Annotated in this window: 100 protein-coding genes, 4 tRNA genes, 2 rRNA genes and 2 riboswitches (2 of these 108 cut by a window edge); of the genes, 55 read left to right on the plus strand and 51 right to left on the minus strand. The window is 57.2% G+C overall.

Features of this window, described 5'->3' with window-relative positions; all coding sequences use genetic code 11:
* The 3 genes from ACVBAU_RS02290 to ACVBAU_RS02300 all read left to right on the plus strand — a co-directional run.
* A 23S ribosomal RNA gene (locus ACVBAU_RS02290) occupies nt 1–2073 on the plus strand; it begins 764 nt to the left of the window's first position.
* A gap of 89 nt (nt 2074–2162) precedes the next feature.
* A 5S ribosomal RNA gene (gene rrf, locus ACVBAU_RS02295) occupies nt 2163–2277 on the plus strand.
* 74 nt (nt 2278–2351) lie between these two features.
* Nucleotides 2352–2428: transfer RNA gene (locus ACVBAU_RS02300), tRNA-Met, on the plus strand.
* Here the strand turns inward: ACVBAU_RS02300 and ACVBAU_RS02305 are convergent.
* The 7 genes from ACVBAU_RS02305 to ACVBAU_RS02335 all read right to left on the minus strand — a co-directional run bounded on the left by ACVBAU_RS02305 (nt 2385) and on the right by ACVBAU_RS02335 (nt 9285).
* Nucleotides 2385–4088: a recombinase family protein gene (locus tag ACVBAU_RS02305; protein ID WP_448328886.1), complete on the minus strand. Its 1704-nt coding sequence runs from the start codon at nt 4086–4088 to the stop codon at nt 2385–2387. The two genes, ACVBAU_RS02300 and ACVBAU_RS02305, sit on opposite strands and share 44 nt — an antisense overlap.
* Nucleotides 4085–4300: a hypothetical protein gene (locus ACVBAU_RS02310; protein WP_448327650.1), complete on the minus strand. Its 216-nt coding sequence runs from the start codon at nt 4298–4300 to the stop codon at nt 4085–4087. Before ACVBAU_RS02310 ends, ACVBAU_RS02305 begins: the two co-directional genes overlap by 4 nt.
* 193 nt (nt 4301–4493) lie before the next feature.
* Nucleotides 4494–4934 (minus strand): hypothetical protein, encoded by a 441-nt coding sequence (locus ACVBAU_RS02315; RefSeq protein ID WP_448327652.1) that lies wholly within the window; start codon nt 4932–4934, stop codon nt 4494–4496.
* A 79-nt stretch (nt 4935–5013) separates the two neighbouring features.
* Nucleotides 5014–5538, minus strand: a complete 525-nt coding sequence (locus ACVBAU_RS02320; protein ID WP_448327654.1) for a hypothetical protein — start codon at nt 5536–5538, stop codon at nt 5014–5016.
* A gap of 75 nt (nt 5539–5613) precedes the next feature.
* Complete coding sequence (gene istB, locus ACVBAU_RS02325) at nt 5614–6375, minus strand: IS21-like element helper ATPase IstB (protein ID WP_448326272.1); 762 nt, start codon at nt 6373–6375, stop codon at nt 5614–5616.
* A gap of 12 nt (nt 6376–6387) precedes the next feature.
* The gene (gene istA, locus ACVBAU_RS02330) at nt 6388–7917 is read right to left on the minus strand and encodes an IS21 family transposase (RefSeq protein ID WP_448326274.1); all 1530 of its coding nucleotides are present in this window, start codon (nt 7915–7917) and stop codon (nt 6388–6390) included.
* A 636-nt stretch (nt 7918–8553) separates the two neighbouring features.
* A complete protein-coding gene (locus ACVBAU_RS02335) occupies nt 8554–9285 on the minus strand; it encodes a hypothetical protein (RefSeq protein WP_413838809.1) in 732 nt (243 codons plus the stop codon).
* A 187-nt stretch (nt 9286–9472) separates the two neighbouring features.
* Between ACVBAU_RS02335 and ACVBAU_RS02340 the strand changes: the two genes are divergently transcribed.
* Nucleotides 9473–10198: an O-methyltransferase gene (locus ACVBAU_RS02340; protein ID WP_413838811.1), complete on the plus strand. Its 726-nt coding sequence runs from the start codon at nt 9473–9475 to the stop codon at nt 10196–10198.
* A 664-nt stretch (nt 10199–10862) separates the two neighbouring features.
* On the opposite strand, the gene ACVBAU_RS02345 is transcribed toward ACVBAU_RS02340, so the two are convergent.
* Nucleotides 10863–13415, minus strand: coding sequence for an RNA-binding domain-containing protein (locus tag ACVBAU_RS02345; protein WP_448327657.1), 2553 nt, complete (start codon nt 13413–13415; stop codon nt 10863–10865).
* Nucleotides 13416–13729: 314 nt separating this feature from the next.
* Here ACVBAU_RS02345 and ACVBAU_RS02350 point away from each other — a divergent pair, with 314 nt between their 5' ends.
* From ACVBAU_RS02350 to ACVBAU_RS02370, 5 genes are all read left to right on the plus strand, one after another.
* On the plus strand, nt 13730–15049 hold the full coding sequence (locus ACVBAU_RS02350) for a plasmid recombination protein (RefSeq protein ID WP_448327659.1): 1320 nt from the start codon (nt 13730–13732) through the stop codon (nt 15047–15049).
* Nucleotides 15050–15163: 114 nt separating this feature from the next.
* Nucleotides 15164–15586, plus strand: a complete 423-nt coding sequence (locus ACVBAU_RS02355) for a hypothetical protein (protein WP_413838818.1) — start codon at nt 15164–15166, stop codon at nt 15584–15586.
* A gap of 688 nt (nt 15587–16274) precedes the next feature.
* Complete coding sequence (locus ACVBAU_RS02360; RefSeq protein ID WP_448327661.1) at nt 16275–16964, plus strand: DUF1236 domain-containing protein; 690 nt, start codon at nt 16275–16277, stop codon at nt 16962–16964.
* Between the two features lie 584 nt (nt 16965–17548).
* On the plus strand, nt 17549–18997 hold the full coding sequence (locus ACVBAU_RS02365; protein WP_448327663.1) for a DUF6538 domain-containing protein: 1449 nt from the start codon (nt 17549–17551) through the stop codon (nt 18995–18997).
* Between the two features lie 314 nt (nt 18998–19311).
* Entirely contained in the window at nt 19312–19839 is a 528-nt protein-coding gene (locus ACVBAU_RS02370) for a 3'-5' exonuclease (protein WP_448327665.1), read from the plus strand.
* A gap of 254 nt (nt 19840–20093) precedes the next feature.
* Here ACVBAU_RS02370 and ACVBAU_RS02375 read toward each other — a convergent pair whose 3' ends face one another.
* Nucleotides 20094–20438 carry a RidA family protein gene (locus tag ACVBAU_RS02375; protein ID WP_137192339.1) on the minus strand — a complete coding sequence of 115 codons (345 nt, stop codon included), beginning with the start codon at nt 20436–20438 and terminating at the stop codon, nt 20094–20096.
* Between the two features lie 113 nt (nt 20439–20551).
* Here ACVBAU_RS02375 and tnpA point away from each other — a divergent pair, with 113 nt between their 5' ends.
* From tnpA to ACVBAU_RS02395, 4 genes are all read left to right on the plus strand, one after another.
* Complete coding sequence (gene tnpA / locus ACVBAU_RS02380) at nt 20552–20932, plus strand: IS66-like element accessory protein TnpA (protein ID WP_069301501.1); 381 nt, start codon at nt 20552–20554, stop codon at nt 20930–20932.
* Nucleotides 20929–21276, plus strand: coding sequence for an IS66 family insertion sequence element accessory protein TnpB (tnpB, locus tag ACVBAU_RS02385; RefSeq protein WP_093734192.1), 348 nt, complete (start codon nt 20929–20931; stop codon nt 21274–21276). Before tnpA ends, tnpB begins: the two co-directional genes overlap by 4 nt.
* Before the next feature lie 62 nt (nt 21277–21338).
* The gene (gene tnpC / locus ACVBAU_RS02390; protein WP_448327668.1) at nt 21339–22952 is read left to right on the plus strand and encodes an IS66 family transposase; all 1614 of its coding nucleotides are present in this window, start codon (nt 21339–21341) and stop codon (nt 22950–22952) included.
* On the plus strand, nt 22952–23248 hold the full coding sequence (locus ACVBAU_RS02395) for a hypothetical protein (protein ID WP_093734194.1): 297 nt from the start codon (nt 22952–22954) through the stop codon (nt 23246–23248). Before tnpC ends, ACVBAU_RS02395 begins: the two co-directional genes overlap by 1 nt.
* A gap of 11 nt (nt 23249–23259) precedes the next feature.
* Here ACVBAU_RS02395 and ACVBAU_RS02400 read toward each other — a convergent pair whose 3' ends face one another.
* The 7 genes from ACVBAU_RS02400 to ACVBAU_RS02430 form a co-directional block, all read right to left on the minus strand.
* Nucleotides 23260–24030: an ABC transporter permease gene (locus ACVBAU_RS02400; protein ID WP_448327670.1), complete on the minus strand. Its 771-nt coding sequence runs from the start codon at nt 24028–24030 to the stop codon at nt 23260–23262.
* A complete protein-coding gene (locus ACVBAU_RS02405; RefSeq protein WP_448327672.1) occupies nt 24030–24719 on the minus strand; it encodes an ABC transporter permease in 690 nt (229 codons plus the stop codon). Before ACVBAU_RS02405 ends, ACVBAU_RS02400 begins: the two co-directional genes overlap by 1 nt.
* A 67-nt stretch (nt 24720–24786) precedes the next feature.
* Entirely contained in the window at nt 24787–25578 is a 792-nt protein-coding gene (locus ACVBAU_RS02410) for an ABC transporter substrate-binding protein (protein ID WP_448327673.1), read from the minus strand.
* Between the two features lie 23 nt (nt 25579–25601).
* Nucleotides 25602–26372: an ABC transporter ATP-binding protein gene (locus ACVBAU_RS02415; RefSeq protein WP_448327676.1), complete on the minus strand. Its 771-nt coding sequence runs from the start codon at nt 26370–26372 to the stop codon at nt 25602–25604.
* Complete coding sequence (locus ACVBAU_RS02420; protein ID WP_448327678.1) at nt 26369–27757, minus strand: FAD-dependent oxidoreductase; 1389 nt, start codon at nt 27755–27757, stop codon at nt 26369–26371. Before ACVBAU_RS02420 ends, ACVBAU_RS02415 begins: the two co-directional genes overlap by 4 nt.
* Nucleotides 27744–28067, minus strand: coding sequence for a (2Fe-2S)-binding protein (locus ACVBAU_RS02425; RefSeq protein ID WP_448327680.1), 324 nt, complete (start codon nt 28065–28067; stop codon nt 27744–27746). Before ACVBAU_RS02425 ends, ACVBAU_RS02420 begins: the two co-directional genes overlap by 14 nt.
* Nucleotides 28033–29157: an NAD(P)/FAD-dependent oxidoreductase gene (locus ACVBAU_RS02430; protein WP_448327682.1), complete on the minus strand. Its 1125-nt coding sequence runs from the start codon at nt 29155–29157 to the stop codon at nt 28033–28035. Before ACVBAU_RS02430 ends, ACVBAU_RS02425 begins: the two co-directional genes overlap by 35 nt.
* Nucleotides 29158–29247: 90 nt before the next feature.
* Here ACVBAU_RS02430 and ACVBAU_RS02435 point away from each other — a divergent pair, with 90 nt between their 5' ends.
* Nucleotides 29248–30156 (plus strand): LysR substrate-binding domain-containing protein, encoded by a 909-nt coding sequence (locus ACVBAU_RS02435; protein WP_448327684.1) that lies wholly within the window; start codon nt 29248–29250, stop codon nt 30154–30156.
* Between the two features lie 291 nt (nt 30157–30447).
* Here ACVBAU_RS02435 and ACVBAU_RS02440 read toward each other — a convergent pair whose 3' ends face one another.
* Entirely contained in the window at nt 30448–30654 is a 207-nt protein-coding gene (locus ACVBAU_RS02440) for a ParD-like family protein (protein WP_448327685.1), read from the minus strand.
* Between the two features lie 116 nt (nt 30655–30770).
* Between ACVBAU_RS02440 and map the strand changes: the two genes are divergently transcribed.
* The 4 genes from map to ACVBAU_RS02460 all read left to right on the plus strand — a co-directional run bounded on the left by map (nt 30771) and on the right by ACVBAU_RS02460 (nt 36175).
* Entirely contained in the window at nt 30771–31625 is an 855-nt protein-coding gene (gene map, locus ACVBAU_RS02445; RefSeq protein WP_448327687.1) for a type I methionyl aminopeptidase, read from the plus strand.
* Between the two features lie 386 nt (nt 31626–32011).
* Nucleotides 32012–33301 carry a DUF4062 domain-containing protein gene (locus ACVBAU_RS02450; protein WP_448327689.1) on the plus strand — a complete coding sequence of 430 codons (1290 nt, stop codon included), beginning with the start codon at nt 32012–32014 and terminating at the stop codon, nt 33299–33301.
* A 1027-nt stretch (nt 33302–34328) separates the two neighbouring features.
* Nucleotides 34329–35237 carry a pentapeptide repeat-containing protein gene (locus tag ACVBAU_RS02455; protein ID WP_448327691.1) on the plus strand — a complete coding sequence of 303 codons (909 nt, stop codon included), beginning with the start codon at nt 34329–34331 and terminating at the stop codon, nt 35235–35237.
* Nucleotides 35237–36175, plus strand: a complete 939-nt coding sequence (locus ACVBAU_RS02460; RefSeq protein WP_448327693.1) for a nucleotidyltransferase domain-containing protein — start codon at nt 35237–35239, stop codon at nt 36173–36175. The genes ACVBAU_RS02455 and ACVBAU_RS02460 overlap by 1 nt, the downstream gene beginning before the upstream one ends.
* A gap of 396 nt (nt 36176–36571) precedes the next feature.
* Here ACVBAU_RS02460 and ACVBAU_RS02465 read toward each other — a convergent pair whose 3' ends face one another.
* Together ACVBAU_RS02465 and ACVBAU_RS02470 are read right to left on the minus strand one after the other, a co-directional pair.
* Nucleotides 36572–37303, minus strand: a complete 732-nt coding sequence (locus tag ACVBAU_RS02465; RefSeq protein ID WP_448327695.1) for a class I SAM-dependent methyltransferase — start codon at nt 37301–37303, stop codon at nt 36572–36574.
* A 93-nt stretch (nt 37304–37396) separates the two neighbouring features.
* Nucleotides 37397–37552 carry a hypothetical protein gene (locus ACVBAU_RS02470; RefSeq protein ID WP_448327697.1) on the minus strand — a complete coding sequence of 52 codons (156 nt, stop codon included), beginning with the start codon at nt 37550–37552 and terminating at the stop codon, nt 37397–37399.
* A 306-nt stretch (nt 37553–37858) separates the two neighbouring features.
* On the opposite strand from ACVBAU_RS02470, the gene ACVBAU_RS02475 reads away from it, so the two are divergent.
* From ACVBAU_RS02475 to ACVBAU_RS02490, 4 genes are all read left to right on the plus strand, one after another.
* The gene (locus ACVBAU_RS02475) at nt 37859–39001 is read left to right on the plus strand and encodes an HPP family protein (RefSeq protein WP_448328888.1); all 1143 of its coding nucleotides are present in this window, start codon (nt 37859–37861) and stop codon (nt 38999–39001) included.
* A 477-nt stretch (nt 39002–39478) separates the two neighbouring features.
* A complete protein-coding gene (locus ACVBAU_RS02480; protein ID WP_448327699.1) occupies nt 39479–39817 on the plus strand; it encodes a hypothetical protein in 339 nt (112 codons plus the stop codon).
* Nucleotides 39818–40146: 329 nt separating this feature from the next.
* Nucleotides 40147–40284 (plus strand): hypothetical protein, encoded by a 138-nt coding sequence (locus ACVBAU_RS02485; RefSeq protein ID WP_448327700.1) that lies wholly within the window; start codon nt 40147–40149, stop codon nt 40282–40284.
* Entirely contained in the window at nt 40281–41045 is a 765-nt protein-coding gene (locus ACVBAU_RS02490; RefSeq protein ID WP_448327702.1) for an abortive infection family protein, read from the plus strand. Before ACVBAU_RS02485 ends, ACVBAU_RS02490 begins: the two co-directional genes overlap by 4 nt.
* A 316-nt stretch (nt 41046–41361) precedes the next feature.
* On the opposite strand, the gene ACVBAU_RS02495 is transcribed toward ACVBAU_RS02490, so the two are convergent.
* The 5 genes from ACVBAU_RS02495 to ACVBAU_RS02515 form a co-directional block, all read right to left on the minus strand.
* Entirely contained in the window at nt 41362–42009 is a 648-nt protein-coding gene (locus ACVBAU_RS02495) for a hypothetical protein (protein ID WP_448327703.1), read from the minus strand.
* 2 nt (nt 42010–42011) lie between these two features.
* Nucleotides 42012–43472, minus strand: coding sequence for a hypothetical protein (locus ACVBAU_RS02500; RefSeq protein WP_448327705.1), 1461 nt, complete (start codon nt 43470–43472; stop codon nt 42012–42014).
* Entirely contained in the window at nt 43469–45439 is a 1971-nt protein-coding gene (locus tag ACVBAU_RS02505; protein WP_448327707.1) for a tyrosine-type recombinase/integrase, read from the minus strand. The genes ACVBAU_RS02500 and ACVBAU_RS02505 overlap by 4 nt, the downstream gene beginning before the upstream one ends.
* 165 nt (nt 45440–45604) lie before the next feature.
* Complete coding sequence (locus ACVBAU_RS02510; protein ID WP_448327708.1) at nt 45605–46279, minus strand: hypothetical protein; 675 nt, start codon at nt 46277–46279, stop codon at nt 45605–45607.
* 946 nt (nt 46280–47225) lie between these two features.
* Entirely contained in the window at nt 47226–52646 is a 5421-nt protein-coding gene (locus ACVBAU_RS02515) for an AAA domain-containing protein (RefSeq protein WP_448327709.1), read from the minus strand.
* On the opposite strand from ACVBAU_RS02515, the gene ACVBAU_RS02520 reads away from it, so the two are divergent.
* The 5 genes from ACVBAU_RS02520 to ACVBAU_RS02540 all read left to right on the plus strand — a co-directional run bounded on the left by ACVBAU_RS02520 (nt 52602) and on the right by ACVBAU_RS02540 (nt 56847).
* On the plus strand, nt 52602–53429 hold the full coding sequence (locus ACVBAU_RS02520; RefSeq protein WP_448327711.1) for a hypothetical protein: 828 nt from the start codon (nt 52602–52604) through the stop codon (nt 53427–53429). The two genes, ACVBAU_RS02515 and ACVBAU_RS02520, sit on opposite strands and share 45 nt — an antisense overlap.
* 28 nt (nt 53430–53457) lie before the next feature.
* The gene (locus ACVBAU_RS02525; protein ID WP_448327713.1) at nt 53458–54018 is read left to right on the plus strand and encodes a hypothetical protein; all 561 of its coding nucleotides are present in this window, start codon (nt 53458–53460) and stop codon (nt 54016–54018) included.
* Between the two features lie 59 nt (nt 54019–54077).
* Nucleotides 54078–54467 carry an HNH endonuclease gene (locus tag ACVBAU_RS02530; protein WP_448327715.1) on the plus strand — a complete coding sequence of 130 codons (390 nt, stop codon included), beginning with the start codon at nt 54078–54080 and terminating at the stop codon, nt 54465–54467.
* A gap of 355 nt (nt 54468–54822) precedes the next feature.
* Nucleotides 54823–55731, plus strand: a complete 909-nt coding sequence (locus tag ACVBAU_RS02535) for a hypothetical protein (protein ID WP_448327717.1) — start codon at nt 54823–54825, stop codon at nt 55729–55731.
* Nucleotides 55732–55821: 90 nt separating this feature from the next.
* Nucleotides 55822–56847 carry a hypothetical protein gene (locus ACVBAU_RS02540; protein ID WP_448327719.1) on the plus strand — a complete coding sequence of 342 codons (1026 nt, stop codon included), beginning with the start codon at nt 55822–55824 and terminating at the stop codon, nt 56845–56847.
* A 289-nt stretch (nt 56848–57136) separates the two neighbouring features.
* Here the strand turns inward: ACVBAU_RS02540 and ACVBAU_RS02545 are convergent, their stop codons facing one another.
* Together ACVBAU_RS02545 and ACVBAU_RS02550 are read right to left on the minus strand one after the other, a co-directional pair.
* Nucleotides 57137–58408 carry a Y-family DNA polymerase gene (locus ACVBAU_RS02545; RefSeq protein ID WP_448327721.1) on the minus strand — a complete coding sequence of 424 codons (1272 nt, stop codon included), beginning with the start codon at nt 58406–58408 and terminating at the stop codon, nt 57137–57139.
* Nucleotides 58405–58839 (minus strand): LexA family protein, encoded by a 435-nt coding sequence (locus tag ACVBAU_RS02550; protein WP_448328890.1) that lies wholly within the window; start codon nt 58837–58839, stop codon nt 58405–58407. The genes ACVBAU_RS02545 and ACVBAU_RS02550 overlap by 4 nt, the downstream gene beginning before the upstream one ends.
* Nucleotides 58840–60282: 1443 nt before the next feature.
* Between ACVBAU_RS02550 and ACVBAU_RS02555 the strand changes: the two genes are divergently transcribed.
* Nucleotides 60283–60867, plus strand: coding sequence for a hypothetical protein (locus ACVBAU_RS02555; RefSeq protein WP_448327723.1), 585 nt, complete (start codon nt 60283–60285; stop codon nt 60865–60867).
* A 1066-nt stretch (nt 60868–61933) separates the two neighbouring features.
* On the opposite strand, the gene ACVBAU_RS02560 is transcribed toward ACVBAU_RS02555, so the two are convergent.
* Nucleotides 61934–62019 (minus strand) — tRNA-Leu (locus tag ACVBAU_RS02560).
* Between the two features lie 214 nt (nt 62020–62233).
* Between ACVBAU_RS02560 and ACVBAU_RS02565 the strand changes: the two genes are divergently transcribed.
* On the plus strand, nt 62234–63217 hold the full coding sequence (locus tag ACVBAU_RS02565; protein ID WP_448327725.1) for a complex I NDUFA9 subunit family protein: 984 nt from the start codon (nt 62234–62236) through the stop codon (nt 63215–63217).
* Between the two features lie 55 nt (nt 63218–63272).
* Here the strand turns inward: ACVBAU_RS02565 and ACVBAU_RS02570 are convergent, their stop codons facing one another.
* Nucleotides 63273–64076 carry an undecaprenyl-diphosphate phosphatase gene (locus tag ACVBAU_RS02570; protein ID WP_138924566.1) on the minus strand — a complete coding sequence of 268 codons (804 nt, stop codon included), beginning with the start codon at nt 64074–64076 and terminating at the stop codon, nt 63273–63275.
* Nucleotides 64077–64305: 229 nt separating this feature from the next.
* Between ACVBAU_RS02570 and ACVBAU_RS02575 the strand changes: the two genes are divergently transcribed.
* The 7 genes from ACVBAU_RS02575 to ACVBAU_RS02605 all read left to right on the plus strand — a co-directional run bounded on the left by ACVBAU_RS02575 (nt 64306) and on the right by ACVBAU_RS02605 (nt 75787).
* On the plus strand, nt 64306–65739 hold the full coding sequence (locus ACVBAU_RS02575) for an NAD(P)-dependent oxidoreductase (RefSeq protein ID WP_138924565.1): 1434 nt from the start codon (nt 64306–64308) through the stop codon (nt 65737–65739).
* 57 nt (nt 65740–65796) lie between these two features.
* The gene (gene gltB, locus ACVBAU_RS02580; RefSeq protein WP_138924564.1) at nt 65797–70329 is read left to right on the plus strand and encodes a glutamate synthase large subunit; all 4533 of its coding nucleotides are present in this window, start codon (nt 65797–65799) and stop codon (nt 70327–70329) included.
* 101 nt (nt 70330–70430) lie between these two features.
* Nucleotides 70431–71144 carry an SGNH/GDSL hydrolase family protein gene (locus ACVBAU_RS02585; RefSeq protein ID WP_448327727.1) on the plus strand — a complete coding sequence of 238 codons (714 nt, stop codon included), beginning with the start codon at nt 70431–70433 and terminating at the stop codon, nt 71142–71144.
* 27 nt (nt 71145–71171) lie between these two features.
* On the plus strand, nt 71172–71918 hold the full coding sequence (mtgA, locus tag ACVBAU_RS02590; protein WP_138924562.1) for a monofunctional biosynthetic peptidoglycan transglycosylase: 747 nt from the start codon (nt 71172–71174) through the stop codon (nt 71916–71918).
* Nucleotides 71919–71979: 61 nt separating this feature from the next.
* Complete coding sequence (gene fzlA, locus ACVBAU_RS02595; protein ID WP_093731617.1) at nt 71980–72645, plus strand: FtsZ-binding protein FzlA; 666 nt, start codon at nt 71980–71982, stop codon at nt 72643–72645.
* Between the two features lie 15 nt (nt 72646–72660).
* Nucleotides 72661–73719, plus strand: coding sequence for a tRNA epoxyqueuosine(34) reductase QueG (gene queG, locus ACVBAU_RS02600; RefSeq protein ID WP_448327730.1), 1059 nt, complete (start codon nt 72661–72663; stop codon nt 73717–73719).
* A 61-nt stretch (nt 73720–73780) separates the two neighbouring features.
* Entirely contained in the window at nt 73781–75787 is a 2007-nt protein-coding gene (locus tag ACVBAU_RS02605) for a hydantoinase/oxoprolinase N-terminal domain-containing protein (RefSeq protein ID WP_448327732.1), read from the plus strand.
* A gap of 54 nt (nt 75788–75841) precedes the next feature.
* Here the strand turns inward: ACVBAU_RS02605 and msrA are convergent, their stop codons facing one another.
* The 6 genes from msrA to ade form a co-directional block, all read right to left on the minus strand.
* Nucleotides 75842–76351 (minus strand): peptide-methionine (S)-S-oxide reductase MsrA, encoded by a 510-nt coding sequence (gene msrA, locus ACVBAU_RS02610; protein ID WP_138924559.1) that lies wholly within the window; start codon nt 76349–76351, stop codon nt 75842–75844.
* Nucleotides 76348–76797: a peptide-methionine (R)-S-oxide reductase MsrB gene (gene msrB, locus ACVBAU_RS02615; protein ID WP_138924558.1), complete on the minus strand. Its 450-nt coding sequence runs from the start codon at nt 76795–76797 to the stop codon at nt 76348–76350. Before msrB ends, msrA begins: the two co-directional genes overlap by 4 nt.
* Nucleotides 76798–76918: 121 nt before the next feature.
* Entirely contained in the window at nt 76919–77788 is an 870-nt protein-coding gene (locus ACVBAU_RS02620) for a DMT family transporter (RefSeq protein ID WP_448327734.1), read from the minus strand.
* Nucleotides 77789–77933: 145 nt separating this feature from the next.
* Complete coding sequence (locus tag ACVBAU_RS02625) at nt 77934–78224, minus strand: HU family DNA-binding protein (protein WP_254700461.1); 291 nt, start codon at nt 78222–78224, stop codon at nt 77934–77936.
* A gap of 129 nt (nt 78225–78353) precedes the next feature.
* Entirely contained in the window at nt 78354–79817 is a 1464-nt protein-coding gene (locus tag ACVBAU_RS02630) for an AMP nucleosidase (protein ID WP_448327737.1), read from the minus strand.
* The gene (ade, locus tag ACVBAU_RS02635; protein ID WP_448327738.1) at nt 79814–81616 is read right to left on the minus strand and encodes an adenine deaminase; all 1803 of its coding nucleotides are present in this window, start codon (nt 81614–81616) and stop codon (nt 79814–79816) included. Before ade ends, ACVBAU_RS02630 begins: the two co-directional genes overlap by 4 nt.
* 114 nt (nt 81617–81730) lie before the next feature.
* On the opposite strand from ade, the gene ACVBAU_RS02640 reads away from it, so the two are divergent.
* Genes ACVBAU_RS02640 through ACVBAU_RS02650 form a run of 3 tightly spaced genes read left to right on the plus strand, consistent with a single transcriptional unit; the run spans nt 81731 to nt 84459 of the window.
* Complete coding sequence (locus ACVBAU_RS02640) at nt 81731–82993, plus strand: glycosyltransferase family 4 protein (protein ID WP_448327740.1); 1263 nt, start codon at nt 81731–81733, stop codon at nt 82991–82993.
* A gap of 12 nt (nt 82994–83005) precedes the next feature.
* On the plus strand, nt 83006–83860 hold the full coding sequence (locus ACVBAU_RS02645) for an SDR family oxidoreductase (RefSeq protein WP_448327742.1): 855 nt from the start codon (nt 83006–83008) through the stop codon (nt 83858–83860).
* A 14-nt stretch (nt 83861–83874) separates the two neighbouring features.
* Nucleotides 83875–84459 carry an exopolysaccharide biosynthesis protein gene (locus tag ACVBAU_RS02650; protein WP_138924552.1) on the plus strand — a complete coding sequence of 195 codons (585 nt, stop codon included), beginning with the start codon at nt 83875–83877 and terminating at the stop codon, nt 84457–84459.
* Here ACVBAU_RS02650 and ACVBAU_RS02655 read toward each other — a convergent pair whose 3' ends face one another.
* The 3 genes from ACVBAU_RS02655 to thiB are packed head-to-tail and all read right to left on the minus strand — an operon-like array spanning nt 84460 to nt 87648.
* A complete protein-coding gene (locus ACVBAU_RS02655) occupies nt 84460–85152 on the minus strand; it encodes a thiamine ABC transporter ATP-binding protein (protein ID WP_448327745.1) in 693 nt (230 codons plus the stop codon).
* Entirely contained in the window at nt 85139–86695 is a 1557-nt protein-coding gene (locus ACVBAU_RS02660; RefSeq protein WP_448327747.1) for a thiamine/thiamine pyrophosphate ABC transporter permease ThiP, read from the minus strand. Before ACVBAU_RS02660 ends, ACVBAU_RS02655 begins: the two co-directional genes overlap by 14 nt.
* Nucleotides 86671–87648: a thiamine ABC transporter substrate binding subunit gene (thiB, locus tag ACVBAU_RS02665; protein ID WP_448327749.1), complete on the minus strand. Its 978-nt coding sequence runs from the start codon at nt 87646–87648 to the stop codon at nt 86671–86673. The genes ACVBAU_RS02660 and thiB overlap by 25 nt, the downstream gene beginning before the upstream one ends.
* A gap of 34 nt (nt 87649–87682) precedes the next feature.
* Nucleotides 87683–87781: riboswitch (TPP riboswitch) on the minus strand.
* A 92-nt stretch (nt 87782–87873) separates the two neighbouring features.
* On the opposite strand from thiB, the gene aroC reads away from it, so the two are divergent.
* From aroC to ACVBAU_RS02680, 3 genes are all read left to right on the plus strand, one after another.
* Nucleotides 87874–88974 (plus strand): chorismate synthase, encoded by a 1101-nt coding sequence (gene aroC / locus ACVBAU_RS02670; RefSeq protein WP_448327751.1) that lies wholly within the window; start codon nt 87874–87876, stop codon nt 88972–88974.
* Nucleotides 88975–89075: 101 nt separating this feature from the next.
* Complete coding sequence (locus ACVBAU_RS02675; protein WP_448327753.1) at nt 89076–90053, plus strand: DMT family transporter; 978 nt, start codon at nt 89076–89078, stop codon at nt 90051–90053.
* Between the two features lie 110 nt (nt 90054–90163).
* On the plus strand, nt 90164–91111 hold the full coding sequence (locus ACVBAU_RS02680; RefSeq protein ID WP_138924546.1) for a cyclase family protein: 948 nt from the start codon (nt 90164–90166) through the stop codon (nt 91109–91111).
* 81 nt (nt 91112–91192) lie between these two features.
* On the opposite strand, the gene ACVBAU_RS02685 is transcribed toward ACVBAU_RS02680, so the two are convergent.
* Complete coding sequence (locus ACVBAU_RS02685; RefSeq protein WP_138924545.1) at nt 91193–92062, minus strand: branched-chain amino acid aminotransferase; 870 nt, start codon at nt 92060–92062, stop codon at nt 91193–91195.
* Nucleotides 92063–92222: 160 nt separating this feature from the next.
* Here ACVBAU_RS02685 and ACVBAU_RS02690 point away from each other — a divergent pair, with 160 nt between their 5' ends.
* From ACVBAU_RS02690 to dxs, 5 genes are all read left to right on the plus strand, one after another.
* Nucleotides 92223–92735, plus strand: coding sequence for a MarR family winged helix-turn-helix transcriptional regulator (locus ACVBAU_RS02690; RefSeq protein ID WP_138924544.1), 513 nt, complete (start codon nt 92223–92225; stop codon nt 92733–92735).
* Nucleotides 92732–93433 carry a response regulator gene (locus tag ACVBAU_RS02695; RefSeq protein ID WP_138924543.1) on the plus strand — a complete coding sequence of 234 codons (702 nt, stop codon included), beginning with the start codon at nt 92732–92734 and terminating at the stop codon, nt 93431–93433. The genes ACVBAU_RS02690 and ACVBAU_RS02695 overlap by 4 nt, the downstream gene beginning before the upstream one ends.
* 137 nt (nt 93434–93570) lie before the next feature.
* On the plus strand, nt 93571–93813 hold the full coding sequence (locus ACVBAU_RS02700; protein WP_138924542.1) for an exodeoxyribonuclease VII small subunit: 243 nt from the start codon (nt 93571–93573) through the stop codon (nt 93811–93813).
* Nucleotides 93800–94705, plus strand: a complete 906-nt coding sequence (locus ACVBAU_RS02705; protein ID WP_335744926.1) for a polyprenyl synthetase family protein — start codon at nt 93800–93802, stop codon at nt 94703–94705. The genes ACVBAU_RS02700 and ACVBAU_RS02705 overlap by 14 nt, the downstream gene beginning before the upstream one ends.
* Before the next feature lie 16 nt (nt 94706–94721).
* Nucleotides 94722–96650, plus strand: coding sequence for a 1-deoxy-D-xylulose-5-phosphate synthase (dxs, locus tag ACVBAU_RS02710; protein ID WP_448327757.1), 1929 nt, complete (start codon nt 94722–94724; stop codon nt 96648–96650).
* 27 nt (nt 96651–96677) lie between these two features.
* Here the strand turns inward: dxs and ACVBAU_RS02715 are convergent, their stop codons facing one another.
* A complete protein-coding gene (locus tag ACVBAU_RS02715; protein WP_335744944.1) occupies nt 96678–97118 on the minus strand; it encodes a 6,7-dimethyl-8-ribityllumazine synthase in 441 nt (146 codons plus the stop codon).
* A gap of 75 nt (nt 97119–97193) precedes the next feature.
* Nucleotides 97194–97349, minus strand: a riboswitch (FMN riboswitch).
* A 66-nt stretch (nt 97350–97415) separates the two neighbouring features.
* Here ACVBAU_RS02715 and ACVBAU_RS02720 point away from each other — a divergent pair.
* From ACVBAU_RS02720 to ACVBAU_RS02740, 5 genes are all read left to right on the plus strand, one after another.
* Nucleotides 97416–98039 carry an FMN-binding negative transcriptional regulator gene (locus ACVBAU_RS02720; protein WP_138924538.1) on the plus strand — a complete coding sequence of 208 codons (624 nt, stop codon included), beginning with the start codon at nt 97416–97418 and terminating at the stop codon, nt 98037–98039.
* Between the two features lie 68 nt (nt 98040–98107).
* Nucleotides 98108–98719 (plus strand): glutathione S-transferase, encoded by a 612-nt coding sequence (locus ACVBAU_RS02725; RefSeq protein ID WP_171048946.1) that lies wholly within the window; start codon nt 98108–98110, stop codon nt 98717–98719.
* Nucleotides 98720–98895: 176 nt separating this feature from the next.
* On the plus strand, nt 98896–99456 hold the full coding sequence (gene petA, locus ACVBAU_RS02730; protein WP_093731594.1) for a ubiquinol-cytochrome c reductase iron-sulfur subunit: 561 nt from the start codon (nt 98896–98898) through the stop codon (nt 99454–99456).
* 12 nt (nt 99457–99468) lie between these two features.
* Nucleotides 99469–100812, plus strand: a complete 1344-nt coding sequence (petB, locus tag ACVBAU_RS02735; RefSeq protein ID WP_093731593.1) for a cytochrome b — start codon at nt 99469–99471, stop codon at nt 100810–100812.
* A gap of 5 nt (nt 100813–100817) precedes the next feature.
* Complete coding sequence (locus tag ACVBAU_RS02740; RefSeq protein WP_138924536.1) at nt 100818–101666, plus strand: cytochrome c1; 849 nt, start codon at nt 100818–100820, stop codon at nt 101664–101666.
* Between the two features lie 131 nt (nt 101667–101797).
* Here the strand turns inward: ACVBAU_RS02740 and ACVBAU_RS02745 are convergent, their stop codons facing one another.
* Genes ACVBAU_RS02745 through dapF form a run of 3 tightly spaced genes read right to left on the minus strand, consistent with a single transcriptional unit; the run spans nt 101798 to nt 104364 of the window.
* The gene (locus ACVBAU_RS02745; protein WP_448327761.1) at nt 101798–102157 is read right to left on the minus strand and encodes a putative quinol monooxygenase; all 360 of its coding nucleotides are present in this window, start codon (nt 102155–102157) and stop codon (nt 101798–101800) included.
* 60 nt (nt 102158–102217) lie between these two features.
* Entirely contained in the window at nt 102218–103474 is a 1257-nt protein-coding gene (gene mtaB, locus ACVBAU_RS02750; RefSeq protein WP_448327763.1) for a tRNA (N(6)-L-threonylcarbamoyladenosine(37)-C(2))-methylthiotransferase MtaB, read from the minus strand.
* A complete protein-coding gene (gene dapF / locus ACVBAU_RS02755) occupies nt 103471–104364 on the minus strand; it encodes a diaminopimelate epimerase (protein WP_448328892.1) in 894 nt (297 codons plus the stop codon). Before dapF ends, mtaB begins: the two co-directional genes overlap by 4 nt.
* 104 nt (nt 104365–104468) lie before the next feature.
* Here dapF and ACVBAU_RS02760 point away from each other — a divergent pair.
* Nucleotides 104469–104544 (plus strand) — tRNA-Lys (locus tag ACVBAU_RS02760).
* A gap of 81 nt (nt 104545–104625) precedes the next feature.
* On the opposite strand, the gene ACVBAU_RS02765 is transcribed toward ACVBAU_RS02760, so the two are convergent.
* The 9 genes from ACVBAU_RS02765 to ACVBAU_RS02805 all read right to left on the minus strand — a co-directional run bounded on the left by ACVBAU_RS02765 (nt 104626) and on the right by ACVBAU_RS02805 (nt 113744).
* On the minus strand, nt 104626–105396 hold the full coding sequence (locus tag ACVBAU_RS02765; protein WP_138924533.1) for a LamB/YcsF family protein: 771 nt from the start codon (nt 105394–105396) through the stop codon (nt 104626–104628).
* Nucleotides 105397–106425, minus strand: a complete 1029-nt coding sequence (locus tag ACVBAU_RS02770) for a 5-oxoprolinase subunit C family protein (protein WP_448327765.1) — start codon at nt 106423–106425, stop codon at nt 105397–105399.
* Nucleotides 106422–107159, minus strand: coding sequence for a 5-oxoprolinase subunit B family protein (locus ACVBAU_RS02775; protein WP_448327767.1), 738 nt, complete (start codon nt 107157–107159; stop codon nt 106422–106424). The genes ACVBAU_RS02770 and ACVBAU_RS02775 overlap by 4 nt, the downstream gene beginning before the upstream one ends.
* The gene (locus tag ACVBAU_RS02780; protein WP_093731644.1) at nt 107156–108466 is read right to left on the minus strand and encodes a TRAP transporter large permease; all 1311 of its coding nucleotides are present in this window, start codon (nt 108464–108466) and stop codon (nt 107156–107158) included. The genes ACVBAU_RS02775 and ACVBAU_RS02780 overlap by 4 nt, the downstream gene beginning before the upstream one ends.
* Nucleotides 108467–108470: 4 nt before the next feature.
* Nucleotides 108471–108995 carry a TRAP transporter small permease gene (locus ACVBAU_RS02785; RefSeq protein WP_138924530.1) on the minus strand — a complete coding sequence of 175 codons (525 nt, stop codon included), beginning with the start codon at nt 108993–108995 and terminating at the stop codon, nt 108471–108473.
* 71 nt (nt 108996–109066) lie between these two features.
* Entirely contained in the window at nt 109067–110056 is a 990-nt protein-coding gene (locus tag ACVBAU_RS02790) for a TRAP transporter substrate-binding protein (protein ID WP_448327769.1), read from the minus strand.
* 39 nt (nt 110057–110095) lie between these two features.
* The gene (locus ACVBAU_RS02795; protein ID WP_448327771.1) at nt 110096–111340 is read right to left on the minus strand and encodes an NAD(P)/FAD-dependent oxidoreductase; all 1245 of its coding nucleotides are present in this window, start codon (nt 111338–111340) and stop codon (nt 110096–110098) included.
* Nucleotides 111341–111504: 164 nt separating this feature from the next.
* Complete coding sequence (locus ACVBAU_RS02800; protein WP_448327773.1) at nt 111505–112710, minus strand: winged helix-turn-helix domain-containing protein; 1206 nt, start codon at nt 112708–112710, stop codon at nt 111505–111507.
* The gene (locus tag ACVBAU_RS02805; RefSeq protein WP_138925201.1) at nt 112707–113744 is read right to left on the minus strand and encodes a LacI family DNA-binding transcriptional regulator; all 1038 of its coding nucleotides are present in this window, start codon (nt 113742–113744) and stop codon (nt 112707–112709) included. Before ACVBAU_RS02805 ends, ACVBAU_RS02800 begins: the two co-directional genes overlap by 4 nt.
* Before the next feature lie 156 nt (nt 113745–113900).
* Here ACVBAU_RS02805 and ACVBAU_RS02810 point away from each other — a divergent pair.
* Nucleotides 113901–113977 (plus strand) — tRNA-Arg (locus tag ACVBAU_RS02810).
* A gap of 155 nt (nt 113978–114132) precedes the next feature.
* Nucleotides 114133–114546 carry the start of a hypothetical protein gene (locus ACVBAU_RS02815; RefSeq protein ID WP_448327775.1) on the plus strand. It continues 441 nt past the right edge of the window, so only the first 414 of its 855 coding nucleotides appear in the window; its start codon is at nt 114133–114135; the stop codon falls past the right edge of the window.

Here is a 114546-nt window from a genome sequence, read left to right on the forward strand (position 1 = left end):
ACATCCGTTGAAAAGGATCGGGATGAGCTGTGCCTAGGGGTGAAAGGCCAATCAAACTCGGAGATAGCTGGTTCTCTGCGAAATCTATTTAGGTAGAGCGTCATCCGAATACCCTCGGGGGTAGAGCACTGGATGGGTAATGGGGCCCCACAGGCTTACTGATCCTAACCAAACTCCGAATACCGAGGAGTACTAGATGGCAGACACACAGCGGATGCTAACGTCCGTTGTGAAGAGGGAAACAACCCTGACCTACAGCTAAGGCCCCTAATTCATGGCTAAGTGGGAAAGCAGGTGAGACGACCAAAACAACCAGGAGGTTGGCTTAGAAGCAGCCATCCTTTAAAGATAGCGTAACAGCTCACTGGTCTAAATAAGTTGTCTTGCGGCGAAGATGTAACGGGGCTCAAGCCATGAGCCGAAGCTTAGGATGCATTTAGTGCATGGTAGCAGAGCGTAGTGTGACATAGTTCCATGTGTCCTTATCCTCCTTCGGGTGGAATTGGACACAAGGAGCTTTCTGTGAAGCGGGCCTGTGAGGGATCCCGTGGAGAGATCACTAGTGAGAATGATGACATGAGTAGCGACAAAGAGTGTGAGAGACACTCTCGCCGAAAATCCAAGGGTTCCTGCTTAAAGCTAATCTGAGCAGGGTAAGCCGACCCCTAAGGCGAGGCCGAAAGGCGTAGTCGATGGGAACCAGGTTAATATTCCTGGGCCAGATGGAAGTGACGGATCTCGAAGGTAGTTCATCCTTATCGGATTGAATGGGCTGCTTAGAGGTTCCTGGAAATAGCTCCATCGTTAGATCGTACCCTAAACCGACACAGGTGGATAGGTAGAGAATACCAAGGCGCTTGAGAGAACTATGTTGAAGGAACTCGGCAAAATACCTCCGTAAGTTCGCGAGAAGGAGGCCCGGTCTGTACGCAAGTACGGGCTGGGGGCACAAACCAGGGGGTGGCGACTGTTTATTAAAAACACAGGGCTCTGCGAAGTCGTAAGACGACGTATAGGGTCTGACGCCTGCCCGGTGCCTGAAGGTTAAAAGGAGGGGTGAGAGCTCTGAATTGAAGCCCAGGTAAACGGCGGCCGTAACTATAACGGTCCTAAGGTAGCGAAATTCCTTGTCGGGTAAGTTCCGACCTGCACGAATGGCGTAACGACTTCCCCGCTGTCTCCAACATAGACTCAGCGAAATTGAATTACCGGTCAAGATGCCGGTTACCCGCGGTTAGACGGAAAGACCCCGTGCACCTTTACTACACAACTTCACACTGGCATTAGGCCGAACATGTGCAGGATAGGTGGTGGGCTTTGAAGCGTGAACGCCAGTTTGCGTGGAGCCTCCCTTGAGATACCACCCTTGTTCTGCTTGATGTCTAACCGCGGTCCGTTATCCGGATCCGGGACCCTGTGTGGTGGGTAGTTTGACTGGGGCGGTCGCCTCCTAAATCGTAACGGAGGCGCGCGAAGGTTGGCTCAGAGCGGTCGGAAATCGCTCGTTGAGTGCAATGGCAGAAGCCAGCCTGACTGCGAGACTGACAAGTCGAGCAGAGTCGAAAGACGGCCATAGTGATCCGGTGGTCCCAAGTGGGAGGGCCATCGCTCAACGGATAAAAGGTACGCCGGGGATAACAGGCTGATACTGCCCAAGAGTCCATATCGACGGCAGTGTTTGGCACCTCGATGTCGGCTCATCTCATCCTGGGGCTGGAGCAGGTCCCAAGGGTACGGCTGTTCGCCGTTTAAAGAGGTACGTGAGCTGGGTTTAGAACGTCGTGAGACAGTTCGGTCCCTATCTTCCGTGGGTGTAGGATACTTGAGAGGAGTTGCCCCTAGTACGAGAGGACCGGGGTGAACGATCCACTGGTGGACCAGTTGTTATGCCAATAGCAGTGCTGGGTAGCTATGATCGGACAGGATAACCGCTGAAGGCATCTAAGCGGGAAGCCCCCCTCAAAACAAGGTATCCCTGAGAGCCGAGGTAGACCACCTCGTCGATAGGCCAGAGATGTAAGCGTAGTAATACGTTCAGTTGACTGGTACTAATTGCTCGATAGGCTTGATTTGATCCAGTAGAAGAAAGACTAATCTACTGAGACAAAAGCATACACATACAATCAGTTGTACTGACTTGGACATTTAGAGGTTTTACTCGGTTTGGTGGTCATAGCGTAAGCAAAACACCCGATCCCATCCCGAACTCGGCAGTTAAGTGCTACTGCGCCAATGGTACTGCGTCTTAAGACGTGGGAGAGTAGGTCACCGCCAAACCTAGCAAAACCTCTAAATAACGTATCTCTCTGCGATGACAATTAATAAGCCAATACATACTCATTGGCACCCGGCGCGGGATGGAGCAGCCCGGTAGCTCGTCAGGCTCATAACCTGAAGGTCGTAGGTTCAAATCCTACTCCCGCAACCAACTTTAGCGAACTTTCGCATTCAACAAGGCCCGCATCACCTGCGGGCCTTGTTGCGTTTAGCATCTCCAATAGCTTGCCACGCAGCTCAAGCGCATGATGCTTCGCTTCTGCGTCCCAGGTGACCACCACTGTATCAACCCATTGATGTAGCTCGTCGCTCGCACGACCCGAGACAGCCTCATCTGAAAGAGTGGCCGCCAGGTCGTCAATTTGGGCACGGTAAAAGACAGGGAGGTCCTCCGGCAATGTGACCGGGGTAGGCTTGATGGCCTTGCGTTTCACTTCTGCGGCTTTGAGGTCGGCTTCCAGTGATTTCAAGCGTGCAGTCAAAGAGGTTGGCGCATCGCCATCTTCAACGGAACGCACAATGTTCGCGATCTTGGTCTTCAACTCGTGAATGGTTTTGTCGTGCAGTTTGAGCACTTGACCGTTCTCTTCTGCTTCCGCCTTTTTGCGCGCCAGAAAGTTCTCCCGAAACTCTGCATAGGCCTCATCTTGCATCAGGCCAAACTTGAGGCCAGACAGGATCGAGGTCGCCGCGTCTGCTTCTTTCAGTCCGCGCATACCGGTGCAGATTGACGCGCCTTTCTCTTTGGCGTTGGCGCAGTAGTAACGGCGAGCTTTGCCACTGCCTGCCACGGTAAGATTACCCCCGCACTGGCCGCAGCTCATCAACCCAGACAAAAGATATTTGCGTCGCCGAAACGATTGACCGACCGACAGGCCTTTCTTGTCCGTTGCTGGTTTTACCATGCGCACCTTCTTGTGCTCGCTCTGCAAAGCCTTGACGGCGTCCCACATATCTTGGTCGACGATCCGTAGGTCAGGCACCTCCTGAACGTCCCAATCCTCGCAAGGGTTAAGACGCGAGACCCGTTTGCCGGTCTCAGGGTGTTTGGAATAGCGTAGTCGGTTCCAGACGCGACGCCCGATATAAAGCTCATTATTCAAGATGCCGGTGCCACGCGTTGGATTGCCATTGATCGTGTTTTGCTTCCAGTGGCCGCTGGTAGCGCGTTTGGTGTTGGCGGCAGGAGAGGGGATGCCGTCTGCGTTGAGTTGTGCCGCGATCTTGAGGGGTGACAAGCCGGATGCGTATTCCGTGAAGATGCGGCGCACGATAGTAGCTTCATTGTCGTCAATACTGACGTGGCCTTTCTGGACCAGACCGTCTTGCCCGATGCGGGGGGCATAACCGTAAGATTTGCCGCCTGCGCTTTGACCCCGTTCAAACTTTCCGCGCAGGCCGCGCCGTGTTTTAAGGGCGAGGTCTTCAAGAAATATCTGCGCCATCGTGGACATAATGCCGATGTCGAGCAGGCCGAGTTTGCCTTTGCCCAACTGGTGTAGCTCAATGTCTGCGAAGGTCGCAGCCTTGTAGAAGTTCGAGGCCCGTTCAAGATCACGCCCAAGGCGGTCGACGTGTTCGAACAGAACGATGTCAAATGAGCGTGCGTGAACTGCGTCGAGCAGCGCCTGAAATCCAGGGCGGTCCCGTAGGGCACCAGACATCCCGGCGTCGGCGTATTCTTTGACGACCTCATAGCCGTTGCGTTCTGCGTATTTACGGCATTCGCTGAACTGATCGTCAACAGACTTCGGGTTCTGCATATCCGAGGAGTAGCGGGCATAGATTGCCACGCGAGGTTTGACCGTCATTTAGAATCTCCTTGGCCCGCAAATCTGGGTCGCCTTTGTTTGGAATACAATCCAAAATTGAAAAGATTGTGGAAAGGCTGCCATAATCTGGCCGAAATCTTAACTATTATCCAAATCACTGCGCTTGGTGTTTCTTCCTTCGTTCTGCCCTCTTCGGTGGCCCGCTTGGCGGCAACTTCAGCTATCAGGTCGATCAGATTTGTGAGGGTCATTCGCTTCTCCTTCGGTTGTGAACACACAAAACCAACAACACGACGAGACACGGTGGCCCTTAAGGGTTGATCGTCTACGCCCGCACAGAGATGATCTGTGCGGGCGTCTCTTTATGGGCAGCGCACTGACATCTGTAGCAGCAGAAGGGTCGCCAGCGCGCCTGATGCGGGGTGTCTAAACCCGCATGTTCGGTCAGGCTGCTGCGCGCAGCCCCTGAAGGGCCTTCTCGGCACGAAGCAGATCGTGCACAGCCGAAAGCGTTACGTAGAGCTCAACTAGCACTCCCAGTGCGTTGGTTAGCCGATCGGCTTCCGGCGTCATCCGCTCCTCTCCCCAATCCTGCGTATCGGACACGTTCTCCGCGCTGTGATCGTAATGCGTATCGACATAGGTTCCTTCAATGATCTCGGCATCAAGCACGCCCACAAGATCGTGCAGCTTTGCGAGAACGCCTTTGTCGAAGATCGCCCCACGCTGAAGAAGCGCCGCGAGCTCTTGCGCCATGCGTTTTGGCCTTGGCGAAATGAGGTCGAGGACATCCTGTTCAATGCCTGTCGCAGCGGCGCGCGCAAGCGGGTAGCAGGCCGCTGCCATTGGGGTAACTTCTGTGCCTGATGTGAACGGTAGTTCCATAGTCTTTATCCTTTGATATTTGGGGTGCGGGGTCGCTCGAAGGCGCGGTTCCCAAAAGGAAACCGCGAACTACGCGCGACTATCGTGCCCGGTCTTCGCGGCGTTCTCCTTGCGCGGCTGCCCGTATATCAGCGTCGGCTTGTAGTCGTGCCTGCACGGCATTCATCCGCTTGATAAGTGGCGGGTCCAGACGACCGATGAGTGTTCCGCTATCGTCGTCGTCATCAAAACCAGAATGATTAACGCTGACGATGATCCGACGCGCGCAGACAAAGCGCGACGGCCGCTTCAGGCCAGCTGCGTGGCAGGACGCCAACTCCCCGACCCTCACCTCGTAACCGCGGTTCGCATTGGTAGGTGCTGACGTGCCGTAGGCAAGTTCGATGAAGCAGGTCCCGCCTTTGGTAAACACGTCGAGAACTAAGCAGGGGCGACGTTTGGGCCGCGTGTCCGTGGAGGCATCGTATTCGTCGTCCGCGAGAGGATACCGGAACAAGACGACATCGCCGCGTTCGACAAGGTTCTGCCATTCGAAGGCGGGCACGAATGGTTTGGGGAATTGATACATCTGGGGTTGCGTATTCCGGTGCATCCGGCCGGTCATTCCGACAACATCCGGCCACCTAAACCGGTGTATCCGGCCGCCCTTGTTTAGCGGCTGCGAGGCCTGAGTTTTTGGTTAACCGTTTTGGGCGCTTTCGTCACCTGTTTTGAGTTTGGTTTTTCGCATGCTCTGGCCGTCGAGTTCGACGCGATATGCGTTGTGTACGAGACGGTCGAGAATGGCATCTGCGAAGGTAGGTTCACCGATCACGTCATGCCAGGCGTCGATGGGCAATTGGCTGGTGATCAGCGTTGATCCGGCTTCATATCTGTCTTCGACGATCTCCATCAGGTCGCGCCGCTGGCTGGCGTTGAGACGGTCTGGGCCCCAATCGTCCAAGATCAGCAGCCGGGTTTTGGTGAGGGCTTTGAACAGGCGTGGGAAGCGTCCGTCGCCATGGGCCAGCTCCAACTCGTCAAAGAGACGCGGCATACGTTTGTAGAGCACGGTGACGCCGTCCCTACATGCGGCTTGCGCGAGCGCACAAGCCAACCACGTTTTGCCCACGCCGCAGGGGCCCGTGATCATCAGGTTACGACGGTCTTTGATCCAGCGCCCGGTCAACATCTGCTGGAACACGGCTTTGTCGAGACCGCGCCGGGATTTGTAATCAATGTCCTCGGGCGATGCGCCGACGTGGCGCAATTTTGCGGTGCGCATGCGGCTTTCAAAGCGTTTGGTTTCTCGGCTCGCGCTCTCACGGTCGACGAGCAGCCCCAGCCATTCGGCATGGCTGAGCGCGGCTGCACCGTCCTGTATTTGCATCTCAGCAAAGGCTTCCGCCATGCCGTCGAGCCTGAGTGATTTGAGCTGATCCAAGGTTGGATGATCAAGCATATCTTGTCCTCTTCAGTGGAAGTAATCCGCACCACGGATATTGGGGTGAGTGATCGCGGGGCCGTCCGTGGTGGGGTCGCGGCGCTTGCGATCCAGACCATTCTTTAGAATGGAATGTAGCGATGAGTAGGAATGGGCGTTGATCTCAAGCGCCCGGGCGCAGGCGGCATCCAGGCGATCATGACCAAAGGCTTTGGCGAGTTTGATGACGCCAAGACAGCTGCGATACCCTTGCTCGGGGTGCCGCCTTTTGCGCATGACCACATCAACAAAGATCTCAACGTTTGGGCCGATGCGGACGGCTTGCCTGCGAATGCGCTCAGGCGTCCAGTCATCACGGAACCGATGATGCGCAGGCATGTGATCTCGGTGCGTCGAGTGCTGGCGGTTGCCGGAGGTGCGGGCGTGAGAGGCCACGCGTTGCCCCTTAAAATATACCTCTACGGTGCGTGCGGTAATCCGGGCCCACAGTTTTTGCTTCAGTAACTGATGTGGCACTGAGTAATAATGGCGGCCAATATCGACGTGGTAATCAAGGCCAGCACGGCACTGCTTCCACTCGGCATAAACGTATGGGGCAACGGGCAGCGCCTTCAGCGCAGGGCGATCCAGGCGTTCAAAAAGATCACGACGGCTGGCCCCAAGATGGCGAGTCACCTTGCCATTGAGTTGATCCAGCAATGGCCGGATGGCCGCGTTCACCTCATCAAGGCCAAAGAAGCGCTGATTACGCAACCGCGCCAAAATCCAGCGCTCGGCCAGCAAGACAGCGCCTTCAACCTTGGCCTTGTCTTTGGGTTTGTGTGGGCGGGCCGGAATAATAGCTGTGTCATAGTGACTGGCCATATCCGCATAGGTGCGATTGATGGCTGGGTCATAAAAACAGGCCCTGGTGACGCCTGCCTTGAGGTTGTCCGGGATCAACTGCGCAGGTACGCCGCCGACGAACTCAAAGGCACGCACATGGCTCGATATCCAGTCCGGCAGGCTCTGCGTCCACGTCGCTTCAATATAGGTGTAATTGGACGCGCCCAACGTTGCGACAAAGATCTGCGCTGTGCGCACCTCGCCGGTTTTGGGACAGACAACATCCACGGTGTGGCCGGCATAGTCGACAAACAGGCGCTCGCCAGCAGGGTGACGTTGACGCATCACCGGCGACAGCTTGCCTTCCCAACGCGTATAGAGTTCGCAGTATCTGCTGTAGCCGTATCCATCCGGATAAACCCCGCGATACTCTTCCCACAGCAGTGAAAGCGTCACACCCTTGCGCCGTAACTCTGCGTGCACGTAGGCCCAGTCCGGTTGAGCAACGCTGCCACGCACTTCGCCAGGGCTATAGGGAAACAGCCGCTGCTCGAGGTCTGCATCAGACAAGGCGTCTGGCAGAGGCCAACTCAAGCCTTCAACATCGGCGCGCCGAAAATACTCCGATATCGTCGCGCGGCCCACCGACAGGCTTTGCGCAACACGGCGTCCTGAAAATCCATCTGATCGAAGCCGCAAAGCTTCCCGTATCTTCCGCATTGGCAATCTCTTCATTGGGCTCTCTCTCATTCAAATGAACGCCAGAGTAGCCCTGCTACAGATCGCCTCGCAGTCGCTTAAATCGTGTCAAAATAGGGGTGGCCGGATGCCCCGGAATCCATGGCCGGATCAAATCGGTATGGGTGGCCGGATGCTATCGGTACAGGTGGCCGGATCACCCCGGAATACGCATGGGGTCTCCTGTGATGCGATTGAAAATCGACACCAGCTTTGGAGACCTAAAATGGCTCCAGTTTTGCTGCGCGTCACAAAGACCGCGCAGCAAAATTGGAGACAAAATCCGGGAGAGCGGCGAGAGGGAAGCCCTCTCGTCAAAAAAATCCCTAAGGGGGTTTGAATGGGCGGAAAGCAGACATTCGCTGCGGTTGCGAAGTATAGACCCAGCGTTTTAGAAAGCAGACGTTCGGCAGCACGTTGCACTTTCAATCGCAGCGAAGGCTCGGTTTAAGCCCAATCTTGCCAAAGTGCGGGGATGCATCTGAGTAAAATTCGTTACCGCATACGTGCTCACTCGCCATGGACAAATGCGGCTTATCTACCGGGACGCAGACCCCGATTACCACGCTTTCTGGCGGGTAGCGAAGCACGACCGCTCTTGTGCCAAGAGCGCATAATACCCTTAGCAACATATCATTCGATGAATGGCAGCGCTTTGATAAGCGTTTCGTACTCATCAGTAATATCAGCGGTTTCTATCATGCGCTCCGCCTCGATGGCTATCAACGGAATGCCATCTACAGGTATCTTTGCGGTGCTTTTTGCCGTAACTGTTAGATGTGCCGTTATCTGACGATAAGGAAGATAGATAGTGCAGTTTGCATTGTTCGGGGTTGATTGGACAATCGGCTTATTACATTTGAAAAAATGGGGTGGAACCTCATACCCATCAATCTTTGGACCGCTATCGAAGAGATAGAAAGGATTGGCTTGCCCAATCCACTCATGTATCAAGACTTTGTACTGCATGCCTGAGATATTTTCGATACCGGTTTCGACATGATTTTTAAGGAAAAATTCACGCCGATCTTTCCAGCTAACGTGGCTAACCAAAAACAATGCCCCCATCACCTTGGTTGTCGAGAGGTCTTTTACCAGAGCAGGATTATACGTGAGATGCATTACTTTTCTTGATGGATGTTTATCTCCATTACCCCACCTGCAAATTCGAAAATAATATGGACCAACCTGCGCGATGGCACCATCTGGACCGTAACTCTGGGCCTCGGTTACCGGAGTATCACCTTCGCACCATTTCGCGCTTGGGTCATAGGGTGGTGCTGGCCTGTATGGACTCGCATCGGTCGCAGCAGATGCCAGAACTGAAATCATTCCGAAAGCGAGTAATCTCTTGGTCAGCTCCATTCGAAATGCCTCAATGTATTTACGGCTTGCAGTTATAAACTACAGATGACCGATCAAATTTCAAACACCAAGATCCGTCACGTTCAAGGGTATGTTTTCACTGGACACTGCCCTTCAAGCGCATAGCCTGTTTCCGGAAGTTCCCAACGTCTATTGGGAAGCCTAATTGAGCAGTCGGAGTACACAGTTGAAACTGAACCTAAAGAAGGTACGCGGCGAGCACGGTATCAATGATGACCTCATTCTGAGCTACAATACGCAGCAAGCGGCATTTGCGGCAAGCCAACAGGACATGTTCGCAAATATCGAACAAGCGATTTCAAAAACGGATGAGCGAGGTAAGATGCCTCTCTGGGATGGTTACGATCAGATACCTAACTACGCAACAAGCACGGGCCCAGCATCAAAGCGTAAAATCTCCCAGGTAAGGACAGGTCGTGGGATCTGCCAGTTCTATGCCTGGCTTGCGGCGCAGAAGAAGCCGGAAACGATCCTGGAATTCGGCGCAGCTTTCGGTGCGAGCGGTATGTATTGGCTGGCAGGCCTCGCCGTCTCAGGAAAAGGTCAGCTGGTCAGCTTCGAGCCAAACGAATTGTGGTGTTCTATCGCACGTGAGAACTTTAAGTTAATCAGCGACCAATTCCTGCTCACAGCAGGGACATTCGAAGATAACTTGGCGTTGGTTTCCCCCAAAGCAACGATCACCTTGATAGACGCCATTCATACAAAATCTGTGGTGATGGCTCAATTCGAGTTGGTAAAGCAGGTCAGTCAGTCAGGATCTTTGGTGATCTTTGACGATCTGCGGTTCTCCGACGATATGTGGGCTTGCTGGCAAGAGGTTGCCGGGGCACCTGATATCTCATCGGCGTGGCAAATCGGCGATCGGGTCGGGATTGTAGAACTGACTTAGAATTTCGATCAGCAGAACCGTTGAAACCTACAACGAATTGCGGCTACGTCCGCATATCAGGTCTCAACACCCGTGAATGCTGCATATTTTGTCAATGTCTGCTTTTGGGAAGCTGCATCGCAGCAACCTAATCTACGGCAAATGTCCGCTAAGGGCCGATACCAACAATTGCCGATTGACCGTCGGAGACGCCAGACAGGGTGCAGGGACAGACGGCGAGTGGTCCTTGCCTTGGAGTGTCCAGAGAGGTAAGTCCCATCTTTGGTCCCAGACGGAAAGGCTGCCAGGGGGTGCAGGGGGAGTGGCGAACGACGACCCTGCGAGTGGGGATGAAAGGGGTGGGCGAAACCTCCCTTTCTCGGGCTGAAAGCCCCTTGAGGGTTTGGGAGAGTTGGACGTCTCCCAAGGTCGCCGCAGGCGGCCAGGGTCCAGGGGGCTTCCCCCTGGCGAATGCGTAGCTCGCACGTAGAACCGAAGGGCCGGAGTGCGAGCTACTTAGTGAGTAAACGACTGACGCATTCAGTTGCACTTGATGCATCTTCAACCGAGCTACGGACGTCACTGAATGTGATATTTCGAATAGCGCTAAGCAAATTTGCAGCAGATGTCATTCAGATCTGTGCCGGTTTACAGTTAATCGCGAAAATTCATATGGGAAATAATATCAACTCAGTTGCATTACCCTTAATTCAATATTCTTGATTCCTTCCTCCATCTTCTCGATAAGAGGGCGAATGTTTTCGAAGTTTCGCTTGCCTACTGTCTTTTGCATCCTAGCCGAGCCACTCTTCAACGTTCCTTGGGCAGTCCGCAACAGTTTCAAATCGCGTGATTTGGAAACTGTGGAAATCGGACCAAAAAACACATTCGCAGATTCTACGTCTATGACCAGGCCAATCCGTGCTGAATCCTCCAAACTCCTGTAGAGAATTCCGAAGTCGCCATTTGTCAAAGCAACATAGCTAACCATTACGCGAATCAACCAATCGCCGGTCTTCTCGCGATCGAATTTCTTCAGCGCGCGCGCGAAATGCATGGCCCACATGTACGATGTTATTGATTGGGCTAATAACGAAACTTTGTCAGGGTTTCCAGCACCAGAAATCGCTCGGCTTTGCATCGACCTGCAATCCCCAATCTTCGAATGGAATTCAGATCTATGCATATCAGAAAATGCCGGGCTATTTGCTACTTTCTGGCAAACTTCAATGGCCTCGCCAAAGCGATATCCAGTTTTTCGCTCCGCATAGAACCAAGCCCGCATCATAAGGACATCTTGATACCCGAAACTCTCAGCAGATTGGAATAGTTCCCTTGCTTTAGAATAATCTGGTTGAGATGATTGAACGTATGACTGACCTAAGACGGAAGAGAACTTAGGGTTGACCCGAATTGTGTCAGTTTGACTAAGTTGATTGACCTCAGAGATAATTTGATCAAACTTATGAGCGCGTAAAAGCTGCTCAAATTCGAGAATCTTAGCAGCTTCACGGGGCGTAGACTTGGCCACATCCGCTCTAAAGTGCTCTACTGCTCTTTTTACAGCCGGGTAGAACCCCAACCGCTGTGAAGCTGTGCGGACAAAATTAAGCGCAGAAGGTGAAAGGCTGTATCCCGTCGAGCCGTCGTCGTCGGTAGAGATCTTTAGAAATATGCTTGCAGTCTCGTTAATGCCAGAACGGACTTGTTCCGAAGATGCGTTAGTAATTGCACGTATTGCATCGAATCCAAGTTTACCGTTATACTCCATAAGCGCGGCAAGGATTTGACGACTTCGCCCATCGGACCCATTTAGCTTTTCATATTCGCGCTGGTATAGATATTTTCTTGCCCCGTCTCCGCCCTTTTCATTGAAATCCCTAAGCGCCTGTTGGTACGAACTGCTATTCATGCGCAAACCCACTATGGTTTCCACCAGTAGTGGAAGGCACGACGTTTCCTGTGCAATACATTCGATCATTTCTTCATCGGGCATCGATGTATTAAAAAGTTTACAGCATTCTTCTAAGAATGCCGGGAGTTCAGCTCTCCGATCCAGACCAGGCACTGGGATAGCTGAGTTTTTGGCGTAAGAAGCATCATTTCGGAGAGTGTATATTATTTTGACTTTCTTATTCGCTTGACTGCACAATAAGAAAAGGTCTTCTTCTCCTGTGTCATGCCCACTTCTGCTAAGTGAATCAATGTCATCTATCACAAGTAAGCCATTGAACTGGTCGAACAGATTACCTATTTTTTCGATAAGCGCCCCTACATGAAGACCCTCGACTTCATCCTTTGAGTATCCACCTATGTTCAGAAGAATTGTGCGATATAGACCTTCTGAATCGTTAAACTGACGCAGCATAAAGTTTTGCTCAGTTCCTGTGCTTGGATTTAGCTCCGTTTCTTTTGCGGATACGAATAATGCAAAATCCAAGTGTTCCCAGTTTTGCAGCATTATACCTTGCCAGTTCAAAGCTACCTGGTCCAAAAACTCATACGCCAAGGTGCTTTTTCCCGAGCCTCCAGCGCCTGATAGATAAATTCTGGGCTTTCGATCGGAGACGAACCAATTCCAAAGGTTGAACGCAAGATCAGTTCTCCCAATAAAATTTGGCAATGTCGAAGGTGACGGAGGGGACGAATACTGAATTCCTGATACATACCCCTCAGATTCCGTAAACGGATCACTTCGCTGAGAAAACGCAAGTGGAAGGTGATGGCTCTCGGCATTTTTTGTTTCATGGCGCTCTCTTATATATAGAGTGGCCTTTTTGATTTGATGGTAATCTCTATTGGCCCTAACTGGCGTTACAGATTTGCGTTTGGGAACGAGCACTGCAGAAATATTTGTTCGTTCACCGGAAACCATCACGCTATAGCTTTTACGAATGAGCTCTATTTGCACGCCGAACAAGTCTGTCAGCAGCGCATTGTATTTTTCGATATCAAACTGGCCATGCACACCGACTGGTCGGAAGTCTTCATTTCGCACACCAAATACAACAATCCCACCGTAGGTGTTGTAGAGCGATATAAAGAGCTTCAACAATCCAGAACGATAATCGGAATCGCTTGCTGATGGAAAATTCTCTTTGTAATCAAGTAAAACGTTTTCTTGAAGAAGGAACTGTTCGTTCTTAAGATCGTAAATAGCGCCAAAAATTTTATCAAATTCGTTGGGAAGGCTTTGCGATGATACTGCATCAATTAGAGCTGAAGACTCCGTTTTCATAACCTTTTCTCTCCCAAGTTTACTGAGAATTAAGTAGTATAGTCTCCAAGGGCAGTCAACTTCTGGTATGAGTCAGATCGACCATAGGTTGAATAATCTTGTGATAAGTCGATTATGGACCGTTTCTCGTAGTCCCGTACTCCCTATTTTTCATAGACCGATGCGTCCACGGTGTTTCCAAAACCGAAGTTTTTTAATGTTTAAGTCGGCTATCTCTAAGGGGTGTCCTTTCACCTGAAACTAATGGTCGCTTAAACTACGGTGCCAAAATTTGCGCTCCCATTTTCTCATCTCCACCACCAAGGAGATGAAAGATGGACGGTTCACAATTTCACACCCGCTACCCGGTCGTGCTGCGGTTCGAGGGTATCGGGCCTGAGAACCTCGCTGGATACGAAAAGCACCGTAAGCGGGTCGGGGGCGACACCGGTCACATTCTGGAGCACCCGCCGGCCCCAAATCGCCGTCTGATTGGATCCGAAAACTGGGCGTCTGAAGCTTTAGCTGAGATTGCCGAAATAAAGGCACAGAACTTTGCGGCCGAACTTGAGGCGCTCGAACGGCGTAACCGCAAGAAGGACATTCAGAAGCGGCTGGCGGAAGGACCGCATAACCCTTGGCGTCCTACGCGGCACGGTCCAATGCGTGAGGTGATTTTGACGGCCAACAAAGAGTGGTTCGATGCTGACCCTGCAGCAGTCTTTGACGAAGGTGCCGAAAACAACCAAAGGATTGCGGATTTCGAGCTGTTGTCGATTGCTTGGCTGAAAGAACAGTTTGGCGATGACGTCATTCACGCACGCGCAGACCTTGATGAAGAAGCTTATCACATCCACGCCATAATCATGCCGCGAGTCTGCGTGGAGATGATGCGCACGGACAAGGCAACGGGCGAGAAGAAAGTCATCGCGACCCGGAAGATGCTTCAACCATCAAAGTTCGACGTAATAGAAGACTACGAGCACGCTCAGGATAGCGTCGGCGCGTGGTTTTCTGAGATCGGTCTGGAACGCGGTGAAAAGCGCAAGGAGGCGTTCCGCCAAGCTGTCGCCAAAGGTGAAACGCCGCCGCCAAAACGGATGCATACAAAAACGAGGGACTGGCGGCGCAAGAAGGATAGTGAACTAGCCAAGCGTGAGCATGATCTTGATGCTCGAACTGACGCGGTCGAAGAAAAGTCGGCGGAGGCGGACGCCATTATCGAAATAACCGAAGCCATCGCGGACGGCGTTGTTGATCCCTCGGCTGATGGAACAGCCGCAATCGCACCGGTGAAGGGTCGCGAGAATGACCCAGCTTTCCTGAGAGCACAAAACAAAGCGAGGCAATCGCCCACGGGCGCAGCGCGCGTTGCGAAAGCCTTCCGCCGCGGATGGGGCGCAATGTTCAAGAAAGCGCGCACGGACGCCTTTGAGCGGGTTTCGGATGAGTTCCGCGCTGCCAACCGAACGTTAGAGGAGGCGACATCAATGCTGGCGAAGATCGGGGCCACTCTCGGCGATGGCTTCACCGGAAATGTAGGCGCGCTCTCGGAACTTGCTCAGCGACTCAAGAAGGCAGTTATCGCGGGAAATCTTTCACACGAAAGAGCCGAAAAAAGAAGTGTAAGCAAAGACAATAGTTTAGGAGATTGACCGATTTTTTGTTGCCGTAAAAGTCACCGCATCCCGATTTGCTATCCCATCTTTTTTTTACGTAGCCCAGACATTCCGCCCGGGCCTAAACTTACTAAGACAAAGGATTATTAGATGAAAAACCGCATGCAAGGAAAGCCTTCCAAAACCGCCCGCAAGAAGCGCGCTGAAGTGCCAATGAGCGCAGCGATGCAAGCCGCGATGTTCAAGGTCGCAAACGTCGCCGCGAACTTGTCCAGAAAAGACGAAGCTGCCCAACAAGCTGCGCGTAAAGCGATTACAGACACTATCGAGGAATGGATCGCCTTCCTGACGGAAAGTGAACCAGAAGCAGTCGATCAGTTCTACTATGAGGTTTGTATGATGGCCTCTGTCGGCAACCGCCGCCGTATTTCCAAACACGCGCTTATGCCCGCAGGTATCGTCGAGCAAGTTGAGGACGATTTGAAAACGCAGAAGGAAGAAGCTGAACGAGCCGCGGCTAAAAAGCAGGTCGTGGAAAACGGCAAAGAGGCTGGCGAGCAAGTTCCGGCTTAAGCTCAGCGGCAAACCTCAAGATTAGTTCGCCAAAGTCCAAATCCCCCTCCCGCAACCAAACTTAACACACAAGCCGCGTCCGAATAGGATGCGGCTTTTTTGCTGTCCGCAAAGCTCAACAATCCCAACAACTTACCCTCCAGCAGCGCCGTATGGCCACGCTCCGCATCGTGACGGATTGTAATGCTGTCGATAAGCGCGCCGAGGACTTCAGACGCGCGATGCACAACATCCGGGTCGTTAAGGATGTCGGAGATGTCGTCAATCGCCGCGCGGTGGAGTGCTGCTAAGTCCGGTGTGATCTCAATAGGATCCTGAGCCTGAGTAGCCAGATCCGCCTCAATCTTTTTTATAAAACGATGTCCAAAGAACCTCTACTATGGACGCCCCCCTCTCGTGGGGACAAAATTTAAAACGGACGCTAAATGACGGATCTGGAATCGCGACAGATCGAAGTTCCATCCTGTTTTCAGGCCGATGACCGGCAAGCGTGGTGCAAAGCTGCGAATGCCATACCTCAACTTCCAGACTGAATCCGGACCTATAAGCAAAACTCTGCCGGGGTCCAATCACGGTGAGAACCAACGGTGGAACCTTCGCCATATCTGGAGGTTATCAACCCAGATGCCGCAGCACCGAACAGGGTGACAGCAGATCAACTGCTACGCGGCTAGTGAGGAGAATAACGATGAAAACGTCTTTTACAAAATTTACAATGGTATCTTCCCTGGCGCTGGCCGCCGTTCTGCCTGTATCGGCGATGGCGATGGATGCAAGCGCCGCAACCGATCTGAACATCCGCAGCGGCCCTGCCAATAACTACACCATTCTGGGTGTCATCCCTGGTGGCGAAGCAGCGACGCTCGACGGTTGTGTCGCAGACGGCACGTGGTGCAAAGTCTCATATGATGGCGTTGAGGGTTGGTCCTACGCGCCCTACCTGACTGTTTCAGCCGAAGAAGAGGCTTATGTGGTAACGGAACGTCCTGCGGCAGTGGAAGTCACCACAGTGACGTACGAGGACACCGGTGAAACTCTGAAAGATGAGCGCCAAGGTGCGACAGCTGGCGCAGTGATCGGTTCGCTCGCGGCATATGCTGCTGGCGGTCCCGTGGGCGGCATCATCGCAGGCGGTATCCTCGGGGGCGCGGCCGGTTCGGCAGCAGTTGAACCCACTGTAGAGACGGTGACATATATCGAAAGCAACCCGGTAGAGACAGTTTACCTTGACGGTGAAGTCGCGGTCGGTGCCGGCGTACCTCAGGACGTCGTCCTATACGAAATTCCTTCGCAGTCGGAATACCGTTACGTTGACATCAATGGCCAGACGGTCATCGTAAACCCTGAAACCAATGCGATCGTAAGCGTTATCCGCTAATAGCTGGATCTAGGACTTTAGGGAGGCCCGGCAGTTGCCGGGCCTTTTTACGTTGCCAGCCAAGATGTCCCGAGGGGCGGTTGCCCTTTGTTAAGCTAAGGTGGTTCGGTGGCAGAGCATTTGGTCACTATGTTGCCGCGTTAGCGTGATAGGCCGCGCATATACAAGCTGGACTTGCTACGATTTCGCGCCGTCATTTAAATTTCTGAGGCCCACCGTTCGCCCAATGGCGACAAGGGTAGCGCATCCCGAATTGGGCTGTGCCTGCTTGACCTCTCGGCGTGCGGCACATTCCAAAAATCCCAGAAAGCGCGTTTCCAATCCCATCTCAAGCACAATGCGACGAAAGGCAGGCAGAAACTAAGTGCGTAAGAGGAGATCGGGGAATGAAAAACCGTAAATGATTTTTCTAGGTAACTTGCTTATCGGGGATAAGTGGTGCCCAGGAGAGGCATTTCTTTACACAACTAATTTCTTCCGTGGCTGAGTGTATCTACCCACATTCACTACAGAAAACGCTTCTTCCAGTTAGGGAAAGAAGCTGGTTGGGAAAGAGGCCCCTGTGGGGCAGTTTGTGGGGCATTATGATTGATACCAAAAACAAATGCGTGGACGGTGTGAAGCGTCGCGGCCGAGGTTTCTGGATGCGTATTCGTGTGCCAATAAAGTTCGCTGAAGTGGAAGCTCGGTCTGAGATATATCAGTCACTCAAAACCAAATGCGAGGATGAGGCCAAAGCCCGGTTTGTCTTGAAGAAGAGAGCGCTTGTGAATGACTGGGAAGCCCGCTTGTCGCGTGGTGGCGGCGGAACAAAGCCGGATGCATTCGATGCGGCGTTATCACTGCTGGAAAATATGAACATCTCTTACAGGCCGATGGATGAGCTTATCACAGGTCCAATAAATGAACTTCTGGCGCGCATTGACGCCGCTGCTGAATTCGGTCCCGAATCTGCAGCCTTCCCAGCTGCATTGGGCGCATTAAAGTTCCCCAAAACACTTATTTCCGAAATGCCATCAATTATCGAAGAACAGAAAAAGGCTGAGATCTCATCCAAGAACAAACGACAGCTTCGGGTTTGGCGTAACAAGTATCTTCAAGCCGCTACATCGTTTGTAGAGATCGTAAAAGAAAAGTCCGTTCCCGATATTTCGGAGCATGATGCACTGATATACCGCAAGTATTGGAAAGGGCGGCGGGATAGAGGAGAAATCACGACAAACTACGTAAACAAAAAACTTCGATTCATGCGTCAGCTTGTCAACGCTTATTATGAGCGGTTTGATGTGCCTCCAAGTCAAAGGAACAATCCGTTTACCGGTTCTTCAATCGAAACGTTGAATGTTGAATTGACAACCGGTGATCGGAAATTGGCATTTCCAATGCCATGGGTCCAGAAGGTCTTGATCGAACAGGAGGGGTTGGATGGCCTAAATAGCCAGGCTCGTGATATCGCTTCTATCTCTGCAGAGTGTGGAGGCCGACAGTCAGAGATATTTGACGTTCCGCCAAGCGACATTTATCTCAACCATCCAATTCCTCACATACAGCTCCAAATTGTTCTCGATCCTGAATTCAAACGGGAACTAAAGAACGCTGCTTCTAAACGACCTGTCGTTTTGCTTGGTGTAGCGCTGGAGGTGATGAAGCGTCATCCCAATGGGTTCTCTCGGTATCGCGGGAAAGACGGCTATTCGGCGGCGGTTAACAAATACATGCGTCAGAACAATCTATTCCCACCTACTCCTGATGGACAGACCGGCAAATATACTATGAGTTGCACACGCCACACTTTCGAGGATCGAATGGTCTACGCCAAAATGACGAACGAAGAGCGCGCGTATCTAATGGGGCACTCCATCGGGAATATTCGTGGAAGGCCTGTCTACGGTTCCACGCCAGATCTTAAGATGCGTGCCCTATATCAGGAAATGGTATCGTTCCCAACAGATCGCTGGCAGCCCAGACCAATAGCCGAACTACGTGAGGAAATCGACCGACTGGCTACCGAACTTGGCTTCAGAGTTACGTAGGAGCCAGCCTTTTAGGAGAAACGGATTAGACGGAAAAGGGTCCGTCTCGGTTAGCGGGCATCATCAACTTGGCAGCATCAAGAAGCGCTTTGAGTCGCCTGGCTGAGCTTTTCAGTTCCTGAAACGAGATTATCAAAGTGATCCTTCAACAGCCTCTTGTCGTTCTGGCTATATTAAAGGATCGAATAATGCTGGAATACTCTCATTTGAAAGCATGAATAGTCTCATTGTCGCTGAGATGGCTACCAAAGTAATCGCGGCATTGGCGTTATGTTTCGCTTTCAATAATGGGGGCCGGTGAGGAGTAAAACGGGATGAATAAGTTTGCCATATTGGACTTCGAGGCGTCGAGTCTCTCAGACGATAGCTGGCCGATTGAAGTTGCTCTGTCATGGCTTGATGTGGGTGGGGTTCATACATGGAGCTCGCTAATCTGCCCTGCACCGGATTGGAGTCTTGCTGAGTGGTCGCCCCAGAGCGCGGCAGTTCACAATATCCCCTTATCAGACCTGAAGTCTGCGCCCTCGGTGAGCGATGTGATGCAGGCGTTTTCGAAGGTTCTTGGGGCTCGACGCCTTCTTTCGGACGCTCCAGAGTTTGAGAAGCGTTGGCTCATTAAGCTGTTTCGTGCCGACGGCCGTGACGAGATACCTCCAGTTGGAGACTATCATGAAATTTCATCGAAACTATACTCAGGCTATGCTCTGGATATGCTCTACGAAACACTGGAGCGCCGTGCTGCTCCGCACCGCGCAGGCCCAGACAGCGCACGCCTTGCATTTGGCTGGCTAAAGGCATCCAAGCATCAAGTTTCTATGGGGCAGAGGAACACGAATTCATAATTGTAATTCCCGCATACTCACCAAGGAAAGCGACGGCATCGACACCCAGCCCTTTAGTCCTGAAAGTCGGCTATGCGGACTTTGCTGCCGACGCACGGTTTCCGTGGCAGTTGGGAATACCTCTTGAAGGAAGGGCGGCGAGAGGACGTTCGCTGCTGTGGCGATTTGGCCTTGTTGTCGGGGATTAAGCAGCCATTCAGCATGAGTTGATTATAAGGAAGTCATCGATAAAAGGGTGAGCTCTTAACCAGTCGTCAACCAGCTACGGCGGCGGTCACGATAATTTCGACACGCAGGTCGGCATCCGCCAGTTTGGCTTCTCCGCAGGCGCGTGCTGGGGCTGCACCTTGGGGAACCCATGCATCCCAGACCCCATTCATCGCATCGAAATCCGCCATATCTGCGAGCCAAATCGTCGCCTGCAACATATGCTCGCGCGACGAACCCGCTTCGTGCAACAATCTGTCGACGCGACCAAGGCAGTCCTCGGTCTGTTCGACCACTGTGGTTCCGCTGCCGACCTGCCCACAGAGGTAGACAATGCCCCCGTGTTTGACGATTTTGCTCATACGTTGATTGGTGTGGATGCGTTCGATCATGATCATACTCTTTCGTAACCGAGCCATTGGCACCGCCTGCCTGAGGCTGGAGCGATGATCTAAGAGACGTCGCTAATGACGTCATTACTGACGTCACTTATGCGGGGCCTGTGATGCGTGGCGAAATTCTTGGGGCGGAGCGGCGACGCTTTTGGCATGACGACGACAAGCTTGAGATTGTCGCGTCGGTTGGGATTGCCGGGGCGAGCGTGACGCAGGTTGCGCAGCGCCATGAGATTAAGCGACAACAAATTTACGCGTGGCGGCATGAGCTGAAGAAGAAAGGCTTGTGGTCGCCCGATGGCGGGGCGCTTTTCTTGCCGCTGGACATGCCCGTAACTGCAGGAGTGCCGGTGGCGCAGGCCCCGGTCGCTGAGCTGCCGCCTCCAGTTGCTGTTGAACTGCGCCTGCGTGGCGGGCGCAGTTTGCATTTTGAAAGCACGATTGATCCTGCTGCGCTGTCGGCGCTGATCCGTGTGGTTGACGCTGCATGATCGGCCCGGGCACCGGTGTGCGTGTGTATCTGGCCTGCGGTGTCACGGATATGCGCAAGGGGATCGCAGGGCTGGCGGCGCTGACCCAGGACGTGTTGCGACAAAAGCCTACCAGTGGGGCGGTGTTTGCGTTTCGAGGCCGTCGGGGTGATCGGATCAAGCTTCTGTTCTGGGATGGGCAGGGCTTTTGCCTCTATTACAAAGTGCTCGAACGGGGCCGCTTCCCTTGGCCGAGCGCCAAGGATGGAGCTGTGCGACTGACTTCGGCGCAACTTGCGATGTTGTGGGAGGGGATCGATTGGAGGCGTCCAGATTGGGGCGCTCCACCCGCTCGGGTGGGGTGATTTTGCGTCGGGATTTGCGTTATTTATATGGTGCTTTGACCTGACTTTTGGTAGTCAGGCGTATGCCTGAACACGCCGAAAACCTCCCCGATGATCCCGCCGTTTTGAAGGCGATGATCGCGGCTTTGCAGGCCGAAAACGCCAAGATATCGGCCACGTTGCGCGTCCATGATCAGTTGGTTCAGGCGCTTCGCCTACGGATCGCCAAATTGCAGAAACTGGCTTTCGGCAAGTCCTCAGAAAAGATCGAGCGCGAGATCGAACAGTTGGAGCTGGCGCTCGAAGATCTGCTGGTCGCGGTTGCTGAGGAAGATGACGCGCCCATCAACGAAGGGCAGGATGAACCGTCACCGGAAGCTGCCGATGCACCCGCTTTGCGCCGCCGACCACGTGTCTCGGATACGACCCCGCGCGAACGCCGTGAACTGGACCCCGGCACCTGCTGCCCTGACTGTGGCGGTGATCTGCGCGTAGTGGGTGAGGATGTCAGCGAACTCCTTGACATGATTGCTGCCCAGATGAAGGTGATCCAGATCGCCCGGATCAAGAAATCCTGTCGCCGTTGTGAGAAGATGGTGCAGGAACCCGCACCGAGCCGCCCGATCCCGGGCAGCATGGCAGGGCCAAACCTACTTGCGCATATTCTGGTCTCCAAGTTTGATGATCACCTTCCACTCTATCGCCAGCACGAGATCTTTGAGCGTATGGGCGCGGACATCCCCGAAAGCACGCTGGTCGGCTGGTGCGGACGCTCCATGAAGACCTTGTCGCCGCTGATTGAATGGATTGAGGCTGACATCATGGGCAGCGACCTGCTGCACGCAGATGACACACCGATCCGGGTGCTGGACCGCTCAAAGCGCGACAAGGGTCTTGGCAAAGGGGTCAAGCAAGGCCGGATCTGGGCCTATGTGCGCGATCAACGCCCATGGGCGGGTGCATCGCCACCGGGGGCCGTCTATCGGTTTGCACCGAACTGGAAGGAAGAGCACGTTCTCAGCCATCTGGCCAACGCCCGCGGCATCCTCCAGGCTGATGGCTATAAGGGATATGCCAAGCTCTATGCGTCTGAACCCGATGGTAAACCGCGCTTGCGCGAGGCGGCCTGTTGGGCCCACCTGCGCCGTGACTTCCACGACTTTTGGACCTCAACCAAATCCGAGATCGCCCGCGAAGCGCTCGACCGGATCGGCAAGTTCTATGACATCGAGCGCGATATAAACGGCCAGCCCGCTGACGTGCGTCATGCGACGCGCCAAAAGCTGACCCAGCCAAAGGTCGCGGCCTTCTTCGCCTGGTCTGAACAACAGCTCCTGCGCATCCCCGGCAAAAGCGATCTGGCCAAGGCGTTCCGCTATGGTCTCGCGCGGCAGGAGGCCCTCAGCTTGTTCCTAAGCGACGGACGTGTGGCCATTGACAACAACCCCGCTGAACGCGCCCTGCGCCCGATTGGAATAGGACGGAAAAACTGGCTCTTCGCGGGCGCCGATACCGGTGCAGAAACCCTCGCGCGTGCAATGACCGTCATTGAAACTGCCAAGCTGAATGGTCTCGACCCACTGGCCTATCTCGCCGACATCCTCGACCGTATCCACGATCACAAGATCAACCGGCTGGATGAATTGCTGCCGTGGAATTGGGTGCCGCTGGACACTGCCCATTCACAGGCCACCTGATGGCGGCCGTGACCCATGTCTGCAGCATCGACTACGTAGCCAAAATGTTGGGCGAGGATGCCGAACTTCTCGAAGCGATCATCTCCAACGACGACAACCTGACCTATGGAAACATCGTCAGCGTTTACGTCGGACCCGACGAAACAAGCACCACACTGACCGATGACGGGATCGAAGAGCTGATGGACATGATCCGCGCCGCTCGTATCACCAACAAAACCTGGCATGAGTTCCTTGATGACTTCGTGCATGACACCGATCTGGTGGCACGCATCAAAGCTAAATCGCCGCGGTAACAATGGCGCGGTTACACTCTTTCAGGGGGCGGAAGGGGAGAAGTCGCGGGCTGGGCAGCGGTGTCGCGGCGGGTGAGATGGCGCAGGTAGCGGCGCTCGAACCCCCGGAAGACCCATGTGATGCACAGCACAATGAGGAAATAGAGCAGGGCTGCGGTGATGAACCCTTCATAAGCGAGGTAATAGCGCCCGTTCAGCCAGCGCCCAACGCCGAGGATGTCTTGTAAAGTGATCGTGCTGGCAATGGCCGAGCCATGCAGCATGAAGATGACTTCGTTGGAATAGGCCGGGATCGCGCGGCGGAAGGCCGAGGGCAAAATGATCCGGCGCAGGCGGCTGCGGTAGGAATGGCCGGTGGCGATGGCCGCCTCGACCTCGCCGGTTGGCGTATCCGCAATGGCACCCCGCAGCAGCTCGGTCGTATAGGCGGCAGTGTTGAGCGTGAAGGCAATGAGCGCGCACCACCAAGCCGAGGACAGGATCGGGTTCCACAGGAAGCTTTCGCGGATCATCTCAAACTGGCCGACACCGTAATAGATCAGATAGGTTTGCACCAAAAGCGGCGTGCCGCGAAAGACATAGGTGTAGCCCTGCACCAAGGGGTTAAAGACCCGGTGTTTCGACACGCGGGCAATGGCCATGGGGATCGACAGCAAGCCGCCCAACAGCAGCGACAGGAAGGTCAGGTTAAGCGTCACCCAGACGCCATAGAGGAAACGGTCAAAATTCTCAGCGATCAGTGCGATGTCGAGCGGGATATAGGTCAGCAGGTTTTCCATCATCACGCTCTCACTACGCCACGGTTGTAATGACGCTCCACCGCGCGCAACATCAGGTCGGACACGCCTGTCAGCAGCAGGTAGATGACAAATGCTGCCGCCATGAAAGTAAAGAGCTGTCCCGTCGAACGACCGGCGGTGAAAGCGTTATAGACCAAGTCTTGAAGCCCAATGACCGAGACCAGCGCCGTGGTCTTGAGTTGCACCAGCCAGTTGTTTGTAAAGCCCGGCAAGGCAAAGCGGACCATCTGCGGCCAGATGATATGACGAAAGATCAGCGATTTGCGCATTCCACAGCTGATGCCAGCCTCGATTTGACCGCGCGGGATGGCAATGATCGCACCGCGAAATGTTTCGGTGAAATAGGCACCAAAGATTACACCGATCGTGCCTGCACCTGCGGCGAACTGGCTGATCTCGACATAGCCCCAGAGGCCCGTAATCGCGCCGATATTATTAAGCGTCACCTGACCGCCAAAGAACACCAGCAGGATCAGCACCAGGTCCGGCACCCCGCGCACGATGGTGGTGTAGGCTCCAGCCAGTCGCTGGGCCAGGCGGTTGGCGGAAAGTTTCGCCCAAGCACCGAGCAGGCCAAAGATCAAAGCGATGACCAGCGATGTGAGCGCCAGTTTGATCGTCATGATCGTGCCGTCGATCAATTGTGATTGGTATTCCAAAAGCAGGTTCATCGCGTGTTCCTCAAAGGATCATCAGGGCAGCGCATGGCCACCCTGATGAATGGTGTAAGGCGGAAACTCACTCTCCCTCGGGACGGCCGCCGTAGATGTCGAAGGGGAAGTAGGTGTCGTTGATCTCGGCATAGGTGCCATTCTCGCGGATCGCGGCAATCGCTTTGCTCAGATTTTCGCGCAATTCGTCCTCACCCTTGCGCACCGCGATGCCCACGCCTTCGCCGTAGCATTCAACGTCTGTATGATCGCCGCCGAGGAAGGCATAGTCGGCCCCTGCCTCTGCACTCAGGAAGCTTTCCTGTGCGATCAGGCTGTCAGAAAGCTGCGCGTCCACGCGGCCAAGCGCCAGATCGCGGAACACTTCGTCTTGCGAGCCATAGAGGACAATCTCGGCATCGGGGAACAACTTTTCCGCGTAGCACTGATGTGTCGCGCCGCGCTGCACACCGATGCGCTTACCGGCCAGACCTTCGGGCGTGCCTTCGAAATCGGCGTCTTTGGAGGCCACCAGACGCGACGGGGTCTTGTAGTATTTGTCAGAGAAATCAATCTGGCGCTTGCGCTCTTCTGTGATCGACATGGAGGCCACGATGGCATCGAACTTGCGAGCTTTTAGCGCCGGGATCATGCCGTCCCATTCTTGCTCGACCAGTTCGCATTCACGTTGCATCTCGACACAGAGTGCCTTTGCAATGTCGATGTCAAAACCGACAAGCCTGCCGTCGGATTCCTTGGAGGAGAACGGAGGATAGGCGCCTTCGACGCCGATGCGCAGCGTGTCTTGGGCAGCCAGCGGCAGGGCGACGGCGCTCAGTGCAATGGCAGTTGCGCTGCTTAGGATGGTTTTACGAAACATAGGTTGGTCCTCTTTGTGGTTGGTCAGTTCATGCGCGATAGAAACGCTTGGAACTCTGGTGTTTGCGGGTTGGAAAACAGCTCTGCGGGCGGGCCTTCTTCACAGACCTCGCCCTGGTGCAGAAATACGGTTCGGGTGGATACATCGCGGGCAAAGCCCATCTCGTGTGTCACGACGAGCATGGTGCGGCCCTCTTCGGCCAGATCACGCATAACGCCCAACACTTCGCCCACCAATTCAGGGTCCAGCGCCGAAGTTGGCTCGTCAAACAGCATCACGTCAGGGTCCACCGCCAGCGCCCGGGCTATTGCCACGCGCTGCTGCTGACCGCCCGACAGATGCGCGGGGTAGTAGTCCGCCCGGTCCGACAAGCCGACCTTCGCGAGCAGTGCTTCGGCCTTTTCGCGGGCTTGCGCCTTGGGGGTTCCCTGAACGTAGAGCGGGCCTTCCATGACGTTTTCCATCACGGTCATATGTGACCAGAGGTTAAACCCCTGAAAAACCATCGCCAGACGGGCGCGCATCCCTTCGACCTGTCGCAGGTCTTGCGGCACGATCTCGCCGCGGCGGTTCTGCTTCATCCGCATTTGCTCGCCTGCCAGCCAGACCTCGCCGGAATTCGGCGTCTCCAGCAGGTTGATGCAGCGTAAAAAGGTGCTCTTGCCAGAGCCGGAGGCTCCAAGAATAGCGATTACCTCGCCTTTTTGCGCCTCAAGCGACACGCCTTTGATGACGTCATGCGAGCCGAAGCTCTTGTGCAGATCTTTAACTTTCAAGGCTGCGGGGGCGCTCATGCGGGTTCCTCCTGAGGGTGTGAGAGTGCGGCCAGCTCGCCCAAGGCAATCGGCTTGATCGGCGAGCGGGCGCGGGGCGGGGCGATAGGGCGGTCGGGCGGGGCGTCGGCGCTGAGCAGGCCGCGCAGCGTGGCGTCGCACATGCGGCCCTGACAGGGGCCCATGCCACAGCGCAGGGATGTTTTGATCTGGCGGTGGCCTTGGGCACCTTCGCGTATGGCCTGTCGGATGGCCCCGGCAGAGACTTCCTCACAGCGGCAGACGATGGTGTTGTCTGATGGCGCAAGTATATCGGTCGGCGGAGGGTATGCGGCATCAAGGAAGGGCCGAATGGCGCGGGCACGAAACAACGCGGCGCGGGCGCGGGCGGCACGCTGGTTGCGGGTGTCGCTGCTTAAGCGGCCTGATTGGAACAGGATATTTAACGCGGCCAATTCACCGGCCGCCGCAGCCGCCTCCGCCCCGCCGATCCCGGCACCGTCCCCGGCCACATGCAGGCCCGGCTGGTCGGTCGCACCCCAAAGATCATGTTGGGGCTGAAAGACTCCCTGCGCGGCATTCCAATGATGCGCGATCCCCGCAGCCCTTGTGATATGGGTGCCGGGGATAACCCCTTGGTGGGTCAGCAGCAGACCACAGGTAAGGCTTTGATCCCGCCCATTAGCCCGGAAGGAAAAGAGGATATTGCCGCTCTCGGTCGTGGTGGCGTGGAAGCCCGACGCAGCGGTGTAGCGCGGCACAGCCGCTTTGCGGATTTTGGCAATCAGGCTCAGCCCTTTCAGCAAGGTTGGCAAGCCAAACAGGGCGCGGGGCAAATGGGGGGATGCACCCAGCATCTGCCGATACGACTGTGTCTCGATCAGCGCCTGTGGGGGGCTTCCGGCGTCAATCATCTGTGCCGCAATCAGATAGAGCAGCGGACCAGACCCTGCGAGCACGGCATCCTCGGGCAGCATCCCAGCGGTTTTCATCAAAATCTGCGCAGCCCCTGCTGGCATCGCACCGGGGAGCGTCCAGCCCGGAAAAGGCACAGGGCGTTCCTGAGCACCGGTTGCGATGAGCACATGCGCAGCCGAGGTAGTCCGACTTTTGCCGCCCCGCGACCATGTCACCTGCGGCCCTTTGTCGAGCCGCCAAACCATCGCACCAGAGTGACGGGTGATGCCGGGTTGGTCGAGCGCATCAACCAAATCCGCCCCTGCGGCGTAGGCTTGGCCAAGAAAGCCGCGCTTGCTCCGGTTCTGAGCCACATTGCGATAGATCTGGCCGCCGGGTTGGGGCTGTTCGTCCAACATCAACACCTGCAAACCGTCCCGCGCCGCGACGGCTGCGGCTGACATGCCAGCAGGTCCGGCACCGATGATAATCAGATCAACCTCGGCCACAGTGACCTCCGTTCAAATCACGCAGGCCCGTTTGGCGACGGACGGACATACCCTCGCGCAGAAGGGTCATGCAGGCTTGGGTGTTGGGCGTGCCATCGACCTCGACCAGACAGTCAAAACACACACCCATCATACAATAGGCCGTGCGCGGTGCGCCCTGTGCAGTCCGCCGCGTCCACGCGCCCGAATGGGCCAGCAACGCCGCTGCGACAGTGACCCCGGCGGGCGCAGTGGCAAGCGCGCCATCCAGCGTAAACTGCACACGATCCCCGGTCTCAGGCAGCGTGCGAAAGCGCGAAGCGACATTCATCGAAAGCCTCCAGATCAGGGGTGGCGGATGTATTCAGGATCCACTTAGCGAGCACGCTGGCGTGTAGTGGGGCAAGCGTGACACCGCTGTGGCAGGTCACCAGAAAGGCGCCGGGATTCGGGCCCGATTTGGCATAGACTGGGTAGCCGTCGGGCGACATGACCCGCAGCGCACCCCACGCCCGGACAACCCGCACATCGGCAAGCGCAGGGAAGACCGTGACCGCATGATGAGCGAGTTTGGACATGATGGGCAAAGTCTCACGATCATCCAGTCCTGCATTCGCCTTGGTGCCGCCAATCTGCACGCCGCCCTCGTCGACCTGCCGGATGGTGCTGGACAGGAACGGCAGGCGGTCGCCCAGCTTTTCGGTGATCAGCAACTCGCCAAGCTGCGGCCGGACCTGTGTGATGAACCCAAGATCGCGGGCCAGAGTGGCAGCGCCCAGCCCGGCACAGACTATGACCTGCTCCGTGTAAGCGACCTCCCCATCCGCCAAAGCAAGCGCAAAGCCACCCCCAAGTTGTGGCCTGATCGCGGCAACGGTGGCTCCCAGTGTCACACGCCCGCCCATCGCCTGAACCGAACAGCGCAGGGCGCGAAGAAAGCGGAGCGGGTTTACATGGCCGTCGCCGGGCGAGAAACTCGCGCCGACAACATCGGGTCCAATGCCTTTTAACTGACTGCGCAGGTCATCCCCGTAGAGCATTTCATAGCTGGCGCGTCCGCCCAGATGCGCTGCTTGCTGTTCCAACTCGGCCTTGAAGGCGTCCATCTCTGACGGATCGGTAAAAAACTCGTAGCCCCCGGATTGGTCGAGTGCCACGTCAATGCCCGATAGCTCCTGCAACTGCTGCGCAAAGCCGGGCCAAGCCGCCAGCGCATCCATCGTCCAATGAGCGTAAGGTGCGAAATTAGCGCCTTTGCCTTGGCCCCATAAAAGACCAAAGTTCCCCTGCGACGCACGTGCATCACAGTCTGCCCCATCCAACACCCGGACACGCCGTCCGGAAAATAGCAGGCCGAGCGCTACAGAAAGGCCGACAAGGCCGCCGCCGACGATGGTTATTTCAGGTGTGCGTTGATGCATGCGATTCCTCCACCATTTAGATCGCAGCATTGCCTTCATAAGAATAATCGTAATATTTGCGTAATGCATTCTCTAAGGTTATGAATCACTATGCTCGCTCGGCTCACACACCGTCAGATCGAAGCCTTCCGCGCTGTGATGGAGACCGGCAAGGTCACCTCCGCAGCAGTCGTCTTGGGAACAACGCAGCCCTCGGTCAGCAAACTAATTGCGGATTTAGAACGCGCGGCTGGCTTTGAGATGTTCGAGCGGCAAGGCAGGCAGGTCGTGCCCACTCCTGAAGCGCGCGCGCTTTATGAAGAGGTTGAGCGGGCTTTCGTCGGGATGACGGAAATTTCCCGCGTCATTGAGGACATTCGAGACTTTCGGACCGGCAGCTTGCTGATTGCGGGGATGCCAGCACTGGCTCTGAAACTACTGCCGGATGTGATCGCCGAATTCATCGCAGACGAACCCGGAATCACTGTATCATTGCGCATCCGAAGCTCTCAGGCGGTGCTACGTCATCTGAGTTCGCAGCAGTTCGATCTCGGCTTTGCTGCCTTGGACAACGACCATCCCGCTGTCCTGCGCCGTGAGTTGTTCACGGCACCAATGTTGGCCGTGTTACCCCTCTCTCATGAGCTTGGGCGGAAAACAGTGCTCTTGCCGGGAGATTTCGATCAGCGCCCATTCATCGCGCTCGGCGCAGAAATTGGAACCCGTTCCGAAACAGATGCATTTTTACTCGCGGGCAGTGCTCGTCCTCGGATCGTTGCTGAGGCGCAATTGTCTGCGTCGATCTGTGAATTGGTGGCCGCTGGGGCTGGCATTTCAATAGTAGAGCCTGTGACAGCAACGCATTTTGGCAATCTCGGTAAGATTCTGGTGCGCCCATTGTCGCCTGTTCAGCCATTTCGATATGACCTGCTTCTACCAGCCACGCGCCAACCGTCGCGCATAGCGGACCAGTTTCTGAAATTAGTTGAAGCGCGGTTTGATGCGCTTCTTGGTGTTTAGGGATAGTGTCTCGGGCGAATTTATTATCTTAACGAACGCGCGGATGGAACGGCAGCTTTAGGAATGCCGTGGTGCGGCAACGGCAGGTCAGGCAGAGGTCCGGGTGGGGCCGCCCTCTGCAAAACAATGCGATGCTGCGACTGCGAATAGCTTCACACTCGGCACGGTCACAAATGGCTCAGAGCCACCGTTAGCTGCAACGAGCTCCGAGGACTGCTGCGCGGACAAAGCTGCCGTTTGATTATGTAAGGCAAACGACTGCTTCCTTCCTTGAAATGGCAAGGTCAGGTTTCAGGCAGCTTCAATCTCCGGAACCCGCACATCTGCGTTCCTGAGTTGCTGCGCCATGATTTCCGTAAATGGCAAATTTGGGTTTGCTTCAGCAAGCATGCCGACCTTCATCCAAAATTCAGCCTGCGCATTGATCGAACGACACATAACTGAACTGGACTTGCGCAGTTCCTCATGCATTTCGTCCCCAATCTTTACGATACCCATCGACGCGTCTCCCAATTTTGGTATATATGAATTGTATATGAATCGTATAATGTCGCGGCGACTCAAGGTCAATCTGGCTGCGGTTGCCACGAAGAGAATTTCAGAGTGACCATATTATGAATAGATATATAGACGTCTTTGCTGCACCTGAGGAGGAGCAGGCCCGTAGAACCGGGAGCATCAAACTTTATGGGCCTGACGCTTTTAAGGGTATGCGCCGCGCAGGCGACTTAACCGCGAGGTGCCTCGACGACATAGCCGATCTTATCTGCACTGGCACAGCCTTATCGCACATCAATACCTTCGTCCTCAACTTCGCTGCCAAGCACGGAGCCAAACCGGCGACGTTGGGCTATAAAGGCTATCCATATGCCTGCTGCACATCGGTCAACCATGTGGTATGCCACGGTTTCCCCAACGAGAAGAAGTTACGCGACGGCGATATCGTGAATGTTGACGTCACACTGATCCTGGACGGATGGCATGGCGATTCAAGTCGGATGTATGTGGTCGGAAAGCCGAAACGCAAGGCTGAGCGTCTTATCCAGATTGCCCATGAGGCCATGATGCAGGGGATCAGGGCTGTTCGTCCTGGGGCGCGATTAGGTGATATCGGCCATGCAATACAGACCTACGCATATTCCGAACGCTGCTCGGTAGTCCGCGAATTCTGCGGCCACGGCATAGGACAGGTCTTTCATGACTCCCCCGACATCCTGAACTTCGGCAAAGCTGGAACCGGATTGGAACTGAGAGAGGGCATGATCTTTACCGTTGAGCCGATGATCAATCTGGGGCGCGGCGAGGTGAAAATGCTTGAAGACGATTGGACGGCTGTAACACGTGACAAATCCCTTTCGGCACAATTCGAGCATTCGATTGGCGTGACATCGGACGGTTTCGAGGTGTTCACACGCTCGCCCAGTGGCCTGCACGCACCCGGGATCGAGCTTCCAAACGTTCATGTATAACGGACCATCGTCGCTACCGCAGCATCCGTTATTGTGGGCTCGAACCGGACATTAGCCGCACAACATATCAAAGTCGGTAGCGCGGACTTTTCCGACTTTCGCTGCAACCGCGAAATTGAATTCGCCTGAAAGCCAGCATCGATACCAAGGGCGGGGAGCCGACATTCGCTGCGCCATGCACAGAGGTCAGCAACGCGCAGGATAAGGACGAGTTTCCAGACAAGCTCGGATCGGGGGCCTCTTGGGTTCCCGGCCCGCTCCGGATATTTCAGATTGGCGTCATAGCTTTTTCGTGTATTCGCAATGAAGAATTCTCAAAGAGGTGGCCAGCTGCCGTGTTGTGGCAAGCAACCGAATGTGGCACCAAACTACACGGAGGGGCAGGCATGCCGACTAAAATCAGGGTGTTCGTAAGTAGCACTATGGAAGACCTTGCCAACGAGCGGGCCGCCGTGGTGCAACAGATTGAGCAACTTAACTTCGAGCCAGTCAACGCTGAGGGAATTCTTCCGAACGGAGGGAGTAGTTGGCAGGTTCTCGACCCGGAAATTCGATCCAGTCACATTTGCATATTAATCCAAGGCGATCGATATGGCTGGGTTCCAACTGAGGGATACGGTGCCGGGCAGAACAAATCGGTTACTCATCTTGAAATAGACATTGCCCGCGGCCAACGGATACCGGTGCTGCCCTTCTTCAAGAATCTCAAGTATGGCGCGGACTCTACGAGTGATGACGCCATTCTGAGGGACAAATTTCGCAAGGAAATTTCCGATTGGCGCGACGGTCTTTTTCGTGGGGATTTCAATTTAGCTGCAGACCTCGGCGACAAAGTGTTTCAATCATTGCTGGATGTTCTAACCGGGACATACTTACGCGAAGCAGTTGAGTCCCGGGTAGAGCGAACACCAGCGGCAATCAGTCAAACACCAGCATCCTGGGCACCGGCTCCAATTCCGCCATCGACCAGAGGATGCGCTACCCGTGAGATCCTTTTTGCCGGCGCGGGCATGTCCCTCAGCGCAGGTTTGCCGAGCGCCAACGCTTTGACGGGGGTTATTGCTCGAGAGCTCGGCTTGTCCCGGTCGACTACCACACGCCACAGCTTGGCTCAGTTGTTCGAAGTCGCCGAAAAGTCACTCGGCCGTGACCGTCTGCTCCAAATTATTGGCAACTTGCTCAGTCCGCCCCTCCCAGTTGAACCTACACCAGCTCATATCGCTGCGGTGCAGCGATTCCCGATCATTCTGACGACCAATTACGACATGTTGTTCGAGCGCGCCTGCGAGATGCTCAAAATCCCATACGGCGTTAGGACCCCTGGGGGTGAAGTTCCGGAAGATGATGCTAAAGTAAAAATTTTCAAAATCGATGGGTCAATCAGCAGTCCCGATACGCTGGTGCTGAATCCATATGATGCAGAACGCGCGCGCGAGGATTCTTCATTCTGGACCGACGTCCAGTCAGTTCTGAAAACCGCACGTCCTATCGTAATCGGACACTCCATGCGAGACGAAAACAGCCTGAAGCTGATGCGGTGCCGAAACCAAGCAATCAAGGGCGTCTATGTAGCGCCCAAAATTGATTTTGTTGACGGGCGTCTTCTGCTGGACCGCCTGAATCTCGATGGCGTGGAAAGCTCTGCGAGCGAATACCTGTGGTCGTCTCAAGCATAGCCTATGTTCGCGCGGGCCCTTCCTTAGAACGAGAGGCCCCGAGATCAGATTTGGTCAACTTTGCAAATGCACAACGCAACCTTGCAAACCTTCGGTCGCCGGGTGCCGCTACGGTGCCTGCCGTTGGCCTGCACCACTCACGACCGTAAAAATGGGCTGAAACCGGTCACCCGCCGCGCCTGGCACGAAGGTCGGCTGTGGTCGTTTGTGTTCAGGCTGGCAAGGTGTGCAATCACCGAGCCAGCCCTAACCGACACCTGAGCAGCATACACAGGAATGGCTGTGGTCCGGCTAACATGCAGTGTGCGGGTCGTGCAACTGCGCATAGAGAGCCGCTTGTGGAGGGAGAAATTAAAATACCAGTAATGTCTGCTTCCGGGAAGCTGCAGCGCGACATGCGATGGCCGGTCAAAGTCGGGAAAAGGCCGATCGCGCCAACGCTATGGTGAGTTTCGCCTTCGTTTAGCTGAGCCCTGTAACCTCCCAGTGGATTTGTGCCGGTCTGGTGTGTTTGGTGGCAGATCTCGGTGGGGTCAGGCTCCAGAAACCAATTCGAACCTACGCAACAATATTTCGTAATGCTTGATGGCGAAGGGGCCCGGAACGTTGACCCTATGCAGCCCACGGCAACGTTCGTTTCCCAATCCTTCATTGGAGTAATGAACCGAGAAACAAGATAATAAAAAAAGTCAATCGGGTCGAATTTCCGCCACCGCGGCATTCCGGAAAAAGGGCGGAGAGCAGCCGTTCGCTGCGTTCTGGATGAACGTCCTCGATGCGCAAAAAGCTGCTATTGCAATCTATGAGCGATTGGGTATTCAGGAAGAGAAAGCGTGGTAGAGGACCTCTGAGTAATTAAGCCTGAAGCTACGTCGTGCAGGCTTAGCAAGATGGCATACACATCAATCAGCTAAGGAATGTTGAGAGCCGCCTTCACACGTGAGAAGGATCGTTGAGGGATTACGCGGCATTCGCAGGTGCGCTACGCGCGTGTGGCTCACTTCAAGACACAATGAGGTAGTTATAGTTGCTTGATAACTTGTTCAGATTGGATGGAAAGCCAGAAATTTTAGTGGCTGGCGTGATGCCTCCGATGTCGCCGGGTGACACTGTAAGCAACAAAGTCTTTCCCCAAGGAGAATGGATTCCTCCAATACGTAAAATAAAAAACGTCACCTTTCGCAACGTGGCCTTCTCAAAAACAATTATTTCACGAATTACATTCACAGATTGCTTGTTCGAGGACTGCCTTTTTACTGGAGCCCATTTGAATGAGGTCGAGTTTCATGGCTGCAGGATCGTCAACTGTAACTTATGGAAGGTCAGATTGACTCGGGTCTATTTGCGGCCAGAAATGGTGAGGTTCGCAAAAAGATTTCGTGTTGAAGCCGCCAACGTGGGAATATCCGCCTACCATTCGATGCTATCTAACTTTGCTGAGGAGCGCCAAGATAAATTCTTCATGGAGGCTGACATCAAGTTTCGACGGTGGACCAGATACCAAATTTGGCATGACTTGCGCGTAGAGAAGAAAACTTTTCAAGAGGCTTTATGGGGCTGGGTTTGTAGCATCTTGCACGACTATATAACCGGATTTGGGTATCGCCCTTGGCGGTTTCTTTTTTGGACGCTGGTGCTCTTCTTCGCAGTGTCATACTTGAACTACACTCTTATCGGGGACGCTATTAAAGCAACTGACTTGGCGTCTACGTTGGCCTCGCCAGCGTCTGAGTTGCAAGGGGAGGTTGGGCTTGCAGGACATGCTTCCTTCATTGATACGGTATTCTATACTTTTTCCGTCCTTACAGTGCTTGGGTTTTCTTCCGTAACTCCGATGTCCGACTTTGCTAAGATTCTGTCGGTTATGGAAGCATTGGCAGCGATTGGATGGCTCGGTATCTTTACAGCAGTCTTAGTGAAGAGGTTCTTGCGTTGATGCTTCCAAAAACATCGATCCGACCCGCATCAGCTGAGGCGCTTTTCGGCTCCACTGCGCGTGGTGACGCGGACGCGCATAGCGATCGCGACTTCCTTATCGTTGATGATGATCCCAAGGTGCTTGTTGCCCGATCGGCAGAACTGGAGGCGCAGGGCGCGTCGGTCGCATCTTACACTTTCGCGAAGTTGAAGGCGCTATCCACTCACGGCGCCCTTTTTGTTCAGCATCTCAAACTTGAAGCACAGATTTGCAGAGACACAGACGGGCGCTTGGCGAAGCTGCTCGCACAATTTCGGCCTCGAACAACCTACACGCAGGAAATCAGCGATAATGCTGCATTTGCCACTCTCGCGGCTAACGTTCCCACCGGCGGCAGAGGAATGTTGTTCGCAGCAGACATACTCTATGTAGGTGTTCGCAACCATGGGGTGCTCACCCTGGCGGAGCGTGGCATTCACGTCTACGGATTCAACACCGTGGCGGAAGGCCTTGAGGCGGAGGGACTTGTAGCCCCAGGCGGCGCGCGGGCGCTGAGTTCCCTCAGATTCCTTAAGTCCTTGTATCGTAATGGTGAGTGCGTCGGTGATCGCTCGATCCACGACAAGGTCAAGGCCGCTTTAGAGGTCCTACCGGCGGCATTTTTCCCGAAGAGCGTCGAGATGCTCGACCCGCTTTGGATTATCGACGCGCCGAGCGCTGGAAGCAGGTCTGCCTACTTCGCTCTCAGGGACCTTGAACGTCGCTTATTAGCGCTTCAGGCGCTGGAGCTTGATCCGCGAATGGACGCCGAACTCGCTCAGCTCGCTCGCTGGATCGCCAACCCGCGTGCATATGCGTCGATATCGCAATCACTCGCCCCGGATGTTCAAGCTAAGATTGCAAAAATCGCACAAAGCTACGTTCCGAGCAAACGTTGGTCAGGGAGCTATGGGTAACTGTCTTGGGCTTTGGCAAACAAAAGTGCTGCACAGGACCGCGTTGATGGCGAAAAAAGGCTGCTTTGGGCTGGGACCGGTCATCTGTTGCGTCAGACTCGAAGGTCGGCAATGGGCCGTTCTTGCCGGATCAGCTTATGCTGCAAATGCGGAGACCTCCGCCCCTCACGTGGTCAGTTTGGGCTCGAAGAAGACGTAAGCTGCAACGAGCACTGAGGTCTGCTGGGCGGGACGAAGCTGACCTTCGCCGCATATTCATCGAGGTCCGCATCGGCGAACAGTATGAAAAATGGTCGTTCTAAGTGGGTTTACACTAATGTAAGAAAGGTTCGGAAACCCTTTGCCGACCATTCAGTAGTCCGCCGCCCAGACATTGAGGCTGGGCGACGATCAAGGTCAGCGCTGGCGCGCCGAAACCAGCAGCATCATTGGTCGCTCCAGTTCTTCAGCAAGCTCCGGAGTTTCTGCGATTTGATCATTCGTAGGCGCAAACTCTGCCACCCGGCGCAATTCGAACCCTTCGCTAATCAGCGTGTTAAAGGTGGTTGCCAAGGTTCGGTGCTGCTTCAGAACTCCTTTGGCAAGCCAGTCTGTGCGGCGCTCGCCCTCAATAGAATAGCCATTTACAGGCCATGTCTTCCGGCCGCCTTCGTCCAGCGTCCATTTCGGATGGGACGCTGCCATGAAAATCGGATGCTCAATGGTGAAAACCAGTTCTCCGCCGATGGCCAGCGATGAGTGGATCATGCGGATCAACCGTTCAAAATCCCGCACGTAGTGAAAGGTCAGAGCGCTATAAACCAGATCAAACGCTGCCTGGGGCAACTCAAGCGTTTCCAAGTCGGCAATCCGGTATTCGATACCGGCATCCTTCGTATCCGCTCTCGCACGTTCGATCATGTTTTGTGATAGATCGAAACCAAGAACCGAGGCCGCCCCTTGGTCACGAAACCAACGTGAGGCCCAGCCGAATCCACAGCCTAAGTCCGCTACACGCTTGCCGGCAAGTTCGGGTAGCAGGGCTCGGATCGCCTGCCATTCCGGCGCACCCTCCAGCCCGTCTACCTGGCGGGGAAGCTGGCTGTAGCCAGCGAAGAAGTCGGGATTGTCGTAAATATTCTGTGCCATGTTTATCTCCAGTAAAAGGGAGGACGAAGCAGGTTTTCCACGCCAAAATAGCCTCGTCCAAAAGGGCGAGGCCGAGATTGGCAATCGGCGTGGTCAGTTCGCGTGATCGTCATCCCGGCATCCCGCCATGGGGATACCGGCCAAACGGGCGACAATGTGAATGTCTTTCTCAACCATGAGGGCTGTATCGGCCACGGGGAGAAAAATGTCAAAGTTCCTGTTTTTATAATCGACGTTCAGTCTACACATCGCCTATTCCGCGATGCGCAGCAAACCTTCTTCTTGGGCAGGGGGCCAAACCGCGCTGATTGGGGCTGCCATTAACCCTGTCTAAACCAACGGGATTGCTGGAGGTTCGTGACATCCTCGTGACAGCAGACCTTCGTGCGCTACGCAGCATCAGACGATCTGGGCTCACAGCTGACCTTCGCCACAGCTGCAGATAGAGGATCAGGCGTTATAGGGGTTTAAGGTTCGTAGTGCAGACTTAGCAGGCGTTGCCAATTTTCTTAATTTCTGAAAGAGCGAGCCTACCGCAAACTGAAAGTTCTTGCTCTGTCTCATCTTGGTTCATTTGGTCCTGCCGTCGCGAAAAGTTCGCCTGTCGAAGCCCTTCGAGCGGGCCTTGGTGCATTCGTCGGGCTTGCTTTGGCTGGAGCCTTTGTTCTCGCACCAACGATTGATTTGACGCTTGGCTTATATTTGGTCGCGCCGTTCGGAGCGAGTTCGGTTCTTCTTTTTGCCGTTCCGAACAGCCCGCTGGCTCAACCGTGGTCGGCGATTATCGGCAACGTTATCGCCGCCTTGGTCGGTGTTGCGGTATGTCTGGTCGTGCAGGACCCCGTTCTACGTATTGCTTTAGCTGTGGGCTTGGCAATTACCGTGACTATACTGTGTCGTGCGTTACACCCACCGGCTGGTGCCGTCGCGATGACAGTAGCAATGAGCCCTGACGCGGTGCAGGAGTTAGGGTTTTATTTTGCCCTTATGCCGATTGGGATCGGCACGGTCGTTTTGGTCCTCATTGCCATGGTATACGGACGCATGACAGGGCGACACTATCCATTCCGCCAGTTCGATGATCCCAACCGTTATGGGACGCAAGACCTTGAGCCAATGAAGCGTCTTGGATTAACTGAGGCAGAACTGTCCGACATTTTGGGCCGCTATAAACAATCTTTCAATCTTGGGGTCGAGGATCTGGCGCGCTTGCTTGGTGCTGCGGAAATGCAGGTGGCAGCCCAAAGGTCGGGGCCAACGGTCGCCGCTGATATCATGTCGCACAATCTGATTACGGTTCAGCCGGAAACGCCTTTAACAGAGATAGCAGATTTGTTCCGGCGTTACCGGTTTACAGCATTGCCGGTCGTAGGGGGTGCAGACCGATTTCTGGGGGTCATCTTTCAAATACATCTCATCGACCGGGCTCGTGAGGATAGTTTGCGCCTCAAGCGCGGCTTCGGGAAGGCATTACACCGACTGCTTGACCGCCGCCGTGAAATACCTGTGCAAGCAACTGATATCATGAGCGTCGGCGGACCACGTGCAACCGCAGACACCCCCTTGTCGGCGCTGCTTCCCCAGATGGCTGACGGAGCTGTTGACGCCGTCCCCGTCTTAGAGCGCGGTCAACTAATAGGGATCGTCACACGCACGGATCTGATCAGCGCGTTGGCGCGGAAAAGTCTGGATAAATAATCTATAGAATTACGAAATTCTCGCATGAGTTATGAAATGCATTAACCAAGTAGATTTTCGCACGCCTCCCGAAAAAAACATTGGAGAGCTCACAAATTCTTCGTTTGGCGCTTCAATAAACCCTGTTTAATATCCAAGGCGCTTTTGATCATCGTCGCCTCTCACCACGGTAACAGACTTTAGCTGCGCAGTCGAAAAGCGGCAAAGTGGGCTCAACGCGGTCGTTAGCTGCCCGTCGCATGATTGTTATCTGCGCGGACCTTGTTGCCCTTCGTCGCTATAGTTGAATAGACCGCCATTCTGACATCGTTAAGCCCGAGATCGCCGTGAGCGCTAATATTTCTGGATGGCTACAAGTCCATATTATGGTCGCGGCGAAAGGCTCGTTTGGCGAAGCTTCACTGCAGCGTCCGGTAATGTAGAGAAGATCGAGTATGGGCCGAATAAAGAACTCGGATAAAATACAACTACGCTCTTGTGCTGATTTTCGAGTCATCTATTTTGCGTCAAATGGATTTGATTTACCCAATAAACTTCGTAGGCCATGATGAGTGGTTGGCAAGCGGATACGCACTTGAACTGGCGCGTGGCGACGTCATAACCCGTGACGGCGAATTTCTCGGAACCTGGCGTGTCGTAGAATACGATCCTGGAAATGAATGCAGCAGCGGAAGTTTTGAATTCGTTAAAGATGGGGAAGATATTGCGAAGTTCGCCGAAGGTTTTGCATTGCTCGATGTCAGGGCCAATCGAGGGTTTGCATTGTTAAACCTGACCCGTTCGATCAGAGAATGGCACGACGCTCAACTTATCTGATGATGCGTTGCTACCGGAAAGCAATAGGCGGCCAAGCTGAACACACCCAACCCGACCACTTTGGAGTTGCTGTATCGCAGCGAAGAATCTGATTCCGAATGTCGGCCATGGCCCGAAAAACTCAAACTTCACGATGGGCGGGAAGCGATCCTTCTCTACACGCGCAGCATGTCAGTCCGCCATTACCAATAGCGGACTTTCGTGGCGTTTTGATCGGCTCTACTGTCAGGTTCATTTGGGCGGTGCAATACAGGAATTTTGTTAGCCCGGACTGCATTCGAAACCGGTTCCTCAGCTTGGATGAGGGCGCGGGCTACGAAGAAATGAAAATGCCGGGCAACGTCATGGTCGTTGGTATGTGGGACACGCATCTCGGGGAACACGACTTCTGGGAGACGGCTTACGAAGTCTTGATTATCATCACGCTGGATACCACCGAGATTCGGGGGCTGATGGAAGAGGCATGATGGATCACAATATCAAGGCAGAATTGCCGGAAACCCTGGCGGAGCGTGTTTCAATGCTTGAGGGAATCTTGATCAGCGCGGCAACTGGCGGCAGCCACGAAGACCCGTCCTACGGGGTCCTCCGGGCAGAATTCATGAATGACCCGGATATCCGGGACCGGCTGCCGCACTGCGTTCGGCAGTATCGGACCCTCTTGGCATTCTGGCCTTACATCAAACAAGAATGCGGCAACTATGCCGGTCGGCGGCAACTGATCACTGAGGCCTTCACTCCATTGATCGACTACCTTGAAGCGCCCTATCGGACACCAGGAGACGCAACAGTCACAGATGCGGTGAGGGCCTTCTCTGCCGATGGAGTAAGTGAAGCCTGGGCGCGCGCACTGAACAGGCGGTCTATAGATCCGGAAGGGGCGATCACTGCGGCACGCACGCTGCTGGAGACTGTCTGCAAGCACGTTTTGGATGAGGTCGGCAGGCCCTACACCGGCAAGGAGGATCTCCCCAGGCTTTACGGCATGGTCGCACAGGAATTGAACCTCGCGCCGAGCCAGCACACGGAGGAGCCGATCAAGGCGATCCTGGGCGGGGCTATGAATCTTGTGAATGGTCTCGGAACGCTGCGGAACCGACTCTCGGATAGCCATGGGAGGGGTGGCAAAGTTCCCGTGAAGCCGGCAGCGCGCCATGCAGCCTTAGCCGTGAACTCGGCCGGCGCCCTGGCTGCCTTTATCGTAGAGACCTACACCGAGAGGAAGTGATGGCGCTCGTCCCGTTCTCCGCCCCCTGCAAACTCTCGTTCTGAATGAGGAACCAATGGGGGCAGGTCAGGTCAGCAGCGTTTTAAGTGCGCGTTACATATAAATGCCCCAAGTATTTATTTTTCATTGGCTCCAAGCACTGCGCGGCATCGTGGATAAGTTCGTCAGTATAGATCAAAGCCCTCAGGTCGACTGGGGTATCATCGGTTAGGTTATGATACACGAAAATGCGCCAAAGCAGTTCAGGAGCGTTCTGAACTTGGCAGCAGCTGATTACAAAATTGCCTTGCACCCAATCCGGCGGATTAACGGGTCCTTATCGCTGCTGCATCTTTATTGGCAGCGCCAAATCCGACCGCAGCAATCCGGAGACCTCCACTTTCGGTTTTTTCGACAAACGGACAAGAAAGAGAAATATGCCACGGACCTCTGCTTCTTTTTGCGATTCCACGCCGACAAGTTGCTGATTGATCCATGCGCTTGTTATCTGGATCGGCATCAGACCGTCCGGTATTGCCCGACGCCTTACGCGGCCCAGGCGCCCGGAGGATTTTGTCATCTCAGCTTTCGCGAGCACCTGAAGAGCAGACCAAGGATCAAGATCAGGCCGAAACGAGCCGATGGCCTGTCTGTATTTGGAAACCAGACGCATGTGATTGTTCCTTGCATTTCCAGGTATCCGGTGACGAATTTCTGGCGTTACGGCCGCCCAGTCTTCCGGCAACAGCGTTCCGAATGCCTCAAGAGGGTGGTCAAGATTTTTAAGAATATGTGCTAAAATTTTGAAATCCACCGCCCTGTGCACCCAATCTACGGGGCTTGGCTGTCCGCGCTGAACCGCGTCTTCGAGAGCGGCATTAAGGTCGTGGAATGTGACCACGCTCCTTTGAATGTGCAGCGCAGGGCTATCGGTTTTCTGATCGTTGTGCGGAGTGAAGTCAGTCACGTGTGTCAAAGCGTTCATGTTTAAGAAAAATCCACTATGTCATCTAAGGAAAAGGTTTCAGCTCGAGCCGAAAAAGCATCTGCGGCCACGTCAGCAGAAATCTTTCTGGCGTGATCGTCACGGTATTTTTGAAAGCTGCGATTGCCTCGGTGGCCCATAGCGGTTTTGCCATAGTCCAGGCCCGGCTCCCCCAGATCGGCAAGAAAGGTTTGCAACAATGTGCGCGCCAAATGACTTGAGGATCCAATCGCATCATCCCAAGTCCGTCCGAACCAACCATATGCGACAGGGTCGCCCTCATAGCGTAAAAAAATTGGCCGGTGTTGCGTCATAGCTTGATCGCGTAACTGCGGCAGGTATCGTGGGCCGTTGTCACCCAGCAATAATGCGTTGAAGAAGATGTTGAAACTGGGCTGGAAATTGACGTTCAGCATCTTTCCAACCTTTGATTGAGTGTATTTGAAAGCATAGCTGTTCGTATCTGCGTGGTAGAAAACACCCTTTCCCCAGAACATGCGATCGACGACATCACGCGCGCGCGGTGGGCAGGCGACCGTGATGCCGCGAGCGCAAGCTTTCAGGCGTCGCTGGTGGCGGTGGGCGACGTTAGAGGTGGCATTGGCCTCTTCGAGATGAATGCGTGCTGTGGCCAGTGTTACGGGCAGTGTAGGGGCTTGAAGAGCATTGAACATTTTTATTGGTGTTTGCCTGCTTTCGAGCCCTGTGAAGCCACGGTAATTCCGTTCGAACCTTTCCGAGGTGGGATGAGACGCCCCGTGGTGCGTGGCAAAGCGACGTAACTCTTCAGCAGTGCTACGTAGATAAGCCCATCTCGGCTGTGCCTCGGCCGGGTCTTCACCGTTCTCGATGGCCTTTGCAGTGGAGCGGTCAATCAGGTCATCGTAAAGTGCGCACTCGGCTTCAGCGCTCTCAAGATCTATCGGCATTCCTGATTGGTCCGCCGACCAAGCGAACATGCCAAGGCGTCGTTCCATGCGCTCTATGATGGATAGGGCGTAGGTCTGATCGCGCCGCAATTTGCGTAAGGTCTGTTGCCAATCCATTGGCAGTTCACTGACGGGGACGGAGACCGTGCGTCGATAAGTGCGGCGTATCCCGTGGTTGTGGGTCCGGTAAGACGAGCGATGCTGGAACTCTTCACCGGCGGCGGTAGTGGCTTCGATGAGTGCCGGGCTAAACCCCAGAGCCTGTAAGGCTCGGCTTAGAGCTTCGATTTGTATGAGCCCATCGAGCTGCCAGATTTCGACGGCCTTGGGGTCTGCAGGCTTGGAGGGGATTGCCAAAGACAAGAAAGCCCGGATGTCCGCTACTGCCGGTGCCATGATGCGGTGATGCGCGCAGAACCCTATAAACGGTTCCAGCGCCTCAAGTTCGGCCGCGGTGGCATTCGCAATGCCAGGCAGATGGGCAACGCCCCTCATGTGTGGTGCGCGGAGAATGGCTTGGATGCGACGCGTCATTTTTTGCTCCTTTTCCGGATCGTGCGCTCCGCTGCGGCAGCAGCTTCTTCCATCGCGTCTTGTGCAATCTTGGCGCTGCTGTCGGGATCAAGGAACGCGTAGCGCTTGCTGCAAACCGCCTCGGAGTTAGCAAGCATATCGGCAATGTTCCGCATGGATTCTCCCATACGGACCAGAATACTGGCGAACCCGTGGCGGAAGCGGTGGAAGGTCATCGGCACACCTGCATCATTGGCCGCCGACTGAAACCACTGGCGAAAAGTTGATGGATGAAGGCGCCCGCCGGGCACCCGGATTGACGGAAAAAGGTAGATGCTTTCGTTCTTTGGATCGATCAGCGGCCGGATCGATTTGAGATACCAGTCCAATACCGCTGGACCCTGGCGATTCACGCGAGGGGTCATCTCCGGGATCTTCACGCCGGCCTTAGCTTCCTCGGCAGGTATAAAGAACTCCCAACCGGCCCGCGGGTTGATATTTGCCCGACGCCCGAGGTGGCGCAACCAAATCGCATTGCGCAAGCGCAGCGGTCTGCCGGTCAGCACAATGGCGCAGACTGCGGCGCACACTCCCAGGCGGATCACCCGGGATTGATCCTGAACACTGAGGTGGTTCGCGTCGAAAGAACCGTCCGGGTCCAGCCCATTTTTCATGATCTCGTCGGCTTTCGCGCGGAAAATGCGATGCAAATTGTGAAACCGCCGCTCTTTTTCAGGATCATTTACAAGATTGCGGCACCAAGCTTGAATATGCTCGGGCATTTCGTCACGTCCGGCATCTTTGAAGTATTCGCTCGATTTTACCCGCAGTTTGATATCGGCCACGACGTCTGTGTCGAAGGTGTCGACGTTCCTTTCAAGGATCATGCGGATTGTCTTGTAGTAGCCCAGAGCGGAGTCAGCTTGGACCGCCGATGGCAGATGTTCGCGATCTTCTGTAGCGCGGATCGTCGCCGAAATATGCTCGGGCGCAAACAATGCGTCGACATCATTGGCGGCCTCAAGGTCGGAGACAGGCCGATCATAGGCTGTATCGGGATCGGTTGGGCAATATGGCAGTAACTTGACGTGATAGCGGAGTGCAGCCCGATAGTAGTCCTTCGTCTCTTTCGTGATTGTATCATGAACCTTGCTCGTATTGATATCGACCCGCGTTGCGGCGATCGAAACAAGGTGGTCGATCCGCGCCTCTATGTGCAGCGGTAAAGCGTCAGTCAGGCGTCGCGCGGGTTGGGCAGGGATGGGCGTCTCTGGTAACAGATCACCAAAGTCTACAAGCCCGTTCCACTCATTGAGGGTTCGGAACGCTTTTTTGGTCAATTCCCGTTCCTTCGAAGTAACGAAAGCACCTTCGAGCGCGTCAAACATATCCTCGGTCAAATCCCAAGGTTCCAGATTGGCGCGACGTGCGATGTCGGAGAAAGTCTTCACCAACGTAAAACTCCGCTTGTCCATAGGACCTTCGTTCTCAGTGAGCGGCTGCAAAACTGCCAACACCTCTGCCCAGCCATCTTGCTGTGCATTCCTGGCCGTGCGGACTTCATAAGCGCCCATGCAGCCACGGATCGAGCGGCGCACCCCTTCGCGAACCTTCTTGTAGCGGTCGAGCGTCACGCCCAGATCAAGCCGGGGATGCAGATTACGACCTGATTTTGGGAAGGCGGCGTCAAACCAGTCCAGCAGGCTCTGAAAGGCAGAGGGCGCGGGTGTGTGTCTGTCCGGGGCATCGCTTGAAAGGGAGAGCAGATGGGCGGGGCCGTAACCCCATTTATCGAGAAAAACCCGAAGGTGCTGAAGATCATGCTTCTTATGCGCTGCAGTCCATTCCAGGATCTCTTGAAAGGCTATAGGCTGGCCTGAGCCATGGGCGGTTTGGATTGCCGTGGCCAAAGCTGTGCTAACCGTCGAGGCGCGAAGGGTGTTGTCGAAAATGACGGCATGCGGCGTGGTCTGAAGTATGTCTGTCATGGTGTCCTTAAGAGTTGAATGAGTGGGGGAAAAACCGGTTTTTGTGCATAAATGCCGCTTTTTGTGCAGGCGAAGCGATACTCCTATCGTCTTTCCGACCCCCCAAAGTGGCAGGGGTTTCGCTTTAAGACGCCGGTTGTGCATCGCGTCTGCGAAAGAGGCAGGTCACGTATTAAAATCGCTTTTTTCATCAACGCTTGCGGCCGCTAAGGCGAAGACGGCTTGGTCCACAGCCTCAGGATCCTGATGGGCAGTGGGCGAGTTTGCCAACATCATCTGAGGCCGAGCTAAGGGTCCGATCAGTGAATGAAGAATGGCCCGCGGCAAAGTGAGTGCGATGTTGTGACGATGCCACAGGATGACATCGAGCGGACGATACATCTCCCGGTTTGGGCTCAGTTGAATTGCTGCAACTGGTGGAAGTGAGATGCCACCTGATTTCAGCTTCTTGCAAAAAGTGCCCCGGGCAAAGCCATACTCAAAAGCGAAATCCGCCCGGTGGACCAACCCCTGTTCCCAGAGAGTTTCAGTGAGATCAGAGATGCCGAGAATCTCGGGAATTAAACTCGACTGTCCTTGGCCAACATCTGCAGCCCTGTCCGGACCGCAGTTTGTTGCTTTCAACTCTGCCAGTCTGGCGGGCAACAACAGAGGTTCGATGCCATGAATTTGGCGGAAGACATCGAATTTTCGGTATCCTTTGGCGAGCTGGGTGAGGCCAAACATTGCGGCAATAGTGGAAACGCTATTGCGGGAAACGCCGAGATGGTGCCCCAGGTCCGCAACAGAGACCTCTCCATCGATGCTGGATTTCGGGAAAAAAGTTTCGTGTTTAGACATTGTCATCTCCTATTCCCGATAATATCGGAGGACTTAGGCAACGTCGGAAATCTGGATCGCAAAAAAGTTATGCTAATGACGAACAAAGCGATTGAGATCCCAGAGAGTGGGGTTATTCTTGTTAGTTCACTTTATGTTCTGTAGCGGTCAAATGGTTACATGGAGTGGTCCGTGCGTAACCTTGGTCTGATTGCGAAATCTGCGTAGCCGAGGATTTCATTGACCAATGCCACTCCCAAGGGTGCCATCTTTCACGATGGGTGAACCTCAAAGTGCCTTCATACCAAAGCCTTGAATGAAATTTATCCTATATAATATATGCTTATATAGTATATTTTGAATGTATCTTAATTTGGCCGCTTGGTTACATGGAGTGGTCCGTGCGTAACCTTCGTCTGATTGCGTAATCTGCATGGCCGAAGGTTTTCATTGAGCAATGCCAATCCCATGGGTGCCATATTTCACGGTGAAAGAACCCCAGACTGCCCTAATCTGAGAGATCTACCTCACCTGCATCATACCTATTTGTCTTATCTATCAGACGTTGAACTCGTGCCGGGTCACGGGGCCGATCGCGACCACTGGTTCTAACGATCCAATAAACGAGCAAAAGGCTGGCCACGGCTAACACTACCGAAATAACTGACAGGATGATCTCAAACGGCTGCAATCGTTGGCTCCCTGAGCTTGCGGAATGGGCAACCTTACCACATACAGAGCTCTATAAGAACATAGGATTTGACGAACAGCCGCTATTGAGCAACAGGAGAATTTGAAAGTCTTGCGGTGATTTAGTCGGACGGCCGCTCGTAATGGTCCGAGACATTAAAAGGGAAGCAGAGCTTGTTGAAAAAGATCGTCCCAACTCCATTAGTATTGGTGAGTGCGCCGACCTGAAAAGCATTCCCGATTGGATCGCCGCACAATACGCCTGACTGCGAGTGCATTAGAGGAAATCGATAATCCGCACCTCTTTGACGTAAGCGCCGGCTGTAAACTCGGCGGTCTCCCCCACTTCCTTATCCAGTAGGGCTTCTCCAAGTGGAGTATGGACGCCGATCAGCGCTTTGGAGGCGTCATGATCCCGTTCGCTGACAAGGGTCACCTCCATTTTGCCGCCACCTTTTTCGAGTTTTTCCAGGCGGATCTTAGTTCCGATCTGGGCAACCTTAAAAGTGCCGTCCAGCCTGTCCGTCTCTTCTTTCGTCCCAATGGAAGACAAAGGTTCGTTGCGAGCCTCACGCGGCGAAAAGAGGTCCCTTTCGAGGGGCAAGGTGGCCTGGCGGTCAGGATCTTGAATTGCCTCGGAAAGCTGTGAGGTAGCTTGCTCTTCATTGGCCGCATCGTTTAGCGGCTCGTCTTCCTCGTGTTCATCAGAGGAATTGACATCGTCGCCCTGTTGATCCGCTATTGCAGAATGCACCTGTATCTCAGGCTTGGCCTCAGCGGATACTTTGACCTCGGCATCGGGGCTCTCCGCGTCGATGTCTTCCTCCTGAAAGGTGGCGGCCTGAGCGGTTTCTGGATCCCAATCGTCCTCGGGATAGAAGGTGATCGTCTCAGTAAAGCGCTCGTCGATAGCAGCAGCTCCAATGGGTTCAATGCCAAGGCGCGAGAGCGTTTCGCATAGGTTGCGCCACCAGTATTCCTTGCTCGTTGCCCACTGGCTACCAAAGACGCGCCAGAACACCCATCCCGCGCGCTCTAAGGCAGATTGGCGGAGCATGTCACGATCCCAGACCTCGGGCCCGTGATAGGCGTCTCCATCAAGTTCAATCGCCAGGCGGCGATCTTCGGCACCCTCGACCACCAGATCAATGCGGAACTTGCCGGCTGATACCTGGGGTCGAACACGGTAGTTTGCTTCCATCAGACGCAGCAGGACTTCCTGCTCAAACCCGCTCTCACAGAGGTCTATAAGATCAAGACTTTCGCCTTTCGTGTGGGAGCGGCCATCCGGCATCGGATCAGCAAAGTGCTGGAGAACCTTGCTCTTGATATCGGTTGACTTCAGATCTTCGAGGCTTACGGAGCGCACGAGGTAAAGGCGATCCTTCGCACGACTCATGGCTACGTTGAAGCGCTGCTGATCTGCCTTGCTCGTTTGAGCGTGCGCATGACCCGGGGCGGCCACCATTGAAAGAAAAACAATAGATCGCTCTTGGCCTTGCATGGTTCGAGCATCTCCAAAGATGATACGACGCGTTTTGATCTTATCGGTCCCGACTCTTGGGTCTTCCATCAACATGCGCCCGATCATATCAGCTTGGGCCGCACCGATTAGGGAAATTACGCCGATGTCGCGGCCAGTATGTTCTGGCTCATGGATAATGCGGGCAATTTCATCGACGATCCACTTGGCCTCAGCATCATTGATGCCGCCATCTCTGGTGGCACCGGGGATATAGACGTCCACAAGGGGTGGGTCAAAGCGTTCAGAAGCTTTCGGGACGCGGAGCGGGACGAGGGCGTTGTTGTAGAACTGCGTCGAGAAATTGATGATAGGTGCCACACAGCGGAAGTGCTCGCGCAGCATCACATGGCTCTCAGGATGCATGCGCTTGGTGATCTCGAAAATGGACGAGTTTTCATCAATGAGATCGGCGCTCGGCAGGCCATCAAGGTATTCTGCGCGCAGGGCATTTACCTTCTGAACCGCGATACCCACCACAGATGGGCTAACCTGTTCTTCGTCACCTACCACGAGGATCTTCTTACCACGGGCGAGAGCTGCCAGCGCTGTGATGTCGCTCTGTGAGGCCTCATCGAGAATTACGAGGTCGAAATCGCCAAACTTGGCTGGAAGCTGTTCCGGGATCTTGTATTCAGGCATGATCCAGACTGGTGCTGCACTGGATGCCTGCTTGGCGGCGTCTTGCGCCGCACGAATGAACCGCGGAGCCTTCTTGCCCTTTCCTGTGCCGATCTTTGAGACGGCCTGTGTGAAAGCTTCCATGGCTTGTCGCACCGGCTTTGTCATTCGGCTTTTTAGGCCAATCAGTGTTCTTACACGGATTAGCTCTTCGAGGGCTTTAGCACGGCGCTTAGTCGCATCCGCTTTGCGGTTGCGGTGCTCATCCCCATTGCCGAGGTCAACGATACGGTCTACGCGACCCTTTATCACAGCCCACTTCCATGACGCTTGCCAGCCTTTTGGAATAAGCTCTAAGGCACGCTCTGGGGCTTGTTTAAGGCGGTCGGCCCAATCAGGGGCCTCGCACTCACAAAGAGCGGCAAGGTCAATCCCCAGGCGGTCCAGCTTCTCGGAGACCTCATTCAGCCGGGACACTTCTTTGGTGATCTCTGCGCGGGCTTTGACGAGATCGCTACCTTCCGTTTCTTCGTTCCCAATCGCGCCTGCCAGATCCGAAAGAGCACAAAGAATGGGAAGCGAGCCGTCGCCGGCCGCGGCTTTGAGTGCGGCAAGTGCGGCGGGCATCTCGTATTTGTCAGGAAGATTGGCCCGTAGCGCATTGATGGCAGGTTGGCATTCCAGTGTCGCGCAAAGAGCATCCAGGTCCAAATCAACTGGAAACAGGGAGCCCAGACCATCAACGACGGGTTTTGCGCGCGTTGCAAGCGATAGCGCATGTTCCAAGTCATACTGGCGATCAAGAAGGTAGTCAGCAATATCCCAGGGCTTGGTCGGCATGGGCGGAAATAGTCCAACGTCGATCAGGGGCCTCAGGGTGTCTTCGATGCGACGTGCGTCTTCCTGCAAACGATAAACGTCAAGGATGTGCTGCCAGTCAGAGGGACGTGTCGGTGTGGTGTCCTCAATTCGGATGCTCGCAACCGCTTCTTTCAGCGACTTATTGAAGATGCTGAACCCCACAGGTTTTTGGCCGGCAAGCCCTCTGGAGGATGCATTCTTGAAGTCGTCAGGACGACAGTCGCCGAGATCATAGCGGACGGTTTTCGCCTCGATGAGGCGCTTGAAACCGGAGAGGTAGTCAGCAGTTGCCTCGATATTCTTTTTGACAATCGCTGCATCAATTTGAAGGCACTGGACGGCAAGCTTTTTGATGTGGGCGGGCGTATCGCAAAGGGTTTCGTGGAGACCATAAAGCTCGCGCAAGATGGCTCGCGCCTGTTCCTCAGTAGCAGTTCCGTCTATTGCCATTGTCGGCGCCGAAGTGGGGTCCACTTTCTCACGTTTATGCCATGACAGTTCGGCTTTATGGGCGGCAACAATGTCCGCCGTGCTGGGGAGGTCTTCTGCTTTAGGAAGCCTTGCACCGGCGTAGACGATATCAGGAGCGAGCTCGGGGAGGGTTTCCCTTAACCTTCCGAGGATGTCGTCAAGTTGGGAAGGAGGCTGCTTGGAGGGGCGATCAATGAACCAGCCATGCGTTGCTTCATCGGCTGCGAGTATCTCGACTATCTCCATAGGAGAGTGCTTGCCGGAGTTCCATTCCATTTCAGCAAGGTTTACGCGTGCGATCTCTGCAAGCTCACGATCCGCATCGCGGATCTCGGCATCACAGTCGATAATCTTTTGCTCGAGTTTTCTGCGTTGGGCTTGAGCTTCGTCAACATCAAGGCCTACGACTTCGCTCGAAAGTTCGCTGACAGCCACTTGTAGTTGCTGCGCACTCTCGCGGTCAGTCCCAACGGAGGCGATGACCAAAGATTGGAGGCTTTTGGGGAGTTTCTCCCGGACAGCGGCAATAGCTTCCGGAGTTCGAGCTGTGACCAAAACCCGTTTCCCCATCGCCATTTCGTGGCTGATAATATTGGCGATCGAGTGCGACTTACCGGTTCCTGGCGGCCCTGATACACAGACGACGTCCAGAGATGGATCGTCGATCATATCTGAAATCTTGCCCTGCTCTTCGTTAAAGGGAAGAGGGAAGAAGTGAACTTTTGAGGATGCTTCCGTGCGGCCGGAGTTTGATGCACCGGAAGCTCCGACAGGATTACGCGGGGATGCACCTACATCGCCACTTGCAGATGGCTCCCACTTGTTCTCTGCGGCACCCGATAGAACAGAGGAATCCAGACCAAAGGCCGAGATGTCCTTAGGTGCTTCCTCCTTCGGGGAGGCGGTGAAACCGCGGATTGGCGCAGGCACATCGGCTTTTTCGTCTTCGACCTGTTTGCGGAGCTTTTGGATGTCGTGCACCCGGAACTCATTAGAGCGCGGTCTACCGAAGATTGCCCAGCTTGATGTGATCCTCAGATAATCGGAGACAGGCTCAATCTTTTCGCCTTCATCCAGTTCATCGCGTGTGATGTGGACACCGTCACTGGAAATGTTGCTGGCAGTAGTATCGAGCAAGGGCTCCCAGATGGTCGTAAAAGGGGAGAACTCGATGTCGCCGCGCAGAAACTGTTCGAGGTTTTCTTGGAGCTCGCGTTGAAGCCTTGGCGTGCCGTCGATGTCCAATTGGATATACGGCTTGAGAGAAAATGTAGGTCTCAGGTCACGGGGCCTGATAGCGATCGCGCCTTCGTTCTCGACCTCGATATCGAGACTCTGCTCCATTATAGGCATATCGACTGTCTTGCCGCTCTTCTTCCAGCGGCCGATACCGATTCCCCAGATAAGTTCAGGGGGAGCGCCTTCTGAGGTGTGGATCGCAGAATGGATCTTGAAGAGATCATTGTAGGCATTCATGGCCCGACGAACAGGCTTCTCCTTATGTGACCAGTCAGCCCACGGCCCACCGACATAGGTCTCGAAATCACGACGCATTTCCGAGCAGTTCTCTGCATGCAAGGTGACCTTGACGCGGCTTTCAACCTCAACTTCGTCCTCGACGACGATGTGGACATCTTCTGAATCCAGAAGGCCCATTTCAATCAGGTCAGAAGCCTCCTCGATCGGGACTTCAATGGAGATGGCGGACTTTAGGACGGGGGATTTATAGGGGTCAACCGGCGGCTGCTTCAGAAACGCTGCGACATGCTCAGGTGGCTGTGCGGGACGGGATTCTTGCTGACGTGCGATGCGCAACCACGCGCCATCCTCGCAGTTCAGCTCAAGTTTTGGAAGGTTCGCGAGTTCGTTTTCGTGGAAGACACCAAGTCCGGCCTTCATCTCCATTTGAACATCGCTGCGGGCTACAAGAAGCTCCTCAGCAAAGCCGAGGAGGTGAGAGATTTTACCGCGCTCTTCTGGGCTAACGTCTTCGTGGGATGAAACGGACATTCTCGGCAACCTGCTTTGTAAAATCACAACATGGTATAATGATTGCAACGCCGCGAGTTTAAGCACGCCACGACGTGAAGGTGCAACCTGTGGTTTACCGCTCATATTGGACATTCCAAGTGGCTGGTCGAACTCTTGCTTTCCCACCTGACCGTGGTCGAGGACATCATGGGTTATGATAAGGTTGCCGCCCCCTTCTTCGACCTCCTCCATGATGAAATGCAGATCGGAGGATACACTCGCGAAACTTGGCGTCCCATTCTGGAGGAGTTTGGAGGCGGCATCTGGGAAAACTGGCAAGTTGGGCGCGATTTCGAAGATGCTTCTCTTTACGCTCGTTTCGGCGTCACGCACCGAGACATCCCCGTCAGCGAGCGCCGCGCGTTCTTAGAAAGTCTCGTTACGCGCATCGAGGAATTCTATGGGCGATCCGACCTCGAAAGGATCGGTGGTCCGGGGAATGAAGTCTCAAAGATCACTCGGCTTGCACGGGCAAGGTGGAATCTGGATAATCTTGAGGGAGACATCGACCCCGTTTCACTCGCCATTCTTGGCGGTCTGTCCGAGGGGCGGATTCGGAACATGATGACCGGCGCAGACCGTATCTTCGAAAACACTGGCGGAAAGGTCAGCGCCCGAAGCGCAGCACAGTGGCTTGCAAATCGGGAAAGTTACTACGCGTCCATTTGGGAGCAGGAAGAAGATGCAGAGCTCGTCGAGCCAAACGCTGATATGTCAGACGCTGTTTTCGTGCCGCGCGCAAGCGACGGCAGCGTTTTTCACCCCGGTCTCGCGCGCAATGGTCACTTCACAATCGGAGCGAAGGGTCATGAACGCCAAGTTGAAGATTTTGACGAGGTCCTTCGTCAGCTCTTAAATATGAGAGGCCCCCGGTGGCGCCGACCGAATGCGGCTGGGGACTGGGGAATTGTGAAAGAAAATGACTTGATCCGTATCGAGCGAGCCGACCTCATGAATGGCAAGCTGCCCTGCTAATCATCACCCAAATTTTTGGAGCATCATTATGCTTGTTTCTGATATTCTTCACCATTTGACGACGATGCCGCTTCAGCGCACGGCTGACCTGCCCCGGGACAAGGTCGGGATCTATGGTCTCGCTGATCACGAAGGACGCTTGCGCTATTTTGGCTCGACGAGCTCAACTGCGGAGAACTTCCGTAAGCGCATCCATCAACGACACCGGACCGGCTCGGAAAACCGGAGCCATTATTTTTCCAAGGTCTACAATACTGGCCGGATGTGGCGTGATCCCGTTCTGCATCGTGAGAGTCCAGACGCCAAGATTTCTAAGGACTTGCGCAGCGCCTTCATCGCTGACCATTGCCGTGCAGTCTGGATCGCCCTGGACGGAACGAAGAGTGAGATTGAAAGTCTCGAGAGGGCCTTGATCGCCGCTGCGCCACCTGAGTGTTGTAGCTGGAATGCGAACACGGGCATTCGCTATCCAGAACCCGTCGGGCTGGTCGACGAGTTGATGGAGGCCCTTCAGTTCAGTGAGAGCCAGCGGGCGGCAGTCGAGCGTCAGGCAGGTTTGTTTCACTCAGATGGAATGACGGCCGCCTAATCAAGCTGCTTGGCTAAACGCGTTTCCATATCACAAGCATGAACCGATCGGAGATCGCCATGACACTTACTGCGTCAACCCCCTGCCGTAACTCCCTGCCTGACGGGTTGGTCTGTGGCTCCCTTGAGCGCCGCCCCCGCGGCAACTGCGCAGCCTGCCATCGGCGCGCGGCCGCAGCCTATCGCGCCCGCAAGGCAGCAGCGCCGGGCTCCCACACTGAGTCGGAATGGCTTACCCTCGCTGCGACTTTTTCGCACTGTCCAGGCTGCGGCAGGTCTTGGGAAACAGTCGAGCGTCCGAACGGGCAGCGCCTTCCATTCACTAAGGGGCATATCGTGGCCTTGTCCGGGGGAGGCTCTGACGGGATCGAAAACCTTCGCCCAGAATGCGCGAGGTGCAACTACGGAGGACCGGGGGTGGGATTTCGCTCAAAGCCGAGTCGCCGTTAATGCTCTCGCTGTCCGCTTGGCGGGCAAACGTAATTTTAAGAAATCGAGCGCTGGCATCCTCCGAACTATCATAGCTCGGTCACTTTGGCACAAAACTCGCACATCTGTAGGAACCGGGGCTGCTCGGCGGCTTTCTTCGGCTTTGTGATCCGCTTTCGTCTCTCCACCATCACGGTTGCTACCCTTTCCAGGACCGTCAGACTTTAAGCGCATTGCGTCCCAACAAGATTTCTTGTGATGTTGAGGACGAATGGGCAAACGTTAGGGACTGTCCTTTTTTGCAGTATTCTCCATGGGTCCTGAGGGCCGGAAATAAACTTTTAGATACGTTGATTGGCGCAGCATGATATTTGAAGTGAACAAGGCACTTAGCCTCCCCGAAATACGTCAAATTGTAGACAAGCGCACTGAGGTGCTGACGCGCTTTGGACCCATCTTCCGAAATCCATCCGTTCTGACCCAGCAAGATTACCTCGATTTTCTTAGCTTTAAGCACAATCATCATTGGACTGGATTAGAGCGCCTCGGTCGTGGAGCTGCCGAAGATATGGACAATCTCAGTGCTGCTATATCTCGATTAGTAAATGAGGATGCGAGGCTTTCCGAAAGGTTAGACGGCGCATTGTCCTCCGTCCGCGGCGTGGGCCCAGCAACATTTACTCCGATCTTGCTTGTTGCCTACCCTGAACGCTACGGCGTTTGGAATGGAACCAGTGAAGCTGAAATGCGCGAACGAGGCCTTTGGCCCTCCTTCCAAACGGGTTCCTCAGTCGGTGAAAAATATGAAGCCGTCAATTCAGTCTTGCTCAAATTGGCCGAAGAGTTAGAAGTTGATCTTTGGACACTGGACGCTCTTTGGTGGATGAGCCGCCTGGAACGTAAGAACACCGGGCATTACAAAGATGCAAAGTTCAAGGCCGTTTGGCATATGGCCAATCAGGCCGAACAGACGGCCAAACAATCATACGGTCAGATCGTTGAGCGGACATTAAAGAATAAGGATCTTCGGCAAACAAAAGAGGCGCTGATTGCGCACTTGACTGAACTCCTTGACGAAACCGGTGATCGCTGCGCGATTACGGGACTTGGCCTGCAATTCGATGGGCAGGATAAGCAGCTCTGGCCGTCCTTGGATCGTATTGATAGCTCGGGTCATTACGAGAAAGGAAATTTGCAGGTCGTGGCCCGCTTTATTAACTTCTGGAAGGGCGACAGCCTGGACGCCGAGTTTCGCCGGTTGATCGACAAAGTGCGCGGGGAGTAGCTACCGCCGACCGAACCATCTTAGGCGACGTATTGAAGAATTTTTAAGCTAAAAAACCTATCAGACACATGCATTTGGGCGAGAACTTCAATGAAAGTCTACATCGCAAATTTCGGCCGGCAGAATTACGAATGGCCAGTATGTCGAGACCGAGGCACTGTTGCCACCATGAACGCTGTTGCAGTCCAACGGTTTTGGGAAGCCAGCGATAGAGAAGCATACATCACCAACAGAATGGCCAATGATACTACAGCGGCAGGGGAAAAACCTACCCGCGCAACTGCATCTCGTTGGTTCAACTTGATGACCGCTGTCGCAGAAACAGCAGGTGATATATGGGTCCATAGGGATGGTAACGAGTTGTGGTGGACGACGTCACGACACGATACTCCAACTTTTGAAACTAAGATCGAACCCATTGATCGAGGACGTGAGGTCGTAGTCTGTCACAAGCCGTGCGAGCAGTGGTCAAAAAAGGACAGATTAGGGAATCCACTTCTTTGGAACCAGCTGCACCCCAAAGCGAAGGATTTCCTATCTACGGAAGCGACGCTTCAGTCGCTGAGTCCATCCTACCGCGACTATACGCTCGCCTTACTCGCGGGGGACGACCTAAGTTTCTGGCATAACAGCCCCTTATGGCAGGAGCGGAGCGAGACCGCGAAAAATAGCTACTCACCCGTCACTTATGGAACGCATGCCGACAAGGTTGCGTATCAACGCGCATCAGAGCTCTTCGACGCGGCTGACGCGGCTGACGCGGCCGAACGAATGGCTCGCATGGCGATGAAGACAACCAAGGCCGCTAACGGTCAAACTGTGGAGCGAGTGATAAAGAGAAAGGACCTCAAGTTCCCCACAGCGGCAGCCCTCCAAGATCACATAGTTGAGCTTATTAAAGCTCAAGAAGGCCGCTGTGAGTTGACAGGTCTTCCGCTGGAACTTGACGAGAGAAGCGGTGACTCCGCGATGTTCGCCTCTTTGGATCGTTGCAATAGTAATGGTCATTACGAGATCGGAAACCTTCAAGTTGTCTGCCGGTTTGCGAACTTTTGGAAAGGCTCGTCCGACGACGTAGAGTTTCGACGAATTTTGAGAATCCTCATGGAGAGTTAGAGAAACGCAGCCTTGGGCAACTAAACAACCGCCAAATCAGGCGTGCGATCGAAGTTTGACACCGGACAAAGAGGTTGGCCAATTTAGTAAACTTGAAGGTCTCAAGTTTGGACATTGAGGCAGTGCTAACGCTTCGAGTGCCTTAGAAACCAATCTGCCATTGATTAGGAACCCCTCTGCGAAACGATGATCTACAGTTCGTCTACTGCGGAAAGAGTAATTTGATCTAATCCCTTATCCAACCAAAGGTGTAAGTTAGCGGCCGGTTGCATGGCGCGCAGTTTGTGATTCATCGAACGACTGGCAGGTCCAATAACCGTGTAGTGTATCGCGGGCTATGGTAGTCGGACCGTAGCTTCCAAGACCTTTTCATTCCTTCGCTTGCCAGCACCATGGTCTTTTTGCCGAACCGATCATTTACCTGATCGAGCGCTTCCATTAGCGCTTGGGATTTGATTTTTGGGGCATCGAAAAGTGTCAATGGGCGATCCTCCATTCTTAGCAGATCATCAAGCATGACGCCCGCCTTCGTGAACCCGAATAGCCCCGCCTGCCCCTTCGGCCACGCGGCCTGCGCGCAGCGCCGCGCAGCACCGACAAGATCGAAAGTGTCGGACGACATGGGCATCATCCGAGTTGAGCGTGAGCCTGAGTATTGCGGCCGATCGGGGCGGTGCCGGTTAGTGTGGAAAAACACTGTCAGCGTTCCGGCCACCAAACCATGCAGGCGTAGCTTTTCCGCCGCACGCGTTGCATGCGCTGTAACTGCCTGAAAAAGCGTTTCGAAATCCGTCATGGGTGTTCCGGACGAGCGGGTCACAGCCATGCCTTTGCGCTGCGGCTCAACGTCATCAAAGGCGAGGCATGGCTCACCCTGGAGTTCTAACACGGTCCGCTCAAGCACAACCGTGCCGAGGGCGCGCGCCTGCCGGATCGGCATATCACGCAGTTCTGCCGCTGTGCGGATACCGAGGCCGTGGAGCTTCGCTTCGGTTCGACGCCCGATCCCCCATATGTCTCCGACCGGGACCATTGGCAGCAACCAGTCGGCCAGCGTGTCATCCATCATGTCTAATACGCCTGCGAAGATCGGGTTCTTTTTGGCAATATCATTCGCGCATTTCGCCAGCGTCTTTGTCGGCGCAATACCAACCCGCACCGGCACACCAATACGCCGCAAAACCGCTGATCGCATTGCGCGCGCGTGCTCGGTGAGATCCTTAAAGCCGCCGAAGTCCAGAAAACACTCATCGATAGAGTAAATCTCTACGTTCGGCGTGAAGTCTTCATAGACCTCGACGACGCGGCGGGAAATGTCGCCATACAGCGTGTAGTTCGAGCTGAACACGCGCACGCCATGTGCTTCGATCTTGTCGCGGATCAGATGGAGCGGTTCGCCCATCTTGATCCCGAGCGCCTTTGCCTCATCCGATCTTGCCACAGCGCAGCCATCGTTGTTTGACAAGACGATTACCGGCACGTTTTTTAGAGACGGATCGAAGATCCGTTCGGCGCTCACATAGAAGTTTGCGCTGTCGCTGATTGCGATTGGTCGCTTCATGCGAGGTCGTAGCGCCGCACGACGCCTGCGATCACACCCCAGATCTCGCTGTCTTCGGTCAGTTCGATGTCGGGGAACTGTTCGCGGTTGTTGGCCGGAGCGAGATAATACCTGCCATCGCGTTTCCGTAAGATCTTCGCTGTCACCGCGCCCTCTACCACGGCAAGGACCGCGCGTCCGATGCGTCGTTTTCCAGCGCGATCCAGAGCAATGATATCACCGTCGCGGATCCCCACATCCCAGAGGCAATCCTCCTCGACACGCCACCAGAAGGTTGAAGCGGGATGCCGCACCACCCATGCTATCGGATCGATTTCATCTTCCAGATCATCGCCGGCGGGTGACGGAAACCCAGCACTTGCAAGCATGGCGACAAGACGCATCGGAAAACTGTTGGCAATGACAGGTCGTTCGATGCGGTGCAGGGGCATGGGCATGGGCATGGGAATCCTAGTTTGTTCTTATTTTGTTCTCAATCGGTCAGATGGACCCTTCGTGTCAAGATTGATCCGGTCTCCCGCGGAAGATTACATACCGCCCTTTCGAACATTTTTTCTTCGTGACGAGCTTGTTTGACCAATATTGGTAATACGGTCGCAGACAGACACCACTGAGACAACAAAGGCTTAGAGTAACTTTCTCCCGCACCGCACGAGCAATGAAGCCGAAGAATTAGGCAATGCCAAAAGGTTCACGCATGCAAAGGAAAGCCACATGCTTAATACTACACCCACAAAAGACCAAGACTGTTGTGGAGCAATTGCCGCTACGCGAGAGCACCTCCGTCAACACGGAGCGAATCTTTGCCAGCTACTCGAAGCCCTGGACGAAACCTTCGACTCTGATGCGTTCGGTTCCCTTCACGAGGTGCTGTCTGGCCCCTTTCCGGACCACGACCATGTCAGGGATACACTGTGCGATATTCTGCAAATTCTTGCAGAACAGCCATCTTCAGCACTCGACCGCCTCGCGCGTGATCTCAACTTCTACGCTGCCAAGGCAGTCTGTTGGAACTCTGAACGGTTGAGGAGTTTGATATCCCAATTTCCTCATTCAGACTGAGTTGAACCAGCACTTAGTTAAGCACCCCTGTCCCCTTCTTCCCAAGTAGAATAAATTCTGCATTACTGTTGGAATGGAACGGAAAACGGGCTTTCGGCGCGCGCCACAAAAGCTCGTTTTCCCGTAAGTTCCCGGCCGGAACTTAGCCATATTGCTGAGGCGGCCGGCCCCAGATCGCTTAGCCCCCTGCAAAGGGGATTAAGCTCTCGCATGGTCGCCGAAGCGACAAATGTGCTGAGACAAGATACCCAGTTTCTGCATTGCTGCGCGCCGCAATGATTGACTGCAGCATCCCATCGGGCGCATGCATCTGCTTGGCACAGGAGGTATATGGTTCTTTTTTCAGCAACGAAAAAGCGCCGTCGAAAGATCTTTGCGCCGCCTCTTTCTATAGATTCAAGATTCTAATTGATTCAGGGCCGGATTAAGCCATTCCTTGCAATAGCTTACAGAGACTTTGACGCAGTAAATCCGCATTCTGACGCAAGAACTCCCCGCAACGACGCAGAAACTCCCCCAAATGACGCAAAAATTCTCCAAAATGACGCAGAAACTCCCCGTTGTGTTCTGACGTTGCGCGTCAATGAAATATCCGGCAGCGTGCCTATTTCTGGTGAAGTTTGTCGGCATTTCGCAGATCCCCACCCAGTTGCCTACGGATATCTTGAATGAGCAGAATGGGCGCGCTCTACGCGAGGTAAGCACTGTTCCGCGAGCGCCGCACCTGCAAAGATGGTTTTGATGCACGAGTGCCGTTCTCTTCAATCATCAAAAGCATAGACAGCGATGGAGAAGTGTTAGGCGGGTGATCCATGACTGCATATCTGAATGAACTATTCGGATGGATTAAGTCTAATCCAGCGGCGGCTGCGACTGTCAGCGCCGCTATTATCGCCGTATGCGGCGTGATTTTTTCCGCGTTCAGTGCTTTTGTGACCTGTCGCATGTCGGTTTATATATCATCGGTTACGGCCGAAAGGTCTAAGTGGATCGAAAAGCTGCGGTCAAATATCGCGGAACTGCTGCAAGTGTGTGCAGCAATATCTAATATAACTGAAGGTAAACGAGCGTATGATGAAAAGAGAAATAGAGCCGATGGCCTCACTTCCCTTATATCGTTGCAGCTAAACCCTGCAGACGATGGTGGCATCGACAATAACCTCATCACGCATCTTAGGATTCTTTTTTGGGCCGCAGAGGGGGCAGGAGATGAGTTTCGTAGGGAGGAACAAAAATTCGTTCGTCACTCACCGTTCATGCTCAAGGAAGATTGGGAGAGAGTAAAATCCGAGGCCCGCGGTTGGACCGCGACTTTATGGAATGAGTTTCGGGGGAAGAAGTGCGCCCGTAGGTGGTCATATGAACGTTGTGTTCGAGAAGAACTGCCGTGGCATTAGTAACGAGGTAGATCACCATCAGGGTAGGGGTGTCTCAATGCTGGAGTGGCGCACCACCTTGGCAATCCGCTTTAATTCTTGATTAGCAGTTTGGGTTGTCGCTGTATTTTGCTCGAGCACCTGCTCCAACCGCTCAGCTGCGTTCGCCATACCGCTATGCCGTCGCCGTCATATGGCTTTGAGCCTTGCGCATGGGAATGACCGCATTCTGTGCGGCGTTCGCCACTTAGGGGGGGCGGGGCAGCTCAATAACCCAAAGCAGTTCCTCGCGAAACACAAGCCGCGAGGTATAGGCTCGTCAAAGAACTTTAGGATGCAATTCCCTCCGTGCGCCAGCATTAGGTCATGGATGGCAATTTGGGTGGTTACCTGCTTTCCGCAGTCGTTAAACCAACTTTGGTGTCCTTAACGTTAGGAATTTTTCGCCAGTCGAATAATCCGCTCATATTCAGTATCGGTGCTCATCAGCGCCGCTATCTGCCTCTCGAGATGGAGCACGACTGGGACGTAGTCTACTCCATCAGAGCGATTGGTGACGACTTGGATCATAAAGCTTAGTGCTTTATTTAGGCTTTCAGATGACGGGTTCATATTTCTTCCAACGAGTGCGTGTTAGAAGGAGTTCGGTTCATTTAGCGATCCCCGGTAACGAGCTACTCAATAAGCTGATCTTTTCCTCTCTGGCGGAAGATTAGGTTTGACTACTTTATATCCGAGGGTTGGCAGACCGCTTCTTCTCGAAGTTTTAACTGTCGAACCTCAGACACATTGCGGGATCCCGCGGCAATGCTTGGCAGGGGCCTTGGTCAAAGAATGTCCGACTAAGACGGTGCCATTTCATCTTTTGCAGTTTTGAAATCGCGTTTTGATAAAGTAGCAGGTGGTATGGAGAGAGCGTTAAAAACGCTATCCCTGCCAACTTGAACGAGCCTGATCGCACGCGTGTGTTGAAGATGAAAGTTTGAATGTCCCAACCCACTATAGGGCACTTTGTGGGGCACTTTTCAGGCTCAAAAAGCAAAAAACCCCGAAAACCGAAGTTTTCAAGGGTTTTTTTGCTTGACTTTGGTGCCCAGGAGAGGACTCGAACCTCCACACCGTTGCCAGTACTAGCACCTGAAGCTAGCGCGTCTACCATTCCGCCACCTGGGCACAGGGGGGTTGTGAGGGAGCGTTTATTGCTGTGGGGCGGGGGTGTCAATTGGATTCTCGCAACAAAACGAAGTGACGACAGAATAATTGGCGAGGGGCGCGATTTGTTGCGCTGGATCGGCTGTGGGCGGCACTTTGGGCCGGAATTGCTGCTTGTTCCTCAAGGGGGGGGGATGTATCTGTTGCCCTAGATTTTCTGGTCAGGGGTATCATCATGGCAAAGCTGGTCACGGTTTACGGCGGTTCCGGGTTTGTGGGGCGGTATATCGTTCGCCGCATGGCATTGGCGGGATGGCGTGTGCGCGTTGCGGTGCGTCGCCCGAACGAAGCGTTATTCGTGCGTACCTATGGCACCGTTGGGCAGGTCGAACCGGTCTTTTGCAACATCCGCGATGATGCATCTGTGCGCGATGTGTTGCGGGGCGCTGATGCGGTGGTGAACTGCGTTGGGATCCTGGCCGAGGCTGGCAAGAACACCTTTGACGCGATTCAGGCTGACGGTGCTGAGCGTATTGCGCGCCTGTCTGCAGCCGAAGGGGTGCAGCGCTTGGTTCAGATCTCTGCCATCGGTGCGAATGCCGAGGCCGATAGCGACTATGCCCAGACCAAGGCGATGGGAGAGGCCGGCGTGCTGAAATACATGCCCGATGCCGTTATTCTGCGCCCCTCGATCGTGTTCGGGCCCGAGGATGACTTCTTCAACCGTTTTGCTGGTATGACGCGGATCAGCCCTGCGATCCCTGCGGTGGGTGCGGATACATTGTTCCAGCCGGTTTATGTCGATGACGTCGCCCATGCGGCAGAGCTGGCGGTGACGGGCAAGGCCCCGGCGGGTATCTACGAATTGGGCGGACCCGAGGTCGAGAGCTTTCGCGGCCTGATGCAGCGTATGCTGGGTGTGGTAAACCGCCGTCGTCTGGTCATCGCATTGCCAACGTTTGTCGCGCGGATGATCGCCTTTGGTTTGGATGTGCTGCAATCGGTGACCTTCGGTTTGATCAAGAACAACACGTTGACCCGTGATCAGATCAAGAACCTGGCCCATGATAACGTCGTAGGCGAGGGCGCGCGGGGCTTTGACGCTCTGGGGATCACCCCTGTGTCTATGGGATCGGTGCTGCCCGAGTATCTGTGGCGTTTCCGCCCGTCGGGTCAGTACGACGAGATCAAGAAATCCGCGAAAAATCTGCGGACCTGAGCCAGTAGCATTCGGAATACAGAAAGGCCCTGCCGGCAACGGCGGGGCCTTTTCTTTAGCTGTAGGCATACACCAGCAGCGCGGCCCCCAGTAGGATGCGGTAGATCACATAGGGGGTGAAATTCACGCTCCGCAGCAGGCGCATCATCAAGGTCAAGGCCGCAAGTGCCGCGACAAAGGCGAAGGCGGCGGCGATGGATGCGTCACGGGCAAGCTGCGCGTCGGCCTCTCCGATCACGTCCAGTGACAAAAGTGCACCCGAGGCGAGGATCGTGGGGATCGACATCAGCATGGAAAGCGTCGCGGCGCTGGCGCGATCATAGCCCAGTTTGCGTGCCGCGGTGATCGTGATGCCCGACCGCGAGGTGCCGGGGATCAGCGCGATGGCTTGCGCGAGCCCCATCCAGACGGCACCTTTCATGTTCCAGTCTTCGGTGTTGCGGTCGCTGCGACCTGTGTGGTCGGCCCAATACAGTACAATCCCGAACAGCAGCATCGTCCAGCCGATCACCGCAACAGAGCGGAGCATCTCGTCGATCCCCAGCAGCTTGATCACCAGCCCGACCACCAGAACCGGAATCGTTGCAATAATCAAAAGCGCCGCAAGCCGCGCGCCGGGGGTGTCCATCTTGCCGCGTAGCAAGCGGCCAAGTCCTATAGTGGCCTCTGCGACTTCGGTGCGAAAATATAGAACCACAGCAAGAAGCGTGCCGACATGCACCGCCACATCAATGGCAAGCCCCTGATCGGGTCCGCCGGTGAGCGTGGGCAGCAAAATCAGATGACCCGAGGACGAGACGGGCAAGAACTCTGTCAGCCCCTGAATGATTGCGACGAGCAGTAATTGAAACAGGGTCATGAAGGGGCCGGCCTTTGAAACGTTCTCGGTGCCATAGGGCTACAACTTTGGGGGGATGGAAGGGAAGTAGGTTGTTAAGGCCGAATCGGACATAAAATGGGGATATATCCGCCAGATAAATGCGTGCGAATGAAAATAATATGTATATAGGTCAGCAATGCTGCCTTTATATCCTTTAAGAGCCTGTGTATGAGGGGGCAGCAACGTGTTTCATGCGGAGAGATCCAAGATGGCAAAGCAGCCAATGCTCAAGTTTACAACGGTTTCCCGGGATATGCCCGAAAAACGGATGCCGAATCTTCGTCGTGAAGACTTTAAAGAGATTTATGCGGAATACGCGGATGAGAAAGCGCAGGAGCAATCCAGCCGCTGTAGCCAGTGTGGCGTTCCATATTGCCAGACGCATTGCCCGCTGCACAATAACATCCCCGACTGGCTGCGCCTGACCGCCGAAGGGCGCCTGAAGGAAGCCTACGAGATCAGTCAGGCCACCAACACCTTCCCCGAAATCTGCGGCCGCATCTGCCCGCAGGACCGTCTGTGCGAAGGCAACTGTGTGATTGAACAATCCGGCCACGGCACTGTGACCATCGGCTCTGTCGAGAAATACATCACCGATACCGCATGGGAAAACGGCTGGGTGCAGGCGATCAAGCCCAAGACCGAACGTGCCGAATCCGTCGGTATCATCGGCGCAGGGCCTGGCGGTCTGGCCGCTGCGGACGTGCTGCGCCGTGCGGGTGTGCAGGTTACGATCTATGATCGCTATGACCGCGCGGGTGGCTTGCTGACCTATGGTATCCCCGGATTCAAACTGGAAAAAGATATCGTCATGCGCCGCAACGATCAGTTGGCCGAAGGTGGCGTTAACTTTGAATTGAACTGCGATGTGGGTGTCGACATCAGCTTTGCTGATATCCGCGCCAAGCATGATGCCGTAATCATCGCGACGGGCGTTTATAAGACACGTGATATTCAGGCCCCCGGCGTTGGCGGTGTGGGTCTGGAACGCGCGATTGATTTCCTGACCGTGAGCAACCGCAAAAGCTTTGGCGACGCGGTCGAAGAATTCGACTCCGGTCGGTTTAACGCGCAGGGTAAAAAGGTCGTCGTCATTGGCGGCGGTGATACCGCGATGGACTGTGTGCGGACCTCGATCCGCCAGGGGGCCACGTCGGTGAAATGTCTTTATCGTCGTGACCGCACCAACATGCCCGGCTCGCAACGCGAAGTGCAGAACGCCGAAGAAGAAGGCGTGGTATTTGAATGGCTGTCCGCGCCCAAAGGATTCGTCGGCGATCCGGTCACCGGTGTGATGGTGCAAAAGATGCGTCTTGGCGCGCCTGATGTCTCTGGCCGTCAGGCCCCCGAGGTGATCGAGGGCGCTGATTATGTCGAAGAGGCCGATCTGGTGATCATGGCGCTTGGCTTTGAACCCGAAGACCTGCCCAAACTGTGGAACACGCCAGAGCTGCCGGTGAACCGCTGGGGCACGATCAAGGCCGACTATATCACCGGCGCGACCGATTTGGATGGTGTCTATGCCGTGGGTGACATCGTGCGCGGCGCGTCACTGGTGGTCTGGGCCATCAAGGACGGGCGCGATTGTGCGCAGGCGATCCTTGAAAAGATGGGGGCCAGCGTGGCCATCGCCGCCGAATAAACGCCCCTTTCAGTTGATATTTCGCGCCTCGGGCGCGCCCGATTTAGGAGATTCCAAATGACCAAGTATGATGACGCCTGGGTAGCACGCGAAGAAGCAAAACGCGCTTTCATGGCAGAAAACGGTCTGTATTCCGAAGAAGAAGAGCATTCATCCTGCGGTGTTGGCCTTGTCGTGAACATCGACGGCTCCAGCAGCCGTGCGGTTGTTGAAAACGGCATCAAGGCGCTCAAGGCGATCTGGCACCGCGGGGCTGTTGATGCGGACGGTAAAACCGGCGACGGCGCAGGCATTCACGTGCAGATCCCCGTCAACTTTTTCTATGATCAGGTGCGCCGCACCGGTCACAGCCCCCGCGAAGGCGAACTGATCGCCGTCGGTCAGGTCTTTTTGCCGCGCACCAACTTTGCCGCGCAGGAAACCTGCCGGACCATCGTTGAAACCGAAGTGCTGCGCATGGGCTACTATATCTACGGCTGGCGCCACGTGCCTGTGGATACGTCGGTTCTGGGCGACAAGGCCAACGCGACCCGCCCCGAGATCGAACAGATCCTGATTTCGAACGCCAAGGGCGTGGACGAGGAAACATTCGAGCGTGAGCTTTATGTCATCCGTCGTCGCATCGAAAAAGCCGCGCTGGCCGCACAGGTGCCGACCCTTTACATCGCGTCGATGTCCTGCCGGTCGATCATCTACAAGGGTATGATGCTGGCGCAGGATGTGGCCAACTTCTATCCCGACCTGATGGACGAACGCTTTGAATCCGCGTTTGCGATCTATCACCAGCGTTATTCCACCAACACTTTCCCACAGTGGTGGTTGGCGCAGCCATTCCGCATGCTGGCCCACAACGGCGAGATCAACACGCTCAAGGGAAACATCAACTGGATGAAAAGCCACGAGATCCGCATGGCGTCGGGCACGTTTGGCGAAATGGCCGAAGACATCAAACCGATCGTCGCCGCCGGGTCGTCCGACTCTGCCGCGTTGGATGCGGTGTTCGAGGTGCTGGTGCGCGCGGGTCGTTCAGCCCCGATGGCGAAAACAATGCTGGTGCCTGAAAGCTGGTCAAAGCAAGCGGTCGAGCTGCCTCAGGCGTGGCGCGACATGTATTCCTACTGCAACTCCGTGATGGAGCCTTGGGATGGTCCTGCAGCGCTGGCAATGACTGACGGCCGCTGGGTTTGCGCCGGCCTTGACCGCAACGGCCTGCGCCCGATGCGTTTCGTCGTCACCGCTGACGGCATGCTGATCGCCGGTTCCGAAGCGGGCATGGTGCCGCAGGACGAGGCGAATGTCGTACGCAAAGGCGCGCTTGGCCCTGGTCAGTTGCTGGCGGTCGATATCGAAGAAGGCAAAATGTTCGGCGATACCGAAATCAAGGACAAGCTCGCCGCGTCGCGCCCCTTTGGCGAATGGGTCGGCAAGATCAACGAGCTGGACAAAGCGCTTGGCGATGTCGAGGAAAAGGCGCTGTTTTCCGGCGACGAACTGCGCCGCCGTCAGGTGGCAGCGGGCTACACCATCGAAGACCTTGAACAAATCCTCGCCCCGATGGCCGAAGATGCGAAAGAGACGCTGGCTTCTATGGGCGACGACACGCCGTCGGCAGTTCTGTCGAACCAGTACCGCCCGCTCAGCCACTTCTTCCGCCAGAACTTTAGCCAGGTGACCAACCCGCCGATCGATAGCTTGCGCGAATTCCGCGTCATGAGCCTGAAAACGCGGTTCGGGAACCTCAAGAACGTGCTGGACGAATCCAGCGCGCAGACAGAGATTCTTGTGCTCGACAGCCCGTTCCTTGCGAACGCGCAGTTTGATCAGTTGATGACCGAATTCAACGCGAACTCTGTCACCATCGACTGTACCTTCGAGGCAGGCGGCAACAATCTGAGCGAAAACCTGCGCCGCATCCGCGACGAAGCCGAGGACGCGGTTCGTTCTGGTGCCGGTCACATCGTGCTGACCGACCAGTTCAGCAACGCGACCCGTGTGGCGATGCCGATGATCCTTGCGACATCTGCCGTGCACAGCCAGTTGACCCGCAAGGGCCTGCGGACGTTTACCTCGCTCAACGTGCGGGCGGCTGAATGTGTGGACCCGCATTATTTTGCCGTGCTGATCGGCTGCGGCGCGACCGTGGTGAATGCCTACCTTGCCGAGGATTCGCTGGCGGATCGCATCGGTCGTGGTTTGCTGGACATGAACCTGACCACCGCGATGGCCCGCTACCGCGAGGCGATTGACCAAGGTCTGCTGAAAATCATGGCCAAGATGGGGATCAGCGTCATGTCGTCCTACCGCGGCGGCCTGAATTTCGAAGCCGTGGGTCTAAGCCGCGCCATGTGTGCGGAATATTTCCCTGGCATGACCAGCCGTATCAGCGGGATCGGTGTGACCGGTATCCAGCGCAAGGCCGAGGCGGTCCACGATCGTGGCTGGCAGGGCGACGGCGTCGTTATGCCCATCGGCGGCTTCTACAAAGCGCGTCAATCCGGCGAGACCCACGCATGGGAAGCATCGTCGATGCACATGCTGCAAATGGCCTGCAACAAAGCGTCCTACCAAATGTGGAAGCAGTATAGCGCCAAGATGCAAAGCAATCCGCCAATCCATCTGCGGGACCTGCTGGATATCAAGCCACTGGGGGCCCCTGTGCCCATCGAAGAGGTCGAATCCATCACCTCTATTCGCAAGCGTTTCGTGACGCCGGGCATGTCCCTTGGCGCGCTGTCGCCCGAGGCACACAAGACCCTGAACGTTGCCATGAACCGCATCGGGGCCAAGTCAGACTCTGGCGAAGGCGGCGAAGATCCGGCGCACTTCGTGCCCGAGGCCAACGGTGATAACCCGTCGGCCAAGATCAAGCAGGTGGCGTCGGGTCGTTTCGGTGTGACCGCCGAATACCTAAACCAGTGCGAAGAGCTTGAGATCAAGGTCGCCCAGGGGGCCAAACCCGGCGAGGGCGGCCAGCTGCCCGGTATGAAGGTCACTGACCTGATTGCCCGTCTGCGCCATTCGACCAAGGGGGTGACGCTGATCTCTCCTCCGCCGCACCACGATATCTATTCCATCGAAGACCTTGCGCAGCTGATCTATGACCTCAAGCAGATCAACCCGCGTTGTAAGGTGACCGTGAAACTGGTGGCGTCGTCGGGGGTTGGCACGATTGCCGCCGGTGTGGCGAAGGCCAAGGCGGACATCATCCTGATCTCGGGCCACAATGGCGGCACGGGTGCATCGCCTGCGACCTCGATCAAATATGCGGGTCTGCCATGGGAAATGGGCCTAACCGAAGCGCATCAGGTTCTGGCAATGAACAACCTGCGTGACCGCGTCACCCTGCGCACCGATGGTGGTTTGCGCACAGGCCGTGACATCGTGATGGCCGCGATGATGGGGGCCGAGGAATACGGCATTGGCACCGCCGCTCTGATCGCGATGGGCTGTATCATGGTGCGTCAGTGCCAGTCGAACACCTGTCCCGTCGGCGTCTGTACCCAAGACGAAGCGCTGCGTGGCAAGTTCACCGGCAACGCCGATAAGGTTGTGAACCTGATCACCTTCTACGCCACCGAAGTCCGCGAATTGCTCGCCTCTATCGGGGCGCGTAGTCTGGATGACGTGATTGGCCGTGCCGATCTGCTGGCGCAGGTCAGCCGTGGCTCTGCCCACCTTGACGATCTTGATCTCAACCCGCTGCTTATCACCGTCGATGGCGCGGCAGAGATCGTCTATGACCGCAACAAGCCGCGCAACGCTGTGTTGGACACGCTGGACTCTGAAATCGTGCGCGACGCCGCACGGTTCCTTGAGGATGGCGAGAAGATGCAGCTCAGCTATGCGGTGCAGAACACGCACCGTACCGTGGGCACCCGCGTCTCGAGCCACATCATCCGCAACTTCGGTATGAACAACCAGCTGCAGCCCGATCACCTGACAGTCAAGCTGACCGGTTCGGCGGGGCAGTCGCTGGGGGCGTTCGCGGCACCGGGGCTCAAGCTTGAAGTATCGGGCGATGCGAACGACTATGTTGGCAAGGGCCTGTCGGGCGGTACCATCGTCGTGCGTCCATCGATGGCAAGCACCATCGTGGCCTCTGAGAACACCATCATCGGCAACACCGTGCTGTATGGCGCGACCAAGGGCTTCCTGTTCGCAGCGGGCCGTGCAGGTGAACGTTTCGGGGTCCGCAACTCTGGTGCGCATGTCGTGATCGAAGGCTGCGGCAGCAACGGGTGCGAATACATGACCGGTGGCGTGGCCGTGATCCTGGGCGAGATCGGCGCAAACTTTGGCGCGGGGATGACGGGCGGTATGGCCTATCTGTACAACCCCGATGGCAAGGTCGAGAAAATGCTGAACCGTGAAACACTGGTGACCTGCCCCGTCACAGTGGCGCATTGGGAAAACCAGCTGAAGGGCCTGATCGAACGGCACTTGCAGGAAACCAACAGCCGCAAGGCCGAAGACATCCTGCAGCATTGGGACATCGAAAAGGATAACTTTGTCCAGATTTGCCCCAAAGAGATGTTGATCCATCTGCCCGCCCCTCTCAGCGTCGAAGAGCACGCGATACCGGCGGAGTAAGCAACGAGTGAAAGAATCGGGCGCGGGGGCAACCTCGCGCCCGATTTCTTTTGTCGGGTTGATACGCTTTACCGCGGCCGGATGCGGTCTATAGTTGGACGATGATCAAATCTATACTCTCGCGCGCAGGGCTAATGGCTGTGCTGATGTTGGGGCTGACCCTGTCGGCCTGTACCGACCGCACGCCCAAGGGCGGCGGCGATATTCTGGTGATCGGCGATTCCGTGATGGCGTGGAACGGATCGAACGATCAGGCGATCCCCGATGCGATGGCGACAGCGCTTGATCGTGATGTGATCAGCAAGGCCGTCCCGGGCGCGCAGTTCAGCAATGACAGCACGCTTTTGTCTGCCGTGGGGTTCGACATTCAGGACCAATACCCCGGCGGGCGCTGGAACTGGATTATCGTCAATGGCGGTGCCAATGATCTGGGGTTCAACGATTGCAAATGCGGGGCTTGCACGCCGGTGGTCGACACGCTGATCGGTGCGGATGCGGCCAGCGGAGAGGTTCCGGCCTTTCTGTCCCGCTTGCGCAGCAGCGGTGCGCAGGTGATGTGGATGGGATATTACGCCGGCAACGGCAAAGGGTCATTCGAAGGCTGCCGCGATGATCTGGTGCTGCTGGAACGCCGCATTGCACGGTTTGCCGCACAGACGCCGGGGGTGACGTTTCTTGATTCCGAATTGGTGATCGACCGCAACGACCCCAGCCTCTTTGCCAGCGACAACACCCACCCGTCGCCCAAGGCATCGGCGCTGATCGGGGCCTATCTGGCAAAAGGAATTTCCGCCCGCAGTGCCCGTTCACAATAAGCGCGTTGCGCGATATAGCTGATGGCTATGGCAAAACGCGCATCTTCAAAATCCAAAAGCAAGACCAGGGCAAAGCCGCCTTCACCCGCGGCGCAGCTGCGGTCGTTGAAGCGGCGCGTCGTCAGGGGCGCGTTCAAGCTGGTGCTGACCGTGCTTGGCCTGTTGGTCGCAATGGTGCTGCTGTTTGCGGTGCTTAACCCGCCAACCACGCCTTATATGTTCAGCGAAGGCCGCAGGTTGGGGGGCGTCGACCAGCAATGGGTCGCGCTGGAAGAAGTGGCCCCTGTCATGGCACGGTCTGTGGTGGCGGCAGAAGACGCGAATTTCTGCAATCATTGGGGCTTTGATCTGGCTGCGATCAAGCGCGCTATTGCCGAAGGGTCGAACCGTGGCGCTTCTACCCTGTCGCAGCAGACGGTCAAGAATGTCTATCTGTGGCACGGGCGCACCTGGCTGCGCAAAGCGCTTGAGGCCGGCATCACGCCGCTGGTCGAAACCGTCTGGACCAAACGACGCATCATCGAGGTCTATCTGAACGTCGCCGAGTTTGACGAAGGCATCTTTGGTATCGATGCAGCGGCGCAACATTATTTCGGGGTGATTCCCGCCAAGCTGACGGCGACACAAGCCGCACGGCTGGCCGCGATCCTGCCCTCGCCCAAAACGCGCTCTGCCACGCGACCGTCCGCTTCGGTGCGCAAGCGCAGTGCCCAAATCCGTGATGGTGCGGCGACAATCAGCAAGGACGGGCGGGCAGCCTGTTTCGAGAGTTGAAAAACCCAACCAAGACGGGCATGAGGATGAAACCCTTGTTTGTTAGTACCGGAACCCCTTTATGGCCCGCCTGTTTCACGTCCCGCTGTCGCCGTTCTGCCGCAAAGTCCGGCTGAGCCTCGCCGAGAAGAAGATCGAGGTAGAACGCGTCGAAGAGCGGTATTGGGAGCAAGACCCAGATTTCATGCGTCGCAACCCTGCGGGTAAAGTCCCCGTCTTACAGCTCGACGGCATCATCATGTCCGAAAGCGCTGCGATCTGTGAATACATCGAAGAAACCCGCCCTGAACCGTCGCTGATGCCCAGTGATCCGATTCAGCGGCTTGAAGTCCGCCGTCTGGTCAGCTGGTTCGATGACAAGTTCCACGACGAAGTCACCTCAAAGCTGCTGTACGAGCGGGTGAATAAAAAGGTGATGAAGCAGGGGTTTCCTGACAGCCGCAACGTCAAGGACGGGGCCAAGGCGATCAAATACCACATCGATTATATGGCGTGGCTGCTGGACCACCGACGCTGGCTGGCGGGCGACGTGATGACGCTGGCCGATTTCGCAGCGGCGGCGCATCTGTCCTCGCTTGATTATATCTCGGATGTGGACTGGAACCGGTCCGACGTGGTCAAGGACTGGTATGCCAAGATCAAATCCCGCCCGGCCTTCCGGTCGTTGCTGGCCGATCAGGTGCCCGGCTTCCCACCGCCGAAACACTACAATGACCTTGATTTCTAATCGGCACCCCGCCGGATGTCTGTGACACCGGCGGTTGATACGGACGCCCTGCGGGGTCGGTTGGTGGCGCAGGCGCTGGACGAGGGCTTTGTCTCGTGCCGTATATGCCGACCCGATGCAGTGCCCGAGGTGCCCGAACGGCTGCAGGCCTTTGTCGAGGCAGGGTACCACGGGCAGATGTCATGGATGGCCGACCGCATAGCCTGGCGCGGCAACCCCGCAGCGCTTTGGCCCGAAGCGCGGTCGGTGATCATGCTGGCCGAGAGCTATACGCCTGAATACGATCCGACCGAGGTGCTGAACCACCCCGACAAGGCAGGCGTGTCGGTCTATGCGCAGGGACGCGATTACCACGACATCGTAAAGAAACGGCTCAAGCGGGTGGCGCGCTGGCTGGTGGCGCAAGAACCTTGCGAGGTGAAAGTCTTTGTCGATACAGCCCCCGTGCCGGAAAAGGCGTTGGGGCAGGCGGCGGGGCTGGGCTGGCAAGGCAAGCACACGAATCTGCTTAGCCGCGACTGGGGGAACTGGGCCTTTCTTGGCGCGATCTTCACCACATTGGATTTCACCCCCGACGCGCCAGAGGTGGATCACTGCGGGTCGTGCCGGTCATGCCTCACGGCTTGCCCGACCAATGCGTTCCCCGCGCCCTATCAACTGGATGCGCGGCGCTGCATTTCCTATCTGACGATTGAACACAACGGGCCGGTCGATTTGGAATTGCGCAGCAAGATGGGCAACCGCATCTACGGCTGTGACGATTGCCTTGCCGCCTGCCCGTGGAACAAGTTCGCCGTCGCGGCGAGCGATCTGCGCTATCACGGCGATGTCGGTGCGCCTGATCTGGCAGAGCTGGCGACGCTGGATGATGCCGCGTTCCGGCTGCGGTTCAGTGGGTCGCCGATCAAGCGGATCGGGCGCAACCGGTTCATGCGCAACGTGCTTTACGCCATTGGCAACTCCGGTCAGGCGCGGCTGGTCCCTGTGGCACAGGGTCTGCTGGACGATCCTGACGCCACAGTTGTTGATGCTGCACAATGGGCTGTGACGCGTCTTGGCGAAAACCACGGCTGACAGGGCTGGACCGCTGCGCGGGAACAGGTAAACCCTAGGAAAACGGTGCAAGGATAATTGAATGGCGCTTTTGCTTGGGGTGGATACGGGCGGCACCTATACGGATGCGGTACTGATCCGGGATGAAACCACGGTGATCGCTTCGGCCAAGGCGCTGACCACCCGCGGCGATCTGGCCATCGGTGTGGGGCAAGCCGTGCGCCGCGTGTTGGAGGCTGCTGATGTTTCAGCGGGTCAGGTGGCGATGGCGTCGCTATCCACCACGCTGGCAACCAATGCATTGGTCGAAGGGCAGGGCGGGCGCGTGGCGCTGATCTATGTCGGTTTCAAAGAACGTGACCTTCAGGCGCACGGGCTGGCAGAGGCCCTGAACGGTGATCCCTATCTGATCTTGGGCGGCGGACATGACCACGCAGGCGCAGAGCTTTCCCCGCTGGACGAAGACGCGCTGGTCGCGTTTCTGACCGCGCAAAAATCGCAGGTCAGCGGGTTCGCGGTCGCCAGTCAGTTTGCGACGCGCAACCCTGTCCACGAACAGCGGGTTGCTGCGTTTGTGGCGCAGGTGACGGGCCGGCCTGTGTCGGCCTCGCATCAACTGTCGGCCAAGCTCAACGGGCCGAAACGGGCGCTGACGGCGGTGCTGAATGCGCGGCTCATCGGGATGATCGACAGGTTGATTGGCCGCGCCGAGGATGTGTTGACTGACGTCGGCGTGACGGCCCCGTTGATGGTCGTACGCGGCGATGGGGCACTGATCTCTGCGGCACAGGCGCGTGCGCGACCGATTGAAACGATTCTCAGCGGGCCTGCGGCCTCGATTGTCGGGGCGCGGTGGATGACCGGCGCGGCACATGCGTTGGTCAGTGATATCGGCGGCACCACCACGGATGTGGCACTGCTGCGCGAAGGACGGCCGGCGATTGACCCCGCAGGTGCCCGCGTCGGCAGCTACCGCACGATGGTAGAGGCCGTCGCCATGCGCACCACCGGTCTGGGGGGCGACAGCGAGGTCCATTTCCTGACCGAAGGGTTGCAAGGCGGCGTGACGCTGGGGCCAAAGCGGGTCTTGCCCGTGGCCTTGATCGCAACAGAGGCGCCGGATGTTGTTCACGCCGCACTGGATGCACAGCTGCGCAGCACCACGCCTGGCGAATATGACGGGCGCTTTGTGCGTGCGGTTGCCGGACAAACCCGCGAGGGGATCACCGTGCGCGAGGAAGCCTTGCTGGAACGCATCGGCGATGGGCTGCACCCGATGGCGGAAATCGTGCGCGCGCGGATCGAAACCGGTGCCCTCAAACGGTTGGTCGAACGCGGGCTGGTCCAACTTGCCGGCGTCACCCCTTCGGATGCGAGCCATGCGCTGGGCCGCGTGGATGCGTGGGACGCAGAGGCCGCGCAGAAGGCGCTGCGGCTGTTCGGGCGGCGGCGTACAGGGGCGGGGCAGATGTTGGCCCCTGATCCTGCCGTTATGGCGCAGATGATCGTGGATCAATTGACCGAACAGACCAGTCTGGCGTTGCTAGAGGCGGCGCTGGCCGAGGAAGACACTGCGTTTGATGCAGAACCCGAAACGCTTGCCCGGCACGAACTGTTGCAGCGCGGGTTGCGGGGTCACGCAGGCCTTGTGCGGATCGAAGCCGCGTTGAACGTGCCGGTGATCGGGCTTGGAGCCTCTGCTGCGGCCTATTATCCGGCGGTGGGCGAACGGCTGCGCACGCAGATGATCCTGCCTGAACACGCCGCAGTGGCAAATGCCATTGGCGCTGTCGTCGGGCGGGTGACCATGCGGGAAAGCGGCACGGTGACGTCCCCGGCAGAGGGGCGGTTAAGAGTGTATCTGACCGACGGGCCGCAGGATTTCAGCGATCAGACACAGGCGCTTGAAACGCTTGAAAACATGCTGCGGGAAAAGGCAGAGACAGCGGCACGGGCAGCGGGCGTGGTCGACATGCAAACCGAGGTGCAGCGCGATATCCGCTATGCCGAAGTCGAAAGCCGCAAGGTCTTTATCGAAGCGGTGCTCACGGTTGAAGCGACGGGCCGACCGAGGGTCGCATTGGTCTAGGTACCCCTCAAAGAAAACGGCGCAAACCCTATGAGGCTGCGCCGTTTTGCCGTGTTATTCCGCTGCCGCGCGTTTGGGCAGCACCCAATCGGGACGCGGGAAATGGCAGGTATAGCCGTTTGGGATACGCTCAAGGTAATCTTGATGCTCTGGCTCTGCTTCCCAGAAATCGCTGACGGGTTCGACCTCGGTCACGACTTTGCCGGGCCAGATGCCCGATGCTTCGACGTCTGCAATCGTGTCCAGCGCCGTGGCTTTTTGATCTTCGTCTACGAAATAGATCGCGGAACGGTAGCTGAGGCCGCGGTCGTTGCCTTGACGGTTCATGGTTGTCGGGTCGTGGATCTGGAAGAACAGTTCCAGCAGGTCACGATAGCTGATTACGTCGTCGTTAAACGTCACCTCGATCGCCTCGGCGTGGGTGCCGTGGTCACGGTAGGTGGCGTTGGGCACGTCGCCGCCCGAATAGCCCACGCGGGTCGACACAACCCCTTCGCGTTTGCGGATCAGGTCCTGCATGCCCCAAAAGCATCCTCCGGCCAGTACTGCGCGTTGTTCGCTCATGCTACATCCTCCACTTGGTTGATATAATCGCCATAGCCTGCGTCTTGCATGTCGTCACGATGAATAAAGCGCAGCGAGGCGGAATTGATGCAATAGCGCAGTCCGCCACGGTCTGCGGGACCGTCGGGGAAGACGTGACCCAGATGGCTGTCGCCATGGGCGCTGCGCACTTCGGTGCGGACCATCCCCAGCGATGCGTCGCGCAATTCACTGACATGGGCCGGTTCGATGGGTTTGGTAAAGCTCGGCCAACCACAGCCGGATTCGTATTTGTCAGAGGACGCGAACAGCGGTTCCCCCGAGACGATGTCGACATAGATGCCCGGTTCTTTGTTATCCAGTAGCTTGCCCGTGCCCGGGCGTTCGGTGCCGTCTTGCTGGGTGACACGGAATTCTTCGGGCGACAAAGCGTTAAGGGCGGCGTCGGTCTTTTCATAGGTGGGCATGGAAGGGCTCCTTTGCGGTTTGATATATTAAATGGGGCCTGCGCGCGTTTTTCAAAGGGGTATTGCACCGGCGCACTGATCTGTGACCCCCTTGTGGTTGATCAGCCCAAGGGGCGCGGGGTCAGGTGCGGCGCTGGCGCGAGACCTGCACTGCAAGGATACCCAAGGCGATCACGGCCACGCCAAGGATATCTTGGGGGCCCAAAGGTTCGCCCAGCAACAACCAGGCAATCGCGACCCCGAAGAACGGGTTGAGAAAATGGAAGGTCGCAGCGCGGGTCGCCCCGATGCGGTTGACCAGCCAGAACCAGACCACCGTGGCCAACAGCCCCGGCACCAGACAGGTGTACAGGAACGCCAGCGCCAGCGGCCAGCTTGGGGTGATGCGTGGCGTCTCAAACAGCACGGTTGCAAAGGTCAACGCGACGCAGCCAACCAGCATTTGCAAGCCGACCACCATCATGAAGTTCCCGCCGGATGTAGCACCGCGCACCAGCAAGGTCGCGGCGGACAGCGCAATCACACCGACCCCGCACAGCAGCAGTCCCGTCAAATCAACGCCGCCGCCAATCCGTGCACCCATGATGATTGTCACCCCGATCACACCGGCGACCAACCCTGCGATGCCCAACGGCCTAAGCTTTTCACCCAGAAACAGCCATGTCGCCAGTCCGACCAGAAGCGGCATGGTCGAGGCGACAATCGCGGCCAATGACGCCTGCACCGTTTGCATCGCCACAAAGTTCAGACCCAGATAGACCGCGTTTTGCAGGATGCCGAAGACGATGGTGGCGCGCCATTGCGCGCGCGTCAGCCGCCATGTCTGGCCAAGCGCCAGCGCGATCCCTACCCCAAGCAGGCCGGAAATAAGATACCGCGCTGACAGCGCCATAAGGGGGGACGCATCTGCGACGATGATCCGGGCCGAGGTGAACGCCGACGACCACATCACCGCAAAAGCCAGCCCCATGAGAATTGCGCGTATATCCATGAGGAAGCCTTTCAGGTCGGTATGGTGCCGTAGAGTTTCGCAGTCGGTCCGAAGGGGCAAGCGCTTTTGATGCAACATTGACCTGCCACAAACGCAAAGGGCCGCCCCGCGGGCGACCCTTTGTCAGAATAGACTGTGAACAGTCTTATTCGTTAACGCTGTCTTTCAGCGCTTTCGCGATGGTCATCTTGACGACCTTGTCCGCTTCTTTCTTGAACTGTTCGCCAGTGGCGGGGTTGCGCACCATACGCTCGGGGCGCTCGCGGCAATAGATTTTGCCAATGCCCGGAAGGGTCACAGCGCCACCGCCGGAAACTTCTTTGGTGATCAACGCGCAAACCGCGTCCAGTGCCGCGCTTGCCGATTTCTTGTCTTCGCCCATTTCCTCAGCCAAAGCCGCGACGAGCTGGGTTTTTGTCATTGGTTTAGTTGCCATCTTGTTTTTCTCCTTCGTCCGCCCGGATTAGGGCCTCACGGGCAGAATGTAACGGTATGTTGTGTATGAACACAACGAATAGGTCGCAAGAAACCGTGAAAACATGCTGTTTTCAGCCGATTTCGACCTTCAGAGAAAGGCAGTTTCGTCAAAAGAGCGTAATTTCCGGCTATGCAACCGCTCTAACGGCATATCGCGCAGTTGTTCCATCGCCCGAATACCAATCATCAAGTGCCGCGCAACCTGCGTTTTATAGAAATCCGACGCCATCCCGGGCAGTTTCAACTCGCCATGCAGCGGTTTGTCAGAGACGCAAAGCAACGTGCCGTAGGGCACACGGAACCGGTAGCCGTTGGCTGCGATCGTGGCACTTTCCATATCCAGCGCCACGGCGCGGGACTGGCTAAGCCGCTGCACCGGACCGGATTGGTCGCGCAGTTCCCAGTTGCGGTTGTCAATGGTGGCGACGGTGCCTGTGCGCATGATCCGTTTTAGCTCGTAGCCTTCAAGCTGGGTGACCTGTTCAACGGCGTCTTCCAGTGCGATCTGGATTTCCGCCAGCGCAGGGATCGGCACCCAGACCGGCAGATCGTCGTCCAGCACGTGGTCTTCGCGCAGATAGCCATGCGCCAGCACGAAATCCCCAAGCGCTTGGGTGTTGCGCAGGCCAGCGCAGTGACCAACCATCAGCCACGCATGGGGGCGCAGCACGGCAATGTGGTCCGTCGCGGTTTTTGCGTTGGACGGTCCGACGCCGATATTAACCAGCGTGATGCCCGACCCGTTCGCGCGTTTCAGGTGATAGGTCGGCATCTGCGGTGTTTTGACTGACGCATGCAGCGGCGCGTCGCCGTCCAAAATCTCGACGTTGCCGGTAGAGACGAAGGACGTGTAGCCGCTATCAGGGTCACGCAGCATGGCGCGGGCGTATTCCTCGAACTCGGTGACGTAGAACTGGTAATTGGTGAACAATACGTGGCTTTGGAAATGGTCGGGATCGGTGGCGGTGTAATGCGTTAGCCGTGCCAGCGAATAATCGACACGCTGCGCGGTGAAGGGGGCCAGCGGGCGTACATTGTCCACGGGCAGATAGGTCCCGTTTACGATATCGTCATTTGTGGTGCTCAGGTCCGGCACATCAAACACATCGCGCAGGGTGAAATCGGCAGCGCCTTCCTGCGGGATCGTCACGCTGTCATCATTGGAAACCGCGAAATGCACCGGAATAGGAGTATCCGACACAGCGATCGTCACGGGTTGACCGTGGTTTTCAATCAGCAGCCCGATTTGCTGCGTTAGGTAGTGTTTGAACAGTTCGGGCCGCGTGATCGTCGCCGAAAACGTGCCGGGCGACGACACATGACCAAAGGACAACCGCGAATCCACCTGCGCATAGCTGGAGGTGGTGAACCGGATCTCGGGGTAGAACGCCCTGATCCGTGTTTCGGGGGCCGCATTGTCCATCGCTTTCTGGAAATGTTCGCTCAGGAAACCCGTTGCTTGGCTGTAAAGTTCGATCAGGCGCGCAACGGCGGCGGCAGCGTCGGTGAATTGTTCGGCGGGGCGGGCATCTGGGGTCAGGATTTTGGTCATGAAACAGGCTCTAATAAAGGAATAAATTCAAAACTGCGCACATCGACCAGTCCGAGGTCAGAGATGCGCAATTCGGGAATGACAACAAGTGCCAGAAGGGAATGCTGCATATAGGCGTTGTTCAACGTGCACCCACAATCGCGCATCGCCTGCATCATCGCTTCGGTCTTGGCGGCGACATCGGATGCGGGGTTGTCGGACATCAGGCCAGCGATCGGCAGTTCGACCATGGCCAGCTCTCCGCCGTCCTTGAAGATGGTGATCCCGCCTCCGACGTCGCGCAGACGGTTCGCGGCCATCGCCATATTGTCGGTATCAGTGCCCACCACGATCATGTGGTGACTGTCATGGGCCACAGTAGACGCCATCGCCATCGGCCCCTGATACCCAAAGCCAGACACCAGCGCGTTGACAACAGTGCCCGTGCCGCGATGCCGTTCAACCAGCGCGATCTGGCAGACCTCGCCCGTGGATTGCACGCGCCCTTCGGTCACGGGCAGTTCGAACTTCAGCGCACGGGTCGGGGCTTGGTTTTCGACGACGCCGATCACATTGGCGGTAACAGCATTGGCCCCCGCAGGCGCCGTGATCTGGAAATCATCGGCGCCAAGGTCTTTGCCCATGTTTACGGTTTGCCGGGCATGGGGCGGCCAGTCGTAATGCGGACACGCCACCAGACAGGCACCATCTTGGGCCACGATCTGACCGCGCGCGATCACCGTCTCGATGGGCAGGGTTTTCAGGTCGGAGGTCAGGATCACATCTGCACGTCGTCCAGGCGTCAGCGACCCTATCTCGCGTTCAAGCCCGAAATGCGTCGCGGTGTTTATCGTCGCCATTTGCAGCGCAATTAAAGGGTCGCAGCCGCAGTCAATGGCATGGCGCACCACGCGGTTCATATGGCCGTCATTCACCAAGGTGCCGGAATGGCAGTCATCGGTGCACAGGATCATATTGCGCGAATCCAGCCCCTTTTCGGTGATCGCGGTGATCTGCGTCTCGATGTCGTACCAAGCAGACCCCAGCCGGATCATCGACCGCATCCCTTGACGCATCCGCGCAATCGCGTCTGCCTCGCAGGTGCCTTCGTGATCATCCGCCGGACCGCCCGCCACATAGGCAGCAAAGGCAGGTCCCAGATCGGGCGAGGCATAGTGCCCGCCCACGGTCTTGCCCGCGCGTTGCGTCGCCGCGATCTCGGCCAGCATCTTGGGGTCGCCCGCCGTCACACCGGGGAAGTTCATCATCTCGCCCAGACCGATGATACCGGGCCAGTGCATCGCCTCGGCGACATCCTCTGCCGTGATTTCAAAGCCGGTGGTCTCGAGGCCGGGGGCGGAGGGCGCACAGGATGGCATTTGCGTGAAGATATTCACCGGCTGCATCAAGGCTTCGTCATGCATCATGCGCACGCCTTCCAGCCCCAGCACATTGGCGATCTCGTGCGGGTCGGTGAACATTGACGTGGTGCCATGGGGGATTACGGCGCGGGCAAATTCCGCAGGTGTCAACATGCCGCTTTCGATGTGCATATGCCCGTCGCATAGCCCCGGGATCATATAGCGGCCCTTGGCCTCGATCACCTTGGTCGCATCGCCTTTGCAATGGCTGGCGTCCGGCCCGACAAAGGCGATGCGGCCCGCCTTGATCGCGATGTCATGGTCCGGCAGGGTTTCGCGCGTATGCACGTTGACCCAGATACCGCCGGTGATGATCGTATCCGCAGCGCTGCGTCCCGCTGCGACGGCGACCAGTTGTTCAGCCACATCGGGCCATGAGGGGAATGTGTGTTCTTTCATACCTGACGTTGACACGAAGATTGCCCGAGGTTCAAGCACGAGGCTTTGTGGCGTTTGCACTGTCCATGCCGACTGGGCTAACTGTGGGCGACCAACAGCACGTAAGGCTATCCCATGAAGATTATGTTTGTGCACCAGAATATGCCCGGCCAATACCGCGAGCTGGTGCAATGGCTGGCCGACCAACGTGCGCACCAGATCTATTTTCTGACCCAACGCAAGAACCCGCCCCGCTTTGATGGCGTCGAAACGCGGGTCTACAAGACTCATCACCGACCGGCAGAGGACGCCTATGGGCTGTCAAAGAACTGGGAGGAATCCACGGGCAACGGTTTGGGCGCTGCCCGTGCGGCCAAGCAGATCGAACGCAGCGAAGGGTTCAAGCCGGATATTGTCGTGGGACACGTGGGGTGGGGGGAGCTGACGTTTTTCAAACAGATATGGCCCGATGTCCCGATCATCGGCTTTTTCGAATACTATTACAGCGAAACCGGCGGGCCCGTGGGCTTTGACCCCGAAGAGCCCGTGACCGAGAACACACCGTTTTTGCTGCATGCGCGCAACGCCGTGCCGCTGGCGAATATCGAAACCGTTGATGTGGGGCTAAGCCCGACCTACTGGCAGCGCGACCGTTTCCCGCAAAGCTTTCATCGCAAGCTCTATGTCTGCCACGACGGGATACGCACCGATCAGCTGCGCCCGAACCCGTCGGTGACGCTGAAACTGGGGCGGCTGGACCACGTACTGACGAAGGACGACGAGGTGCTGACCTTCGTATCGCGCAACCTTGAACGCACGCGGGGATTCCATGTGTTCATGCGGGCGCTGCCTCGCATCCTGAAACAACGGCCCAATGCGCGGGTGCTGGTGGTGGGCGGGAATGACACGTCTTATGGCGGCAAAAGCAAACACCCCGGCGGGCTGCGCGCCGAGATGGAGGCAGAGGTTGGCAAGGACGTGGATTGGTCCCGCGTGCATTTTCTGGGCAAGCTGCCTTACGAGGATTACCAGAAGGTCGTGCAGATCAGCCGCTGCCATTTGTATCTGACGATGCCGTTTGTGCTGTCGTGGTCTCTGCTCGAAGCGATGGCGATGGGCGCGACGATTGTCGGCTCTGATGTGGCCCCCGTGCGCGAGGCGATTACCCATGGCGAAACCGGCCTGCTGTGCGATTTCTTTGATCCCGATGCGCTGGGCGATCAGGTGGCAGAAGTCTTGGCCCATCCGACGCGATATGCGCATTTAGGGCCTGCGGCACGGGCGCATGTGGTCAAGACGTATGACTTTTTGTCCAAGTGCCTGCCGGAACATATCGCGCAGATGAATGCGTTGGTCCCCAAAGGCCAGCGGATCAACCTGCCCAAGACGACGACATAGAAAGGACGTCCCATGGACAAAACGCTGCTTTCAATCGGTCACGGTTTTAGCGCGCGCGCATTGGCGGCGCGTCTGGTGCCGCATGGCTGGCGTATCGTCGGCACCACGCGCAGCGCTGACAAGGCCGACGCCATTGCCGCCACGGGTGTAGAGCCGATCGTTTGGCCCGGCGCTGATCTGGGCGCGTTGATCGCAGAGTTTCCCAACGTGCTTGTCTCCGCCGGACCGGACAGTGCTGGCGATCCTGTGTTGAATGCGGTGGAAGATGCGGTCACCCGCGCGGCCATCGATCTACGGTGGGTTGGCTATCTGTCGACCACGGGCGTTTACGGCGATCACGCGGGCGATTGGGTGGACGAAGACACGCCACTCACACCATCGACAAAGCGCGGGCGTGCCCGGGTCACGGCAGAGGCGCGGTGGCAGGCGATCCCTGATTTGCCGCTGCATATCTTTCGTTTGGCGGGCATCTATGGCCCCGGGCGCGGCCCCTTTGCCAAGGTGCGTGCCGGTACGGCGCGGCGGATCATCAAGCAGGGGCAGGTGTTTTCCCGCATCCACGTCGAAGACATTGCCCAAGCGCTTGAGCTGTCATTGCAGCGACCCGATGCGGGGGCTGTCTATAACCTGTGCGACGACGACCCCGCGCCGCCTCAGGATGTGATCGCTCACGCGGCGGAACTGCTCGGCCTGCCCGTGCCCCCCGCGATACCGTTTGAAGAGGCCGATATGACCCCGATGGCCCGCAGCTTTTACGCGGAAAGCAAGAAGGTTCGGAACGACCGCACCAAGCAGGCGTTGGGCTGGGTACCGCAGTATCCGACCTATCGATCGGGGCTTGCGGCATTGATTGAACAAGACGGCTGACCTTTGGGGGGCAGATGCAAGATACTGACGAGCGAAGTCTGACCCATCTGCTGGATGGAGTGGAACATGCAGCCCGCCACGACACCGTAACGATAGACGACGTGTTGAATGAATTCGGAGAGCGGTCCCTGCTTCCGTTTATCCTGTTGGCGGCGTTGTTGCTGGTGTCCCCCCTATCAGGGGTGTTCGGCGTGTCCAGCTTTATGGCGCTGGTCATCATCCTTCTGTCGGCGCAGGCGGTCTATGGGCGCAAACGGTTGTGGCTGCCGCAGTTCCTGCTGCGCCGCGAAGTGAAATCTTCGAGATTGCAGTTCGGGGTCAAGTGGCTGCGCAAGCCCGCGGCGTTTTTCGACCGTCACTCGGGCAAGCGGCTTCAGTTCCTGACCACGGGGCCGATGCGGCTGCTGACTTTGGTTACTTGCGTGGTTATGCCGGTCGCTTGGCCGTTGCTGGAATTCGTACCCTTCGCCTCTTCGCTTGGCGGCGGCACTGTGGCGCTATTTGCCTTTGGCCTGTTTACCCGCGACGGGCTCTATGTGCTGCTCGGCTATCTGATGATCCTGATCACGTCGTTGAGCTTTTACACCATTGTGTTCTGATCACCCAAGATAGGCACGCAGCGCGTCGGGCGGATTATCCATAAGTGCTGCAGCGGGCTGCGGTGCCTGCGCAGTGCCGCCTTCGACAAAGATCACCTGATCCGCGATACGGCGCACGTCTTCGGGGGCGTGGGTCACCATGATCAGCGCTGCGCCGGTTTCTGCGGCCAGCTCTGCCACCAGATCAAGCATATCGTTGCGCAGGGCAGGACCAAGTGCGGCAAAGGGTTCATCCAGTAACACCAGCGGGCGCGCCTGTACCAGCACACGCGCCAGCGCCACACGGCTTTGCTGCCCGCCCGACAGTTCCGCAGGTTTGCGTGTTGCCATATCCTGCAGCCCGACCCGTGCAAGCGCATCTTCTACGCGGGATTGTTCGGCGCTGCGCAGCCGCAGGTCGGGGCGCAGGCCAAGGCCGACATTCTGCAAGACGCTGAGGTGGGGAAACAGGTTGTTGTCCTGAAACAGCATCGTTATGGGTCGCGCGCCGGGGGCGGCGTGGGTGATGTCCGCGCCCTGCCAGAGCAGCTTGCCCTTGCTCAACGGTATAAATCCGCAAAGCGCCCCCAGCAGTGTCGATTTCCCCGCCCCCGAGGGGCCGATCACCGCATAGGTTTGCGCGGGCGCAATGGTCAGGTCGGCGTGCAAGGCAAAGCTGCCTTGGGTGATCTGCGCGGTCTCAAGCGTCAGCATGCCAGCGCCCTCCCTTGTCGAATATCCAGAAAATCCCGAGCGATAACGCCAACAGGATCAGTGCCGCACCGGCGGCGGCCTCCATCCGGTAGGCCCCCATCAGCCGGTACATTTGTAGCGGTAGGGTCGCACTGTCAGGGTCAGCGAACAAGGCGATGACCCCCAGATCGCCCATCGACAGCGCACCGGTCAACCCTGCGGCAAATCCGATCTGCGGGCGCAGCCGTGGCATGATCAGCCTACGCCAAAGAGGCCAACCGCGCAGCCCTAACATTTGCGCCTGCCTGCCGTAAACCTGAACCGTGTCGCGCAGGCGGGGCACCAGAATTCGTAGAGCAAAGGGTAGGGCCATCAGCGCATTGACCAGCGCCGTCACGGGCAAGGCCAGCGCAAAAGGGCTGGCGACAGGGTTGATCAGAATGAACCAGCCGGTGCCGATCATCAGCGGCGATGCGGCAAGACCCAACAGGCCCACTGCCTCTATGCCGCCGCGGGCGCGGGTTGCAATCCAGCCCGCGAGGGGCAGGGCAAGCACCAGCAACACCCCCACGCTGATCAACGCCACGGTGACAGAGGTTCCCGCTGCCTGCCATACGCTGACAGGCATCTGCGGCAGACCGATCACCCCTCGCAGCACGACCGAGGCCAGTGGCAACAACAAAAACCCCGCCGCCAGTGTGATGAACAGCGCATCCAGCCCCCGTTGCAGCCCGCCGCGTGCATCCCACCGTTGTAGCGGGCGGTCCTGCCCGCCCCCCAGACTGATGACGGGGATGATCCACAACGCCAGCGCCGCTGTGCTACCGGCAAGGCCAAGCTGCACCAGCGACAGCAGTGCCGCGCGGTTCAGGTCAAAGTCGAAACGGAACGCTTGATAGATTGCCAGCTCGATCGTGGTGGCACGGGGGCCGCCGCCCAGTGTCAGGGCCACGGCAAAACTGGTCAGGCAGATCACAAAGATCAACGCCGCTGTGCCGGGCAGGATCTGGCGGAGCAGGGGCAGTTCAATGCTGCGGAACACGGCGCGGGGGGTAAGGTCAAGCTGCGCTGCCAGCCGGAAACGCTCAGCGGGCACGGTTTGCCACGCCTGCAACAGCAGTCGCGTTGCCAGTGGCAGGTTAAAGAAGACATGTGCCAGCACGACTCCGTGCAGCCCGTAGATAGAGATGCCGGACAGTCCGACCAGCGCCAGACCCGCATTCAGCCAGCCCGCGCGGCCAAACACCGCAAGCACCCCCAGCACGGCGACGATCACCGGCAGGATAAAGGGCGCCCCAAGCAGCGTCACCAGCAGCCCGCGCCCGACAAAGCGCCGCCGCGCCAGCGCACGGGCCACAGGGATCGCCAGCGCGGTAGAAAGCAGCGCAGAAAGCACGGCTTGTAGCACGGTAAACCGGATCGCGGCCCAATCGGCGGGGCCAAGCCCGCTGCCGAACTCGGCCCGCCACAGCACGGCCACTACCGCAACAAGGATCAGCGCTGCCACAAAAAGGGCGGCGCTGATGCCGGACTTGGTGCTTATTGCGAGAGAGCGGAAAGCCATTCGGCCAATGCTTCCTCGCGCAGGGCGGGCACGTCATCGTTCGGGATCAACAGCGCCTTGCCCGGCTGGATCAACTGGTCGAAACCCTCTGGCAGACCCCCTTGGGGCGTAACGGCGGGGTACATCCAGTTGGTCGTGGGCAGCACAGATTGCGCGGCGTCAGATACCATGAACTGCATGAATTGATCGGCCAGCGCGGGCTGGTCGGTGCCCGCCAGTTTGCCGACGACTTCGATTTGCATGTAGTGCCCTTCGTCAAAGGCGGCGGCGGCTTTGGTCGCGTCTTCTTCGGCGATCAGGTGGTAGGCGGGGGACGTGGTATAGCTCAGCACCATGTCGGCCTCGCCTTCAAGGAACAGGCCGTAGGCTTCGGACCAGCCTTTGGTCACGGTCACGACGTTATCCGCCAAACCTTCCCAGATCGCGGGGGCCTCGTCGCCGTAAGCCTCCTTGACCCACATCAGCAGACCCAGACCGGGGGTAGAGGACCGCGGGTCTTGGATCACGATTTTGAGGTCACTGTCGGCCAGCGCGCGAAAGTTTGCAGGCGGTGTCAGATCGGCGTTATGGACAAAGGCAAAATAGCCCCAGTCGTAGGGGGCAAAGCTGTCGTCCTCCCATGTGACGGGCAGGTCGTAATCCGCATCAACTGTGGCAGTCGCGAACAACCCTGTTTCCTTGGCCGCCGCGATCAGGCTGGTATCAAGCCCCAGTACCAGATCGGCGTCAGAACGCGCGCCTTCCAGCTTGAGCCGCGCCAGCAGCGCCGCGCCATCGCCCATGCCGACGAATTTCAGATCACAGGCACACTCTGCTTCAAAGGCAGCTTCGATCACCGGGCCGGGGCCCCATTCGGCGACAAAGCTATCGTAGGTATAGACCACCAGTTCAGGCGTATCGGCCAGCGCCGAGGTGGCGAAAAGTGTGGTGGCAGCAAGTGTAAGATACTTCATGGCATCCTCCAAAATGCGGCGTCAGAAAGCGTTGGAGGTGTGTCCAGACCTTCCCTCCGCCGGTGTTAACCGGTTCAGGTTCAACGGGTCCGTGCGCGCACATCTCAGCCTATTGGCCCCCCGAGGTGCCTTATCGGTAGAACGCCTGTGGCCCACGCGCAAGGTGAAACCCCTTGAGGCATGGTCCTGCCCCCGTTAAGGATCACCGCCAAAGGAGCACATCCCATGTCGATCAACAGCTTTGGCCATCTTTTCCGCGTGACCACCTGGGGCGAAAGCCACGGGCCTGCTTTGGGGGCCACGGTTGACGGCTGCCCCCCCGGTGTGACGATCACCGAAGAGATGATCCAGCAGTGGATGGACAAGCGCAAACCCGGCCAGAACAAATACACCACGCAGCGCCGCGAAGCGGACGAGGTGCGGATCCTGTCAGGCGTGTTCGAAGGCGTCACCACCGGCACACCGATCCAGCTGATGATCGAGAACACCGACCAGCGGTCCAAGGACTACGGCGACATCAAGGACAAGTTCCGCCCCGGTCACGCCGACATCACGTATTTCCAGAAATACGGCATCCGCGATTATCGCGGCGGCGGGCGGTCATCGGCACGTGAAACCGCGTCGCGTGTGGCCGCAGGCGGACTCGCCCGCGAGGCGATCAAGGCGATTGCCCCGAAAGTGCAGATCACCGGTTACATGGTGCAGATGGGCCCGCATAAAATCGACCGAGATACGTTTGATTGGGACCAGATCGAACAGAACCCGTTCTGGGTGCCCGACGCCAAAGCGGCTGACGACTGGGCCGCGTATCTGGACGGTCTGCGCAAGTCAGGATCGTCCGTTGGCGCGATCATCGAAATAACGGCACGCGGCGTGCCCGCGGGCCTTGGCGCGCCGGTCTATGGCAAGCTCGACACCGATCTGGCCGCAGCGATGATGAGCATCAACGCCGTCAAAGGCGTCGAGATCGGCGAAGGCATGCCCGCCGCCATGCTGACCGGAGAGTTGAACGCAGACGAGATCAGCATGGGCGCCGACGGCCCTGTCTATTCGTCGAACCATGCGGGCGGTATTCTGGGCGGCATCAGCACCGGCCAAGACATCGTGCTGCGTTTCGCGGTCAAACCGACGTCGAGCATCCTGACCACGCGCAAAACGATCACAAAATCCGGCGAAGACACAGAGATCATCACCAAGGGTCGCCACGATCCGTGCGTTGGTATCCGCGCCGTGCCCGTGGGCGAGGCGATGATGGCCTGTGTGCTGCTGGATCATATGCTGCTGCATCGCGGTCAGGTCGGCGAAAATCAGGGCGTCATCGGCTAAGTTGCGCAGGACGCTCGGATTTTCCGCACATGGGCGGGAATAACACGCGCAGGTTGACGCCGGGTCTTGCAACTTGAAACGCACAGGCGCAAGTATTCGCCATGCAAAGCACCACGACAGAGCACCGCCCCGGCCGGGCCATCGCCCTTAAACTGGGGGCGGTCTTTCTGTTCTCGGTCATGGCGGCCCTCATCAAGATCGCGACGGACACCGTGCCCGCCGCCCAAGCCGTGTTCTACCGGTCGTTTTTTGCCTTTCCGATGATCATCCTATGGCTGTGGCAACGCGGTGACCTGCGCGACGGGTTAAAGCCAAGCAACCTGATGGGGCACGTCTGGCGCGGTATCTTCGGGACAACGGCGATGGCGCTGACCTTTGCGGGGCTAAGCCTGCTGCCCCTGCCAGAGGTGACGGCTATCGGCTATGCCACGCCGCTCTTCACCGTGATCTTTGCCGCGATATTATTGGGCGAACAGGTGCGTGTGTTCCGCCTGTCCGCTGTGGCGATCGGGTTGATCGGGGTGTTGATCGTTCTGTACCCCCGCTTCACCGTGGAGGGGGATAGCGTGTCGCAACTGGCGATGATGGGCGCGATTATGGTGGTGGCTGCGTCGATCATGCGTGCGCTTGTCCAGATCCACGTGCGCCGTCTGGTGCAAACCGACAGCACGGCGGCCATCGTGTTCTACTTTTCACTCACCGCGACCTGCCTTTCGTTCTTTACCCTGCCCGCAGGGATGGTGATCAATTGGGAGCCGCTTTGGTGGGTTAATCCCGGTTGGCAGGTCTCGGCGTTGTTGATCCTGTCGGGCATGATCGGCGGGGTGTCGCAGATCATGATCACCGCGTCATATCGCTATGGGCCAGTGTCGATGCTGGCCCCATTCGACTATGCCTCGATGATTTTCGCGGTGCTGATCGGCTGGGTGTTGTTCAGCGAAATCCCGACACCTGCGATCCTGATCGGGGCCGGTCTGGTCATTGCGGGCGGTGCCGCGATCATCTGGCGGGAACGCCAACTGGGGCTGGACCGGTCCAAGTCCAAGGCGAGCAGCACCCCCCAAGGAACCCCAAGCTGACAGCACGCGAAAATGCGTGTCAGGATTGCAATTCGTGCTAGCCTGACCCTCTGGGGTGTGGAATCGCAGGTCTCCTGAGTGTTCCGCGCCCTGCTTTCTGGGAGGGAAACATGAAATTAACCAAGATTATTGCTACTGCCGTATCCATCGGTTTCGGGGCAACTGCCGCATGGGCGCAAGACTGCGCCCCGTCGCAATGGGGGGCAGAGGATCAATTGGGATCGGCCAACCTGATCAGCGACGCCCGCACGCTAGAGGCGGCCAAACTGATCAAACAAGGCAAATCCATGCCGCTGGGGATCGTGATCGGACCGGACACCCCTGCCTTTCCGCCGCGGTCTTTGAACCTGCAAATCGTTCAGCCCAACCAGCACGGTGGGCAAAAACTGTCGTCCTTTGGCTATGAAGGCAACTATAATGACGACTTGCTGCAAACCTGGATCGGAATCGGGTCGCAGCTGGACGGGCTGGGGCATCTCGGGGAAAACGGGATGTACTATAACTGTCTGGACGAAAAGGAAATCTCGGCAATCAGCGGCCTGACAAAATTGGGGACCCACGCTGTGCCGCCCTTGGTCGGGCGCGCTGTGATCATTGATATGGCCAAGCATATGGGCAAGGACGTGCTGGCCGCCGGAGAGCATTTCGGCGAGGCAGAGATCACCGCCGCGATGGAAGCGCAACAGGTCACTGTGAACGAAGGCGATATCGTCCTGTTTCACACCGGTTGGACCGATGGCATGATGGAAAGCGACCCAAGCGCGTGGGGGTCGACCGAACCGGGGCTGAATAACGAAGGCGCGGTGTTTGTCGCAGCGATGAATCCGATGGCCGTGGGCGCAGACACGTGGGGCCTAGAGTCCATTCCGCCGAAAGAGGGTGACAAGGTGTTCTATGGTCACGTCACGCTGCTCAAGGACAATGGCATCTATATTCTGGAAACCATGAACACGGGCCCCTTGGTCGCTGAAGGGGTGCAAGAGTTCATGTTCGTGCTGGGACAGCCGCTGATCAAAGGCACGGTGCAGGCGATGATCAATCCGGTCGCGCTTTACTGACCCGCTAGGTTCACGCGCATCGCGTAAATGAAAACGGCGCGGGGGCTGAACCCTCGCGCCGTTTTGCGTATGCGGGCCGGTTCAGGCCCGGACGAGCTTTTCGTAGTCTTCCGAAATCTCGCGGGTCAGCGCGCCGACCTCGAAGGTGTAGTCGCCGATCTGGCCGACGGGCGTGACTTCGGCTGCGGTGCCGGTCAGCCAGCACTGTTCAAAGCCTTCCAGCTCTTCGGGCATGATGTGGCGTTCATGCACGGTCAGGCCCTTGTCTTTGAGCATCCCGATCACGGTCTGACGTGTCAGCCCGTTGAGGAAGCAATCGGCCAGCGGCGTGTGCACTTCGCCGTCCTTTACGAAAAAGATGTTCGCGCCGGTCGCTTCGGCCACATAGCCGCGGTAATCCATGAACAGCGCGTCAGAACAACCCTTGGCCTCTGCCGCGTGTTTGGAGGTGGTGCAGATCATATACAGACCAGCCGCTTTGGCGTGCACGGGGATCGTCTCGGGCGAGGGGCGTTTCCATTTGGAGATGTCGAGCTTGGCACCCTGCATCTTGGCGTCGCCATAATAGTTGCCCCATTCCCAGCCGGCGATGGCCAGCCGCACAGGGTTGCGCGCCGCCGAAACACCCATATCAGGTCCCGCGCCGCGCCATGCGACTGCGCGGACATAGGCGTCGGTCCAGCCGTTCGCCTTGAGCATTTCGTATTTCGCGGTCTCGATTTCATCGACGGAATAGGGGATTTCAAAATCGAGGTACTCTGCCGATTTCCGCAGCCGTTCAGAGTGTTCGCGGCTTTTGAAAATCTTGCCGTTGTAGCAGCGTTCGCCTTCGAACACCGATGACGCATAGTGCATGGCATGGGTCAGAATATGGACATTGGCCTCGCGCCAATCGACCATTTTGCCGTCCAACCAGATTTTGCCGTCGCGATCGTCATATGCGCCGTCCATGATGTATCCTTCCTCAAAGCACCTTGGGGTTTATGAAAATTGCGTCAAACCCGCTGCGTGCAGACATATAATTACGCAAAACATGGGATTCGATAGCCTTTGACACTTGGAAAGTCAACAACGCTGACGTAAGCTCTTGGCGCAGCAACGGGAGACGACAATGGCGGACGGACGCGGCCCATCATCACACACGGGCGAGAACCTGCTATTCCTAACGGATGAACAGCTGCGTCAGGGGATCGAGGCGATGTTCTTTGCCTACCGTGGTTTCACGGCCGACCCCGACAAGATACTGGTGGACATGGCCTATGGTCGCGCACACCACCGTGCAATCCACTTTATCAACCGTGCACCGGGCACGACGGTGAACAACCTGCTGGGGATTTTGGGTGTTACAAAACAATCCCTTAATCGTGTCTTGCGCACGTTGATCGCCGATGGTCTTGTCAAAAGCCAAGTGGGAAAAACCGACAAGCGGGAGCGGCATTTGTATCTGACCGACGCAGGGCGCGCGCTCGAACAGACATTGTCTGATGCACAACGGATGCGGATGCGCAGCGCGTTCCGCGATGCCGGACCAGAAGCGGTTGCGGGTTTCCGCACCGTGCTGGAGGCGATGATGGACCCTGAAATGCACCACAGCTACACGCGCCTAAAGGAGAATGGCGCATGAAAGAGGCAGATGCGCACCTGCTGATCGTCGATGATGACGAACGTATCCGGTCTTTGTTGCAAAAGTTTCTGATGCGGCATGGCTTTCTGGTGACCACGGCCCGCGACGCGGCCCATGCACGGCGCATTCTGGCGGGGTTGGATTTTGATCTGATCGTGTTGGATGTGATGATGCCGGGCGAGGACGGGCTGAGCCTGACCCGTGGTCTGCGCGAAACCATGCAAACGCCAATCCTGCTGCTGACCGCCAAGGGCGAGACGGAAAACCGCATCGACGGGCTGGAAGCAGGGGCGGATGATTACCTTGCCAAACCGTTTGAACCCAAGGAGCTGCTGCTGCGGATCAACGCGATCCTGCGCCGTATGCCGGACACCCGCGTCGCAGATGCAGCGCCCAAGGTCCTGTCGATGGGCGCGATCCGCTATGATATCGAACGCGGCGAGCTGTGGCAGGGCGACGATCTGGTGCGATTGACCGCCACCGAAATCCAGCTGATGCGGATTTTTGCCGCCCAGCCGGGGGCGGCGCTCAGCCGGTCCAAACTGGTCGAAGAATTAGGCCGCGACCGCGGGCAGGCGCAGGAACGCGCGGTTGATGTGCAGATCACGCGTCTGCGCCGCAAAATCGAAGATAACCCCAAACAGCCCCGCTATCTGCAAACCGTACGCGGCGCGGGCTATATGCTGGCACCCGACTGACGCCCCCTAGCTGCAGGGGGTTTGATCCGCAAAATTGGCGCAAGAGAATTTGCGCCCAATAAATCGGCACGGTCACTGGAAGCCAAAGCGCGGGCGGGCTATGTTTGGGCCAAGTTTGATTGATGGGATTCACGGCAATGACAGATACTCCGGTAGAAGAGATGAGCTTTGAGGCGGCGATGGCGGAACTGGAAAAGGTTCTGGGCCAGCTAGAGCGGGGCGATGTGGCGCTGGACGAAAGCATTTCGCTGTACGAACGCGGTGCCAAGCTCAAGAAACGCTGCGAAACCAAGCTCAAGGAAGCCGAAGAGAAAGTTGCGCAGATCACGCTGGACGGCGACGGCAACCCTGTCGGAGTGACTCCTGTTGACGGGGTTTGACATCTCGCTTGAGACCGAGCTGACGCGAAAGCCCTTTGCAGAGGCGTTGCCAAAGGCTGCGGATCTGGCGATCGGCCAAATCCTGCACGGACTTGGCGGGCTGGACGGCACTGTGGCCGAGGCGATGCGCTATGCCGTGACAGGCGGCAAGGGTCTGCGGGCGTTTCTGGTGATCGAAAGCGCGCGGTTGCACGGGGTGATGGGCGCGCAGGCCGCCCCCGCCGCTGGTGCCATCGAGGCGTTGCACGCCTATTCGCTGGTGCATGATGATATGCCTTGCATGGATGATGACGCGCTGCGTCGGGGCCAGCCCACAGTGCACCTAAAGTGGGACGAGGCGACGGCGGTTCTGGCTGGCGATGCGCTGCAAACACTGGCGTTTGAACTGGTCGCGGCGACGGGCTGTGGCGATGCTGAACGGGTTGCGCTCGTGGCTGGGTTGGCGCGGGCCGCCGGTGTGCGGGGCATGGTCGGTGGGCAGGCGATGGACATCGCCGCCGAAACCGCACGCCAACCGCTGACGCTGGACCAGATCACAACGCTTCAGGCCGGCAAGACCGGTGCGCTGATCGAATGGGCTGCGACAGCAGGGCCGGTGATGGCGTGCGATGATCCTGCCGCCCTGCGCAGCTATGCGCGCAACCTCGGGCTGGCGTTCCAGATTGCCGATGACATTCTTGACGTTGAAGGCGACGCCGCCACGGTGGGCAAAGCCGTCGGCAAGGATGCCGATGCGGGCAAGGCGACTTTTGTATCGTTGCTGGGGCTCGACCCTGCCCGTGCGCGTGCCCGTGATCTTGTCGATGCTGCTTGTGATGCCCTGTCCCCTTACGGCACAGACGGGGAAACCTTGCGAGACGCAGCCCGCTTCGTTATTGCCCGCAAAAGCTGATCCGGTGGAGAGCCAGATGACCGATAGACCCGATACGCCCCTTTTGGACCGTGTAAACCGCCCTGCCGATCTGAAGAATTTCTCGGACGCAGAGCTGGTGAAACTGTCCCATGAACTGCGGGCAGAGACGATTTCTGCCGTGTCCGAGACGGGCGGCCATCTGGGCGCGGGTCTGGGGGTGGTTGAACTGACGGTCGCGATCCATTCGGTGTTCGATACACCCAAGGACAAGCTGATCTGGGACGTAAGCCACCAGTGCTACCCGCATAAAATCCTGACCGAACGCCGCGACCGCATCCGCACCCTGCGGATGAAGGACGGGTTGAGCGGTTTTACCAAGCGCAGTGAATCACCCTACGATCCCTTCGGTGCGGCGCATTCGTCGACCTCTATCAGCGCGGCTCTTGGGTTTTCGGTCGCGCGTGATCTGGGGGGCAATGTGCCCGAAGGTCTGGGCGATGCGATTGCGGTGATTGGCGATGGGTCCATGTCGGCAGGCATGGCCTATGAAGCGATGAACAACGCGGGCCATTTGAAAAAGCGGATGTTCGTTATTCTGAACGACAACGAAATGTCGATCGCGCCGCCTGTGGGGGCGATGTCCACATACCTCAGCCGTTTGTACGCCGAAGAACCGTTTCAGGACTTCAAGGCCGCAGCCAAGGGTGCGGTCAGCATGTTGCCTGGCCCATTCCGCGAGGGGGCCAAGCGCGCCAAAGATATGCTCAAGGGCATGGCCGTGGGCGGGACGTTGTTCGAACAGCTTGGGTTTTCCTATCTCGGGCCGATTGACGGGCATGACCTGAACCAATTGCTGCCCGTGTTGCGCACGGTCAAGGCACGGGCGACGGGGCCGGTGTTGATCCATGTGATCACCAAAAAGGGCAAGGGCTATGGCCCCGCCGAAGCCGCCCGCGATAAAGGCCACGCGACCGCCAAGTTCAATGTGCTGACAGGCGAGCAAAAGAAAGCGCCGTCGAACGCCCCAAGCTATACCCGCGTCTTTGCGGACAGCCTGATTGCCGAAGCGGCGAACGACGACAAGATTTGCGCCGTGACCGCCGCGATGCCGGACGGGACGGGGCTGAACCTTTTTGCTGAACGCTATCCCAGCCGGTGCTTTGACGTGGGCATTGCGGAACAGCACGGGGTGACATTCTCTGCCGGATTGGCGGCGGGCGGAATGAAGCCGTTTTGCACGATGTATTCAACGTTCCTGCAGCGCGGCTACGATCAGGTGGTGCATGACGTGGCGATCCAGCGTTTGCCGGTGCGGTTTGCGATTGATCGCGCGGGACTGGTCGGGGCCGACGGGGCCACCCATGCGGGTGCGTTTGATGTGGCGTTTTTGGCGAACCTGCCCGGTTTCGTCGTGATGGCCGCCGCGGACGAGGCAGAGCTGGTGCATATGGTCGCGACGGCTGCGGCCTATGACGATGGCCCGATTGCCTTCCGTTTCCCACGGGGCGAAGGCGCGGGCGTGACGATGCCAGAACGCGGTGTGCCGTTGGAGATCGGCAAAGGGCGCATCATCGCCCAAGGCAAGCGCGTGGCGCTGCTGTCCTTTGGGACGCGCCTGTCCGAGGTGGAAAAAGCCGCCGAGGCGCTGCGGGCCAAGGGGATCACGCCCACCATCGCCGACGCACGCTTTGCCAAGCCGCTGGACCGCGACATGATCCTGTCGTTGGCGGCCGACCACGAGGCGCTGATCACCATCGAAGAAGGGGCCGTGGGCGGTTTTGGCAGCCATGTGGCGCAGCTTCTGGCGGATGAGGGCGTGTTCGACGAGGGGCTGAAGTACCGGTCGATGGTATTGCCCGATACCTTTATCGATCAGGCGAGCCCTGCCGATATGTACGCGGTCGCGGGGATGAACGCCGAACACATCGAAGCCAAAGTGCTGGATGTTCTGGGCATTGCCAGCATCGGGGCGCAGCGGGCCTGACGCTCAGGCCCGCGCAATAAAGGGGTATCAGGCGTCGAGCAATTGCCGCGCTGCCACAATGCCAAGCGCCGCCGAAGCTGCCTCGCGGCCCTTTTCGACGAAATGCGCGCGATAGATCGCATTGTGGTGGTCGGTTTCCTGATAGTGATGCGGCGTCAGGGACACGGATAGCACAGGCACGCCCGTATCAAGGCCCACGCGCATTAGCCCGTCGACCACGGCTGCAGCCACGAAATCATGACGGTAGATGCCGCCATCAACCACAAAGGCGGCGCAGATGATTGCATCATACTTGCCGGATTTGGCGAGGGTCTGTGCCATCAGCGGCATCTCGAACGCGCCGGGGACATCGACCACGTCGATCTGGCTGGCGGGGATGGCTTCTGCAAACCCGTCATAAGCGCGGTCCACAATATCGGCGTGCCAGCGTGCTTTTACAAAGGCGTAGCGGGTGTGTGTCATAGTGATCTCCTTTTTTTCGTCAGCGACACAAGTCACCCAAGGCGATCACGATTACGGACGGACCCCGTGGGGCCGCAGCAAACGCATTCTCTTTCATCCGGACTATGACCGTCGGCTCTGGCATCTCACCAGATCTGCTGACCAAGCGTCCCGTTAGGGGCGCGTTGCGCTCGCGGGCTCGTGGCACTGGGGCCACATACCGCCGGTGGGGAATTGCGCCCCGCCCTGAGAATGCTTGTACGTTGCCAAGGCGGGGGCAGGTCTGCAATACCAAAAGTGCGTTTGCAGTTTGGACCCTACGTTATGCACCCCAATCCCGTTTACCACGACGCCAACACCGCCAAGAACATCGCCTTTGCGCGCGACCGCAGTTTTGGTGTGCTTGCTGCCACTGGCGACGATGGGCCATTGATCAGCCATATCCCGTTTTTGCTGAACGAAGCGGGGGATCAGGTGGATTTGCATCTGGTCCGATCAAATCCGATTGCGCGGGCGCTAACGTCGGCGTTGCCGGTGAAGCTCGCCATCAGCGGGGGCGACAGCTATGTCTCGCCCGACTGGTACGACATCGACGATCAGGTGCCGACATGGAACTATGTGGCTGTGCATCTGACCGGCGCGCTGGAACTGCGTCCGCAAGAAGAGCTGCTGGACCTGCTAGATCGCCAATCCGCCTGGTTCGAAGATCGTCTGCTGCCCAAGCCACCTTGGACCACTGCCAAGATGGCACCTTTGACCATGCAAAAAATGATGCGCATGATCGTGCCCTGCCGGATGCGGATCACCGGTGTCGATGGCACGTGGAAGCTGAGCCAGAACAAACCGGACGCGGTGCGGCTTGCAGCTGCAGATGGCGTGGAGGCGCACGGCTTTGGCGCTGGAACAGGCACGCTCGCCCGCCAGATGCGTGCGGCGACAAACACCTGATCAACAAGCGATTGCACAGGGCGCGGTTGACGTTGATAGTCCGACCGAACCCTGAGGAGGAGACACGCATGAAACTATCCTATTCCCCGACATCGCCCTATGTCCGCAAAGTCATGGTGTTGCTGCACGAAACCGGCCAGCTTGAAGACCTCACGCTTGAGAATATCACAACCACGCCGCTTGCAGCTGATGCGGCGCTGCTGCCCAATAACCCGCTCGCCAAAGTGCCCGCGCTGGTGCGCGACGAGGGGCCGGCGCTGTACGACAGCCGCGTGATTTGCGCCTATCTGGACGATCGCGCAGGGGGCAAGCTGTACCCGACCGGCAGCCGCCGCTGGGACACGCTGACGCTCGAGGCGACGGCGGACGGCATTTTGGATGCGGCGCTGGCGATGGTGTACGAAGGGCGGATGCGTCCGGCGGACAAGCAGATGCCTGAATGGGTCGAAGGCCAGTGGGCAAAGATCGACCGCGCCTGCGCTGCATTGAACACGCGCTGGATCAGCCAGCTTTCCGGTCCGCTGGATATGGGGCAAATCGCGGTCGGTTGCGCCTTGGGATACCTTGATTTCCGGCATGACGCTCGCAACTGGCGCAAGGGCAATGACGCCCTGGCCGACTGGGCGCGCCGCTTTGATTCGCGTGCATCCATGCAGGCAACCGCGCCTCCGGCCGGATAAAAGCGCAAAAATTCCAACCGTCACCCTTGAAGGAATGCAACACTGCGACGGTTTGCGCGACAAAGGTATCTGGACGTGCGCGACGCAGCCCGCTAGTAACCAAAAGAATTGTGGGAGGTGCGTCAGCGCCGCCCCTTGATTTAATGGCCGTCAGGCCCTCGATTTGGAGTTAACCCGTGTCCCAAGCAGAAGATCACGCAGGCACCCGGAGGGATTTCCTCTATTATGCCACAGCTGGTACAGGTGCGGTCGCCGTCGGCGCAGCCGTCTGGCCTTTGGTCAATCAGATGAACCCGTCCGCAGATGTGAAGGCGCTGTCGTCCATCCGCGTCGATGTGTCCGCGGTCGAGCCGGGTACACAGCTCACGGTCAAATGGTTGGGTAAGCCGGTTTTTGTCCGCCGTCGCACCCAAGAAGAAATCGACGAAGCGAGATCGGTTGATCTGGCTGATCTGCCGGACGCAGGTGCAGAGAACAACAACCTTGCAAACGGTGCTGCCGCAACAGACGAAAATCGGGCGATGATTGGCAAGGAAGACTGGCTAGTCATGGTTGGGGTCTGTACCCACTTGGGTTGCGTTCCACTGGGCGACGCGGGTGACTTTGGCGGCTGGTTCTGCCCTTGCCACGGGTCTCACTATGACACTGCGGGCCGTATCCGCAAAGGGCCAGCACCGCGCAACCTGCTGGTGCCCGTCGCAGAATTCGTGGATGAAACCACGATCAAATTAGGTTAAGGGAGAACTGGAATGGCTGGAATTCCTCACGACCATTACGAGCCGAAAACAAACGGGCAAAAGTGGCTTCATAGCCGTCTTCCCGTTGTTGGGCTGCTGTATGACACTTTGATGATCCCGACACCGAAGAACCTGAACTGGATGTGGATCTGGGGCATTGTTCTGACGTTCTGTCTGGCGCTGCAAATCGTGACCGGCATCGTTCTGGCGATGCATTACACGCCTCACGTTGATGCGGCGTTTGCGAGCGTCGAGCACATTATGCGTAACGTGAACGGCGGCTATATGCTGCGCTACATGCACATGAATGGTGCCTCGTTGTTCTTTGTTGCGGTCTACGCGCACATCTTCCGCGGCCTGTACTACGGGTCGTATAAAGCGCCACGTGAAATCACCTGGATCATCGGCATGCTGATCTATCTTCTGATGATGGCAACCGGCTTTATGGGCTATGTTCTGCCTTGGGGTCAGATGTCTTTCTGGGGTGCAACGGTTATCACCGGTCTGTTCGGTGCGATCCCGTTCATCGGGGAAAGCCTGCAAACGCTTCTGCTGGGCGGGCCTGCGGTTGATAACGCCACGCTGAACCGCTTCTTCAGCTTGCACTATCTGCTGCCCTTCGTGATTGCCGGTCTGGTGATCGTCCACATCTGGGCGTTCCACACCACCGGGAACAACAACCCCACAGGTGTCGAAGTCCGTCGCACCAGCAAGGAAGACGCGAAAAAAGATACGCTGCCGTTCTGGCCCTACTTCGTGATGAAAGACCTGTTCGCGCTGGCCGTGATCCTGGTTGTGTTCTTTGCGATCGTGGGATTCATGCCGAACTATCTGGGCCACCCCGATAACTATATCGAGGCAAACCCGCTTTCGACGCCTGCGCATATTGTGCCTGAATGGTACTTCTTGCCGTTCTACGCGATCCTGCGTGCCTTTACCGCCGAAGTCTGGGTCGTTCAGATTGCGTCCTTCGTGACCGGTGGCATCATCGACGCCAAGTTCTTTGGTGTTCTGGCGATGTTCGGTGCGATTGCGGTGATGGCGTTGGTGCCTTGGCTGGACACATCCTCGGTGCGTTCGGGCCGCTATCGTCCCATGTTCAAATGGTGGTTTGCGCTGCTGGTGATCGACTTCTTCGCGCTGATGTGGCTGGGTGCCATGCCTGCGGAAGAACCTTATGCTAGCTTCTCTCTCATCGCGTCGGCCTACTGGTTTGCGTATTTCCTGGTGATCCTGCCGCTTCTGGGTGTGATCGAAAAGCCGGGCGCGCAGCCTGAAACCATCGAAGCCGACTTTGACGCGCATTACGCGCCAAAAACCGGCGGCACCAAGACGCTGGTCAAGCCAGCAGAGTAAGGACCATGACAATGATCAAGAAAACCTTCCTTTCGGCTGTTGTCGCCCTGGGCTTTGCAGGTTCCGCTGCTTTCGCCGCTGGTGGTGAAGCGCATATCGAAGACTTCGACTTCTCTTTCGAAGGGCCGTTCGGGGCCTTCGATACCAACCAGCTGCAACGCGGTCTGCAAATCTATACCGAGGTCTGCTCTGCATGCCACGGTATGAAGTTCGTGCCGATCCGTACCCTTGCGGATGATGGTGGCCCTCAACTTCCCGAAGATCAGGTCCGCGCCTATGCAGCGAACTTTGATATCTTTGACGCCGAGCTGGACGATATCCGCCCCGGCACGCCGGTCGACCATTTCCCTGGGTCTGCGCTGGAAACCGCGCCAGACCTTAGCTTGATGGCCAAAAAGCGCGCCGGTTTCCACGGGCCTTACGGTCTGGGGATCAACCAGTTCTTCAAAGGCATGGGCGGACCCGAATATATCGCGTCCCTGATGACCGGCTACGAAGAAGCCCCAGCCTGCGCCCCCGAGGATTTCCCCGGTCACTACAACACTGCGTTCGCGAGCGGCGGCTTCCCCGAGTCCTGCAAGGACGAAGAAGGCCACGCCACAGTTGGAGGCAGCTGGATCGCGATGGCACCGCCACTGTACGGCGATGACGTCACGTATAACGACGGCCACGAGTCTGATCTCCACCACGAAGCCGAAGACGTCGCGGCCTTCCTGATGTGGACAGCCGAGCCCAAGCTGATGGCACGCAAGCAAGCCGGTTTTGCGGGCGTTCTGTTCCTGACGCTTCTGTCGGTCCTGCTGTACCTGACCAACAAACGTCTTTGGGCCCCTGTGAAGCACAAGGAAGACTAATCGTCTTTCACAAGGCTAACGACTGATGAAAGCCCCCCGGATCCTGTGCGATCCGGGGGGCTTTTCTTTGGGTCGATGGGTGTTTTACGTCCGTGCGGCTTTCGGTATCCGCCCGTATCGAAGCCACTGCGTTAGCGATGAAATCCCGCGACCCGATCCATTCTAGTAGCACCAAAGCCTGCCAGCGCCATCATAACGGAAACGTTTGCCGGCCCGTAGACGGTAAGCCGTGCGGGTATAAAGAGCTGCGTGAACCTTTCGGCAAAGCGCCCGCCGAACTGCGCGAAATGCGCCATCACGGCGGCATTATCGGCGTAACGTTCCAGCGCGGTACAGCTGCGACGGTCATCGGACATATAGAATTCACAGTGCAGCGTGCGCGGCTCATCTACCCGCGCGGCTTTTATCATGTCCTCAAGCAGCGGTTGGACATGATCATCCTGACCGTCCCGCACGTCCATTTCGAGGACCCATTCGATAATTTCGCTCATACTTACCCTTTCTCACTAGGGAATCACCCTAGTGGAGAAAGGTTTACAAACTGCGACGGCTCACACAGCCAGCAGATGGCCTTCAGTCTGGCCGGTGATCGTGGCGGGAATAATCGCGCCTTCGGTTTGGGGGATGGCAAAATGGGTCTCGGTGAATTGCTCTGTCCGGCCCATGGTGGGGCTTTCCATCAACACCTGATGCGCACGCCCTTGTTGGGCAGCAAGGTGGCGGCTGACCTGCGCTTCGCCGGCGGCGCGTAACTGTGCGGCGCGTTCCTTGATCACGGTGCCGTTCACCGCCGGCATCCGTGCGGCGGGGGTGCCTTCGCGGGCGGAGTAGGGGAAGACGTGCAGCCAGGTCAAATCGCATTCCGTCACCAGCTTGAGCGAATTTTCGAACATAGCGTCGGTTTCTGTCGGAAAGCCTGCGATGATGTCCGCGCCAAAGGTCATGTCGGGGCGCAGCTTGCGGGCGTCTTGGGCAAAGCGGATGGCATCGTCGCGCAGGTGGCGGCGCTTCATCCGTTTCAGGATCATATCGTCACCGTGCTGCAAGCTCAGGTGCAGGTGTGGCATCAGGCGCGGTTCGGTGGCGATGGCCTGCATCAGGTTCTCGTCCACCTCGATGGAATCGATCGAACTGATCCGCAAGCGCGGCAGGTCGGGCACCAGCCGCAGGATGCGCATGACCAGATCCCCCAGCCTGGGCGTCGCGGGAAGGTCCGCGCCCCAGCTGGTCAGGTCCACGCCGGTCAGCACGACCTCGTTAAAGCCCTTGTCGACCAGCCGCTTGATCTGATCCACGACAACGCCCGCAGGGACCGACCGTGAATTGCCACGGCCATAGGGGATGATGCAGAAGGTGCAGCGGTGGTCGCAGCCGTTCTGGACCTGAACATAGGCGCGGCTGCGCGTGCCAAAGCCGTCGATCAAGTGGCCTGCCGTCTCGGTGACCGACATGATGTCGTCAACCTGAAGCGCCTCTGTCTCGCCGATAAAATCAGCCGCGAGTCCCTGCCACGTCGCGCCAACCATCTTTTCGGTGTTGCCGATCACGACGTCGACCTCTGCCATCTTGGTAAAGGTATCCGGTTCGGTCTGCGCGGCGCAGCCGGTGACGATCAGCCGTGCATTCGGGTTCGCCTTGCGCAGTTTGCGGATGTCCTGACGCGCCTTGCGTACGGCCTCGGCGGTGACGGCGCAGGTGTTGACGATCACCGCATCCTTCAGGCCCGCCTGCTCGGCCAGTTCCTTCATCGCCTCGGTCTCATAGGCGTTCAGGCGGCAACCGTGATTCGAAAAGATCGGGGTGCTCATGTCAGGCTTTCCAGAAAAGAAGGGGTCAGCACGCCGCTGAATACATGGGCCGACGGGCCGGTCATCCAGACGCCATCCTCGCGCCAGTCGATGTGCAGGGTGCCGCCGTCCAGATCGATGCGCACAGCACGCCCTGTGAGCCCCCTGCGAGACGCTGCAACCGCCGTCGCGCAGCTGGAGGAGCCGGACGCCAGCGTAATGCCCACACCCCGTTCCCACACGCGCATGCGGATATGATCGGGGCCGACAATTTGCGCGATCTGCACGTTGGTGCGTTCGGGATAGAGCGCGTGATGCTCTATGCCGGGGCCAAAAGCGGCCAGATCAATCGCGTCCACATCGTCGACAAAGAAGGTGCAATGCGGATTGCCCATGCCGGTGGCCGTCGGGGCACCATCCATCGGCAACTCGAGCGTATCCATCTGGCGGGCCAGTGGAATTTCGTCCCATTCAAGCTGGGGGTGGCCCATGTTCACGGCTGTCAGCCCGTTCCCCGCGTCCCGCGCCGCCAGATCACCGCGGTCCGTGGTCAGGTGCAGCTGCGTCTTGCCGGTCTCGTCCATCAGGAAACGCGCGATGCAGCGGGTGGCATTGCCACAAGCAGCAGAGGTGGACCCGTCGGCGTTAAAGAACGTCAGGTGGGCGTCTGCCGCGCCATCCGTGATAACTGCCAACTGATCAAAGCCCACACCGAACTGGCGATGCCCGATGGCCTGCGCGAGGGCAGGAGTTACCTCTGGAAGAGAAGGCACGCCCTCAAGTCCCGCATCCGGCACATCTTTCTGGCGCGCATCCAGCACGACCTTTTTGCGCGCATCCAGCACGACAAAATCATTTCCCAGCCCATGCATCTTCATGAAGGGCAAACCGTTGGTCAAATCACTATACATTCGGCGCATATAACGCGGCATTTGAAACTAATCCAGCTTGAGTGAAGTTTTTCGTACGTTTCTGCTTGACCCCAACGCCACACCTTTCTAGTAAGCCGCCTAGTGGGCCTGTAGCTCAGTTGGTAGAGCAACTGACTTTTAATCAGTAGGTCTCCGGTTCGAACCCGGACGGGCTCACCACTACCTTTCCAGTTTAACTGGAACGAAAAAAACAGCGTCCCTCGGGGCGCTGTTTTTCGTTTCGGGCTAGGGGGTTAGAAACTAGCCGCGATGGCCTTCAAAAGTTTTCAGCGCGATCCCTGCATCTTGCAGCGATGATTTGACCGCACGGGCAATGTCGACCGCTTCGGGGGTGTCGCCGTGTAGGCAGATCGTGTCGATGGCCGCTGGAATCGTTTTGCCACCCTCGGTCAGGATCGCGCCTGCTTTGACCATTTTCACCATACGCTCGCCCGCGAGCGCTGCGTCGTGAATCACCGCGCCGGGTTTAGAGCGGTCGACTAGCGTCGCGTCGTCGTTATAGGCGCGGTCGGCAAAGATTTCTCCGGCCCAGGCGCAGCCCAGCGATTGCACCGCGTCCTGTTGCGCTGTGGCGGCCAGTACCATGACGATCAGATCAGGCGCGACGCTGAGCGCGGCCTCGTAAAGGTCTCGGGCCAACACTTCATCCTCTGACGCCATATTGGCCAGCGCGCCGTGCAGTTTCAGGTGACGGACCGATGTGCCAAGGCTGCGGGCCATGCCGACGCTGGCGGCGACCTGATAGCGGACCTGATTTTGCAGTGTGCCCCGTGGCACCGACATGCGATTGCGGCCAAAGCCGGCCAGATCCATGAAACCGGGGTGCGCGCCAATGCCGACACCGTTATCGCGGGCCAGCGTCATTGTGGCTGACATCACATCGGCGTCGCCTGCATGGCCACCACAGGCGATGTTGGCAGAGCTGATGATTTGCAGCAAAGCGGCATCATCGCCCATTTTCCATGGGCCATAGCTTTCGCCCATATCGGCGTTTAGATCGACGGTCGGCATTTAATGCTCCTCTTCAAAGGGGTTGTCGGTGGCAGAGATCGCACCGCCCACCAGCTGATAGGCCAGCAGGTTGCGGATTTTGGCGGGGTCGCGGATCAGCGGGGTGATCTGGCCGCCAAGCGCCTTGATGTCGCGACGGTGCTGCGTCTCGAGCGTGATGGCATCTTCGAGGGTGATGAACTCGAACTGGATCGCGGTGCCAGATGCGGCTTGCGCCACGCGTGGCAGGTCGCGGGGAATGACGGTCCCGATACGAGGGTAGCCGCCGGTGGTCTGGCATTCGCCCATCAACACAAAGGGCGCGCCGTCGCCGGTGATCTGGATATCGCCGGGCACGATGACTTCGGACAGGATGGTCAGCCCGCCGTCGGCGCTGAAACCTGTCCCGTCGTGATCCATGCGCACGCCCATGCGGTTGGCACGCGGATCACGGGTAAAGGCGGTGGTTTCAAATCGCTGGCGTTCTTCGGGGGTAAAGTGATCGGTCTGCATGCTGGCCACGACGCGTACGGTGCCCCCGTCAAAGCGGCCGTCACGCGGCAGTTGCAGCCCCGTCTCGCGCGATTTGTCGGCCCCAAGGGAGAGCGCGTCGCCCGCGGCCAAGGGCTGCCCCAGACCGGCGCTCAGGTGGCTGGCACGGGCCCCCAGCAGTGTATCAGAGGCAATGCCCCCGCCCACGTGCAGGTAGCCATAGGTGCCGCCTGTGGTGCCGCCGATGGTCAGCTTGGCCCCTGCGGGCAACATGTGGCTGGCGTTCCAGACGATGGCATCCCCGTCGATGCTAGCGGCCATTGTGGCCCCTGTCAGCGCGATGCGGATGTTGGCGTCAGCGGTAAAGGTCCCGCCGGTGCCCGTCATCTCTATCGCAGCAAGGTCGGGGGACTGGCCCAGCAAGGCGGCCCCTTCGTAAACTGCGACAGGATCAGCGGCGCCGCCCTTGGTCAGCCCTTGGGCACGCCAGCCGGGTCGGCCCATATCCTGTATCGTCAGGGCGGGGCCGGCCTGGGCGATGGTGAGGGTCACGGTCATGCCAGTACCTCTGTCTCTGCACCGCCCTGACCGGTTTCGTCAGAGGCGGTGATTTTGTCATAAGCGCTGCGCGAAATGGCGGGAAAGCACAGCTCGTCCCCCGGCGAGAGCGCAAAGGGCGTGTCGCTGCGCGGCCGAAACGTTTTGAATGCGGTTTGCCCGATGTGTCGCCATCCCGTGGGCGACGCGTTGGTAAAGATGATCAGCTGTCTGATTGCCACAATCAACGCGCCGGCGGGGACGGATTTTGTCAGCCCCTGTTGGCGGGGAATATCCCAGTTCTGCGGCAGCTCGCCCATATAGGGCTGGCCGGGGGCAAAGCCGATGGTTAGCACGCGCACACGGGCCTGCGACAGCTGCGCAATCGCCGCGTCGGGGTCCAGCCCCGCAAGCTCAGCCGCTTCTTCCAGTTGCGGCGCAAGGTCGGTGCCATAGACCGTGGGCACATGCCACAGCGTGCGCCCTGTCGGCAGATCAGAGGTGTACCAGTCGCGCGTCGCCAGCAGGTCGTGCAGCCGGTCCAGCATGGTGTCCACCGACACGGCCACCAGATCGATTTGCAGGAAGGTCGAGACCAGCGATGTGCTTGTCTCTGCCACTTCTGGCCAGTCGGCGGCATCTACGGCGGCGCGGAATGACAGGGCAGCGCGGTTCGCGGGCTCTGACATCGTGTCAGCAAAGCGCACCAGCACGCCGGACAGGCCAACAGTCTGGATTAGGGGGAAGTCGCTCATTGCGGCACCTGCCTTAGGTTGTCGGGAAGCCATGTCGCGATGTCGGGGAAAAAGATCAGGACAAAGACCATCACCACCATGATCAGGAACATCGGCAAGGCGGCTTTGGTAATATACCCCATCTCGTGATCCGTCATGCCTTGGATGACGAAAAGGTTGAACCCGATCGGCGGCGTGATCTGCGCCATTTCAACGACGACCACAACAAAGATACCGAACCAGATCAAGTCGATCCCCGCGCCGCGCACCATGGGTTCGACCACAGCCATCGTCAGCACGACCGACGAAATACCATCAAGGAACATGCCCAACACGATATAGAACACCAGCAGCGCCATCAGCAGTTGAAAGCGCGTCAGTTCAAGCGCGGCAATCCCGTCCGCCAGCGCACGCGGCAGGCCGGTAAAGCCCATCGACAGCTTGAGAAAGGCAGCACCTGCAAGGATCAGCGCGATCATCGCAGAGGTGCGCATTGCGCCCATCAGGCTTTCTTGAAAGCTGGTCCAGTTCAGCGACCCTTGCATCAGCGCCAGCGCCAGTGATCCCAGCACGCCAATAGCAGCGGCCTCTGTCGCGGTGGCATAGCCCAGATACATGGACCCGATCACCACCGTGATCAGCCCAAAGACCGGCAGCAGAAAACGCGAGTTGCGCAGCTTGGCAGCAAAGCTCATCCCCGTTTCGACGTCGGGGTTCCAGTCCTTTGAGGTCAGCGCGATAAAGGCGACATAGGCCATGAACATCAGCGCCAGAATAAGCCCCGGCAGGACGCCGGCAAAGAACAGTTCGGTGATGCTTTCGTTCACAGTCACGCCGTAAACGATCAACGCCAGCGACGGCGGGATCATCAACCCAAGGGTCGCGGCACCAGCAAGGGTGCCGATGATCATCTTTTCAGGATAGTTGCGCGCGCGCAGTTCGGGGATCGACATCTTGCCCACGGTCGACAGCGTCGCGGCAGAGGATCCCGATACGGCGGCAAAGACCGTGCAGCCGACGATATTGGTATGCACCAACCCGCCCGGCAATTTTGCCAGCCACGGCGACAGCCCTTTGAACATATCCTCGGATAGTCGTGTCCTGAACAGGATTTCGCCCATCCAGATGAACAGCGGTAGCGCGGTCAGCGTCCACGAGCTGGACGAGGCCCAGATCGTCGTGACCATGGCATCGCCAACGGGGCGGGTGGTAAACAGCTCCATCCCGAACCAGGCGACGCCCATCAGCGCCAGACCGACCCAGACGCCGGAGCCCAGCAAGAACAACAGGACGGTGATAAATAGAATGATCGCATAAAGTTCCGTCACAGCGTCACTCCCCAAAACTTTGATCGACAAGATCGCGGGTGAGACGGTGTTCGCCTTTTACGATCAGATATAGCAGGTTATCGGTCAGCGCGACGGCAAGGATACCGCCACCCACAACCATCACGGACTGCGGAATCCACAAGGACGTGGCGTCTTGTGCCTGACTGACTTCGTTGAACTTCCATGACCAGTAGACGAACCAATAGGCGTAGTAGGTAAAATACCACGCGATGGCGGCGGCAAGGCCAAAACACCAGATTTCAAGCAGCCGTTTCGGGCCAGCGGGCAGGGCGTTCAGCAGCACCGACACGCGGATATGCGCGCCGCGGTTCAGCGCGTTGGCAAAGGCCAGAAAGCTGGAGGCGGCCATCGCATAGCCAGCATAGCTTGCCGCACCGGGGAAAACCTCGCCGGTCCATCGTGCAATCATCTGCACCACGATCAGCAGCAGGATCGCGACAAGACTGACGGCAGCCAAGGCACCAGATGCGAAATAGATGAAATCAAGCAGGCGTCGCAGGATGTTCATGAGAAAGGTCTCCGGTTTGGCGGATCGCAGGAAAACGGCGGCACCGGTGTGGGGTGCCGCCGTCTGCGGATTTACTGCATGGATTTGTAGCTATCGACGATCGCCTGACCGTACTCGCCTGCATTCTCCAGCCATTCGGATGTCATGGTGCCGCCGATGTCGCGCAGGCCGGACATCAGATCTTCGCTGGCGGGTTCCACGGTCATGCCGCCTTCGCGCAGCCCTTCATAGGTGAACTGTGTATAGTCCTTGGAGGCTTGCAGCCCGCGTGTTTCCGCATCGCTGGCACAGGTGGTGATGATGGATTTGTTCTCTTCCGAGACATCGTTCCACACGTCGTTGTTGACCATGATGTAGTTGCGCGGCAGCCAAGCGTCGACCTCGTAGAAATGCGTCAGGCTTTCCCAGACTTTCTGGTCATAGCCGGTCGCACCGGAGGAGATCATCGATTCCGCAACGCCGGTGGCGAAAGCTTGGCTTAGCTCGGCGGCTTCGATGGTGACGGGCAGCATGCCTGTCAGCTCTGCCAGACGGCTGGTCGCGTTGTTGTAGGACCGGAACTTGACGCCTTTCATGTCCTCGACCGTGTTGACCTCTTTCTTGAAGTACAGGCCCTGTGGCGGCCATGGCACGTTATACAGCAGGGTCAGGTTTTGCTCTGCCAGCAGCTCTTCGATCTTGGGTTTGGCGGCTTGCCACAGTTTGTCAGACGCCTCGAAGGACGGCGCAAGGAACGGGATCGAGTCAAAGCCGAAGATCGCGTTTTCGTTCTGGTGACCCGACAGGATGCGTTCGCCCAACTGGACCTGACCCGTCTGGATCGCGCGTTTGATATCGGCACCCGCGATCAGCGACCCGCCGGGGTGTACGGTGATTTCGATTTCGCCTGCGGTGCCTTCGGTCACGCAGTTGGCGAATTCAACGCCGTTCTCGGAATGGAAGTTCGATGCCGAATAGGCCATCGGCATGTCCCACTTTTCCGCGGCAAAGGCGGGCAGGGCGGTGGTGAGCGTCAGGGCCGCGGTTGCGGCACCTGTCATCAATTTTGTCGTACGTTTCATGTGGTTCTCTCCTTGTTGGTTGGTCTTTGGCTTGCAGGGTTAACCCTTGCTAAACCGTTGTGGTGCATAAGGCTGCAGATCGGTGTTCACGGGGTGCCCCATGACCAATCCCGCAACAAGGCGGCCTGTTTTGGGCCCGCCTGTCAACCCGATGTGGTGATGCCCGAAGGCGGTAAAGACCCGGCTTGTGCCAACCTGCCCAATCAGGGGCAGACTGTCGCTGGGGGCAGGTCTGTGCCCCAGCCATTCGATTTCACGCGCGGCAGTCAGCTGCGGAAAGGCCGCCTTGGCCTGACGCCGCAACAGCGCCAGCGGTGCTTTGGAAGCGGCGGCGTCAAGTCCGCCGAACTCTAGGATACCCGCGCAGCGTAGGCCCTGCGCCATGGGGGTGGCAACAAATTTACCACTGGCGATCATCACAGGGCGCGTTGGCCCGCCCGTCGCGCCCTCAAAGATCACATGGTAGCCGCGTTCGGTTTCCAGCGGGACATTCAGCCCCAGCTTGGCCATCAGCGGTTTTGACCAGACGCCGGTGGCAAGCACGACATCATCACAGGCCACGCGGCCTTGGGTTGTCTCTATGCCACAGATCGCGCCGGCTGAGAGGTCGAAGTCCTTGACCTCGGCCTGCAGTATCGTGCCGCCGCCCTGTTCAAAGGCCTGTGCCAAAGCGGTCACATATCCGCCGGGGTCGCGGATAAAGCCGTGGTCCTTCATGGTGGCAAGCAGGTGAATATTCGGCCCAAGGGTCGGTTCATACTCGCGCACCTGCCCGCCTTCGATCAGATCGGGCGTGAAGCCGGCATCCGCCCGCAGCGCCCAGGTATAGGCCTCGGCGTCAAAGGCCGCGCGGTTGCGATAGGCAAAGACATAGTCGCTGTCTGTCACCCAGTCGGACAGGCCCAGATCGGCGGTCAGGCTTTTGTGCTGCTCGACACTGTCACCCACGATAGGCGCAAGACCCTGCGCGATCCGGCGGGTGTCCCGGTCATTCGCCACACGCAGATATTTGCCCAGCCACGGCAACAAGCGCGGCAGATAGGACAGGCGCAGATAAAGCGGCACATCGGGGTTCAGCAGCATCGCGGGCGCTTTGGCAATCAGGCCGGGCGCTGTGACCGGTGCCACGGCACAAGCGGCCAGCACGCCCGCGTTCCCATGCGACGTGCCTGTGCCCGGTGCCGCACGGTCGATGATCGTGACCTGCGCGCCTGCGCGTTGTAGCCAGATGGCCGATGACACACCGACGATACCCGCCCCCACGACGACCACATGGCGTGTCATGGGCGACCCATCGGATGAAAACAAAGGTGGTGCGGCATGGTTCTTGATTCCTTTCCGCTTACTTTGGCAGGGAAAAGCAATACGTCAACAAAATGTTTACAAATTGTAATCGTTAGCGCGCACTCAAGGTTTCAGTGCCAATGCGTTAGGCGAAACCGGTCGGTTCAGCGCAGCCAGCCGTCTTCGAATGTGATGTGGGTGACGCCTGCGAGCCGGACAATACGGGCCAGTTCAGCCTCAAACGCGACCTGTTTGCCTTTACCCCAACGCGTGCCCGGCTCTGGCCAAAGGGCGCGTACCACCAGCGTATCGCGGTCGCGGTGCGCCTTCATGTCCACGCGGGCGATGATGCTCTCGCCTTGCAGGATCGGGAACACATAGTAGCCATAAACCCGTTTTGGTGCGGGGACGAACATCTCTATCCGGTAGCGAAACCCGAACAGACGTTCGGCGCGTTTGCGGTCGCGCAGCGCAGGGTCGAAGGGGCTGAGCACCCGCAGCCGCGCGGTGGGGGCAATGTCTATCGCGGGGTCGCGTGCCAGACCCGGACGGGCATAGCTGCGATGAGGCGTGCCGTCGGCGCCCGCGATCTGGACCTGCTCAATCCGACCGGCAGCCTGTTCCTGGGTGACCCACATTTTCGCCTCTGCGGGGGTAATATGTGCCCAAAACGCAGCCAGTTCGCCCGGTGTGGCAAAACCCAAACGGTCCAGCGCCCCGCTGCAACACCAATTGATGGTCTGTGCCTCATCCGGTGCCTGCCACGGGTCGCAAAGCCCCGCGTCTATCACCCGCTCTGTCAGGTCATAGCGTTTTTGAAAGCCGTCGCGCCCCACCACGCAAAGCGCACCGGCGCGCCACAGATATTCCAGCGCAGTTTTCGACGGATGCCAATCCCACCACCCGTCATTTGAGCGCGGTTCGTCCTGCCCGACATCAGACGACGACACCGGACCATCTGACCGGATCTGGTCCAGCACGGTTTGGAACCGCCCTTCGAAATCATGTTTGTGCCAGTTTTTGTACCGCTTGCGCAGCATCTGCGCGTCGCGCTGCCGGCGCAATTCCCAATAAGGGTAAAAGCCCATCGGGATCACAGCGGCATCGTGGGTCCAGTGTTCAAATAGCGCACCATCGCGTTCATACAGGGTTTTCAGCGCCTGCGGACGATAGCGTTGCCGGCGCGAAAACAGGATCAGGTCATGCGCCCGCGCCACTGTGTTAATGCTGTCCAGTTGCACAAACCCCAAGCCGCGGATCAGCTGCAACAGGGCGTCCCCGCCGGCGGGGCCTTGCGGCGCATCGCCGAGCAAGTGACGGTGCAAAAAGATGCGACGCGCGTCACGATTGCCAAGCGTGGCGAGGGTCATACCTTGCGGTTGCGGCGCAGTGTATCCCCCAGCGACAAGGTGGGTGTCAGAGTGATTTGCGTTTGCAGATCCGGGTCCGGTTCATCCAGCGTATCATTCAGGATAATACGCGCAGCGGCCTGTCCGACCTCAAGCCGGCAGGCGTCCATCGTGGCAAGCTGGCGGGGCAGGCCCTGCAAAAGCTCCACGTTGTTAAAGCCGGCAAGGCCAATCTGCCCCGGAATATCAATGCCCTGATCGATCAGGTACAGCAGCCCGCCTGCGCCGATCATGTCGTTTGAATAATACAGGAAATCCAGTTCGGGCGACCGTTCGAGCATGTCTTGCGTCATCTCGCGCCCTTTCGCCAGCGCGGAGCCGCCGGAATAGAACGCGCGGTCCTCGATCTCTATTCCTGCTTTGGCAAGCCCTTCGGTGAACCCTTCGAACCGTTTACGTGCGCGGTGGTCCAATGGCATCTTGGTGCCCATGAACCCGATGTGTTCATAGCCTTCCTTGAGGATCGCCTTGGCCATTTCCTGTCCTGCGCGGCGGTGCGAGATGCCCACCATCGCATCAATCGGACGTCCGTCCACGTCCATGATCTCGACCACGGGGATGCCCGCGTTCTTGAGCATGGCACGCGTCGCATCGGAATGTTCCAGTCCCGCGATGATCACGCCCGAGGGCCGCCAGGACAGCATTTCGTACAAAACACGCTCTTCTTTTTCGGGCATATAGTCCGTCACGCCCACAACCGGCTGCAACGGCGTGTCTTCCAGCACCTGATTGATGCCGTTCAGCACCTCGGGGAAGACCATGTTCGACAGCGACGGAATGATCACCGCGACCAGATTGACCCGCTGGGATGCCAGCGATCCGGCGATCTGGTTGGGCACGTATCCCAGTTCCTTGGCCGCCGCCAACACCCGCCGCCGCGTCGCATCGGAGACATCGCCGCGTTTTCGCAGGACCCGGCTGACCGTCATTTCCGACACCCCGCAGGCATCGGATACATCACGAAGGGTCAACGGGCGTTTCGGAGGCTGTGTCAAAGGCGCTTGTCCTGCTTGAAAGTGGTATTCTATCAACAGCGTAGTGCGTCCCATGATCACAGGCAATCACCATATCAAGCACCCCGCCTCAGAGCTGCCGAGATGTCAGGTTCTGTGACTGGATCACCACCGCATTTTACGCTAAGGAAAACCCGTGGCCCCGTGGCTCAACTGGATAGAGCAGCCCCCTCCTAAGGGGCAGGTTGCAGGTTCGAATCCTGCCGGGGTCACCAAAAACACCTGAAAAATATGGCTTATTTGTAAGGGGTTCTGCAGATGCTTGCAGAAAGTCCCGTGAGCTTTCGCGCCGAATTCTGCTGAAACGGCAGAAATCTCGTACAAAACCTGTACAAAATTCGCACGTCCTTGCGCACTTTGGAGCCTTCCAATGAGCTGGCGGGTTGCGAATACATGCGCGGAACGGAAGTTCGGCAGCGCAACGCGCAAGCAGATCATCATGTTCTTGGCTGATAAGGCGAGTGATGACGGTTCGGGCATCTGGTGTTCAAAGGGCACGATTCAGCGACATACCGAGCTAGGGGAAACAACAGTCAAGCGAACCGTCCGCGAGTTCCTCAAAGAAGGTATCCTAGTCGAGACCGGTGCACGCACCTGCAAGAACGGTTTCACCGTCGTTTACCGTATCGATCTTGCGAAGGTGGAGGCGCTTGAGCCTTCCCTTGAGCCCGAGATTGAGACGGGGTCCACAGTGGCCCCCGTCCAGTCTGGCCCCGGTACGGGGGTCACTGTGGCCGGGGTACCGGGGCCACCACGGCCCCCAAACCATCCTAAAACCATCCAT

The sequence above is a fragment of the Sulfitobacter sp. M13 genome (assembly GCF_053474885.1).

What these genes read in the sequence shown, in the direction of transcription:
- ACVBAU_RS02640 (WP_448327740.1), top strand. Translation starts at nt 81,731, where the DNA reads ATGAAGATTATGTTTGTGCACCAGAATATGCCCGGCCAATACCGCGAG.
- ACVBAU_RS02605 (WP_448327732.1), top strand. Translation starts at nt 73,781, where the DNA reads ATGGCGCTTTTGCTTGGGGTGGATACGGGCGGCACCTATACGGATGCG.
- ACVBAU_RS02740 (WP_138924536.1), top strand. Translation starts at nt 100,818, where the DNA reads ATGACAATGATCAAGAAAACCTTCCTTTCGGCTGTTGTCGCCCTGGGC.
- ACVBAU_RS02620 (WP_448327734.1), bottom strand. Translation starts at nt 77,788, where the DNA reads ATGGATATACGCGCAATTCTCATGGGGCTGGCTTTTGCGGTGATGTGG.
- ACVBAU_RS02795 (WP_448327771.1), bottom strand. Translation starts at nt 111,340, where the DNA reads ATGACACGCCATGTGGTCGTCGTGGGGGCGGGTATCGTCGGTGTGTCA.
- petB (WP_093731593.1), top strand. Translation starts at nt 99,469, where the DNA reads ATGGCTGGAATTCCTCACGACCATTACGAGCCGAAAACAAACGGGCAA.
- ACVBAU_RS02550 (WP_448328890.1), bottom strand. Translation starts at nt 58,839, where the DNA reads ATGCCCCTGCACCGCATCGAACGACCTGTCATTGCCAACAGTTTTCCG.
- ACVBAU_RS02695 (WP_138924543.1), top strand. Translation starts at nt 92,732, where the DNA reads ATGAAAGAGGCAGATGCGCACCTGCTGATCGTCGATGATGACGAACGT.
- map (WP_448327687.1), top strand. Translation starts at nt 30,771, where the DNA reads ATGAATAGATATATAGACGTCTTTGCTGCACCTGAGGAGGAGCAGGCC.
- mtgA (WP_138924562.1), top strand. Translation starts at nt 71,172, where the DNA reads ATGGCAAAACGCGCATCTTCAAAATCCAAAAGCAAGACCAGGGCAAAG.
- ACVBAU_RS02350 (WP_448327659.1), top strand. Translation starts at nt 13,730, where the DNA reads ATGGACGGTTCACAATTTCACACCCGCTACCCGGTCGTGCTGCGGTTC.
- ACVBAU_RS02525 (WP_448327713.1), top strand. Translation starts at nt 53,458, where the DNA reads ATGCTTGTTTCTGATATTCTTCACCATTTGACGACGATGCCGCTTCAG.
- ACVBAU_RS02800 (WP_448327773.1), bottom strand. Translation starts at nt 112,710, where the DNA reads ATGACCCTCGCCACGCTTGGCAATCGTGACGCGCGTCGCATCTTTTTG.
- ACVBAU_RS02655 (WP_448327745.1), bottom strand. Translation starts at nt 85,152, where the DNA reads ATGCTGACGCTTGAGACCGCGCAGATCACCCAAGGCAGCTTTGCCTTG.
- ACVBAU_RS02510 (WP_448327708.1), bottom strand. Translation starts at nt 46,279, where the DNA reads ATGTCTAAACACGAAACTTTTTTCCCGAAATCCAGCATCGATGGAGAG.
- ACVBAU_RS02645 (WP_448327742.1), top strand. Translation starts at nt 83,006, where the DNA reads ATGGACAAAACGCTGCTTTCAATCGGTCACGGTTTTAGCGCGCGCGCA.
- ACVBAU_RS02450 (WP_448327689.1), top strand. Translation starts at nt 32,012, where the DNA reads ATGCCGACTAAAATCAGGGTGTTCGTAAGTAGCACTATGGAAGACCTT.
- ACVBAU_RS02470 (WP_448327697.1), bottom strand. Translation starts at nt 37,552, where the DNA reads ATGTGTAGACTGAACGTCGATTATAAAAACAGGAACTTTGACATTTTT.
- ACVBAU_RS02430 (WP_448327682.1), bottom strand. Translation starts at nt 29,157, where the DNA reads ATGCATCAACGCACACCTGAAATAACCATCGTCGGCGGCGGCCTTGTC.
- ACVBAU_RS02490 (WP_448327702.1), top strand. Translation starts at nt 40,281, where the DNA reads ATGATGGATCACAATATCAAGGCAGAATTGCCGGAAACCCTGGCGGAG.
- ACVBAU_RS02320 (WP_448327654.1), bottom strand. Translation starts at nt 5,538, where the DNA reads ATGACCGGCCGGATGCACCGGAATACGCAACCCCAGATGTATCAATTC.
- ACVBAU_RS02495 (WP_448327703.1), bottom strand. Translation starts at nt 42,009, where the DNA reads ATGAACGCTTTGACACACGTGACTGACTTCACTCCGCACAACGATCAG.
- ACVBAU_RS02565 (WP_448327725.1), top strand. Translation starts at nt 62,234, where the DNA reads ATGGCAAAGCTGGTCACGGTTTACGGCGGTTCCGGGTTTGTGGGGCGG.
- aroC (WP_448327751.1), top strand. Translation starts at nt 87,874, where the DNA reads ATGTCGATCAACAGCTTTGGCCATCTTTTCCGCGTGACCACCTGGGGC.
- fzlA (WP_093731617.1), top strand. Translation starts at nt 71,980, where the DNA reads ATGGCCCGCCTGTTTCACGTCCCGCTGTCGCCGTTCTGCCGCAAAGTC.
- ACVBAU_RS02555 (WP_448327723.1), top strand. Translation starts at nt 60,283, where the DNA reads ATGACTGCATATCTGAATGAACTATTCGGATGGATTAAGTCTAATCCA.
- ACVBAU_RS02500 (WP_448327705.1), bottom strand. Translation starts at nt 43,472, where the DNA reads ATGACGCGTCGCATCCAAGCCATTCTCCGCGCACCACACATGAGGGGC.
- ACVBAU_RS02460 (WP_448327693.1), top strand. Translation starts at nt 35,237, where the DNA reads ATGCTTCCAAAAACATCGATCCGACCCGCATCAGCTGAGGCGCTTTTC.
- ACVBAU_RS02785 (WP_138924530.1), bottom strand. Translation starts at nt 108,995, where the DNA reads ATGAACATCCTGCGACGCCTGCTTGATTTCATCTATTTCGCATCTGGT.
- ACVBAU_RS02680 (WP_138924546.1), top strand. Translation starts at nt 90,164, where the DNA reads ATGAAATTAACCAAGATTATTGCTACTGCCGTATCCATCGGTTTCGGG.
- ACVBAU_RS02425 (WP_448327680.1), bottom strand. Translation starts at nt 28,067, where the DNA reads ATGAATGTCGCTTCGCGCTTTCGCACGCTGCCTGAGACCGGGGATCGT.
- ACVBAU_RS02345 (WP_448327657.1), bottom strand. Translation starts at nt 13,415, where the DNA reads ATGAAAACGGAGTCTTCAGCTCTAATTGATGCAGTATCATCGCAAAGC.
- istB (WP_448326272.1), bottom strand. Translation starts at nt 6,375, where the DNA reads ATGCTTGATCATCCAACCTTGGATCAGCTCAAATCACTCAGGCTCGAC.
- ACVBAU_RS02660 (WP_448327747.1), bottom strand. Translation starts at nt 86,695, where the DNA reads ATGGCTTTCCGCTCTCTCGCAATAAGCACCAAGTCCGGCATCAGCGCC.
- ACVBAU_RS02365 (WP_448327663.1), top strand. Translation starts at nt 17,549, where the DNA reads ATGATTGATACCAAAAACAAATGCGTGGACGGTGTGAAGCGTCGCGGC.
- dxs (WP_448327757.1), top strand. Translation starts at nt 94,722, where the DNA reads ATGACCGATAGACCCGATACGCCCCTTTTGGACCGTGTAAACCGCCCT.
- ACVBAU_RS02790 (WP_448327769.1), bottom strand. Translation starts at nt 110,056, where the DNA reads ATGAAACGTACGACAAAATTGATGACAGGTGCCGCAACCGCGGCCCTG.
- ACVBAU_RS02765 (WP_138924533.1), bottom strand. Translation starts at nt 105,396, where the DNA reads ATGCCGACCGTCGATCTAAACGCCGATATGGGCGAAAGCTATGGCCCA.
- tnpA (WP_069301501.1), top strand. Translation starts at nt 20,552, where the DNA reads ATGCGTGGCGAAATTCTTGGGGCGGAGCGGCGACGCTTTTGGCATGAC.
- ACVBAU_RS02415 (WP_448327676.1), bottom strand. Translation starts at nt 26,372, where the DNA reads ATGAGCGCCCCCGCAGCCTTGAAAGTTAAAGATCTGCACAAGAGCTTC.
- ACVBAU_RS02405 (WP_448327672.1), bottom strand. Translation starts at nt 24,719, where the DNA reads ATGAACCTGCTTTTGGAATACCAATCACAATTGATCGACGGCACGATC.
- ACVBAU_RS02530 (WP_448327715.1), top strand. Translation starts at nt 54,078, where the DNA reads ATGACACTTACTGCGTCAACCCCCTGCCGTAACTCCCTGCCTGACGGG.
- tnpB (WP_093734192.1), top strand. Translation starts at nt 20,929, where the DNA reads ATGATCGGCCCGGGCACCGGTGTGCGTGTGTATCTGGCCTGCGGTGTC.
- ACVBAU_RS02685 (WP_138924545.1), bottom strand. Translation starts at nt 92,062, where the DNA reads ATGGACGGCGCATATGACGATCGCGACGGCAAAATCTGGTTGGACGGC.
- ACVBAU_RS02465 (WP_448327695.1), bottom strand. Translation starts at nt 37,303, where the DNA reads ATGGCACAGAATATTTACGACAATCCCGACTTCTTCGCTGGCTACAGC.
- gltB (WP_138924564.1), top strand. Translation starts at nt 65,797, where the DNA reads ATGACCAAGTATGATGACGCCTGGGTAGCACGCGAAGAAGCAAAACGC.
- ACVBAU_RS02675 (WP_448327753.1), top strand. Translation starts at nt 89,076, where the DNA reads ATGCAAAGCACCACGACAGAGCACCGCCCCGGCCGGGCCATCGCCCTT.
- ACVBAU_RS02770 (WP_448327765.1), bottom strand. Translation starts at nt 106,425, where the DNA reads ATGACCGTGACCCTCACCATCGCCCAGGCCGGCCCCGCCCTGACGATA.
- ACVBAU_RS02625 (WP_254700461.1), bottom strand. Translation starts at nt 78,224, where the DNA reads ATGGCAACTAAACCAATGACAAAAACCCAGCTCGTCGCGGCTTTGGCT.
- tnpC (WP_448327668.1), top strand. Translation starts at nt 21,339, where the DNA reads ATGCCTGAACACGCCGAAAACCTCCCCGATGATCCCGCCGTTTTGAAG.
- msrB (WP_138924558.1), bottom strand. Translation starts at nt 76,797, where the DNA reads ATGCCCACCTATGAAAAGACCGACGCCGCCCTTAACGCTTTGTCGCCC.
- queG (WP_448327730.1), top strand. Translation starts at nt 72,661, where the DNA reads ATGTCTGTGACACCGGCGGTTGATACGGACGCCCTGCGGGGTCGGTTG.
- msrA (WP_138924559.1), bottom strand. Translation starts at nt 76,351, where the DNA reads ATGAGCGAACAACGCGCAGTACTGGCCGGAGGATGCTTTTGGGGCATG.
- ACVBAU_RS02440 (WP_448327685.1), bottom strand. Translation starts at nt 30,654, where the DNA reads ATGGGTATCGTAAAGATTGGGGACGAAATGCATGAGGAACTGCGCAAG.
- ACVBAU_RS02725 (WP_171048946.1), top strand. Translation starts at nt 98,108, where the DNA reads ATGAAACTATCCTATTCCCCGACATCGCCCTATGTCCGCAAAGTCATG.
- ACVBAU_RS02540 (WP_448327719.1), top strand. Translation starts at nt 55,822, where the DNA reads ATGAAAGTCTACATCGCAAATTTCGGCCGGCAGAATTACGAATGGCCA.
- ACVBAU_RS02400 (WP_448327670.1), bottom strand. Translation starts at nt 24,030, where the DNA reads ATGATGGAAAACCTGCTGACCTATATCCCGCTCGACATCGCACTGATC.
- ACVBAU_RS02335 (WP_413838809.1), bottom strand. Translation starts at nt 9,285, where the DNA reads ATGGAGCTGACCAAGAGATTACTCGCTTTCGGAATGATTTCAGTTCTG.
- ACVBAU_RS02360 (WP_448327661.1), top strand. Translation starts at nt 16,275, where the DNA reads ATGAAAACGTCTTTTACAAAATTTACAATGGTATCTTCCCTGGCGCTG.
- ade (WP_448327738.1), bottom strand. Translation starts at nt 81,616, where the DNA reads ATGAAAGAACACACATTCCCCTCATGGCCCGATGTGGCTGAACAACTG.
- ACVBAU_RS02630 (WP_448327737.1), bottom strand. Translation starts at nt 79,817, where the DNA reads ATGACCAAAATCCTGACCCCAGATGCCCGCCCCGCCGAACAATTCACC.
- ACVBAU_RS02355 (WP_413838818.1), top strand. Translation starts at nt 15,164, where the DNA reads ATGAAAAACCGCATGCAAGGAAAGCCTTCCAAAACCGCCCGCAAGAAG.
- ACVBAU_RS02315 (WP_448327652.1), bottom strand. Translation starts at nt 4,934, where the DNA reads ATGGAACTACCGTTCACATCAGGCACAGAAGTTACCCCAATGGCAGCG.
- ACVBAU_RS02505 (WP_448327707.1), bottom strand. Translation starts at nt 45,439, where the DNA reads ATGACAGACATACTTCAGACCACGCCGCATGCCGTCATTTTCGACAAC.
- ACVBAU_RS02370 (WP_448327665.1), top strand. Translation starts at nt 19,312, where the DNA reads ATGAATAAGTTTGCCATATTGGACTTCGAGGCGTCGAGTCTCTCAGAC.
- ACVBAU_RS02775 (WP_448327767.1), bottom strand. Translation starts at nt 107,159, where the DNA reads ATGAGCGACTTCCCCCTAATCCAGACTGTTGGCCTGTCCGGCGTGCTG.
- ACVBAU_RS02690 (WP_138924544.1), top strand. Translation starts at nt 92,223, where the DNA reads ATGGCGGACGGACGCGGCCCATCATCACACACGGGCGAGAACCTGCTA.
- ACVBAU_RS02395 (WP_093734194.1), top strand. Translation starts at nt 22,952, where the DNA reads ATGGCGGCCGTGACCCATGTCTGCAGCATCGACTACGTAGCCAAAATG.
- ACVBAU_RS02305 (WP_448328886.1), bottom strand. Translation starts at nt 4,088, where the DNA reads ATGACGGTCAAACCTCGCGTGGCAATCTATGCCCGCTACTCCTCGGAT.
- ACVBAU_RS02575 (WP_138924565.1), top strand. Translation starts at nt 64,306, where the DNA reads ATGGCAAAGCAGCCAATGCTCAAGTTTACAACGGTTTCCCGGGATATG.
- istA (WP_448326274.1), bottom strand. Translation starts at nt 7,917, where the DNA reads ATGAAGAGATTGCCAATGCGGAAGATACGGGAAGCTTTGCGGCTTCGA.
- ACVBAU_RS02745 (WP_448327761.1), bottom strand. Translation starts at nt 102,157, where the DNA reads ATGAGCGAAATTATCGAATGGGTCCTCGAAATGGACGTGCGGGACGGT.
- mtaB (WP_448327763.1), bottom strand. Translation starts at nt 103,474, where the DNA reads ATGAGCACCCCGATCTTTTCGAATCACGGTTGCCGCCTGAACGCCTAT.
- dapF (WP_448328892.1), bottom strand. Translation starts at nt 104,364, where the DNA reads ATGTATAGTGATTTGACCAACGGTTTGCCCTTCATGAAGATGCATGGG.
- ACVBAU_RS02485 (WP_448327700.1), top strand. Translation starts at nt 40,147, where the DNA reads ATGCCGGGCAACGTCATGGTCGTTGGTATGTGGGACACGCATCTCGGG.
- ACVBAU_RS02375 (WP_137192339.1), bottom strand. Translation starts at nt 20,438, where the DNA reads ATGATCGAACGCATCCACACCAATCAACGTATGAGCAAAATCGTCAAA.
- ACVBAU_RS02310 (WP_448327650.1), bottom strand. Translation starts at nt 4,300, where the DNA reads ATGACCCTCACAAATCTGATCGACCTGATAGCTGAAGTTGCCGCCAAG.
- ACVBAU_RS02435 (WP_448327684.1), top strand. Translation starts at nt 29,248, where the DNA reads ATGCTCGCTCGGCTCACACACCGTCAGATCGAAGCCTTCCGCGCTGTG.
- thiB (WP_448327749.1), bottom strand. Translation starts at nt 87,648, where the DNA reads ATGAAGTATCTTACACTTGCTGCCACCACACTTTTCGCCACCTCGGCG.
- ACVBAU_RS02515 (WP_448327709.1), bottom strand. Translation starts at nt 52,646, where the DNA reads ATGGAGGAGGTCGAAGAAGGGGGCGGCAACCTTATCATAACCCATGAT.
- ACVBAU_RS02700 (WP_138924542.1), top strand. Translation starts at nt 93,571, where the DNA reads ATGACAGATACTCCGGTAGAAGAGATGAGCTTTGAGGCGGCGATGGCG.
- ACVBAU_RS02650 (WP_138924552.1), top strand. Translation starts at nt 83,875, where the DNA reads ATGCAAGATACTGACGAGCGAAGTCTGACCCATCTGCTGGATGGAGTG.
- ACVBAU_RS02545 (WP_448327721.1), bottom strand. Translation starts at nt 58,408, where the DNA reads ATGAAGCGACCAATCGCAATCAGCGACAGCGCAAACTTCTATGTGAGC.
- ACVBAU_RS02720 (WP_138924538.1), top strand. Translation starts at nt 97,416, where the DNA reads ATGCACCCCAATCCCGTTTACCACGACGCCAACACCGCCAAGAACATC.
- ACVBAU_RS02585 (WP_448327727.1), top strand. Translation starts at nt 70,431, where the DNA reads ATGATCAAATCTATACTCTCGCGCGCAGGGCTAATGGCTGTGCTGATG.
- ACVBAU_RS02410 (WP_448327673.1), bottom strand. Translation starts at nt 25,578, where the DNA reads ATGTTTCGTAAAACCATCCTAAGCAGCGCAACTGCCATTGCACTGAGC.
- ACVBAU_RS02570 (WP_138924566.1), bottom strand. Translation starts at nt 64,076, where the DNA reads ATGACCCTGTTTCAATTACTGCTCGTCGCAATCATTCAGGGGCTGACA.
- ACVBAU_RS02520 (WP_448327711.1), top strand. Translation starts at nt 52,602, where the DNA reads ATGGGTTATGATAAGGTTGCCGCCCCCTTCTTCGACCTCCTCCATGAT.